Here is a 115,343-nt window from a genome sequence, read left to right on the forward strand (position 1 = left end):
TTATCCTTTCTGCCAACGAGCGGGATGCCACGCCTGAAAAACCTCATCTTAACATTGGCCTCAGCAGCGAGTACAAAAAGACGCGCTACAGCGAGGCGCAGATGATTGAAATCTGGGACCGGCTGGTGAGTTCATTACGCTATAAATAATCGATTATAGTACTTAGGTAGCCAGTATTTCCTGAAAATCTCGATAGCAACAGACCTGAAATAAATCTATCCTTTCTTGGTAAATATGTGGGCTTAATTTTCACTATTAATATTGCTGGGTATTTATCTTCTCTGTTATAAAAATTGTAAGGCAGGTAGTGGTAAAGTTTTATTTTGGGTGAGTATTTTTTAATGTTTACACTTGTTAAAGTAAGGAGGCGCAATGAGCGTAGGGTTTTTTTTAAGAATTGGTGATAGCAGCACCTGTGGCGGGGAAATTTTAACGGGTGATTCAAGTTTTTTATGGGATGGTGTTGCTGCTGCAAGAGCAGGGGATATGGTTTCATGCGGTAAGCACGTCGGTACATTTAGAATATTAGCAGGTGTGGAGGACACATTTGATGAGGGAGTGACGTTGGCTGGCTCACTGGAAAGCTTTAGTTCCTGTCCATGCTGTGCACGATTTATCCCTTCTGTTCAGGACTTTTATTCTAAATAAATAGCGCGTTTGCTTTAGTGCTGATTTTCAGTTTGTACTCTGAATAGAGTTATTAGCGCGATGAAGATAAAAGAGTAAGTCATATTATCTTTGTGCTTCATCTCGATGTGAATTAAGTATAAAACGGAACGGTTATTAATATGGCATGGCCTATACCTGATATTCCAGAAAAACAATCATTACCCAGGCTAAAACTTTGGTTATGGATGGTTGTATTGCTATTTATGCTGTCAGCAGGCGTCCTCTCCAGCTTATGGATGTTGAAAGTAACGGATTATATCAACGTGTTGTTATATGGTGTTCTTCCTGCTTTTTTAATTTGGCTATGCGTGTTTGGCACGGTGTTTAATCGCTATGAGCAGTCAACTGCTGCCAAACTGAGTTGGGATGCTGAGAAAGAACAGACCAAAACTGAATGGCAGCATTGGAGCCGACGACAGCTTGCAGTGGTCGGAAATGTTCTTTTTTCCCCTGAAGAGAAAGGGATGGAGGCGCTATTAGGAGACTTCAAAGATGTCCCGGCGTATCCTAAAAAAGCCCGTTCGCTATTCGACTCCTTGCATAATTATTCCTCATTGATGAGTAAGATAGATCTACAGCTTGAACAGCAATATCCTCACTATCGTTATTTATTGAATTCTATTTATGTTTTACAGGCTTCCGGACGATTTGATAAAAAGAGCAATGAAGCTATTTTTCAGCAATGGGATTTGGTTCCTGAAACCTTTAACTCCATCGAACCGCTCCAGTCTCTCTATGATTCAAATGATAAATATGGATTAATTCTGATTATTTGTCTGCAAGACTGGTCGTTATTTTCTCCCAAACAAGCTAGTGAAATTATTTCAGCGCAGCTTATCGTCTCACCTGATTATGCTCATCAACAAGCTATGCCAGTTATTGCTGGGTTGAATCGCATAATGCCACTGGAGCCAGGAGGGTTCACCAGCGATCTAAATATGTTTTTTGAATATAGCGGTGCTGATAAAGACAGTCTTGAATATATCTGGATCTCTGGTAATACAGAAAAAACGACTACAGATATTATGCAATATGCGAACGGTAACCAGTGGTCATTACCGGAAAACAGGTTTTTACATTCTATTGACTTTTCATTTGGTCCACCAGGAGAGATGGCCTTACCGCTTTCCTTAGCAATGATGGTTGAAGCCGCGAATAAAACAGACAGAGACCAGCTGCTTATATATCAAACACCGCAACAAACAGGAGCACTTTGTCTCATTACCTGGGAGCTTTATATATGATGGAACAAAAAAAGCAGCCTGTAGCGCGTTATGGTTCGTGGGGATATTTTCTCCTGATTATGGGGCTGGCGGGAATAAGTGCATTACTGCTGTATATCAATCAGGATAGGCTGAAGAGCGCAGGGATGGCACCTCATACGGTTTGGGCAATATGGGGGGCGATATTTGCCATCTTGCTCTTTGGTCTGATTGGCTCACCGCTGTGGTGGCATTGGAAACAAAGAAAAAACCAGGAAATTTACAAGCCACAAACTGTTAATAAAGGGCTCAAATCAACATCTGCTAATACCTTTGATACAGGACGAAATCTGGCCAGCATTAAGAAATATCTCCGCGCCCGCTACGGCCTGTTCTGGCGCTTCAAAGTGCGTCTGCTGCTGGTGGTGGGCGACGACGCGGCCCGCGAAACCCTGCTTCCCGGCCTGAAAGAGCAGCAGTGGCTGGAAGGTAACCGTACCGTGCTGATTGACGGCGGCAGCCTGGGGGGCGAAGTGGACGCCGAAAAATATCACGCGCTGCGCAAACTTCGCTGCGGCCGTCCGCTGGACGGCATTATCCGCGTGCTGGATAAAGAGCAAAACCTGACGCCGCAGCAGAGCGATAGTGATTTACGTGCGCTGGAGAGCATCGGCAGCCTCCTGCGCTATCTGCCGCCGGTATGGCTGTGGCAGCTATGCAGCAGCGACTGGTCGCAGGAGGGAAGGCCCGAACAGCCGGTCGGTGCGACGTTTCCGCTGCGCACGCTGCCGGAGGATATCGCCTCACAGCTTAACCACCTGCTGCCGATGCTGCGCAGGCAGGGGATGGCGCAGATTGCGCAGCACCGACAGCACGACTTTCTGCTGCGCCTGGGCCAGCAGCTGGCGCGCGGCGGTATTGCGCGCTGGCAAACGCAACTGTCGCCGTGGCTACAGGGGGCGCAGCAGCGCATCATCCTGCGCGGCCTGATGTTCAGCCTGGCGGAAAGCCGTGGGACGGCGGAGAGTGCGCAGGTAATGCCGCGCCATGCCCTGACCTTATCCGCCGCCTGGCAGGGCGTGGTGAATGACTGTACCCGGCTGCGCGGCCGTCGCGTCGGGATGCCCTGGCAGCAGACGCTGGCCTGGGCGCTGATGACGATGGCTGGCGTGTGGGGCGCGGGCCTGCTGGTTTCCTTCGCGCTTAATCGCCACCAGATAATCAGCGTGGCGGAGAAGGCCCGCGCCGTGGTGCAAACTCAGGCGGTATCCGACCAGCAGCTGACCAGTCTGTACGCGCTGCGCAACGAGGCCGGGCTGCTGAAACACTGGCATCAGGAAGGCGCACCCTGGTATCGGCGTTTTGGCCTCGATCATCACGCATCGCTGCTGGCGGCGATGATGCCGTGGTATGGCATAGCGAATAACCGACTGATCCGCGATCCGGCGGACGTCGCGCTCCGGCAGCAGCTGAACGCGCTGGCGGACCTGCCGCCGGAGAGCCCGCTGCGCGCTACCCGGGCAAAACCCGGCTACGACCAGCTGAAGGCCTGGCTGATGATGGCGCATCCCGAGAAGGTGGACAGCACGTTTTACGCCACGGTGATGAAAACGGTACAGCCAGCCCGCAGCGGGATCTCACCCGGCTCATGGCAGAGCCTGGCGCCGGATCTGTGGGCATTTTATATTGCCGAACTGCCGTACCAGCCACGCTGGGCCATCACCCCGGATGGCCCGATGGTCGCTCAGGTCCGTCAGGTGCTGCTCCAGCAGATTGGCCGCCGCAACGCCGAAAGCACCCTGTATGAAAACATGCTCAAATCGGTACGCCGCAACTTTGCGGACGTTACGCTGGAGGATATGACCAACGGCACGGATGCCCGACGCCTGTTCACCACCGACAGGATGGTGCCGGGCATGTTTACCCGGCAGGCCTGGGAAGGCGGCGTGCAGCAGGCTATCGACAAAGCGGCAACATCGCGGCGTGATGAGATTGACTGGGTGCTCAGCGACAGCCGCCAGGGGCTCGCCGCCGATCTGTCTCCGGAAGCGCTGAAAGCGCGCCTGACGCAGCGCTATTTCACCGATTTTGCCGGTAGCTGGCTCAACTTCCTTAACAGCCTGCGCCTTAATCCGGCCAGCAATATTGCCGACGTGACCGACCAGCTGACGCTGATGAGCGACGTCCGCCAGTCGCCGCTGATTGCGTTGATGAACACGCTGGCATGGCAGGGGCAGACCGGCGAGCAGCGCGAGGCGCTGTCGGACTCCCTTATCAAATCGGCGAAGGAGCTGGTGGGCAGCAGCAAAAAGCCGGTAATCGACCAGAGCGCCGCCGGTCCGCAGGGCCCGCTTGACGACACCTTCGGCCCGCTGCTGACGCTGATGGGCAGAAATAAAGCCGCCAACGCCCTGTCGGGCGATGACAGCCTGAGCCTGCAAACTTATCTGACGCGCATTACCCGCGTGCGCCTGCGTCTGCAACAGGTGGCGGGCAGCTCCGATCCGCAGGAGATGATGCAAACGCTGGCACAGACGGTGTTTCAGGGCAAAAGCATCGACCTGACGGATACCCGCCAGTACGGCAGCTTGATTGCCGCCAGCCTGGGCGAAGAGTGGAGCGGCTTTGGCCAAACGATGTTCGTGCAGCCGTTGACGCAGGCCTGGGAGACGGTGCTGCAACCGTCGGCGGCCAGCCTCAACGACAGGTGGAGCCGCTCGGTGGTGGCCCTGTGGCGCAGCGCGTTTGACGGGCGCTATCCGTTTGCCGCCAGCAGCAACGATGCTTCACTGCCGATGCTGGCCGAATTCCTGCGCAGGGATAGCGGCCGTATCGAGCGTTTTCTTAACGCCGAGCTGAGCGGCGTGCTGCATAAAGAGGGCAGCCAGTGGGTACCGGATCGGACCAACAGCCAGGGGCTGACCTTTAATCCGGCACTTCTCAAAGCCCTTAACCAGCTTAGTCAGCTCTCTGACGTGCTGTTCACCGACGGCAGCCAGGGCATCAGCTTTGAACTGCAGGCGCGTCCGACGCCGGGTGTGGTGCAGACGCTGCTGACCATCGACGGTCAGCAGCAGAAATACTTTAATCAGATGGCCGAATGGCAAACCTTCCGCTGGCCGGGCGACACCTTCAAACCCGGTACCCTGCTGACCTGGAGCACCGCCAGTGCCGGGGCAAGGCTGTTTGGCGATTACAGCGGCACCTGGGGACTGATCCGCTGGCTGGAGCAGGGCAAGCGCCGCCAGCTGGACAGCAGCCAGTGGATGATGACGTTTACCGCTCCTGACGGCAGCAACCTGCAATGGGCGCTGCGCTCGCAGCTGGGCAGCGGCCCGTTACAGCTGCTGGCGCTGCGCAACTTCAGGCTACCGGCAGAAATTTTCAGCGTTGATGCTGTTCTGGCCGCCAGAGCGCTGGCGGCTGATAGCGAGATGCCCGCCATGGAAGGAGAAGATGAATGACCACGCTACAGCATATCGTGACCGCCTGCCACGCAGATCAAGCCGCGCTGATGCGGCTGGCGCAGGCGCGGGCGGAAGACTGGCGCGCCTGGCTGCTGCCGATCCGTGACGTACAGCCAGCGGGCGATGAACCCGGCTATGACGATGATTTTCAGCTTATCCGGGAAGAGGTGAACAAGCTTTCGGGCATTGATACCACGCTAATCTGCTCGCTCACGGAAAAGCTGTTGACCACGGTAAGCAAGGATCTGCGCGTGGCGACCTTTTACATCTGGGCACGGCTGCATCAGGATGGCGAAGCCGGTCTGGCGGAAGGGCTGGAGCTGCTGGCCGCCATGCTGCAACGCTTTGGCACGCAGCTGCACCCGCAGCGCGAGCGCAGCCGCAAATCCGCGCTGGAGTGGCTTGGTAGCGGACGCGTACTCGACAGCCTTTCGCTCTACCCGGAAGTAGATATGGCCACCATGCAGCGTATTACCGGCGCGCTGCTGCTGGTGGAACAGGCCATGCAGTTGCTGGCTGAGGAGCATCGTCCGCAGCTCGCCGGGCTTTATCTGGCGCTGGAAAACCGGCTGGCGCAAAGCGGCGGCGCGGATAGTCTGGTTCCGCAGACCAGCCGGGAAGATCGCGCATCCTCCTCCGCTGCGTCGTCAGCGGCCGCACCGGTAATGACAACCGTCACTTCCGGTCGTGACCTGCTCGATCAGGCGAAAATGCTGGCGAAATATCTTCGCGATCGGCCGGGCGGCTGGCTGGGAGGACACCATCTGATGAAAAGTATCCGCTGGGATACGCTGACCGAACTGCCGCCGCTTGACGCCAGCGGGCGCACCCGCCTTCTGCCGCCAAAGCCGGATCATCGCGCCCATCTCAAGCGTCTTTATCTCCAGCAGAGCTGGATGGAGCTGCTGGAGCAGACCGATGACCTTTTTGCCCAGGGCGTTAACCATTTGTGGCTCGATTTACAGTGGTACACCTGGCAGGCGCTGACGAAAGCGGATCCGGATGCGGTGCGCGCCGATATCCTCTGTCGGGACCTAAAAGGACTGCTGTCACGGCTGCCGGGGCTGGAGGCGCTGGCGTTTAACGACGGCACGCCGTTTGCCGATGAGGTCACGTTGAACTGGATCAATCAGCAGGTGATGGATGACCCTGAGAGTTGGAGCACCGACGTGGTAACGGCAGTCGCGCAGGATCATGAAGCCGTGCTGACGCTGGAACCGGAGCTGCTGGCGCTGGCGGACAGCGAGGGGGTTGAGGCCGCGTTCGTCTGGTTACAATCCCGCCCAGGTATGGCTTCCGCCCGCGATCGCTGGCTGATGCGTCTGCTGATGGCGCGCGTGGCGGAGCAATATGCCCGTAACGATCTGGCGCTGCACCTGCTGGGCGAACTGGACAGCGGCGCGCAGACGCTGACGCTGCCGCAGTGGTGCCCTGAACTTTTATTTGAAGTTCGCGCGCGACGACTGAAGCTGCTGCGCAACAAAGCTGCACGCAGCGAAACGGAAAAAGATCGCCTTCAGCCAGAGATGGACACGCTGCTGAGCGGCCTGATCGTACTCGATCCGGCCCGTGCGGCGGTGCTGTGCTGTTAGGCTTCCTTCGATATGTCACTCATTCAGGTTTATTATGGACGACTTAACCCTACGTTATTACGACGCGGAAATGCGTTACCTGCTTGAAGCGGGTGAAGAGTTCGCTCGCGCTCACCCGGATCGCGCGGCGCTGCTGAATCTGGATAAAGCGGACGCTCGCGATCCTTATGTGGAGCGCCTGTTCGAGGGCTTCGCCTTTATGATGGGCCGCCTGCGCGAAAAGCTTGATGACGATCTGCCCGAGCTGACGGAAGGGCTGGTCACGCTGCTGTGGCCGCACTACTTACGGACTATTCCGTCAATGTCGATAGTAGAGTTCAGCCCCGACTGGCGCGAAATGAAAGAAAAAATAGCCATCGCGAAGGGGTTTGAAATCCTCTCGCGGCCTATTGGCGAGAAAGCGACCCGCTGTCGCTACACCACGACTCAGCAGATCGGCCTGCAACCGCTGGCACTGGAGGAGGCCGCGCTTTCAACCGATGCGGAAGGGCGATCGGTAGTGCGCCTGCGTTTTGCCTGTAGCAGCCTGGCCGACTGGAGTCGGGTCGATCTCAGCCTGATCCCGTTCTATTTTAACGCCGACGCGCCGCTGGCCTGCGCGATGCATGAAGCCTTTACCTTAAACACCGCCACTATTTGGCTGCGCCTGCCGGGAGAGCCGGAGCGTCGCCCGCTGGACGCGCGCTTTACCGCGCTGGGGTTTGGCGAGCAAGACGGGCTGTGGCCGAAAGGCGAAAGCAGCTTCAGCGGCTACCAGCTGCTGCTGGAATACTTTACCTTCCGGGAAAAATTTATGTTCACCGGCCTGCGCGGTCTGGAGAGCGTGACGCTGCCTGCCGCACTGGCATGGTTTGAAATTGAGGTGGTGCTGGCGCGGCGCTGGGAGCACGATTTCACCTTCAGCGAGAAGCACCTGCGGCTGCATTGCGTGCCGGTCATCAATCTTTTTCCGCTGGAGTCCGACCCGCTGACGCTGAACTCGCTTCAGACCGAGTACCTGCTGCGCCCTATGCGCGTGCAGGATGGCCATACCGAAATTTATTCCGTCGATTCGGTGATCTCCTCCGGGCGGCATACCTACGTGCCGTTCTCCAGCTTCCGCCACAAGGGCGGCATGATGCGTCACGAAGCGCCGGAATATTACTACCATACCCGCGTGCGGCGCGGCGCGTCCGGGCTGCATAACACCTGGCTTATCCTCGGCGGGGAAGCTTTTGATAATCATACCGTGCCGGATGATGAAAGCCTGTCGCTGACGCTTACCGGCACCAACGGCCAGCTGCCGCGCCGCGCGTTGCAGAGCACGGTGCTGGATACCGCGATGAAGACCAGTTCGGCAAAGGTGGACGTGCGCAACCTCTGTGCGCCCACGCTGCCCTGTTATCCGCCGGATCGCGACCGTTTTCACTGGCGCGTGCTGAGCCATCTCGGCAGCAATTTTCTGTCAATGATGGACAATGCCGACGTGCTGCGCGGTACGCTGGCGCTGTACGAGTGGACCGGCAGCGAGATGAATCGCCGCCGTCTGGAAGCGATTGTCGATGTCAGCCACAGCGAAATCGAGCGCTTTGAACAAGGCCATTTGCTGCGGGGCGTGCAGATTGACGTCACGCTCGACAGCCACGGCTTTGCCGGTCACGGGGATATCTGTTTGTTTGGCGAAATGCTCAGCCACTTCTTCGCGCTGTATACCGATATCTATCTGTTTAATCGCCTGGTTATCATTCTGAACCCCACTGGAGAACGCCTGCAATGGGAAGAGAAACACAACCGCCGCATTCCCGGTTAAGCCCGCGTCTGGAAGCGGAGCTGACGCGGATTAACTTCTATCGCTTCTGCCAGCTGCTGGAAAAACAGCATCCGGAACGACCACCGCTCGGCAGTTCCAGCCATCCGCAGGATGATGCGGTGCGCTTCACCCCGTGGCCGGGGATGGGGTTTCCCGCCAGCGAGCTGAAAAGCGTTGAATACAGTGAAGACGATGCCACGGCAGCACCCAAAATCCGAACCACTTTTATGGGCATGTACGGCGTGGATTCACCGCTGCCCACCAGCTATCTGGACGATATTACCCAGCGCAGGGAAGGGCATGAGGCGCTCCAGGGATTTCTCGACATTTTCAGCCACCGCATCCTGACGCAGTTCTATCGCATCTGGCGTAAATACTCCTATCCGGCCACCTTTGAGCCAGGCGGCACGGACGCTATTTCCCAGTCGCTGCTGGGGTTAGTCGGGCTGGGCATTCCCGGCACCGCCAGCCATATCGCTACGCCGGTTTCTCGCTTCCTGGCGCTGCTGGGCGTACTGCGGCAGCCTGCAAAAACCCAGGAAGGGATCCAGGCGCTGGTTCGCCTGCTGGCCCCGGAAACCCGCGCCAGCGTCAGCCCCTACAGCCTGCGGCCGGTGGAAATCAGCCAGCCGCTTGGCTTTTACGGCGAAGACGATTTCCTGCTGGACGGTAATGCGCCGCTGGGTGACGAAGTCATGGATACCAGCAGCCAGCTGCTGATTGAGCTGATGACCGAAAGCAAAAGCGAAACCCAGGGCTGGATGCCGGACGGTCAGCTGTATCAGGACTTTCTGGTGATGCTGCGCGTTTACCTGGGCTGGCGCTTTAAGGCAAAAATTCGTCTGACCGTCAGCACGGCGCTGCTGCGCGTAGCCCCTCTTGGCGAAGCGCCGTTCCGGCTGGGCATGAGCGGCGTACTGGGCGTGGAAGGGGATGAGATCCCCAGCGACGTGCCGCAAACTTTTACCATTGAATCCGGCCGCTATCAGGGGCTGTCGTCTGCCGTCTCCGTACAAGGAAATCAGCGTGTTACCTACCAATTCAATTAAATCCGCCCGCTGGCTACTGCCGTTACTGGCCGTCAGCCTGACCGGCTGCGGACTGACGCAAAGCGTCACCGACGGCACCCGCTCGGCGGTGTCCGCCATTTTTTATAAACAAATAAAGGTGCTGCATCTCGATTTTACCAGTCGGGAAGCGCTGAATACTGATACGCGCGAAAGCCACAGCGCGCCTCAGTCCGTGGTGATACGCGTCTATCAGCTTCGCGACCGTAAAGTCTTCGATAAGCTGGTTTATCAGCAGCTGGTCACTGAAGGCGATACCTTGCTGAGTAGCGACCTGCTCGCCAGCCGGGATGTGATCCTGACTCCCGGCGGCGCGGTCAACCTGGATATGCCGATGGAACCGGAGGCGAAGTTCGTCGCGGTGGTGGGGTTATTCCGCCAGCCGGATCTGACTAAAAATAACTGGAGGCAGGTGCTGGCGCGTGAAGCGCTGGATGCGGATAACGCTCGCGTGCTGGAAGCGGGCGATAACAGCCTTTCCCTCAAGGAGGAATAATGCCGCATTCACATAACGCTCCCTCGCTGTATGAAATGCTTTACGGCAACTTCAGCGGCGGGCTGGATCTGCACGACATCAGCGAAGAGAACCAGGTCATTCTTTCCGTGCTCGATAATATGCAGCGTATTCTCAACTGCCGCGCCGGAACGCTGGCGCATCTGCCCGGTTACGGCCTGCCGGATATGAGCAAAATCCTTCAGGGAATGCCCGGCACGGCGCACCAGCTGATGACCACGCTGTCCGAGGTATTGCTCCGCTACGAGCCACGCCTGAACAGCATTCAGGTAACGCTGCTGCCGCAGGCCATGCCCGGCGAGCTGCACTATGGCATTGATGCCGAGCTGAAAGGGATTGGCCTGGTGCGCTACGGCACCGAATTTCTGCCGGAAGGCAAGGTGCTGATCCGCCATATGAAACAGCAGCAGTATCTCGATCGGCAATCCATCCTCTGAACCAGAGAACGGAGGCGTATACAGACCTTCCGGCTCTGCATTCGACAGGGAGCACGAATGAAACTTCACGCTGGCACAGCGCTGTTAATCTGCATGATGTTAAGCCCCTCTGTTTTAGCCCATTCGGGCCGAACAAATTCTGAAGGCTGCCATACCAATCGTAAAACAGGCGAGTATCACTGCCACAGAAGCCCGCACCGGCGGGTAGAGTATCCCGGGCAAGATCCACAAACGGCACAGGCCAAAAAAAAGAAAGCTACGCCGCAAAAACGCGCCGCCCAGCCTGCTGACGGTGCGGCCACGCAGTGCATAAACAGCAGAAACCTTAATGCCTACTGGGAACCTGTCACCCGGCGCTGCCTGGACAGGACGACAGGAAGAGAAGCCGCGGGCTGACTATCACGCCGCCCGCCTGGATCAAAATCTGTTAACCAATCACGAGCCTGTTGCTTTGTCTCAGACGCCTTCATTTTTCGAAGTTGAAACCTCTTATGACTACTTTATCCCAACGCTACCTGAAAACCGGCGGTGACCCGCGCACGCTGCCGGATTACGCCGCCCTGCGCGACGAGCTGGGCAAGCTGTCCCATCCGGCGCGCCCGGACGTTAACTGGCACCACGTGGAAAAACTCAGCCTTGCGCTGTTTGAGCACAACGGCGTAGAGCTGCAAACGGCGGCCTGGTACACGCTGGCGCGCGCGCAGCTGGCCGGACTGGCCGGGCTGAACGAAGGGCTGGCTATTCTGGAGGCGCTAATCCGTCACCTGTGGGGAAATCTTTGGCCGCCACGGGTGCATGCACGGGTGGAGATCCTCAGCGCGCTTAGCCGTCGCGTGCAGCAACTGATGCGCACGCTGCCCGTCAGTTACAGCGACCTCAGCCAGCTTTACCATGCCGAACAGCAGCTCAGACGGCTTAACGAGGTGTTACAACGCCTTGAGCTGCGGAATCTGAGCCAGTTCGATGCGCTGGCAGCGCTGATGCACACCAGCGCGGTGCGGCTGGAAAACAGCGATACCGCCACGGGAGAGGAACCTGTATCCGCATCGTCCATCGTATTACCTGCCGCCGCGCAGTCTGTTGCTGAGATGGTGCCCGGTGCGGCGCGGTGGATCTATGTGGCGCAGCCCACGTCCAACGTTGAGGTGGCGACGGCACCGCCGAAGAGCCACCGCTGGAAACCTTTTGTTGCGGGAATGCTTACCATGCTGGTGGCGGGATGTATAGGGCAATGGGCATGGCATAGCCTGCATCGTACAGACCCGCTGGTGGCACAGCTAAAGGCATCGCTGACGCCATTACCGCTGCCGCTTTCCACAGCGCAGATAAACAACCTGAAGCAGGATGGTGCGCTGCCGCAAAACGTCCTGCGGGATACGCAGCAGCAGTTGGCACATATTAGCGGCCTTGCACCGGACTGGTCGCTGAATTACGGGCAGCAGCTGATAGACCTGGCGCTGGCAGCCAGCCCGGAGGAGGCGCGCGGTATAGCAACGGAATGGCAGCAGCAAGTAAAAGCGGCGGCGCTGCCTGAAGAGGCGATGGGCGGCTGGCAGCAGGGAATGGAGCAGCTACAGCAGCTAACTTTAAAGCTGAATGCGCTCGACGGGCAGCGCGGTAAATATATGACGGTCAGCGAGCTGAAGTCGGTGGTGTATAACGCCACCCAGGCGTTTAACCGCTCGGTGCCGGCCGAAGAACAGCTGCGTCTTTACTCGCTCAGCCAGTCAGATATCCAGCGGCGGCAGGCGGAAAGGGCGCTGGCGCAGTTACAGGCACGCTATTTTTTGTTGAAGCAGGAGGCGGAAAAGGCCAGGGGGGATAAATAAGTGGCGTTCAGCCTGTCATGATTTTTTGTCAGATTTTGACGTCAGGACGGTACGCGCGCAGGGCGCCGATCGAAAAGGGAATAAAAACTTAGCGGAATACAGAAACGAAAAACGGACCTCCAGGGAGGTCCGTTCTTACAAATATGGTGCCCGGACTCGGAATCGAACCAAGGACACGGGGATTTTCAATCCCCTGCTCTACCGACTGAGCTATCCGGGCAACGAGGCGCATTAAACAGGAGTCGCGGAAAACCGTCAACGGCTTTATGCACAAAAGCGAACTGTTTGCACTCTTTTCCATCAATCCGGCTGGATTTGCGCCGCTTTGGCACTATTGCCCGCATTTGTCTGCTGCAAACCGTCGCGCTCGCGGGCTACCTTTTCTGGTTAGTTACATCATACTAAAGACTGATTTGCTCGCCGTTCTGCACAGCTTTGCAAGCCAGGCATTCCTGATGAGGCTTTGTCGCTAAGGAAGATGGCTAATAAACGGGGCAGGGCAGCGAAAGCACACGTCGGGCAAATGCCGTCAGTTCGTAAAACCAAAACCACCGAAAACTGCTGAATATGTTTGCATTTTCAGTGCATAACCACCAAAAAAATCAGCGTAAAAGAGGTGTGGTAAAAAATAACTATATGAAATATATATATTTATTTCAAAAGGGCTATATAGGGGTAATGCTTTTTGCGTCTTGAACATCAAAATAAAAGATGCGATTATTGCCCCGTTTTTCATCCTGCGAGGCCGTCATCATGCAAGCTCTGCTGCACTGTCGCTATCATCCGATGTCGCGCCGCCGATCCCATTTTCTTCTGTTATCCACGCCGCTCGCCATGCGGTGAGGCTCTGCCTGCTTCACGGTTAGCCATGAGTAAAACCCGCCGCGCGCGGAGTTTACTGATGTCTGTCGGTCGAAGCTGACCCTACTGACGCTTTCGTGGGGTAAAGGCCGCGCCTTTCCCCGTTGCTGTGCCTCCGGCACCCTTATCCTTGCCCAGGGATTTGCGTAATGACACCACTTAAAATTGCAGCCAGCACCACCGTGGCGATCCACCTTCAGACCGGTCGCGAAGTCGTGACGCTGGAAAAAACCGACTTCACGGACGTGGCGGCAATCGTGCTCTCCGTGGCCGACTCGCGCAGCGGGATGCTGGCGCTGCTGCGCCATACCGGTTTTAACCTGCCCGTATTTATCTCGCTTGACGATCTGGCCCAGGCGGAAGATCTGCCGGAAGTGACGGGCGTGCTGACGGGCGAAGAGGACGATGCCGCCAGGCTGGAGGCCGCCGCCGCCGACTATCAGGCAAAGCTGCTGCCGCCGTTTTTCAACACGCTGACCAAATACGTGGCAATGGATAACAGCACCTTTGCCTGTCCGGGCCATCAGGGCGGCGCGTTTTTTAAAAAGCATCCGGCCGGACGTCAGTTTTATGATTTCTTTGGCGAGAACATTTTTCGCGCCGATATGTGCAATGCCGATGTGAAACTGGGCGATCTGCTTATTCACGAAGGGTCGGCCAAGCACGCGCAAAAATTTGCGGCCAGGGTTTTTAACGCGGATAAGACCTACTTTGTGCTGAACGGCACTTCCAGCGCTAATAAGGTCGTAACCAACGCGTTACTGACCAGAGGCGATCTGGTGCTGTTCGATCGCAACAACCACAAATCCAACCATCATGGCGCGCTGATCCAGGCGGGCGCGACGCCGGTTTATCTGGAAACGGCGCGTAACCCGTTTGGTTTTATCGGCGGTATCGATGCGCACTGTTTTGAAGAGAAGTGGCTGCGGGAGCAAATTGCCGCCGTCGCGCCGGATTGCGCCAACCAGCCGCGTCCTTTCCGGCTGGCGATTATCCAGCTTGGCACCTATGACGGCACGGTTTATAACGCGCGTAAGGTTATCGACAGCATCGGCCACCTTTGCGACTACATCCTGTTTGATTCCGCCTGGGTAGGCTACGAGCAGTTTATTCCGGTGATGGAAGCCTGCTCGCCGCTGCTGCTGGAACTTAATGAGCGTGATCCGGGTATTTTCGTCACCCAGTCGGTACACAAACAGCAGGCTGGCTTTTCGCAAACCTCCCAGATCCATAAAAAGGATAACCACCTTCGCGGCCAGCGGCGTTTTTGCAGCCACAAGCGGCTTAATAATGCTTTTATGCTGCACGCCTCAACCAGTCCTTTTTATCCGCTGTTCGCCGCGCTCGACGTTAATGCCAAAATGCACCAGGGCGAAGCCGGACGACGTTTGTGGCACGAGTGCGTCATGCTGGGGATTGAAGCGCGCAAGGCTATCCTCGCGAAGTGCGAGATGATCCGGCCTTTTATCCCTGACGAAGTGGACGGCAAGCGCTGGCAGGATGCGTCGACGGCCGCTATTGCCGCCGACAGCTGCTACTTCAGCTTTGCGCCACGTGCCGCCTGGCATGGCTTTGCCGGCTACGCAAAAGATCAGTATCTGATCGATCCCTGCAAGCTGCTGCTGACCACGCCGGGCATTGATGCCGCCAGCGGTGAATATGCTGATTTCGGCATTCCGGCGACGATCCTGGCCAACTATTTGCGTGAAAACGGCGTGGTGCCGGAAAAATGCGATCTGAACTCCATTCTTTTCCTGCTGACGCCCGCCGAAAGCATGGAGAAAATGGTGCATCTGGTGGCGAAGCTGGCGCAGTTTGAGCAGCATATCCGCGAGGACGCGCTGCTGCGCGACGTGCTGCCGACTATTTACCGCAAAAACGCCGCGCGCTACGAAGGCTATACGCTGCGCCGCCTCTGTCTGGAGATGCACCAGCTGTATGTCGGTAACAAGGTAAAAGATCTTCAGAAGGCGATGTTCCGCCAGCAGAGCCTGCCGAAGGTGGCGATGAACCCTCAGGACGCTAACATTGAATTTATACGCGGCAACGTCGAGCTGGTGCCCATTGCAGAGGCGGAAGGGCGTATCGCTGCGGAAGGCGCGCTGCCTTATCCGCCGGGCGTGCTCTGCGTGGTGCCGGGCGAGGTTTGGGGCGGGGCGGCGCAGCGTTATTTCCTTGCGCTGGAGAAAGGGCTAAACGGCTTGCCGGGTTTTTCACCGGAGCTACAGGGCGTGTATGTGGAAACGGACGAAAACGGCGTGAAGCGCCTGATGGGCTATATGCTTAGCCGCTAAGCCAGCGATCCCGCGCCGCTAAGGTCGCGGGATAAGCCCCTTTTGTCGCACGGTAGCGCCGCTCAGTTAGCCTGTAGCGCGGCGTCTTCCCGCGCCTGACGCATAATAGCCCTGGCGATCCACTTGCCGATATCCTGAAGCTGGTCGTTATCGCAGCCCCAGATATCCTTCATCACCAGAAAAATCTCCGAGCCGTAGACCAGCGAGAGGGACTTAATCACCCGATCGACAATCTCCGGCGGCAGCTCGTCGTTCAGCGGCTCCAGCACGTGCTGCAACAGCGCCTTGCGGTTTCCCCTTACCAGCTTTTCTCTGTCCGGCTTGTCGCTGGACTGCGACTGTGCCCACTGGGTCAGAGAAAGGTGCAGCGCCGCGCGCAGCGTGCCTTCATGCTCCAACATGCGCGGAAAAGCGAACGTCAGCAGCTCGTCAATACGGTCGCTGGCTTCTTCACGAGTCGGGCGCCAGCTTTTAATCGGGCTGAGCGTCTCCGTAACGATGGCGGAAACCAGCGCGCTCTGCGTTGGAAAATAGCGATAGGCCGTTGCGCGAGAAAGCTGAGCTTCCTGCGCGACTTCGGTAATGGACGGGAACGCGCCGCTGTCAAAAAGCCGCATAGCGGTCTCGATCAGTAAACGACGTGTTCTTGCGCGTGTGGCGGTCAGCTTTACAACCCCAGCGGAATCCCTTTGCTCCACATTAACCTCATTTTGTTAAATCTGCCTGATATTCAAGCGATTGAAGACGGCAGCGCGTAAAGGGCGTTCCCATTCGCTGGCGTCTGCAGGACAGGTTTTGTTATTAAGCATAGCCAACATCCTTGTGAGACACTTATTCCATTCAATTGATTTATCATTGACGATAGTGATACTGTTATCTCAACAAATTGAAAGTAAAAAACTCTCAATCTCTATTTACTGTTTTATTGCTTCTTTATCAAGTCTTTATTCTGTCTGATAACAGGGTGTTGTTACGACTATGACTATTAATCGTGGTTTTGTTTACGCCGTCGCAACGGCTGATACTAAAGGAAGGGAACTGTTTTATGTCAGCGACTGCCTGCGCAAGGCGGGCGTTGACGTCGTCACAGTTGACCTGTCAACTCAACCAGTTAGTACGCCTTCCACCGCTGATTTTCCGCCGGAGCTGGTCGCCGATTTTCATCCGGACGGGCGTGAAGCCGTGTTCTGCGGCGACCGCGGCAGGGCCATTAACGCGATGGCGCAGGCGTTTAAAATTTTCCTTAGCCAACGTCAGGATCTGCTTGGGGTTATCGGCCTCGGCGGCTCGGGCGGTACGGCGTTGATTACGCCAGCGATGCAGGCCTTACCGATCGGCGTGCCGAAGGTAATGGTTTCGACGATGGCTTCCGGCGACGTTTCCGGCTACGTTGGCGCCAGCGATATCAGCATGGTCTATTCGGTCACCGATGTCTCCGGCCTTAACCGTATCTCGCGTCGCGTGCTGGGCAATGCGGCCCATCAAATCGCCGGTGCGGTGCTTTTTCCCATAGAGAAAGACAGTAACGACAAGCCCGCGCTGGGCCTGACCATGTTCGGCGTCACCACGCCCTGTATTCAGACGGTCAGCGCCATGCTGGAAGAGCATTACGACTGCCTGGTGTTTCATGCCACCGGCAGCGGCGGCAAGGCGATGGAAAAGCTGACCGACAGCGGGATGCTGAGCGGCCTGCTGGATTTAACCACCACCGAAGTCTGCGACTACCTGTTTGGCGGCGTGCTGGCCTGCGATGAAACGCGTTTTGACGCCGTAGCCAACAGCCGCGTTCCCTGCGTAATTTCCTGCGGCGCGCTGGATATGGTCAACTTTGGTCATCCTTCCGGCGTGCCGGAGAAATATGCCGACCGGCTTTTCTATCACCATAACGCGCAGGTTACGCTGATGCGCACCACGCCGGAAGAGAACGCGACGATGGCGAAATGGATAGCGGATAAGCTTAATCGTTGCGAAGGCGACATCGTGTTTTTGATCCCGGAAGGCGGGTTCTCCGCGCTGGACGCGCCGGGCCAGGCTTTCTGGTCGCCGGAAGCGCGCGCCGCCTTTATCAGCACGCTGGAGGCGAACGTCAAACAGACCAGCCGCCGCGTTATTCGTCGCCTGCCGTTTAATATCAACGATCCGCAATTTGCGCTGGCGGCGGTCAGAGAGTTTCGCCAGCTGATCGAAAAGGAGTGCTGAACATGGCTTTTACCCGTCAGGAGATACTGACAAAATTTAACGCGATGATTGCGCGCGGCGAACCGATTATCGGCGGCGGAGCCGGTACCGGGCTTTCCGCGAAATGCGAAGAGGCGGGCGGCATAGACCTGATCGTTATCTATAATTCAGGGCGCTACCGTATGGCCGGGCGTGGTTCGCTGGCCGGCCTGCTGGCCTACGGCAACGCCAACGAAATCGTAGTGGATATGGCAAAAGAAGTGCTGCCGGTGGTGAAGAACACGCCGGTGCTGGCGGGCGTCAACGGCACCGATCCCTTCTGCCATTTTGATAAGTTTCTGGACGATCTCAAGGCGATGGGATTCGCCGGCGTGCAAAATTTTCCCACGGTAGGGCTGATTGATGGCAACTTCCGCGCCAACCTGGAAGAAACCGGCATGGGCTACGGGCTGGAAGTTGATATGATCCGGCTGGCGGCACAAAAAGAGATGCTGACCACGCCTTATGTTTTCAGCACGGAAAATGCTGTAGCGATGACGGAAGCGGGCGCGGATATTATCGTGGCGCATATGGGACTGACCACCGGCGGCAACATCGGCGCGGAAACCGCACTGAAGCTGGCCGACTGCGTGCCGTTAATCAACGAATGGGCGGCAGCCGCGAAGAAAGTGCGTAAAGAGGTCATTGTACTTTGTCACGGCGGGCCGATTTCCACGCCGGAAGACGCGAAGTATATCCTCAGCCAGTGCCCACAGTGCGACGGTTTTTACGGCGCCAGTTCCATGGAGCGGTTGCCGACCGAAGTTGCGCTGACGGAAACCACCAAGCAGTTTAAAAACATCAGCCGCTAAGGCTGGAAGCGGGCGGATCCTCGGATCCGTCCGCTTTGCTCTTTTGCAGAAGTCAGCCTGCGCGCTATTCGCTTTACCCCACCCGGAACGTCCGCGCTACCCGCAGCAATACTAATAGCGATGGTAGCTCTTCTGCGCGTTGTTCACTTTATAAAGATAGCGACGCGACTCGGCAGAAGGGTGGTTGGTGGTCAGCGTTTGATACACCTCCGCAGGCGACAGATCGTTAATCGCGCTGAAGGCCCGATTCTTATCGCTGGAGAAGACTCTCAGTACGCTGCCCGCGCCGCCGTTATAGGCTGTGATCACCGCATAGCGCCGTGACAGCGGATTCGCGATGCCGGAAAGGTAGCTGTCCTGCAGCAGCGAAAGATAGGCCGTCCCCGCATCGATATTGTTTTCCGGATCGAGCAGGTAGCTGCGGCTCGGCTTGCCCCATTTCCCTTTCATGCGGAACACGTCCGCGCCGGCGGTATGCTGCACCACCTGCATCAGGCCCAGCGCGTCAGAATGGCTGACCGCATAGGGGTTGAAGCTCGATTCAATCTGCATGATCGCCAGGATCAGCGCCTGATCCACGCCGTATTTCTCCGCCGCCTTGCGCACCATCGGCAGATATTTATGCGCACGCTTGTCCAGATGGTTGGGCACCATCGGGATAGTAACCGACCAGATGATATGCAGACCGGCGTTGCGGCGCTGCAATTTATTCTGGATCAGGTAGTCGGCGAAGCTGGCCGCGCGACCCTGCCAGCGGATCGCCTGGCCGGTATTATCCAGCACCTGACCATAGAGCAGCGGCTCCTGACCCAGCTGAATATCGTTGGCGTCGGAGTAGAGATCGACATTGCCCGGATCTTCGCCAATCAGCAGCGTGGTAATGATCGCCTGACGCAGGCTTGCCATCGGATCCGTACCGGCGATGGTCTCGATAGTGATCTTACCGGCGTCAAAGTTAATATGGCTGCGCGTATAATACTGATCGCTATATTTAACGTAGTCTTTTGGACCGGCGATCAGGACTTCATTAATACCCCAAATATTTTCGATGTTATGGGCAAACTGCCCCATCAGAATGTCGAATCCGTTGGTGTCCTTGACCCACTCTTCGTGGAAAACCGGCTTTTTATTGCTGGAGCAGGAAATCAGCAGCGGCGCGATAACCAGCAAGCCTATCAGTTTCTTCATTATGTCGTGCTACGCCCAAATTGAGGGGGCCTCTATGGCGAGGCCCAACGTTTATTCTGCTGGCGGGGTATAACCTTCGATATGGACATCGTGTCCTTCGAACAGAAATTTCACCATTTCCTGCTCAAGCTGTTTGCGATCTTCCGGGTTCATCATGCTCAGCTTTTTCTCGTTGATCAGCATGGTCTGCTTGCTCATCCACTGCGACCAGGCTTCTTTGGAAATTTCGTTATAGATACGCTTGCCCAGTTCACCCGGATAGAGCTGAAAATCCTGTCCTTCAGCATCGCGCTGCAGGAACGTACAAAAAATGGTTCTGCTCATCACTCTTCCTCTTCTGTTGGAATGCCCATCGGTTGCGGCTGACGCAGCTGCGCCAGCAAGCGCTCCACCGGGGCAGCCAGTCCCACGGACGGCGGCTGCGCTAAGTTATACCAGAGACCCGCGGCTTCATCCATGACCGCGCCTGCGGCAGGCAGTTTCAGCCACATTGGCACAATATCCAGGTGGAAATGGCTGAATGTGTGGCGAAAAGCGATAGTCTGGGTCAGCGCCGCATGATCGATACAACGGCTGTGCAGCCACTGCCGCAGCTCGTCTTCGCTGGCGAACTGCGGAAAGCAGAACAGCCCGCCCCACAGGCCAACCGGCGGCCGCTGTTCCAGCCACACTTTGTCGTCCCGCTGCATCATCAGCAGATAGCCGGTGCGCTCCGGCAAAATCTGTTTTGGCTTCTTGCCGGGATAAGCGGTCTGGTTGCCCTGCGCACAGGCGATACAGCCCAGCTTCAGCGGACAAATTTCACATTTGGGTTTTGAGCGGGTGCAGACCATCGCGCCCAAATCCATCATCGCCTGGTTAAACTGGCTGACGCCTTCGGCAGGCGTGACCTCTTCGCTAATCTGCCAAAGACGCTTTTCCACCTCTTTTCTGCCCGGCCAGCCCTGAACGGCATAGCAGCGTGCCAGCACTCGCTTGACGTTGCCGTCCAGGATCGGGAAATGCTGACCCAGCGATAAAGAAAGGATCGCACCCGCTGTCGAGCGGCCGACGCCGGGCAGATCGGCAACCTCTGCGAAGGTCTCCGGGAATTTCCCGCCGTGTTTTTCCACTACCTGTACCGCCGCCTTATGCAGATTGCGCGCGCGGGCATAGTAGCCAAGTCCGGTCCATAAATGCAGCACCTCATCCAGCTTTGCGGCAGCCAGATCGGTCACGGTGGGAAAGCGTGCCATAAAGCGTTCAAAGTAAGGGATAACGGTCGCGACCTGCGTTTGTTGCAGCATCACTTCGGAGAGCCAAACTTTATAAGGGGTTTTTGCCAGCTGCCAGGGCAGGGTTTTGCGGCCAAAGCGCTGATACCAGTCCAGTACCTGCTGTGAGAACTGCGGCGCTTGCATCATCTTTGCGAGGTTTCCCCAGTAAATTAAAAATCAGGCTGGGATTCCAGCACAGACCCGTTATGCTGTAAACCGGAAGTTTCCAGGGCTTGCTTAACCGCTGTAACTTTGCATAATGCCCGTTTTTCAGATATTGCAGACCAGCAGGCAGAAACATGAAGAATGATGTGATTACACCGGAGTTTGACGAAAACGGCCGCCCGATGCGCCGTATTCGCAGCTTCGTTCGCCGTCAGGGCCGCCTGACCAAAGGCCAGCAGCACGCGCTGGACCATTTCTGGCCTGTTAAAGGTGTGGAGTATCAGCCGGAACCCGTTGATCTGGAATCCCTTTTTGGCCGCGAGGCGCCGGTGGTGCTGGAGATTGGCTTTGGCATGGGCGCATCGCTGGTGGCGATGGCCGCCGCGAACCCGCAGCAAAACTTTCTGGGTATTGAAGTCCATTCGCCGGGCGTCGGCGCCTGCCTGAGCGCAGCCGACGAGGCGGGCGTGGAGAATCTGCGCGTGATGTGTCACGATGCAGTCGACGTGCTGGAGAAAATGATCCCGGATAATTCGCTGCGTATGGTGCAGCTCTTTTTCCCGGATCCCTGGCATAAAGCGCGCCATAACAAGCGCCGCATCGTTCAGGTGCCTTTTGCCGAGCTGGTGATGCGCAAGCTGAAGCTGGGCGGCGTGTTTCATATGGCGACCGACTGGGAAGCCTATGCGGAACATATGCTGGAAGTAATGAGCAGCATTGCTGGCTACAAAAACCAGTCGGCAACCAACGATTATGTGCCGCGTCCCGATTCGCGGCCGTTAACAAAATTCGAACAGCGCGGCCAGCGTCTTGGCCACGGTGTATGGGATTTGATGTTTGAGAGGATTAAATAATGGCAGCTCAACGCAGTCGTCGCTTGCGTAAAAAAATGCATATCGATGAGTTTCAGGAATTAGGCTTTTCCGTCGCTTTCACCTTCCCGGAAGATACCAGCGGCGACACCATAGACACCACCCTGGACGCCTTCATTAATGAAGTTATCGATCCCAACGGCCTGGCGTTTGACGGCAGCGGCTTCCTGCAGTGGGAAGGGCTGGTCTGCCTGCAGCAAACCGGCAAGTGCACCGATGAGCACCGCGAGCTGGTGCGTAAATGGCTGGAAGATCGCCAGCTGAATAATATCCAGGTAACCGAACTTTTCGACGTCTGGTGGGACTAATTATCTGCCTGCCGTAGCATAAGCAGGCAAACCGTCCGTTGAGGCCACGCATGCGTGGCCTTTTGTTTCTCAGGAGAAGAGTCAATGCGTAAAGCGATCGTAGCGGCCGCGCTGTTGCTGGCGGCAGGCCAGGCACAGGCCGACTATCAATGTAGCGTCAATCCTCAGGACGATATCGTTATCTCTCCGCAGAACGTCAAGGTAGTGGGCGCCAGCGGCAATCTGATCATCACGCCGACCGGCGAGGTACAGCGCAACGGGCAGTCCGCTTCGGTCGATAACGCCACGCGCCAGACCGCCATCGACTATCAGGCCGCGCTGCGCCGCGATTTGCCCTGGATCGATCAGGGAGCGCGTCAGCGTCTGGAAAAAAGCCGCGTGGCGCTGGATAACGTGATCGTCAACAAACTGGGCACGGACAGCAGAGTCCGTAGCCGCCTGACAAAGTTGGACGAGCAGCTGAAGCAGCAGATGAACCGCATTATTGAGCATCGCAACGACGGGCTGACGTTCCATCATCAGGCTATCGAGCAGGTGCGGCAGGACGGCGAAAAGCTGGTGCAGAGCGCGATGGGCGGCGTGATCCAGGACAGCCTTAACGAAATGGGCAGCAAGGTAAACGGCGATAATCCGCTTCAGGCAGTGATGGGTAACCTGGGCGGATTGCAGCAGGCCGTGCAGGCGGAATGGAGCAATCAGGAGGCGGACTTCCAGAACTTCGGACACGAAGTCTGCAACCGCGTGACCGCGCTGGAAGCGCAGCGTAAGACGCTGATTGGCGGATTGAAATAATCCGGCCAGAGCTGCTCTTCTGGTGTCTGTACGGGCTGGCTGTAAGCGGCAAAGACTACCGGCACCAGGACGTTATCGCCTTTCTCTTTGTCTAAAGACGTCCATGGGATTTATAGCTGGCAGCGTTGCCATAACGGCAGACTGTGTTAACGGCTTGCGATTAGGCTGGTATTCCGCGCGCCGCGCGTAAAGAGGGGATAGCCGTTTGAAAACACGCCCCGCTTTTTCCGGCGGGGAGTGGGTAAAGCGGGGCGGCTATTCAGCCAGGAACAGCTCCAGCAGCGAGTTCAGGAACAGCTTGCCTTTCTCCGTCACCTGCCAGCTTTGCGCCGTTTCCGTCAGGTAACCTTTCGCCAGCGCCTCATCAAGCTGAGGACGGATAGCTTCCTCACTAAGGCCGGTAAAGCGCGCAAACTCTTCGCGCGGCGCCGCTTCCAGCAGCCGGAAACGGTTCATAAAGAACTCAAACGGCTTTTCTGTTTCCGCGACCTCGTGCTGACGGTCCAGATAATTGCCGTTCATAAAGCCGCGTGGGTGGCGGGTTTTGGCGGTGCGGATAATTCGCCCGTCTGCCTGCGTCAGCTTGCCGTGCGCGCCGCAGCCGATCCCCAGATAGTCGCCGAAGCGCCAGTAGTTGAGGTTATGCTCGCAGCGGTAGCCCGGTTTGGCATAGGCGGAAGTCTCGTACTGCTCGTAACCCGCCGCCGTTAACAGCTGGTGGCCCTGCTCAAAGATATCCCATAACGCGTCATCGTCCGGCAGCACGGGCGGCCTGGAGGCAAACAGCGTGTTGGGTTCGATGGTCAGCTGATACCAGGAAAGATGCGGCGGATCCAGCTCGATAGCCTGGCGCAGGTCGTCCAGCGCCTCCGCCAGCGACTGATCGGGCAGGCCATGCATCAAATCCAGATTAAAGCTGCGCAGGCCCAGCCCCTGAGCCAGCTTCGCCGCGCGCTTCGCTTCTTCCGGGCCGTGAATGCGGCCAAGACGCGTCAGCTTCTGCTGGCTGAAGCTTTGCACGCCAATCGAGATGCGGTTGATACCGGCGCGCTGATAGCCGCTGAAGCGATCGGCCTCGACGGTGCCCGGGTTCGCCTCCATGGTGATTTCCGCCGTTGGCGAGAGCGGCAGCCTTGCCCGCACGCCGTCCATCAGCATCTGCATCGCCTCGCTGCTCAACAGGCTGGGCGTGCCGCCGCCGATAAAGATTGTGCCAACCTCGCGGCCAGCCGCCAGCGGCAGATCGGCATCCAGGTCGGCCAGTAAATGCCGCACATATTCCTCGTGCGGCACCTCTCCCTTCAGCGCATGCGAGTTGAAATCGCAGTAGGGACATTTCTGTACGCACCACGGAATATGAATATAGAGGCTGAGCGGCGGCAGATTATGCATTGCGCATCGCTTCCAGCAGCAGGGCCAGCGCTTTGCCACGATGGGAAACCGCGCGTTTCTCTTCTTTGCTCAGCTCTGCGGCGGTTTTGCCCAGCGCCGGTACAAAGAACACGGGATCGTAGCCGAAGCCGCCTTCGCCGCTGACGGCACGGGCGATTTCTCCCTGCCAGCAGCCGTGAAACACCAGCGGCGTGGGGTCTTCAGCATGGCGCAGATAAACCAGCACGCAGTGGAACTGCGCCTGGCGCTGGCCGTCCGCCACGTTTTCCATCGCTTCCAGCAGCTTGTCGATATTCTGCCGATCGCTGGCCTCCGCGCCGGCGTAGCGCGCGGAATAGATGCCAGGCGCGCCGCCCAGCGCGTCCACCGCCAGCCCGGAGTCGTCGGCAATCGCCGGCAAACCGGTGATAGCCGCAGCGTGACGCGCTTTCAGCAGGGCATTCTCGATAAAGGTCAGGCCGGTCTCTTCGGCCGACTCCACGCCACACTCGGTCTGCGCCACGATATCCAGGCCAAAGGCGGCCAGCTTATCGGCCAGTTCACGAACTTTTCCGGCATTGCCGGTGGCGAGCACTACTTTTTGCATATCAGGTCCAGAAGTTAACTACCGTACAAATTAAAGCTGCGCCCAGCCGGGAACAAAGTCCATTCCCAGATAGTTCAGCATATAGAGGATCAGGATCACCGCCATCGCCGAGAAGTCGATGCCGCCCATCGCCGGAATAAGGCGACGCACGGGTGCCATCAGCGGCTCAGTCAGCTGGATCAGCACGTAATCCACCGGGTTGCGGCCCTGGCTTATCCAGCTCATCAGCGAGCGAATGATAATCACCCAGAATACCAGCACGCCGGCGGCTTTCACCAGCGACACCAGGCCGAAATAGAGGAAGACCGGATCGAAAATAAATACGCTGCTCTGAAGCGTGAACATCACGGTAAACAGCAGCACGCTCAGCACATAGGCCAGCAGTAAAGACGCGGTATCCAGCGGCCCGATAGAGGGAATGACCCGGCGCATCGGGCGGATCACCGGCTGGGTGATCTTAACGATAAACTGCGAGAACGGATTATAAAAATCGCATCTTGCCCACTGCATCCAGATACGCAGCAGCAGCACTTTCACGTAAAGATTAATTATCGTTGAGACCAGAAAAGTCAACGTCAGCATGGAGTCCCTCAAAAGTTAGTTAGTGGCGCCGTAATCGCGCGCGCCAAATATGGCGGTGCCAATGCGCACCATGGTCGTACCTGCCTCAATAGCCGCATCCATATCGTCGCTCATCCCCAGAGAGAGCGTGTCGACGGAGGCATAACTCTTTTTCAGTTCGCTAAAGGCTGCCGCCATCCGGCGACAAACGGCCAGCTGGTGCTGATAATCCGCCTCCGGCGCGGGGATCGCCATCAGGCCGCGCAGCGTTAAACGCGGCAGCTGAGCAATCTCCCGAGCCAGATCCGGCAGCGCAGCCAGCATGATGCCAGATTTACTCTGCTCGTCGCTGATATTTATCTGGATCAGCACATTCAACGGCGGTAAATCGGCCGGACGCTGTTCGTTCAGCCTGGCGGCGATCTTCAGCCGATCCACCGTATGGCACCAGGCAAAGTTTTCCGCTACCAGCCGACTTTTGTTGGATTGCAGCGGCCCGATAAAGTGCCACGCCAGCGCGGAATTGTTAAGCGCCTGGATTTTATCGACGCCTTCCTGCACGTAGTTTTCGCCAAAGGCAAGCTGGCCCGCCGCCGCCGCTTCTTCGACCGCGCTCGCAGGTTTTGTTTTGCTCACTGCAAGCAGCGTAATTTCTGCTGGATCGCGGCCGCATCGTGCGGCTGCCGCTGAGATCCGCTCGCGTATCTGCTGTAAGTTGTGCTGAATCGGGGTCATAGTCAGGGAGTTAATATGGATATTGAGGAATTAGTGGCGCTTAGTGTAAAGCATAATGCCGGGGATCTGCACCTCTGTAGTGGTCATTATCCGTTCTGGCGGCTGGCCGGCAGGCTGGAGGCGATACCGGGCGGTCTTCCTGCCAGCGACGAGCTGCTGCTAAAAATTAGACAGGCGTGGCTGGATGCCGATCAGCAACGCGAATTCGCTCGCGCAGGCCAGCTGGATTTCGCGCTGACGCTGGCCGACGGCACGCGGCTGCGGGCGAATCTGTTCCGACAGCGGCGGGGTATTTCGCTGGCGCTGCGCTTTATCACCAGCCGCTGTCCCGAGCTGGCGGAGCTGGATCTACCGCCGATAGTAAAGGAGCTGCTCCGGCTGCAGGACGGGCTGGTATTGGTGACGGGCGCGACGGGCAGCGGCAAATCAACCACGCTGGCTGCGCTTATCGGCGCGATTAACCAGCAGCAGCACCGCCATATCCTGACGCTGGAAGATCCGGTGGAGTTTATTCACCGCAGCGAGCGATCGCTTATCCAGCAGCGGGAGATAGGCCGGCACTGCGTCTCTTTCAGCACCGGGCTGCGGGCGGCGCTGCGTCAGGATCCGGACGTCATCCTGCTGGGCGAGCTGCGCGATAGCGACACCATCCAGCTGGCTTTGACGGCGGCAGAAACCGGGCATCTGGTGCTGGCGACGCTGCACACGCGCGGCGCGGCGCAGGCGGTGGACAGGCTGGTGGACGTTTTTCCCGGCGCGGAGAAAAACCTGATCCGCAGCCAGCTGGCCGGCAGCCTGAAAGCGGTGATTGCGCAAAAGCTGGTGCCGGGCGTGACCAGGGGTCGGGTAGCGCTGTTTGAGGTGCTGATTAATACCCCTGCCACGAGCAGCTTGATTCGCGAGGGCAAAACGCATCAGCTGCCGGGCGTACTGCAAACCGGCGCGCAGCTGGGTATGCAGACGTTTGAGCAAAGTTTGCAGGCGCGGCGGCAGGCCGGGCTGGTGGCGTGATTTCAGGTGAAGACGGAGGTGTAACGGAAAGCGGGGCTGATAGCGTAATGGCAGGCGTTACTGGCAAGTGGAGCTGGAGAAGTAATGGCAATCGAGACTGGCAGCCGCTGGTGCTGGGGCGTGGCGGCAATCGAAACGGGCGGGTGGCGGTGCTGGTGGCGTAACGTTAAGCGGTGCTGCTGGCGTAACGTTAAGCGGGGCTGGTGCACGAGCCGGGCGACGTTACGCGGCCCGGCGGTAAAAGTGAAGCGATAAACGAGCCGACTAGCTCCACGCGTTCTCAAACCAGCTTTCGAGGATGATCACGGCCGAAAGGGAATCGACGCTGCCCTTGTTCAGCGCCCGAAAGCCGCCGCGTGAAAAGAGGTCAGCCCTGGCTTCCACGGTGCTGAGGCGCTCATCGTGCAGCTCTACCTTGACGCCAAAGCGGCCGTGCAGCCGGTTGGCAAATTTGCGCGCTCTGGCGGTTAGCGGCTGTTCGGTGCCGTCCATATTTAACGGCAGACCGACCACAACATGATCCGGCTGCCACTCTTTCAGCAACGCCTCGATTTTGCTCCAGTCGGGCGTGCCATCCTGCGCTTTTAACGCGGGAAGCGGGCGGGCGGTGCCGGTAAGCTGTTGGCCTATCGCCACGCCGATGCTTTTGGTGCCGAAATCGAAGGCCAGCAGAGTAAGGTGGCTCATCAGGCGTGTCCAACATCGCTGGTGATATTGTGAATATCCACGCCGATGCTTTTCGCCGCTTCGCGCCAGCGTTCGGCCACGGGCGTTTTAAACAGAATATTGCTGTTGGCCGGAATGGTCAGCCAGGCGTTTTCCAGCAGCTCGTTTTCCAGCTGGTCTTTCTCCCAGGCGCAGTAGCCCAGCGCGACCAGCACGCTTTCCGGCTGCTCCGGCGTGCCCAGCGTTTCCAGCACGTCGCGGGAGGTGGTGATCACCGTATTATCGGAAACGCGAATGCTGGACGCGTAGGTATGCTGAGCCGAGTGCAAAATAAAACCGCGATCTTCTGCCAGCGGGCCGCCGGCAAAAACCGGCTTGTCGAGTTTGACTTCGGGTTCGCGCGGGGTTGGCATAATTTTTAACTTCTTAAGAATGCCGTCGACGGTAAGATTTTCCATCGGTTTATTAACGATAATACCCATGGCGCCTTCGTCATTGTGTTCGCAGATATAAACAACCGAACGTTTGAACAAAGGATCCAGCAGCGTGGGCATGGCAATCAAAAAATGATGCTGTAAATTCATATCAGGATTCTGTAGTCGGGTTGCCCGCCTGTGGTAAAGGCCGCAGGCGAACAACAGGGTTAGCACGAAGGCCCGTCAATCCTTTTCTTATCAGGCCAGTCGTTTTTCAATCGCATCCATAAGCATACCAGTAATTGAAATCGGGAATGCGGCCTCGATCTCACGTATGCAGGTCGGGCTGGTCACGTTAATTTCCGTCAGCTTGTCGCCGATGATATCCAGGCCGACAAAAATCAGGCCCTTTTGCTTCAGCATTGGGCCGACGCGGCGGGCAATTTCCCAGTCGCTTTCGGACAGCGGACGCGCTTCGCCACGGCCGCCGGCCGCCAGGTTGCCACGCGTTTCGCCCGATTTGGGAATGCGAGCCAGGCAGTAAGGCACGGGTTCACCATCCACCACCAGCACGCGCTTGTCGCCTTCTTTAATCGCTGGCAGATAGTTCTGCGCCATGCAGTAGAAGCTGCCGTGCTCGGTCAGCGTTTCAATAATCACCGACAGGTTTGGATCTTCCTGCTTCACGCGGAAAATAGAGGCGCCGCCCATGCCGTCCAGCGGTTTCAGGATAATGTCGCCGTGCTCCTGCCAGAAATCGCGGATCTGCTGCGCGCTGCGGGTCACCAGCGTGTCCGGCGTCAGCTCAGCAAACCAGGCGGTATAGAGCTTCTCGTTGCAGTCGCGCAGGCTCTGCGGCTTATTCACGATCAGCGTGCCTTTTTCTTCCGCGCGCTCAAGGATGTAGGTCGCATAGATAAATTCGGTGTCGAAAGGCGGATCTTTACGCATCAGCACTACGTTCAGGTCGGCCAGCGCAATATCCTGCTCGCTGCCGAACTCGTACCATTTGTCGTAGTTTTGCTCAACGCTCAACAGACGCGTTGCGGCGCGCGCTTCACCGCCGCGCAGATAGAGATCTTTCATCTCCATATAGTGAATTTCATAACCGCGGCGCTGTGCTTCCAGCAGCATCGCGAAGCTGCTGTCTTTTTTAATATTGATGGCGCTAATCGGGTCCATCACAATGCCAAGCTTAATCATTAGTCTCTCCAGTTGAGCTTTCTTGCCTGCCGTTTTTCTCGTCAGTGCCTGTTATCAGCCTAAATCGCCAAACCGCACCTGAAGGGCGGTAATGGCGGTTAGCGCGGTGGTCTCCGTGCGCAGCACGCGAGGCCCTAAAAGGATATCGGTGAAGCCGTAGCGCGCCGTCATCGCAATCTCATCCGCCGTCAGGCCGCCTTCCGGGCCAATCAGCAAACGGACGCGTTCCACGGGCTGCGGCAGGGTATTGATGCTTTGGCTCGCTCTCGGGTGCAGATTGAGCTTCAGGCTGCTGTCCTCTTCGGCGCTCCAGGCCTCCAGCGTCATTGCTTCACGCACCTCCGGCACGCGATTTCTGCCGCACTGCTCGCAGGCGGCAATCACAATTTTTTGCCACTGCTGGATTTTTTTCGCCAGCCTTTGGGCATCAAGCTTTACGCCACAGCGCTCAGAAAACAAGGGGGTGATGCTGTTTACGCCCAGTTCTACCGCTTTTTGAATGGTGAACTCCATCTTCTCGCCGCGCGACATCACCTGGCCTAAATGCAGGTGAAGCGGGGATTCACGGCACTCTTCGCGACTTTCCTGCACGGCGACGCGCACATTTTTCTTATCCGCCTGCACGATTTCGGCGCTAAATGTCAGATTAGTACCATCGAACAATTCCAGGCGCTGACCGGCGTTCATCCGCAGTACGCGTCCTACGTGATTTGCCGCTTCTTCGTTGAGGAAAACTTCACTGCCGACGACCAGCGGTTCGGCATGATAAATGCGGGGTATACGCATGGGGATCCTGATAAAAGTAACTGGCCGCGGCGGGCGCGGCCAAGACATGCTGTCCAGTTTAGGCCACAGATTTTACCGCTGGCAAGCACGCTGTACATAGGGGTTGTGGTTGCCCTGGACTTTTGCGATGCGGTTATCGCGCTCGCATTCCCAGGCGGTAACCGGATACTGCTTGTCCCAGACCGTCATCAGCTGAGTCTGCTGTTTCGACATCGCAATCTGGTACTGGTCGCGCATATAGAACCAGGTGCGGGCGATGGCGCCGCGCGCGCGCGCTGGCGGTTCAGCCTGCTTGTTCTTGAAGTCGATCTTCATTTCGCACTGGCCGTACTGATGCTCGCTGCCGTTCCACTGACTGTACATAAAGTTGCCGCGATCGCCGTTAACCTCGCCGATGGCGGGCTGCAGGTTATGCAGATCGGACTCTATACGGCGATAGCCCGCGTCTTTGGCGCACTGTTTTCTGCCGCCATCCTGCCAGCACTGGCGCTGGTGGCCGAAAGTCCAGGCGGGCACCACGTGCTCCCACTCAATGCGGTTAGCGCGGTTGGCGTTTTTGCGCACCTGATAGCCGCAGGAGGCGAGGTCCGGCACGCCTTTTTTCCCCTGCCAGTTAATTTTACAGCCGCAGTAAAAAGAGCCTGGCGCATCGGCATTGATTTGCGCGGCATAGGCTTTTGCCTGGCTGAAATTATTCTGATGGTAGTTGTTGGGGCTTAACCCGTGGGCAAAGAAGGCGGTCAGCAGCGAAAAGCAGCCAATAATTTTGCGTAACATAGTCCGGTTTTCTGTCAGTCAATAAAGCGGCGAGAGTAGCAGAAGCGCCGGATAACAGGAAATCGTCGCGTGCTTTATCAGCGCTTTTTTTGACGCCAGGCCGATTTTTATACGGGCGTAAACGTGCCGGGCAGCAATTTTTCGCCACAGTGAACGCAGCGGTATTCGCTTTCGCCACGCGTGACCCGGTTATGACGGCGTACGGTCAGCTGATGCTGCTGACAGCGGCAGCGATAGGGGAAAGCGCGGCTGCGCACCGATTCGATAGCAAACTGGTGAGTGCGTCTTGCAGGCACGCCCAACACGCTTTCCATCATCCACTTCCACTCTTTGCCATGCGGCGCCACGCGGCCAAACTGCTTCCATACCAGCAGATGCGCCAGCTCGTGCGGCACCACTTCATTGATAAAAGCTTCCTGATTTTCCAGCAGCAGCACCGGATTCAGGCGGATCTCCCAGGCTTCCAGCCAGGCGGTGCCCGCAGCCGTACCGCGCTGCTGATAAACCAGCTTCGGTTCCGGATAGTGACGTTCAAGGCGCTGATTAGCCTGCTGCAGCTTGTCGCGCAGCGAACGCATCACGGCCTGTTGTAGGGCTATTGGAAGTCGAGGGGATTTCATGGTGCAGAGGATACGACGTGAGGCAGGGGAATTCAATGAAGCTGGCCGGGTTGCCCCGGCCAGTGAAGCTTAGTCGCGCTGACCGATGTCGCGCAGCTTTTTGCCGCTTAACAGGTTGCGTTCGATATGCTCAAGAGAAACGTTTTTGGTTTCCGGGATCAGCATAATAGTCAGAATGATAAAGAGGATATTCAGACCTGCGTAGACCCAGAAGGTATTGGCGTTGCCCAGCGTGTTCAGCATGGTCAGGAAGGTCGCCCCGACGATCATGTTGGCAATCCAGTTGGTCGCCGTAGAAACGGTGATACCAAAATCGCGGCCTTTCAGCGGCTGAATTTCAGAACACAGTACCCAGATCAGCGGGCCGGCGCTCATGGCGAAGCCGATGATAAACATCAGCAGCATAGCGATAGCAAAGTACTGTGCACCGGCAGAGTGAATGCCGATATGCAGCATGGTACCCAGCACGCCCATACCGATCGCCATGACCAGGAAGCCCAGCTTCAGGGTCGGCTTACGGCCCCAGCGATCCACCAGACCGATAGCGATAAAGGTCGCCAGCACGTTGATCAGACCAACGATAACGGTGCCCCACATCTGCTCGGTGGTATTGGTAAAGCCGGCAATTTCAAAAATTTTCGGCGCGTAGTACATGATGACGTTCATACCGGTGAACTGCTGCATAACCTGTAGCAGAATACCCAGCCAGACCGCACGGCGGAAATTACCGTTGTTTTTGAACAGATTCCAGCCGGACTGTTTGATCTTCAGGCTTTCACGGATTTCATCCAGCTCGCGTTTTGCCTGCTCGCTGGTGTCGCGCAGGCGATCCAGCACGCGCTGCGCATCGCGGAAGTTGCCTTTCGCCGCCAGCCAGCGCGGGCTGTTAGGCAGGAAGCAGACGCCGACCAGCAGCAGGGCCGCCGGGATAGTGATGATGCCCAGCATCCAGCGCCATTCGCCGGTGTAGCTGAACGCGGTATCGGAGAGATAGGCACCCAGAATACCGATGGTGATCATCAGCTGGTACAGCGAGATCATGCTGCCGCGAATTTTTTCCGGTGCGATTTCAGAAAGGTAAAGCGGAGCGGTAAAGGAAGCCACGCCGACGGCCAGGCCCAGCAGCACGCGCGCCACAATCAGCATATCCGCGTTTCCCGCCATGGCTGACCACAGCGAGCCGATAACGAACAGCACGGCGCCAATCATCAGGCTCTTTTTACGACCGAGGTAAGAGGACATCCAGCCGCTGCCGACGGCGCCGACGGCGGCACCGAACATCATCGAGCTGACAATCCATTCCTGCTGGTGGGCAGTGACGTTGAAATCTTTCGCAATGAAAGGTAAAGCGCCGGCAATCACGCCGATATCCAGCCCGAAAAGCAGGCCGGCGAGTGCGGCGAGTAAACATACGAACAAGGTCATCGCCTTGTTGGATGTTCTGCTCTGTTTCTTATTATCAGGCATGAAGCCTCCATATTAGTGGTACTGTATATTGTTTTTATAAATGTTAAAAAAACCCGGCGCGAAAGACTGTGCGGGCGATCACACGGTGTAATCGGTTACACACCAGCTCTTTCTGAAAACAGTGGTTTTCATACGCGCTTACGCTTTATAACCGTTCAGGCATAGCACTAAATAGCTTCTCCTGGTTCCCTGCTGGCCCTCTATCGGACAGCGCTGAAAATAGCGCATTCCCGCTACTCTTGTTAAGGCTGGAAATTCTTAATTATCAGATGCTGCCTGATGTTTCTGGATGTAACCGTTAACATGCGGGGCGACGAAGGCCTGCAAAAGTGTATACGGAGTTTACCAATCTGCCAGCCAGCGGGCAGCAAAAAGGGCACCCTTTAGGTGCCCTTGATGCGATAGGTAAAACCTTACTTCAGGCCAGCCGCTTCGCGCAGCTGTGCGGCCTTGTCGGTTTTTTCCCATGGGAAGTGCTCGCGGCCAAAGTGACCGTAAGCCGCAGTTTCGCGGTAGATTGGGTGCAGCAGATCCAGCATCTGGATCAGGCCGTAAGGACGCAGGTCGAAGAACTCGCGTACCAGCAGCGTCAGCTGTTCGGTAGAGATTTTTTCTGTACCAAAGGTTTCTACCATGATGGAAGTCGGTTCCGCAACGCCGATGGCGTAAGAAACCTGGATTTCACAGCGATCGGCCAGGCCGGCAGCCACGATGTTCTTGGCCACGTAGCGTGCCGCGTAGGCTGCGGAACGGTCAACTTTTGACGGATCCTTACCGGAGAACGCGCCGCCGCCGTGACGAGCCATGCCGCCGTAGGTGTCCACGATGATTTTACGACCGGTCAGGCCGCAATCGCCCATCGGGCCGCCGATAACGAAACGGCCGGTTGGGTTGATATGGTATTTGGTACCGGCGTTGATCCATTCAGCTGGCAGAACCGGCTTGATGATCTCTTCCATCACCGCTTCCTGCAGCGCTTTCTGATCGATATCTTCTGAATGCTGCGTAGAAAGCACTACCGCGTCGATACCAACGATTTTGCCCGCATCGTACTGGAAAGTGATCTGGCTTTTCGCATCCGGACGCAGCCACGGCAGGGTGCCGTTTTTACGCACTTCGGACTGACGCTGCACCAGACGGTGCGCGTAGGTCACCGGCGCAGGCATCAGCACGTCGGTTTCGTTGGTGGCATAGCCGAACATCAGGCCCTGATCGCCCGCGCCCTGTTCCAGCGGATCGGCGCGATCCACGCCCTGGTTGATATCCGGTGACTGTTTGCCGATAGCATTCAGCACCGCGCAGGAGTTGGCATCAAAGCCCATGTCGGAATGAACATAGCCGATTTCACGCACGGTATTACGGGTGATCTCTTCGATATCTACCCATGCGCTGGTGGTGATTTCGCCACCGACCAGCACCATGCCGGTTTTTACGTAGGTTTCACAGGCGACGCGGGCTTTCGGATCCTGCTCAAGGATGGCATCCAGCACGGCATCAGAGATCTGGTCGGCGATTTTATCGGGATGGCCTTCTGAGACGGACTCGGAAGTAAAAAGGTGTTTAGCCATTTATTCTTTACCTTACTGAAACGGGTTGGGATCGACTGCATAGCGCTAAAAAGAAACGGTTTTCTCTCTCTGCGCCCCCTCAGGCAAAGCCATGAGCAGTACAATAATTTAATTTAAGACGCTTAGAAGTTAACCAGTATAGATGGATTCACATCTGGACGGCTATTTTAGGTTACTCGTTAAACAGATTGCCAGCATTTTTTATCGGAAACAACCGGGGAATTTTGTAAAAATTACCGTGTCCCTTGTTGTTCCTTACATTTAAATTTTGCATTCCTGTCGTGCTGATTGTATAAAACGCCGCTGCTGTAAGCCGGGTTTGCCGGTATCAGCGGCAGGCGCGTCAGCGAGAGGACTTTTCGCTGACCTTTTCCTCCCGGTTTCCCCAAGCGGAGCTGAATACGGTCATGATCGCAACCGGTTCATTGCGCCATTCCGGCGCACGCAGACTCTTCCTGTCCTGTTTTCCTGCCTCGGCGCCGTGCCGATGTAGCGCCGGTCGTGATGCCGGCATTTAATGTCGATAATCTCCTCCTTCTCGTTTCTCAGCGCAGCTGGGTGCCGGAGTCCGCGACGTGTTTAATGTTATACTTCTGATATCGCCTGGTGCGGTTCCTCAGCGTTTTATGCTGGGATGCCCGGTAGTCGATGGGTTGTTGTCGTGGGTTTTCCCTGCGATAGTAGTTAACTGTTCCGCATCATTGAAATTCGAGGCTCGCGATGTCTGACGACAGCAAGATGATTAAGGGTTCGTCAGCAGGCGAACAGGGTGTACTCCGCTCAATGCAGGAGGTGGCCATGAGCGATCAAGATGCCAGCAAAATGCTGCGCACCTACAATATTGCCTGGTGGGGCAATAATTATTACGACGTCAATGAGCTGGGGCATATCAGCGTCTGTCCCGATCCCGACGTGCCGGAAGCGCGCGTCGATCTGGCCCGGCTGGTTAAAGAGCGCGAGGCCGAAGGGCAACGCCTGCCCGCGCTGTTCTGTTTCCCTCAAATTTTACAGCATCGCCTGCGCTCCATTAACGCAGCGTTTAAGCGCGCGCGGGAATCCTATGGCTATCGCGGCGACTATTTCCTGGTCTATCCGATTAAGGTTAACCAGCATAAGCGCGTGATCGAATCGCTGATCAACTCCGGTGAGCCGCTGGGGCTGGAAGCGGGCTCCAAAGCGGAGCTGATGGCGGTGCTGGCGCATGCGGGCATGACCCGTTCAGTGATCGTCTGTAACGGCTACAAAGACCGTGAATATATTCGTCTGGCGCTGATCGGCGAAAAGATGGGCCACAAAGTCTATCTGGTGCTGGAAAAGATGACCGAAGTGAAGCTGGTGCTGGAAGAAGCGGAACGCCTGAACGTGGTGCCGCGTCTTGGCATCCGCGCGCGCCTGGCCTCGCAGGGCTCCGGCAAATGGCAGTCCAGCGGTGGCGAAAAGTCCAAGTTTGGCCTGTCCGCTACGCAGGTGCTGAAGCTGGTTGAGATCATGCGCGAAGCCGGCAGAATGGAAAGCCTGCAGCTGCTGCACTTCCACCTCGGCTCGCAGATGGCGAATATCCGCGATATCGCCACCGGCGTACGCGAATCGGCACGTTTCTATGTCGAACTGGCGAAGCTGGGCGTCAACATCCAGTGCTTCGACGTGGGCGGCGGCCTGGGCGTGGACTATGAGGGAACGCGTTCCCAGTCCGACTGTTCGGTCAACTACGGCCTGAACGAATACGCCAACAACGTGATCTGGGCTATCGGCGATGCGTGTGAGGAGCACAATCTGCCGCATCCGACGGTCATCACCGAATCAGGTCGTGCGGTTACCGCGCACCATACCGTGCTGGTTTCCAACATCATCGGCGTGGAACGCAACGAGTTTATTACGCCGGAGTCGCCGCCAGCGGATGCGCCTCGCCCGATTATCAGCCTGTGGGATACGTGGCAGGAGATGCACGAGCTGAACAATCGTCGCTCGCTGCGTGAATGGCTGCACGACAGCCAGATGGATCTGTTTGATATCCATACGGGCTACTCTCAGGGCATTTACAATCTGGAGCAGCGCGCCTGGGCCGAGCAGCTTTACCTGAGCGTTTGTAACTACATTCAGCAGCATCTGGATCCGGGTAACCGCGCGCACCGTCCGATTATCGACGAGCTGCAGGAGCGTATGGCGGATAAGATTTACGTCAACTTCTCGCTGTTCCAGTCCATGCCGGACGCGTGGGGCATCGATCAGCTGTTCCCGGTGCTGCCGCTGGAAGGGCTGGATAAAAAGCCGGAGCGCCGCGCCGTGCTGCTGGATATTACCTGTGATTCAGACGGCACCATCGACCACTATGTGGACGGCGACGGTATCGCTACCACCATGCCGATGCCGCAGTACGACGTGGATAATCCGCCGATGCTGGGCTTCTTTATGGTCGGCGCGTATCAGGAAATCCTGGGCAATATGCACAACCTGTTCGGCGATACCGAAGCGGTTGACGTTTATGCTTACGCGGATGGCCGTGTTGATGTGCAGCTGTCGGACGAAGGCGATACCGTAGCGGACATGCTGGAATACGTGCAGCTGGATCCGAACGAGCTGCTGACGCATTTCCGCAAGCAGATTGCCGAATCCGATCTGGACGACGAGCTGCGCGCGCAGTTTATCGAAGAGTTTGAAGCGGGCCTCTACGGCTACACTTATCTGGAAGATGAGTAAGCCTTAGCCGCGCGGTCGGGCGGCGCTTTTCCGCCTGACAACTGAACCCAATCCCTTTCTCGTCGGGCCTAACGACGCGACGGGGATTTTTTTTAGCTATAACAGCAAGGCCAGCCTGGCCGACAGCAAGAGAGGGGCTTATGTATAATACTCTGGGCAACCAGTACGATAACTCTTTGGTTTCCAATGCTTTTGGTTTTATGCGTTTTCCGGTTAACTTCCAGCCGTACGACAGCGACGCCGAATGGGTGATCACCGGCGTACCGTTTGACGCGGCCACGTCCGGCCGTCCCGGCAGCCGCTTAGGGCCGGGCGCCATCCGTCAGATTTCCACTAACCTGGCCTGGGAAGGCTGCCGCTGGCCGTGGAATTTCGATCTGCGTCAGCGTCTGAACGTCGTTGACTGCGGCGACCTGGTTTACGCTTTTGGCGATTCGCAGGATATGAGCGACAAATTGCAGGCCCATGCGGAGAAGCTGCTGGCTAACGGCAAACGCATGATGACCTTTGGCGGCGACCACTACGTCACGCTGCCGCTGCTGCGCGCGCACGCGAAACACTTCGGCAAAATGGCGCTGGTGCATTTTGATGCGCATACCGATACCTATTCCAACGGCCCGAAGTTCGACCACGGCACCATGTTCTACACCGCGCCGCAGGAAGGGCTGATCGATCCGACGCGCTCCGTGCAGATTGGTATTCGCACCGAGTTCGATGCATCGCTGGGCTTCAACGTGCTGGATGCGGCGCAGATTAACGATCGCAGCGTCGACGATATCATCGCGCAGGTGAAAGAGATCGTGGGCGATATGCCTGTTTATCTGACTTTTGATATCGACTGTCTGGATCCGGCTCACGCGCCGGGCACGGGCACGCCTGTTGTCGGCGGTCTGACCTCGGACAAAGCAACTAAGCTGGTGCGCGGTCTGCAAGGGCTGAACATTGTGGGCATGGATCTGGTGGAAGTCGCGCCGGGCTATGACCAGTCCGATATCACTGCGCTGGCCGCCGCCACGCTGGCGCTGGATATGCTGCACGTTCAGGCTGTGAATAAAGGCGAGTAATCGTCGAAAGGGGCCAGCCGCAGGGCTGGCCTTGTTCAGGCTTATTTTCCGGCTTCGATGCGCGCTTTAATATGCGCCGCGCGGGACTCGGAAGAAGGGTGAGAATCGAACATGGTGCTCGCGCTGCCGCCTTCCAGCTTCGCCAGTTTCTCAAAGCTGGTTTCCAGACCCAGCGGGCTGATACCGCGTTTTTTCAGCAGATCGAACGAGTAGTCGTCCGCCTGTGACTCCTGTTTTTGCGAGAACTGCGCGTTAACCAGCTTTTCGCCCAGATCGCCCAGCTGCGACTGCGACAGCGTAGCGGCAATACCGCCAACGGATGCGGCCGCAGTACGCGCTGCGGTGGTGCCGTAAGCGACCTGCATCGCGCGGCGGGTATGGCCCAGCGCCACGTGACCCATTTCATGGCCCAGCACGCCTTCCACTTCGTTGTCCGTCATCATATCCATCAGGCCGCTGTAAACGCGGATACAGCCGTTGGCCATCGCCCAGGCGTTGACGTCTTTGGTCAGGTAAACCTTATAGTTAGCAGGCGTGCCGTTGATGTTATCGCCAAGCGCGGCGGCGATTTTATTCAGGCGCTGGGTGTAAACGCTGTCGGCGGGTGCAATCTGCGCTTCGCTGTCCATTTGCTCGCACGATTTTACGCTCAGCTCTTTTACCTGCGCGTCGCTAAGCGAAGCGGCCTGATAAGCCTGCGCGCCAGACTGCAACAGCGCGTTGCTGTCAAAATTCTGACAGCCGGTCAGTGCAGTAGCGACGGCCAGCGCCATCAGAGAAGCGGGTATTTTCATATTTCCATCCATTAGATAACAAGGTAATAAAAACAAACACCTGCCGTTAAAGGCAGGGAATAAGATTGGCACTATGTTAACTTCCTGCGCGCTAATGCATAGTTCCAACGTCTGAAAAACGCAAGTATGGCCCTGTTTTTTTGCACTTTTCGCCATGTACATTCGGCTGCTCTTTCATGTACATTGAGGGTCGTCTTTTGCAGCTTTGCCTGATAACTCATTGATTAAAATAGGTTAAGGACGGCGAAGCCTTTAATCCGACCTGGAGTAGAACATGTCTTCTCGTAAAGAGCTTGCGAACGCCATTCGCGCATTAAGTATGGATGCTGTACAGAAAGCGAAATCCGGCCACCCTGGCGCGCCCATGGGCATGGCGGATATTGCCGAAGTGTTATGGCGTGATTTCCTGAACCATAACCCAACCAACCCGCTGTGGGCCGACCGTGACCGCTTCGTGCTGTCCAACGGCCACGGCTCAATGCTGATTTACAGCTTGCTGCACCTCTCTGGCTACGATCTGCCGATTGCCGAGCTGGCGAACTTCCGTCAGCTGCATTCCAAAACTCCAGGTCACCCGGAATACGGCTACACCGCCGGCGTTGAAACCACCACCGGCCCGCTGGGGCAGGGCATCGCCAACGCCGTGGGTATGGCTATCGCCGAGCGCACGCTGGCCGCGCAGTTCAACCGTCCAGGCCATAACGTTGTCGATCATAACACCTACGTGTTTATGGGCGACGGCTGCATGATGGAAGGGATCTCGCACGAAGTTTGCTCGCTGGCCGGTACGCTGAAGCTGGGCAAGCTGGTGGCTTTCTATGATGATAACGGCATCTCGATTGATGGTCACATCGACGGCTGGTTCACGGACGATACCGCACAGCGTTTTGAAGCCTACGGCTGGCACGTGGTGCGCGGCGTGGACGGGCACGACGCGGAAGCGATCCGCAAAGCGGTTGAAGAAGCAAAAGCGGTCAGCGACAAGCCTTCACTGCTGATGTGCAAAACCGTAATTGGTTTCGGTTCGCCGAACAAAGCCGGCACGCACGATTCCCACGGTGCGCCGCTGGGCGACGAAGAAATCGCGCTGACCCGTAAACAGCTGGGCTGGCACCACGCGCCGTTTGAAATCCCTCAGGATATCTACACGCAGTGGGATGCCAAAGAAGCGGGCAAGGCGAAAGAAGCGGCCTGGAACGAGAAGTTCGCGGCCTATGCCAAAGCTTATCCCGAGCTGGCTCTGGAGTTCCAGCGCCGCACCAAAAACGAGCTGCCGGAAAACTGGCAGGCCGAGTCGCAGAAATTCATTGAGCAGCTGCAGGCCAATCCGGCCAAAATCGCCAGCCGTAAAGCCTCACAAAACGCGCTGGAAGCTTTCGGCAAGCTGCTGCCGGAATATCTGGGCGGCTCCGCCGACCTGGCGCCAAGCAACCTGACCATGTGGTCTGGTTCTAAGCCGATCAACGAAGACGCGGCGGGCAACTATATTCACTACGGCGTGCGTGAGTTCGGCATGACCGCTATCGCCAACGGCATTACGCTGCACGGCGGTTTCCTGCCGTATACCGCCACCTTCCTGATGTTTGTGGAATATGCGCGTAACGCTGCCCGTATGGCCGCGCTGATGAAAATCCGTCAGGTGATGGTCTATACCCACGACTCTATCGGTCTGGGCGAAGATGGCCCGACGCACCAGCCGGTTGAGCAGCTGGCCAGCCTGCGCGTCACGCCGAACATGAGCGTATGGCGTCCGTGTGACCAGGTTGAGTCTGCGGTAGCCTGGAAATATGCGATTGAGCGTCACGACGGCCCAACCGCGCTGATCTTCTCCCGCCAGAACCTGGCGCAGCAGGATCGCAGCGCCGAGCAGCTGGCTAACGTGGCTCGCGGCGCCTATATCCTGAAAGATTGCGACGGCACGCCGGAAGTGATCCTGATTGCGACCGGTTCTGAAGTGGAGCTGGCGGTTGGTGCTTACGAGAAGCTGAGCGCGGAAGGGCGTAAGGCGCGCGTGGTGTCCATGCCGTCTACCGATGCTTTCGACAGGCAGGATGCGGCCTACCGTGAAGCCGTACTGCCGAAAGCGGTTGGCGCGCGCGTGGCGATTGAAGCCGGTATCGCCGATTACTGGTTCAAATACACCGGCCTGCATGGCGCGGTGGTTGGCATGACCACCTTTGGCGAGTCGGCACCGGCCGAGAAGCTGTTTGAAATCTTCGGCTTCACCGTAGACAACGTGGTCGCTAAAGCGAAAGAGCTGCTGTAATAAACCGGGTTCGCCTGTGCAAGCAGGTGAACCTTCCTGGCAATCGCTAAAGCCGTAATAAATCCGGTTCGCCTGTGCAAACAGGCGAACCTTTTTACCTACTGCGCGGTGTCCCGCAAATGGAAATCCTGGCTGGGCGGTATCACCGGCTCCGCAAAGCTTTTCACCACGTTGCTTTCCGGCTCTCTTTCCGTCTTATAAGGCTTGGACTGGCCATAAAATTTACCCTGCTGGTTGATCGAAAGCGATTCGCACTCGATGGTGCCATCCATAAATCCGTTGGCGTTAATGGCCACCTCCCGACTACAGCATAATCCTTTCAGCTCGCCGCTGATTTCGGTGCGCTGCGCCCAGATTTCCCCTTCGACCCGCCCATCTTTCTGCACAAAAACGGTTTTTTCTGAATTCACCTTACCGTTAACGCTGCCGGTGATATGAATATCGCCTGCGGCGCTGATTTCACCTACGATGGTGCAGGTATCCGGGATGGTGGTGGTGCCTGTGGCAGGCGCGCTGGCGACGCTGACGACGGTTGCGGCAGAGACGCTTTCTTCAAATTCGCTGTCCATTAGCGAAGCGGAAGAGGGCGGCACGGGCGAAGTGTAATTCAGCGGAGCGCTGGGTTGACGGGGATTCTCTTTACGTTTGAACATCGCTATTTCCTTATTTAACGTGAATTTCCTGAAGGCAAACCAGGTAAAAATGGCGGAGGCTGCGGCCATTAACAGTCCCCGATGCTGGCGGATCAGCAACAGCGTTGTCGCCCAGCTAAGGGAATAGACGAGCAGCGCTGAAGCCCAGATAATCCAGAGATACCAAAGCAAGTTGTAATTCATATTCCGGCACGGTTAGTGACCAGAGAGTGGACGCCAGATCTTTCCCGATCTCGCTACAGCCAGCCGCGCTTTTACCGGCGCTCTGCTGTGGGCGTCTCCTTCCTGGAAACGGTTGTCAGAGAGAAAATTCTGATATTTACCTGCAAAAGTAAGAAAATTCCGTTGATCGTGTCGCTAACTGGTTACTTGAAAGTAAATATCAGTAAAAGTTACTTTACTACTTTGTTGAGCGTTGTTGGCCTGTTTTTTATACAGAACCTTATCTAAATGTGATGCAGGTCAGATTTTTAAACTGTGGATTGATCTGGCGCATTCCAATTATTCCGCATTGTCTTTATTGTAGCTGAACCGTTTCAACAAGCATTGGCACTGACCTCTTTCCGTTGGAAAAACGGCCCGGTAACGCAAAAATTCCCTGTACAAACGGGAACGCCTGGCTCAGGCTAACGCTCCGGTTTTGCACAGAATTTGGATGCAGGAGTGATATGACGGTTCGTATTGCCATCAACGGTTTTGGACGCATTGGACGCAACGTGCTGCGCGCGCTTTATGAAACCGGACGCCGCGCGGAGATTACCGTCGTGGCGGTTAATGAGCTGGCGGAAGCCGCCGGCATGGCGCATCTGCTGAAATATGACACCAGTCATGGCCGTTTTGCATGGGACGTTCGTCAGGAGCGGGATCTGCTGTGGATAGGCGAAGATCCTGTGCGCATTCTGCATCGGGCCGCTATCGCCGATCTCCCCTGGAAGGAGCTGAACGTGGATGTGGTGCTGGACTGCACCGGCGTCTGGGGCAGCCGCGAAGACGGCGAAGCGCACCTTGCCGCCGGGGCGAAAAAAGTCCTGTTTTCCCATCCGGGCGGCAACGATCTTGACGCTACCGTGGTTTACGGCGTCAATGAAAAAGCGCTAAAGGCCAGCGACCTGATCGTCTCTAACGCCTCCTGCACCACTAACTGTATTATTCCTGTGATTAAGTTACTGGATGATGCTTTCGGCATTGAGTCGGGAACGGTCACCACCATCCATTCCGCCATGCACGATCAGCAGGTTATTGACGCTTACCATACTGATTTGCGCCGTACTCGCGCAGCCAGCCAGTCGATAATTCCGGTCGATACTCGCCTTGCTGCGGGTATCGCGCGTATTTTTCCGAAATTCAATGACCGTTTCGAAGCGATCGCCGTGCGTGTACCGACAATCAACGTGACCGCCATTGATTTAAGCGTCAGCGTCCGCACGCCGGTAAAGGCCTGCGAGGTGAACGCGCTGCTGCGAAACGCATCAGAAAAAGCATTTAGTGGTATAGTTGACTATACGGAACTACCGTTAGTCTCCATTGATTTTAACCACGATCCGCACAGTGCCATTGTGGACGGCACGCAAACGCGGGTCAGCGGACAGCACCTGATCAAAACGCTGGTCTGGTGCGACAACGAATGGGGCTTTGCTAACCGAATGCTCGACACGACGTTAGCCATGGCCGCCAGCGGTTTCAGCCAGGGCGCGGACTGCGCCTTTAAAATTTAGAGAATCAACGAGAGGACTCACCATGTCAGTAATTAAAATGACCGATTTGGATCTTGCCGGGAAACGCGTACTGATTCGTTCTGATTTAAACGTGCCGGTTAAAGAGGGCAAAGTCACCTCTGACGCACGTATCCGTGCTTCACTGCCAACCATTGAAGCCGCGCTGAAACAGGGTGCGAAAGTGATGGTCACTTCTCACCTGGGCCGCCCGACCGAAGGCGAGTACAACGAAGAGTTCTCCCTGCTGCCAGTGGTTAACTACCTGAAAGAAAAACTTTCTTCTCCGGTTCGTCTGGAAAAAGACTACCTGGAAGGCGTTGATATCGCCGAGGGCGAGCTGGTAGTGCTGGAAAACGTTCGTTTTAACAAAGGCGAAAAGAAAGATGACGAGGCGCTGGCGAAAAAATATGCCGCGCTGTGCGACGTTTACGTGATGGACGCCTTCGGCACCGCGCACCGCGCCCAGGCTTCCACGCATGGCGTGGGGAAATTTGCGCCGGTAGCCTGCGCTGGCCCGCTGCTGGCCGATGAGCTGGAAGCGCTGGGCAAAGCGCTGAAAGAGCCTGCTCGTCCAATGGTGGCGGTGGTTGGCGGTTCTAAAGTTTCCACCAAATTCGACGTGCTGAACTCGCTGGTGAAAATCGCCGATACGGTGATCGTAGGCGGCGGCATCGCCAACACCTTCGTGGCTATCGACAACAAGGTGGGTAAATCCCTGTACGAGCCGGATTTCGTGGAAGCCGCGAAAAAACTGCGCGACGAATATAAAATTCCTGTGCCAACCGACTCCCGCGTCGGCACGGAATTCTCTGAAACTGCGCCTTCAACCGTGAAGAAAGTCTCCGAAGTTAAAGATGATGAAGAGATCATGGACTTTGGCGACGAAACCGCAGAAGCCATGGCTAAGTTGTTGAAAGAAGCCAAAACTATTCTGTGGAATGGCCCGGTGGGCGTGTTTGAATTCCCGAACTTCCGCAAAGGCACCGAAATCGTGGCGAAAGCCATTGCCGACAGCGACGCATTCTCTATCGCAGGCGGCGGTGATACGCTGGCTGCCATCGACCTCTTCGGCATTGAAGATAAGATTTCTTATATCTCTACCGGCGGCGGCGCTTTCCTTGAGTTCGTGGAAGGTAAAAAACTGCCTGCGGTAGCTATGCTGGAAGAACGCGCGAAACAGTAACCTCTGGGGCGGAGGGCTGCCTCCGCCAGAATGATTTGCCCCTTAAGGCGCAACATCTTTTCCTACTGCCGACGAAACAGGACAAAAGAAATGTCTAAAATTTTTGATTTCGTAAAACCAGGCGTTGTCACCGGTGACGACGTACAGAAAATCTTCAAAGTCGCAAAAGAGAACAAATTCGCACTGCCAGCGGTTAACTGTGTCGGCACCGATTCCATCAATGCCGTGCTGGAAACCGCCGCGAAAGTTAAAGCGCCGGTTATCATCCAGTTCTCCAACGGTGGCGCGGCGTTCATCGCCGGTAAAGGCCTGAAGTCCGATAAGCCGCAGGCTGCAGCCATCCTGGGCGCAATCTCCGGTGCGCATCACGTGCATCAGATGGCGGAACACTACGGCGTGCCGGTTATCCTGCATACCGACCACTGCGCGAAAAAACTGCTGCCGTGGATCGACGGTCTGCTGGACGCGGGCGAAGCTCACTTTGAAAAAACCGGTAAACCGCTGTTCTCTTCTCACATGATCGACCTGTCTGAAGAGTCGCTGGAAGAAAACATCGAAATCTGCAGCAAGTATCTGGCGCGTATGTCAAAAATCAACATGACGCTGGAAATCGAACTGGGCTGCACCGGCGGTGAAGAAGACGGCGTTGATAACAGCCATATGGATGCTTCCGCACTGTACACCCAGCCGGAAGACGTGAACTACGCTTACGAAAAACTGAACGCAATCAGCCCGCGTTTCACTATCGCGGCCTCTTTCGGTAACGTTCACGGCGTGTATAAGCCAGGCAACGTTAAGCTGACGCCAACCATCCTGCGTGATTCTCAGGAATATGTGACCAAAAAACATAACCTGGCGCACAACGCGCTGGACTTCGTTTTCCACGGCGGTTCCGGTTCTTCCGCTGCTGAAATCGAAGAGTCTATCAGCTACGGCGTGATCAAGATGAACATCGATACCGATACCCAATGGGCGACCTGGGACGGCATCCTGCAGTACTACAAAAAGAACGAAGGTTATCTGCAGGCGCAGCTGGGCAACCCGGAAGGCGCTGATAAACCAAACAAGAAATACTACGATCCGCGCGTATGGCTGCGCTCTGCTCAGACTTCCATGATTACTCGTCTGGAGCAGGCGTTTAAAGAACTGAACGCGGTAGACGTACTGTAATTTTCTCGTTCTGAACAGAAGGCTCCCTCGCGGAGCCTTTTTTTATGGGCAAATTTTAGAACGTCAGCGAAGTTTGCCTTCTGCATTTCTGTAAATATTGGCGCGGCTATCGGCTTTTCCCTTATTAAAAACCCTGCAAAAAAAGCGCCTTTGCGGTAACAAATTATTAATTTGCCTCGTTATTTGGCACCAGACAGCATTTTTAGTTACGCTTGAGGTTTGGGATGCCAGCCTGGACTGGCAGTCTGCTTACTTCCCGGCGGGGAACAACAACAGGATAAGCAAATGGAAGATTTGAACGTAGTCGACGGCGTTAACCGCGCTGGCAGCTGGCTGGTACACAATCAGGCGCTGCTGCTGAGCTATGCGGTAAATATTGTAGCGGCCATTATCATCCTGATTATCGGGACAATCGTAGCGCGTATCATTTCAAAAACGCTGAACAAGGTGCTGCGCGCTCGTCATATCGACGCCACCGTAGCCGATTTCCTTTCGGCGCTGGTGCGCTATGCCGTGATTGCGTTTACGCTGATTGCGGCGCTTGGGCGCGTAGGCGTACAGACGGCGTCGGTTATCGCCGTGCTGGGTGCCGCAGGTCTGGCCGTCGGTCTGGCTTTGCAGGGCTCGCTCTCCAACCTGGCAGCTGGCGTGCTGCTGGTGACTTTTCGTCCGTTCCGCACCGGTGACTTTATCGATATCGGCATTATGGGCACCGTACAACAGGTACAGATTTTCTCTACCACGCTGAAAACCGCGGACGGCAAAACTGTTGTGGTGCCAAACGGTAAAATTATCGCCGGCAACATCGTAAACTTCTCTCGCGAGCCGGTTCGCCGTAATGAATTTATCATTGGCGTCTCCTACGATGCCGACGCGGACCAGGTTCTCAAACTGCTGCGCGAAGTGGTGGATGCCGATCCTCGCGTGCTGCAGGATATGGGCGTACAGATTGGCCTGAACGAGCTGGCGGCTTCGTCGGTTAATTACGTGGTGCGCTGCTGGAGCAACGCGGGCGATCTGCAAAACGTATACTGGGATCTGATGAAGAACTTCAAGCGCACGCTGGATGCCAACAATATCGGTATCCCTTATCCGCAGATGGATGTGCACCTGCATCAGACGGCCGAAGCGAAAAGCGACGCTGCTCAGACTGCTGCGCCAGTACAGGCAAAGCCAGAGTAATGTTAGCCGGTTGAGCCTGACGGCTTGCTCATCATGCAAAAGAAAAGGCGGACTGCGGTTCGCCTTTTTACCGATCGTTATCATTAGCTAAGTTTATGGAGTATTAGAATCTTCAATTTCCTCTAATGATGCTGTCGCTATACACTCGCCGCCAGCTGAAACCGTTTGAGGAAGACTCTATGTTTGCCGTTTTTCTGCAGGGCATGGCGCTGGGCGCCGCGCTGATCCTGCCGCTGGGGCCGCAGAATGCTTTTGTGATGAACCAGGGCGTGCGCCGCCACTACCATTTAATGACCGCCGCGCTTTGTACGCTGAGCGATATCCTGCTGATTTGCGGTGGCGTGTTCGGTGGCAGCGCGCTGCTGACCCATTCCACCCTGCTGCTGAACCTGGTAACCTGGGGCGGCGTACTGTTTCTTTTGTGGTACGGCTGGGGGGCGCTGCGTACCGCCTTCAGCGGCGATGTGGCGCTGGCGTCATCGGAAGCGATGAAGCAGAGCCGTTGGCGCATTATCGCCACCATGCTGGCCGTAACCTGGCTGAATCCGCACGTCTATCTCGATACCTTTGTGGTGCTGGGTAGCCTGGGCGGCCAGCTTCCGGCAGAAGCGCGCAAATGGTTTGCACTGGGATCGGCCTGCGCCTCGCTAATCTGGTTTTTCGGCCTGGCTATCCTTGCCGCCTGGCTGGCACCGCGTCTCAATACCACCAAGGCGCAGCGTATTATTAATCTGCTGGTGGGACTGGTGATGTGGCTGATCGCCCTGAAGCTGGCGCTGCAGGCGCTGAATATCTGGTAAACACGGCCGAACTCATTCCAGGAATTAAGGTCATAGTCTGGCAGGTACAATCGCACTAAGATGCGAACTGATGGATAAATTGTGGAAGCCGGTACGCTGTAGTCAGGCCGGCTTCTTCTGCTATGACTGAAGTCCCATGGAGGATCTCCTTTGAAGCTGACCAAACTGGCGCTGGCCGCCCTTATTTTTACCTCGCCTTTTGCCGCCGTGGCGGATGAACTGCCTAACGGCCCGCATGTTGTCACGTCCGGGCAGGCAAGCGTCGACGCAACGCCTGATATTGCCACGCTGGCGATAGAGGTTGGCGTCTCGTCGAAAGATGCCTCTGAAGCGAAAAAACAGGCCGACAGCCGTGTCGCCCAGTATTTTGATTTTCTCCAGAAAAACGGCATTGATAAAAAAGATATCAACGCGGCCAACCTGCGTACGCAGCCGGAATACGATTATCTGAAAGACGGCAAATCGGAGCTGAAAGGCTATCGCGCGGTGCGTCAGGTGCAGGTTACGCTGCGCCAGCTTGATAAGCTGAACGAGCTGCTGGACGGCGCGCTGAAATCGGGCCTGAACGAAATCCGCTCCGTTGAGCTGGGCGTGGCTAATCCCGATAGCTATCGCGATAAAGCCCGCCAGGCCGCTATCGAAAACGCGACGCATCAGGCTAGCGAGCTGGCGAAAGGCTTTAACGCTCAGCTGGGGCCGGTTTACAGCATTCGCTATCACGTAGCCAACTATCAGCCGATGCCAATGGCGAGAATGTTTAAAACCGCCGACGCCGCGCCGATGAGCTCGGCCGCGCAAACCTACGAGCAGCAGAGCATTCACTTTGACGATCAGGTGGATGTGGTGTTTGAGCTACAGCGCAAGCAGTAATCTCAGCTTGCTGAAAGCCGCGTCCGGTAAGCATTCCGGACGCTTTTCTTTGCCAGGGATGCCAGGCAAAAATCCGCTCCAACCTGAGCGCTATTCCCCCTGGCGCAGCACGCGATGGCCGTGGGCAATCAGCGCGTCGGTCACTTTGCGCATCAGGCGGCTTTCCGGCGCAAAACGATGCCAGTACAGCATCCGGCGCTGAAACAGCCCCGGCGTCAGATCGATCAGTTCGCCTTCCGCCAGCTCGCGCTCAATCTGTAAGTGCGGGATCATACAGCAGGTCGTGCCCTGACGCGCCAGCTGCACAAAAGCCTCCGACGAGTTAACGATATGGCACGGCACGCTGCCGGGCGACAGATCGAAATTCTGCTGTAAAAACGCCTGATGCATATCGTCAAGATGATCGAAAGCCACCGCCGGCGCCTTCAGCAGTGCTGAGCGGGTCACGCCGTTCGGAAAGTAGCGCGCGGCAAACTCTTTCGAGCCGACAAACAGATAATCCAGCGCGCCGAGCTGATCCACCAGGCAGCTTGGCAGCGGCTGCGGCTGGATACTTACCGCGCCGACTACTTCGCCGCGCCGCAGGCGCTCCTGGGTACGGGTTTCGTCTTCCACCTGAAGATTCAGGCGCACCGGCGAATCGCTCAGCACCGTTTTCAGCGCGGGCAGCAGCCAGGTCGCCAGACTGTCGGCGTTCACTGCCAGCGACAGCAGCAGCGGCGTGGTGCCGCTGTTTTCATCGCCCAGCCACTCTTCTTCCAGCAGCTCTACCTGATGCAGCAACGCCAGCAGCTTTTGCCCCTGTTCGGTAGGGCGAGGCGGCACGGTGCGCACCAGCAGCGGCTGACCAAACATATTTTCCAGCTGCTTGATGCGCTGGGAAACGGCTGACTGGGTAATACAAAGTTTTTGCGCCGCGCGTTCAAAGCCGCGCTCGCGAATGACTGCATCCAGCGCCTGAAGCGTTCGATAGTCCGGGCGTTTCATTGTTGTTTTAGCTCTCTTTCAGGTGTGGAATCTGCACTATGCCATATTTTTGCCATTTTGCCCTGCGCTTAAAGCTGGCGTCCCGGTTTTGCGGCCTCTCTTCCAGAGTGACAACAAATGGCGCCGCAGAGCGGTTTTTTCAACGAGGGTTGCTTTATACTATCGCCACACAGTAGCAGCACGGATTCTAAACTTACCATGACGCAGGATGAACTGAAAAAAGCCGTTGGCTGGGCCGCGTTAAACTATGTTGAACGCGGCACTATCGTTGGCGTGGGCACCGGATCGACCGCCGCCCACTTTATTGATGCGCTGGGCTCGATTAAAAATGAGATTGAAGGCGCGGTCTCCAGCTCGGAGGCTTCCACGCTCCGGCTGAAAAGCTTAGGTATTCCGGTTTTCGATTTGAACGAGGTGGATTCCCTGTCGGTTTATGTTGACGGCGCCGACGAGATCAACAGCGCGATGCAGATGATTAAAGGCGGGGGCGCGGCGCTGACCCGTGAAAAAATCATTGCCGCCGTGGCGAAGAAGTTCGTCTGCATCGCCGACGAATCCAAGCAGGTCGACGTGCTGGGCAAATTTCCGCTGCCGGTCGAGGTCATTCCTATGGCTCGCAGCTTTGTGGCGCGCGAGCTGGTGAAGCTGGGCGGCCTGCCGGAATATCGTCAGCAGGTGGTCACCGATAACGGTAACGTCATCCTGGACGTGCATAATCTGAAAATCCTGGATGCCGTCGCGCTGGAAAAAGCCATCAACGCGCTGCCGGGCGTAGTCACGGTGGGGCTTTTCGCCACGCGTGGCGCGGACGTGGCGCTGATCGGCACGGCAAACGGTGTAAAAACGCTGGGCGATTAGCTGATTAGCGTGGCCGTTTTACCAGCCGGGAATGGCCGGTAGTGCATCAAGGTCGTGGCCGTCAGCCGCGACCTTAAGCGCCAGGCTCTAAGTCATAGCTGTAGCCATAGCTATAAGCGCCAGGTCATAGCCGTAGCCGTAAGCTCTGAATGCTAAGTGCTAAGAGCTAAGTGCTAAGTGCTAAGTGCCAGGTGCTAAATGCCAGGTACTAAATGCCAGGCCACAATCGATAAGCTCTAAGCTCTAAGCTCTAAGCTCTAAGCTCTAAGCTCTAAGCTCTAAGCTCTAAGCTCTAAGCTCTAAGCTCTAAGCTCTAAGCTCTAAGCTCTAAGCCATAAAAAAACGATCTTACCGGCGCGGCTATCGCCTCGGTTAATTTTTATAAAAAAACATCTTTTCTTTTGCCCCACAAATTTGGTGACTTATGTCACGGAATTTACCCCCGCCTCGCGATCCTGCTGACGATGCTTCACGTGTCATGATTATCTGCCGATTTATGCTGATGCTTTCGGCTGCCGTGCTGGCCGCAAGGCAATCGTTTGTATTGCCGCGCGCGTAAATTTTGATATTTTGACAGAAGGCTGACTTATTCCTCACGGAGTCAGTCACTTCTGAAGTCTGCTGAATAGGGTCGGGAAATGGCAAAAGTATCACTGGAGAAAGACAAGATTAAGTTCCTGCTGGTCGAAGGCGTGCACCAGAGCGCGATTGAGAATCTTCGGGCGTCAGGCTACACCAACATCGAATTTCACAAGGGCGCGCTGGACAGCGAAACGCTGAAAGAAGCGATCCGCGACGCGCACTTTATTGGTATCCGCTCGCGTACCAACCTGACCGAAGAGATTTTCGCTGCGGCAGAAAAACTCGTCGCGGTAGGCTGCTTCTGCATCGGCACTAACCAGGTCGATTTGCAGGCCGCAGAAAAACGCGGTATTCCGGTGTTCAATGCGCCTTTCTCCAATACCCGATCCGTAGCAGAACTGGTCATCGGCGAGCTGCTGCTGATGCTGCGCGGCGTACCGGCCGCCAATGCTAAAGCGCACCGCGGCATCTGGAACAAGCTGGCGGTCGGCTCTTATGAGGCGCGCGGCAAAAAGCTGGGCATTATCGGCTATGGCCATATCGGTATGCAGCTGGGCGTGCTGGCCGAAAGCTTAGGGATGCACGTCTACTTTTACGATATCGAAAGCAAGCTGCCGCTCGGCAACGCCACGCAGGTTCGCTACCTCTCCGAACTGCTGAATATGAGCGATGTGGTCAGCCTGCACGTGCCGGAAACGGCCTCCACCCAGAATATGATGGGTGCGGAAGAGCTGGCGATGATGAAACCCGGCTCGCTGCTGATCAACGCTTCACGCGGCACGGTAGTGGATATTCCGGCGCTGTGCAAAGTGCTGGCGGACAAACATCTGGCCGGCGCGGCCATCGACGTCTTCCCGGAAGAGCCGGCAACTAACGCCGATCCGTTTAATTCGCCGCTGTGCGAGTTCGACAACGTGATCCTGACGCCGCATATCGGCGGTTCAACGCAGGAAGCGCAGGAAAATATCGGGATTGAAGTAGCGGGTAAACTGGCGAAATACTCAGATAACGGCTCGACGCTGTCAGCGGTTAACTTCCCGGAAGTGTCGCTGCCGATGCATGGCCAGCAGAGCCGCCTGCTGCATATTCACGAGAACCGTCCCGGCGTGCTGACCGCCATCAACAATATCTTTGCCGGTCAGGGCATCAACATTGCCGCGCAGTATCTGCAAACCACGCCGCAGATGGGCTATGTGGTGATCGATATCGATGCGACGAAGGAAGTGGCCGACAACGCGCTTCAGCAGATGAAAGCGATTCCGGGCACCATTCGCGCTCGTCTGCTTTACTGATGACGCAAAGCGTCCCCGCTCGTGGGACGCTTTTCCTGCCATTGCCAGAGCCGCGAAGGCGTAATTATCGCCGGCAAAGGCACATCCCATTCCGCCACGGGCAATGTTTCTACCTGCTGACAGTCATGCGCCAGGCCGATCGGCAACAGGCCGTGCTGCGGCCAATTTTGCAGAGTGCGGTCATAAAAGCCGCCGCCCATACCCAGACGCTGTCCGGCCCGATCGAACGCCACCAGCGGCACCATTATCACATCCAGCTCGTCCAGCGTGGCCAGGTTGCGGATATCCAGCGGCGGTTCCGGGATACGCAGACGGTTAGGCTGCAACAGCGTTTCCGTGTCATAGCGCAGAAAAAGCAGCTGACCGCGTGAAAAAGGGTGCAGTACGGGCAGATAAACTTCCTGATGACGCTGCCAAAGTTTGGCAATCAGCGGACGGGTATCCAGTTCGCCGTCGAAGGACAGGAACAGCGCGATTTTGCGGGCCTGCTGAACGGGTTTGAAGCTTAGCGCATGTTCGGCGACCGTTACGGCGGCCAGGCGCTGCTGTTCTGGTGTCAGGTCACGACGCAAATGGCGAATGTGAGTACGAATATCCTGACGATCGAGAAGGCTGAGGTTCATCAGTTTCACCGTGTCGGAAGCGGGATAAAGCAGGGAACCCGAAAGCGCCGGGAAAAACATGGCTTTGCAGGTGGTAAAGAAGGGAATCTCCGAGATGCCGCCGCAGGCTGTAACCCTTGAACCCTTGGTTCAAGGTGAGTGTACCGTCATAACCATCAGGCTTCTCGGACGGACCGAGCATGCACACAGGTTACAGAGCGCCACACTCTGTTTGGTATGAAATATCGGCTCAGGGGACTGGCCCGCTTGCAAACACCTCAGAGAATTTTTTACATCACCGTTACTGTAACACAGATAACGTTAACGTGTTATTCGAATTGCGTTCCAGTTCTTTCCGTAATGCGACCTTGTTCAAGCAATGCCTGCTCGATAGTCTGCTGTAACATTCGGATACGCTGTTCCATATTACTGGCATAATCGCGGGTTTTCATCTTTTCCTGCGCTAACTCATGGCAGATGTTCAACGCGGCGATAAAAACCAATTGTTCAGTATTGGTGACTCTAGTGCGAACTTTAAGATCTTGCAACCGTTGATTAAGGTCTTCGGCGGCCAGATTCAGCGCATCTTGCTGTTCAGGCGGACAATTCACTCTTAAGGAACGGCCAAAAATTTGAATATCTACGGGCTGTGCAGACATAAAACCATCCTGACTGATTACTTCGCCGGTAATCTCCCTTGCCGCTCAATGGCTTGGGAGGGGCGCAACTATATCTACCCCTGGCAGAAGAAACAACCCCTTTCTGGAATCAAAGAGGCACCTGGTGGTAGCATAACACGAACTTATCCAGCCAACGATGACCAAAACCTATGTCACTAACAAACACAATGCCGGGCTACGACGCGCTGGCTTCAGCACTGACGCAGCAGGGCGTGGGAATGACCCCGGCTGAAATGCACGGCCTGATCAGCGGAATTCTCTGCGGCGGTAACAAGGACAGCAGCTGGCAGACGCTGGTACACGACTTAACGAACGAAGGCATGGCCTTCTCGCAGACGCTGGCTCAGCCTTTACAGCAGCTGCACCAGGGCATCGGCGATACGCTGGAAGACGAAGGTTTCCTGTTTCAACTCTATTTGCCGGAAGATGACGATATCACCGTCTTCGATCGGGCGGATGCGCTGGCGGGCTGGGTTAACCACTTTCTGCTGGGCCTGGGCGTGTCGCAGCCGAAGCTCGATAAGGTCAAGGGCGAAACGGGCGAGGCGATTGACGATCTGCGTACTATCGCCCAGCTCGGCTATGATGAAGATGAAGACCAGGAAGAGCTGGAACAGTCGTTGGAAGAGGTGATTGAGTATGTGCGCGTAGCGGCGCTGCTTTGCCACGACACCTTTACCCATATCGCGCCAACGGCGGTGGAAGTGAAAAAACCAACGCTGCACTAATTTCTGCCACGCCAGGGGCGGCGACAGAAAAAAAGCGCGCTGTATGCGGGCGCTAAGATGGATTGCATTCAGGAGAAGCGGATGACACAGCAAGAGTTCGTGCGCCGTCGCCAGGCGCTGCTGGCAAAAATGGCACCGGCCAGCGCGGCGGTGATCTTTGCCGCGCCGGAGGCGACGCGCAGCAATGACAGCGAGTACCCTTATCGGCAGAACAGCGATTTCTGGTATTTTACCGGCTTTAACGAGCCTGAAGCGGCGCTGGTGCTGATCAAAAGCGCGGAAAACCATAACCACAGCGTGCTGTTTAATCGCGTTCGCGATCTGACCGCTGAAATCTGGTTTGGCCGTCGTCTGGGTCAGGATGCCGCGCCGGAAAAACTCGCTGTCGATCGCGCGCTGCCCTGGGATGCCATCAGCGACCAGCTGCCGCAGCTGCTGAACGGCCTGGACGTGGTTTATCACGCGCAGGGACTTTACGAACAGGCCGACATGCTGCTGTTTGGCGCGTTGGAGAAGCTGCGGCGCGGCGCTCGTCAGAACCTGACCGCGCCGTCGACGCTGACCGACTGGCGGCCCTGGGTGCACGAGATGCGCCTGTTTAAATCGCCGGAAGAGCTGGCCGTGCTGCGTGAAGCCGGTCGTATCAGCGCGCTGGCGCATACGCGGGCGATGCGGCAGTGTCGGCCCGGAATGTTTGAGTATCAGCTCGAAGGCGAAATCCAGCACGAATTCAACCGTCACGGCGCGCGCTTTCCCTCTTACAACACCATAGTTGGCGCCGGTGAAAACGGCTGCATCCTGCACTATACCGAAAACGAGTCCAGGATGCGCGACGGCGATCTGGTGCTGATTGATGCGGGCTGCGAGCTGAAAGGCTACGCGGGCGACATTACGCGCACTTTCCCGGTTAACGGCAAATTCAGCAAGCCTCAGCGCGCCGTCTACGATATCGTGCTGGCATCGCTTAATCGGGCGCTGGAACTGTTTCGTCCCGGCACCAGCATCCGCGAAGTTAATGCGGAAGTCGTGCGCATTATGGTGACGGGGCTGGTCGGGCTGGGCGTAATGCAGGGTGATGTTGAGACGCTGATTGCGGAACAGGCGCATCGCCGGTTCTTTATGCACGGCCTGAGCCACTGGCTGGGGCTGGACGTGCACGATGTCGGCGGCTACGGTCACGAGCGCGATCGCGTGCTGGAGCCGGGCATGGTGTTGACGGTCGAGCCCGGTCTGTATATCGCGCCGGATGCGGATGTGCCTGTGGAATATCGCGGCATCGGTATCCGGGTGGAAGATGACATTCTGATCACCGAGGATGGCAACGAAAACCTGACCGACAGCGTGGTGAAAGATCCGGATGAGATTGAAGCATTAATGGCGGCGGCTAAAACATTATGAGCATGATCATCGCAGGCGGCGGGATGACGGGCGCGACGCTGGCGCTGGCTGTTTCCTGGCTGACCCAGGGCAGGCTGCCGGTGACGCTGGTCGAAGCGCAGGATCCGGCTTCAAGAGCGCATCCCGGCTATGACGGACGGGCGATAGCGCTGGCGGAAGGCACCTGCCAGCAGCTGGCGGCGATCAACCTCTGGCCCGCGCTGAAAGCGTGCGCCACGCCGATCACTCACGTTCACGTCAGCGATCGCGGGCACGCCAGCTTTGTGTCGCTGGCTGCGGAAGATTATGATATTCCCGCGCTGGGGCAGGTGGTTGAGCTGCACGATATCGGCCAGCGGCTGTTTAAGCTGCTGCAAAAAGCGCCGGGCGTACGCGTGGTCTGTCCGGCGAAGGTGGCGAAGGTCGAGCGGACGCAGCAGCAGGTCAGCGTGCTGCTGGATAATGACGAAACGCTGACGGGGCAGCTGCTGGTGGCCGCAGACGGTTCCCGCTCCGCCGTGGCCGCCTCCTGCGGCGTGCAGGTGGCTTCTGAGGATTATCAGCAGGTTGCTGTTATTGCCAACGTTTCCACCGCACAGCCGCATCAGGGAAGGGCATTTGAACGCTTTACCGAAAATGGCCCGCTGGCGCTGCTGCCGATGTCCTCTGGTCGCAGTTCGCTGGTGTGGTGCCACCCGCTGGCGCAAAAAGCGCAGATTGATAGCTGGGACGATCGGCAATTTTTAGACGAGCTGCAAAAAGCCTTTGGCTGGCGGCTGGGACGCTTTACCCAGGTTGGGCAGCGCTACAGCTATCCGTTGGCGCTGCTGTCCGCTTCGCAGCACGTCTCCCATCGGCTGGCGCTGGTTGGCAACGCGGCGCAAACGCTGCATCCGATTGCGGGCCAGGGATTTAATTTAGGTATCCGGGACGTAATGTCGCTGGCGGAATCCGTGGCCGCCGCCTGGCGGGCGCAGCAGGATATCGGCAGCTACGGCGTGCTACAACAGTTTCAGCAGCGTCGCCAGCCGGATGCCGTTGCTACTATCGGGATAACCGACAGTCTGGTCAGGCTGTTTGCTAACCGCTACACGCCGCTGGTGCTGGGGCGAAATCTGGGCCTGATGGTGATGGATTCGCTGCCGCTGGCGCGTAATTTGCTGGCCGAGCGCACGTTAGGCTGGGTCGAGCGTTAAGGAGAAAGCAGTGATGCAAACTTATGATGTTATTGTCGCCGGTGGCGGAATGGTCGGCCTGGCCGTCGCCTGTGGCTTACAGGGCAGCGGCATGAAAATCGCCGTGCTGGAACGCGAAGCGCCGCAGGCGACGAACGACAGCGCGCCGGCGCTGCGCGTCTCCGCCATTAATGCCGCCAGCGAGCGCCTGCTGCAGCACCTTGATGTCTGGAGCGCCATTCAGGCCAACCGCGCCAGCGCCTATCACGGGATGGAAGTCTGGGATCGCGACAGCTTCGGCCGGATTGAATTCGATGACGCTCAGCAGGGCCTGGCGCATCTGGGCCATATTATTGAAAATCCGGTTATTCACCGGGCGCTGTGGCAAAAAGCCAGCGAATCACGGGATATTACGCTGATTACGCCAGCGGAGCTGCAGCAGGTGGCGTTTGGCGATAACGAAGCTTTCGTCACGCTGGGCGATGGCACCATGATGACGGCGCGGCTGCTGGTGGCCGCCGACGGCGCCAACTCCTGGCTGCGTAACAAGGCGGATATTCCGCTGACGTTCTGGGATTACGATCACCATGCGCTGGTCGCTAATATTCGTACCGAACAGCCGCACGACGCCGTAGCGCGCCAGGTGTTTCACGGCGAAGGTATTCTGGCGTTTCTGCCGCTCAGCGATCCGCACCTCAGCTCAATCGTCTGGTCGCTGCCGCCGCAGGAAGCCACGCGTTTACAGTCAATGCCGGAAGAGGTCTTTAACCAGCAGCTGTCGGTCGCCTTCGATATGCGTCTGGGGCTGTGCAAACTGGAAAGCGAGCGTAAGGCTTTCCCGCTGATGGGCCGCTATGCGCGTAATTTCGCGGCGCATCGTCTGGCACTGGTTGGCGACGCGGCGCATACCATTCATCCCCTGGCGGGGCAGGGCGTTAACCTGGGCTTTATGGATGCCGCCGAGCTGATCGGCGAGATCAAACGTCTGCATCAGCAGGGCAAAGATATTGGCCAGCACCTTTACCTGCGACGCTACGAGCGCAGCCGCAAGCACAGCGCGGCCGTGATGCTGGCAAGTATGCAGGGCTTTCGCGAGCTGTTTAAAGGCAATAATCCCGCGAAGAAGCTGCTGCGTGATATCGGCCTGAGCCTGGCGGATAATTTGCCTGGCGTGAAGCCGCGTCTGTTAAAGCAGGCGATGGGCCTGCACGATCTGCCGGAGTGGCTGCGGTAATAAATTGCAGCGTTCAGGCCCGACCTGAACGCTGGTTATTTTATCCCACATCTGTCATTGTTTACCTCATATTTCCTTATCATCCTTGCTTCAGTCTGAGAAATAATGCGGCAGGCACTTACCCGTCTGCAACCTGGTGCTTCTGCCACAATACGAAAAGAAAACACATCGGGGAGCGGTGCATGACCCGTAAGTGTCATACGCAGAGAATTCCTGGTTTGCGCAGATAATACGACCGGCCCGGACAAAATCAATCCCTTTTTTGATGATGGTCATAAGACTGCCTGATTTTGCTTTGCCGCTCTGGAAGTGTTTAAAGGAATTGTGTTAAGTCACTACGCAACAGGAGTAAAACGATAGTCGATGTAAACAAGGAGAGTAACTCATGGCATGGAATTACAATGTAATGCTCAGGACCTTCAAACATAACGGTATATATAAGTTCAGTGCGCGTTACGCTGGCGCGCCGGGCTATAAGGATAATCCTGAGTATGAATGTCTGCGTGATAAAGGTCCATTACCGAGAGGGAAGTACAGGATTGTGGGCATACCGTTCACGCATAAAAAAGCAGGTGTGTTTACGCTAAGGCTGGAACCAGACAGGGGCAACAGCATGTGCAATCGCGAGGGTTTTTTAATTCATGGTGACAGCAAAAAGGCGCCCGGTACGGCATCAAATGGCTGCATTATACTGGCTCCCTGGTATCGTCAACAAATATGGGACAGCATGGACAAGGAGCTGATTGTTGAATGAAGTATCTACTGTTATTTCTGTGCCTGACCGCATTCAGCTCTGTAGCTGTTATTGATAATAATTGCAAAGACCTGCACTCCGGAACTGCAATAGCCATGACGGATACAATGTCTGCTACTTTGAATATAGATAAAAATACGATAGCAAAGGAGGAAACTAAAACAGAGCTTATTTTTAACGAGCCTGTAAGTGACATTCTTTCAGAACAATATGCTCTTGAAGTTTTAAAGAACGCCCAGAGTGAAAAAATACCCAAAGTAAAGGAGATCTTTTCCCAATACAATGCCAGGAACCTGATAATTAAGTTCACATTCAAAGATATCAACAATAAAGAAGATATCTTTCTGGTTTCGGCTATTGCTAATGATTACGAATGCGACGTGAAGTTTAATGGTTTTATTACTGTTAAGCGTGAATTTTGATTTTTGCTCCTTTGCTCCTTTGCCCCTTTGCCCCTTTGCCCCGGTGTAGGGGCTTCTTAATTTCCGCGCGTTACTTTCCGGACTGCGCACCAGCATGATTTTTTTCGACCCTCGCATTCGTCACCAGTATCAAAAAAGGCACGGTAAGCCTGGCGGGCATAGGTTTAAATCCGAGGCCAGCGCAGCGCGTCTCCGCCATTAACGCTTCCCTGTCTAACGTAGAGTTGGAAGCAAAAAGGCCAGAGCGACATTCATTCTTTGTAGATAGCACATGCAAAAAACGCCAGGTTGTAAGTAATACAGTAACTTTATGCACTAGCACACCTTTCATGCCTAATACTGAGTCTTTATGTTTTTAAATCACAGGTGAAGTACATCCTGAGCGCGCCATTCTTAAGATGTAAACAAGGAAATTTCATCCGGTGCATCTTGATTGTGCAGCCTGCCCCAAACGGGCGCGTCGTTTGAGAAATTCTAATTTAGCGTGCTTCTTCGCATTACTTTTACTAATCATCAGGTTTGAGCCATAAAGCAGGTTTTTATCTTCAACGGGCTGATACCTTACTTTTATCCTGAGATTTTGGCTGCTTAATAACATATTTGCGTATTAACTGCGCAAAAAGTGGTGATTTTATCTGTCTGATTTTGCTGCCTGAGAACACCGTCAAAAAAATCATACCCGTTTTAACTTATGGTTAACGCTGGATTTCGGTGGTAAGTTCGGAGCAAGGATATCGTTTGCGCCGGGCTGCCTGCCGACGCCGAACACTTTGCCTGAGGAAGAAGATGAAACAGACCCCTTTGTTCGAACAGCATCAGGCCTGCGGCGCGCGCATGGTGGATTTTCATGGCTGGATGATGCCGCTGCACTACGGTTCGCAGCTGGATGAGCATCATACGGTTCGTAGCGATGCCGGCATGTTCGACGTGTCGCATATGACTATTGTCGATCTGCACGGCGTCCGCACCCGGGAATTTTTACGCTACCTGCTGGCCAACGACGTCGCCAAACTGACCCAGCCCGGCAAAGCGCTTTATACCGCTATGCTCAACGCCTCCGCTGGCGTAATCGACGATCTGATTGTTTACTTTATGACCGAAGAGTTTTTCCGGCTGGTGGTGAACTCCGCCACGCGGGAAAAAGATCTCGCCTGGATTACCCAACATGCGGAAGGCTATGGCGTGACGCTGACCGAGCGCGACGACCTGGCGCTGATCGCGGTGCAGGGGCCGCAGGCGCAGGCAAAAGCCCGTTCGCTGTTCGATGAGGCGCAGCGAGAGGCCGTAGCGGACATGAAGCCCTTCTTTGGCGTGCAGGCTGGCGAGTTGTTTATTGCTACCACAGGCTACACCGGCGAAGCCGGGTATGAAATCGCCCTGCCCAACGAGCAGGCGGCGGATTTCTGGCAAAAGCTGCTGGCGGCGGGCGTGAAGCCTGCCGGTCTGGGCGCGCGCGATACCCTGCGCCTGGAAGCCGGCATGAATTTATACGGGCAGGAAATGGACGAGGGCGTTTCGCCGCTGGCGGCCAATATGGGCTGGACAATCGGCTGGCAGCCTCAAGAGCGCGATTTTATCGGCCGCGAGGCGCTGGCGTCGCAGCGTGAAAAAGGCACCGAGCAGCTGGTCGGTCTGGTGATGACCGAGAAAGGCGTACTGCGCAACGGCTTACCGGTGCGCTTTACCGACGCGACCGGCAACCTGCAGGAAGGCATTATCACCAGCGGCTCTTTCTCGCCAACTTTAGGCTACAGCATTGCGCTGGCTCGCGTTCCCGCAGGCATTGGCGAGCAGGCGATTGTGCAAATCCGCAACCGTGAAATGCCGGTTCGCGTGACCAAACCCGTTTTTGTACGCGCCGGTAAAGCGGTGGCGTAAAAGGCGCTTTCCGCGCTTCAGCTGCGGAAAACGACCCGGAATTATTTTAAGGAGATCAGGCGATGAGCAATGTTCCAAACGAACTAAAATACCGTGAAAGCCATGAGTGGGTGCGTAAAGAAGAAGATGGTACCTATACCGTAGGCATCACCGCCCACGCGCAGGAGCTGCTGGGCGATATGGTGTTTGTCGATCTGCCCGAAGTGGGCAACACCTACAGCCAGGGCGAAGACTGCGCCGTAGCCGAGTCGGTAAAGGCCGCATCCGATATTTATGCGCCGGTCAGCGGCGAAATTGTCGAAGTCAACGGCGCGCTGGAAAGCGAACCGGAGCTGGTCAACAGCGATCCCTACAGCGATGGCTGGCTGTTCCGCATTAAGGCCAGCGACGAGTCCGAACTGGAATCGCTGATGGACGCGGACGCCTACAAAACCAGCATTGACGAATAGACGGCGGCAGCGCGGGCCGTATTTTACGGCCCGGCTTCGTTTCGTCAGCGATTTATTAGCCCTCTCCGGAGAGATCTCTCCTTAATGCCTTTGCCCGATGCAGGATTTACCGCTAATGACTACTCTCAGCCAGCTTGAACATACCGGCGCTTTTATCGAACGCCATATCGGCCCTTCGCCAGCCCAGCAGGAAGCGATGCTGAACGCGGTAGGCGCCGCCTCTCTCAGCGAGTTGATTACCGCTATCGTCCCGGCTGATATTCAGCTGCCCGGCGCGCCTGCCGTCGGCGATCCCCTGACCGAACATCAGGCGCTGGCCGAGCTAAAAGCGATCGCCAGCCGCAACCTGCGTTATAAATCCTGTATCGGGATGGGCTACACGCCGGTGCTGACGCCGCCGGTTATTCTGCGCAACATGCTGGAAAATCCCGGCTGGTACACTGCCTATACGCCTTATCAGCCCGAGGTTTCTCAGGGCCGACTGGAAGCGCTGTTGAACTTCCAGCAGGTCACGCTGGATTTGACCGGCCTGGATATCGCCTCTGCTTCGCTGTTGGATGAAGCAACCGCCGCCGCCGAGGCGATGGCGATGGCGAAGCGCGTCAGCAAGCTAAAAAACGCCAACCGCTTCTTTGTGGCCGAGGATATTCATCCGCAGACGCTGGACGTGGTGCGGACGCGGGCGGAAACCTTTGGCTTTGAGGTGGTGGTCGATAAGGCGGCGCGCGTGCTGGATCATCAGGACGTGTTCGGCGTGCTGCTACAGCAGGTCGGCACCACTGGCGAGGTACATGACTACACCTCGCTGATCCATGAGCTGAAGGCGCGGAAAGTGATAGTCAGCGTCGCTGCGGATTTTATGTCGCTGGTGCTGCTGACCGCACCGGGAAAACAGGGCGCGGATATCGTGTTTGGCTCTGCGCAGCGTTTTGGCGTTCCGATGGGCTACGGCGGCCCTCACGCAGCCTTCTTTGCCGCCCGCGACGAATACAAACGCTCAATGCCAGGGCGCATTATCGGCGTCTCGCGCGATGCGGCGGGCAACACGGCGCTGCGGATGGCAATGCAGACTCGCGAGCAGCATATCCGTCGTGAAAAGGCCAACTCCAATATTTGTACGTCACAGGTGCTGTTGGCCAATATCGCCAGCCTGTACGCGGTCTTCCACGGCCCGCACGGCCTGAAACGCATCGCCTCGCGCATTCATCGCCTGACGGATATCCTGGCGGCCGGGCTGCAAAAGGGCGGCATGACGCTGCGCCATCAGAGCTGGTTCGATACGCTGACCGTTGAAGTCACGGATAAAGCCGCGGTGCTGGATCGCGCGCTGAGTTTCGGCATCAATCTGCGCACCGATATCCACAACGCGGTGGGCATCACCCTGGATGAAACCACGCTGCGGGAAGATGTGGCGGCGCTGTTCTCCGTGCTGCTGGGCGAAAATCACGGTCTGGATATCGACGAGCTGGACAGCGCCGTGGCCGACAGCGCGTCCGTTCCGCCAGCGATGCTGCGCAAAGAGCCCATCCTGACGCATCCGGTCTTTAACCGTTACCACAGCGAAACCGAGATGATGCGCTATATGCACAGCCTGGAGCGCAAGGATCTGGCGCTGAATCAGGCGATGATCCCGCTCGGCTCCTGCACCATGAAGCTGAACGCCGCCGCTGAGATGATCCCGATTACCTGGCCGGAATTCGCGGAGCTGCACCCGTTCTGTCCTGCCGATCAGGCCGCCGGCTATCTGCAAATGATCGGCCAGCTGTCGCAGTGGCTGGTGCAGCTGACCGGCTATGACGCGCTCTGTATGCAGCCTAACTCCGGCGCGCAGGGCGAGTATGCGGGCCTGCTGGCGATCCGCCGCTATCACGAAAGCCGTGGTGAAGCCGGACGTAATATCTGTCTGATCCCCAGCTCGGCGCACGGCACCAATCCGGCCTCGGCACAGATGGCGGGCATGGCGGTAGTCGTGGTGGCCTGTGACAAACAGGGTAATATCGATCTGCACGATCTGCGGCAGAAAGCGGAACAGGCGGGCGAAGCGCTCTCCTGCATTATGGTGACCTATCCTTCCACGCACGGCGTCTATGAAGAAACCATCCGCGAGGTTTGCCAGATCGTTCATCAGTATGGCGGCCAGGTTTATCTGGACGGTGCCAACATGAACGCCCAGGTCGGCATCACCACGCCTGGCTATATCGGCGCGGACGTCTCGCACCTTAACCTGCATAAAACCTTCTGTATTCCGCACGGCGGCGGCGGGCCAGGCATGGGGCCGATTGGCGTAAAAGCCCATCTGGCGCCATTTGTGCCGGGCCACAGCGTGGTGCAGATTGACGACATGCTGACGCAGCAGGGCGCGGTGTCCGCCGCGCCGTTCGGCAGCGCTTCTATTCTGCCTATCAGCTGGATGTATATCCGCATGATGGGCGCGGAAGGGCTGAAGCAGGCCAGTTCGGTAGCGATCCTGAACGCCAACTATATTGCTGCGCGCCTGAAATCGGCCTATCCGATCCTGTATGCCGGACGGGATGGGCGGGTAGCGCATGAATGCATCCTGGATATTCGTCCGCTGAAAGAGCAAACCGGCATCAGCGAACTGGATATTGCCAAACGCCTGATCGACTATGGCTTCCACGCGCCGACCATGTCCTTCCCGGTGGCGGGCACGCTGATGGTGGAGCCGACGGAATCGGAAAGCAAAGTGGAGTTGGATCGCTTTATCGACGCCATGCTGGCTATCCGCATGGAGATCGACCGCGTGGCGGAAGGTGAGTGGCCAGCGGAAGATAACCCGTTAGTTAATGCGCCCCATACGCAAATGGAGCTGGTCGGCGAGTGGTCGCATCCCTACACGCGCGAGCTGGCGGTCTTCCCGGCGGGCAGCGCGAATAAATACTGGCCGACCGTCAAGCGTCTTGACGATGTTTATGGCGATCGAAATCTGTTCTGCTCCTGTTTGCCGATGAGCGAATATGAATAAAGCAGCATAGCGATACAGACTGAAGGGCACCCTGGTGCCCTTTATTTTTATCGGGAGGCAAAAATGAAAACGGCTTTGGTAACCGGCGGCAGCCGGGGAATTGGGCGAGCCACCGCGCTGCTGCTGGCGCAGCACGGCTATCAGGTTGCGGTTAACTATCGTCAGCGTGAGGAAGCGGCGGCGGAAGTAGTGTCGCTTATTCAGCAACAAGGCGGAAAAGCGTTCAGCGTGCAGGCCGATATTTCTGATGAACAACAGGTAGTAGCGATGTTTCGCAGCCTTGATCAACAGGGCGCCGTGCTAAGCGCGTTGGTCAATAATGCCGGGATCCTGTTTCAGCAGACCAGCGTGGCGCAGCTAAACGCCGAACGCATCAATCGCGTTTTCGCTACCAATGTCACCGGAACCTTTCTCTGCTGTCGCGAAGCGATAAAGCGCATGAGTTTTCAGTACGGTGGGCAGGGCGGTGCAATCGTAAACGTCTCTTCCGCCGCAGCCCGTAGCGGTGCGCCACACGAATATGTCGATTATGCCGCCTCGAAAGGGGCTGTAGATACGCTAACCAGAGGGCTGGCGCTGGAAGTGGCGGCGCAGGGCATCCGGGTTAACGCGGTACGGCCGGGATTAATCTATACCGATATGCACGCCGACGGCGGCGAGGCGGATCGCGTCAACCGTATTGCGCCGACTCTTCCCATGCAGCGCGGCGGCGAGCCGGATGAAATTGCCAACGCCATTCTCTGGCTGCTTAGCGAAGCGGCTTCTTATGTTACCGGCACTTTTATCGATGCCGCTGGCGGACGATAACGGGATAAAGGCTGCCGAATAACGGCACCCGCGCCATTTTGTGGCTGCTTAGCGAAGCGGCTTCTTATGTCACCAGCACTTTTATTGCTGCCGCAGCCGGGCGTTACAGGGTGAAGGTCGCCGAATAACGGCCTGTTTTTCCTGGTTAAACAGCTGTTACAGCCGTTCACAGTTTATTTAAGCTTACAGTTGTACTCTGAAATCACTCTCGTCTAAGCTGAACGTGCGCAACTTTCGGACGGGCGGCTGAAAACGAGCCTGGATGCGATCCCCTTTGGCCGCCCCTCCGCTTCAGATTGGAAGAGGACAATGCATGACCAATAAAAAAGTGTTAACGGAGGGCTACTCCGTTGCAGAGGAGATAGCTAATAGCATCAGCCACGGCATCGGCTTTATCTTTGGTATTGTAGGGCTGGTGCTGCTGCTGTCGCAGGCGCTCGACAGCCAGGCCAACGCCGTCGCCATCACCAGTTACAGCCTCTATGGCGGCAGCATGATCCTGCTGTTTCTGGCCTCGACGCTTTATCACGCCATCCCTCATCCGCGCGCCAAAAGCTGGCTGAAAAAGCTGGACCATTGCGCTATTTACCTGCTGATTGCCGGCACCTATACGCCTTTTCTGCTGGTGGGACTTAAGTCGCCGCTGGCGCATGGCCTGATGGTGGTGATCTGGAGCCTGGCGCTGGTGGGCGTGCTGTTTAAACTGTTTTTTGTGCACCGCTTCGAGGCCTTATCGGTCATAACCTATCTGCTGATGGGCTGGCTGTCGCTGGTTGTGATTTATCAGCTGGCGATGAAACTGTCGGCGGGCGGCGTCTGGCTGCTGGCGGCGGGCGGCATTATCTATTCGCTGGGGGTGATTTTTTACGTCTCAAAGCGCATTCCCTATAACCACGCCATCTGGCACGGCTTTGTGCTTGGCGGCAGCATCTGCCATTTTCTGGCGATTTACTTTTATATTTCATAAAAAAAGGGGCCGTCCGGCCCCTTATTATTACGAAATCTCGTAGGGCAGCGGCTGGATAGCCAGACTGCCGCCTTCGTCGCCCTGTACCCGCAGCGCCGTTTCCGGCTCCAGATCGTTATTCAGCACCGCCTGCACCCAGACATCGCCATTATCCAGCTGACAGGCGGCCAGAATGGTGCCGGTGCGGCGCCAGTTGTCGCCCAGCTTCATTTCCAGCGCATCCGCAGCGGCCGGAACGCGGGCGGCCTTGCCGGCCAGCCAGTAAAGCGCACGCTTGTTGGCGCCGCGGAATTTAGCGCGCGCCACCATCTCCTGGCCCGTATAGCAGCCTTTTTTAAAGCTGATAGCGTCCAGCGCCTGCAGGTTTGTCGCCTGAGGAATAAACTGCGCGCTGTTCGCCGCGTCGATAACGGGCAGGCCAGCTTCGATATTCAGCGCCAGCCACTGCGAGCTGTCGGTTAGCTGTGCCTGACCGTCCAGAGCCGCGCGCAGCGCTAGTGCACTGTCGCGATTCAGGATTAGCAGAAAGCGTTCCGCCGGTGCGGAAAACCACAGCAGCGTCGCATCATCCTGCTGCACGACTGGGTTTTCAGCGTCCGGCAGCGTGTCAAACAGCCCGGCCAGCGCGGTGCGCGCCTGAAAACCGGCTACACCCAGCAGCACCGCTTCGTCATCCGCTTCGATAGCGACTTTGGCGAAAACGGCATACTTTTTCAGCTCGCTGATTTGCGTATCGCGCAGGCTGCGGCGTTCCAGATAGGCAAAGCCTTCGTCACGGTGAAACAGACGCAGATTGCTCCACATTTTCCCTTTTGCATCACAGTGGGCGGCGGGAAGATGCGCATTGGCATCCAGCGCAGCGACGTCCAGCGTCAGCTGACCCTGCAAATAGCTGACGCGGTCCGCGCCGGTCACGTTGACCAGCGCCCACTCTTCCAGCGAGATCAGCGTAAGCGGCAGACGGGCAGAGGCCGCAGGTTGACGAGGCGGGAAAGATAAAGTCGGCATAGCGGATTCCTGAAGTCAAATAAGCCTGCATTCATGTTAAAAGAGCCGCCCGGCTTTGCAACCAGTTTTCTGAAGGCGACGCACAAAAGGCGCGCTTGCGCGGCAACAAATGCTTTTATCGTGCGGCGCATTACGCAAAGCCAAATTGCGCCATCAACATCGGCTTAAAAAAGCGCTACACTAGCGGCCATCTTTCACCGACTGACGATGGAAAGCATGGATATTGAAAATAGAGCGCGCGTGCAGTGGGCCTGCCGGCGCGGTATGCGGGAACTGGATATCTCCATCATGCCGTTCTTTGAATATGAATATGACACGCTGAGCGATAGCGATAAAAAGATCTTTATTCGCCTGCTGGAAAGCGACGATCCCGATCTGTTCAACTGGATGATGAATCATGGCGAACCTGCCGATCCGGAACTGAAACGCATGGTTCACCTGATCCAGCAGCGAAACCAGCAGCGTGGCCCTGTGGCGTTCTGATCTGCGGGTCTCCTGGCAGGCGCAGTGGATGTCGCTCTCGCTGCACGGCGTGGTAGTGATAGCGCTGCTGCTGGCGCCGTGGCCGGCCAGCTTAACGGTAGTGTGGATGCTGCTGCTGACGCTGGTGGTGCTGGAGTGTGTGCGTAGCCAGCGACGCATTCGCAGCCGGGAAGGCGATATCGCGCTGCTGGCGGACCATCAGCTGCAATGGCGGCAGAAGCACTGGCGCATCTGCGGTCGGCCGTGGATGACGCGGCGGGCGATCCTGCTGGCGCTGCGCTCCGCTAAAGGCGAGCGCGAGAAGCTCTGGCTGCTGCGCGACAGCATGAACGAAAGCGAGTGGCGGCAGCTCCGTCAGCAGCTGCTCGCTATTCACTAAACGGCAGGCTTACAGCGTGGCGGCCATTTCCGTCAGGATTTGTTCGCACCACTGCGCGATACGCTCGTCCGTCAGCTCAAACTGGTTAACGTCGTCCAGCGCCAGGCCGACAAACTGCTGGCCGTCGGCGGTTAGCGGTTTGCGGCTGATAAACTCGTAGCCTTCGGTAGGCCAGTAGCCGACAAAAACGACGCCCAGCGGCTGCAGCACCTCATGCAGCATGCCAAGCGCGTCCAGAAACCACTCGCTGTACTCGGCCTGATCGCCCATGCCGTACAGCGCCACGGTTTTGCCGCGCAGGTTTAGCGTAGCGAGGTCGGTCCAAACCGCCTCCCAGTCCTCCTGGATTTCGCCGAAATCCCAGGTGGGAATGCCCAGGATCAGCATGTCGTACTGCTCCATCAGCTGCGGCGAGTCCTCTTTCAGATTGTGCAGCGTAACAAGATCCTCGCCGATAAAATCGCGGATTTTCTCCGCCGCCATCTCGGTGTAGCAGGTGCTGGAACCGTAAAAAAGCCCGATATTCATACGCGGTTTACTCAATTCTCCTGGTTCAATGGCGCGAATTATATCAGAATTGAGCTTTGACGGCGTGCCGTCGGGTAAGTGGAAAAGGAGTCAACGTGCAGGACAGCGATCTGACAGAGCAGTTTCTTGATGCCTTATGGATTGAGCGAAATCTTGCGCAAAATACGGTGGCTTCCTATCGGCTTGATCTGATGTCGCTGGTGAACTGGCTGGCGCATCACCAGCTGGATCTGCTGCATGTAGACAGCGCCGGGCTACAGAACTTTCTGGCCGAGCGCGTGGAAGGTGGCTATAAGGCCAGCAGTTCCGCTCGCCTGCTCAGCGCCATGCGGCGCCTGTTCCAGTATCTTTACCGGGAAAAGCTGCGTGAAGACGATCCCAGCGCGCTGCTGGCCTCGCCTAAACTGCCGCAGCGGCTGCCGAAAGATCTCAGCGAAGCGCAGATAGAGCGGCTGCTGCAGGCGCCCTCTACGGATATCCCGATAGAGCTGCGCGACAAAGCCATGCTGGAGCTGCTTTATGCCACCGGACTGCGCGTCACGGAGCTGGTCAGCCTGACGCTCAACAACGTCAGCCTGCGCCAGGGCGTGGTGCGCGTGGTGGGAAAAGGCGATAAAGAACGGCTGGTACCGCTGGGTGAAGAGGCGCTGCACTGGCTGGAGCATTACATTGAATATGGTCGTCCGTGGCTGCTGAACGGACAGACGCTGGACGTGCTTTTCCCCAGCAACCGCGCGCAGCAAATGACCCGACAAACGTTCTGGCACCGCATCAAGCATTATGCGACGCTGGCGGGCATCGACAGTGAAAAGCTCTCCCCCCACGTGCTGCGACACGCTTTCGCCACGCATCTGTTGAACCACGGCGCCGATCTGCGGGTCGTACAGATGCTGTTAGGGCATAGCGACCTGTCCACCACGCAAATTTATACCCATGTCGCCACCGAGCGGCTACGGCAGTTACATCAACAGCATCATCCCCGCGCCTGACGCGGTGATCAAACGGCCAAACTATAAGGCCATGAGGATAATCAATGAAAAAGCGTTACTTTCTCCTTTCTCTGCTGGTAGCAGCTGGCCTGGCGCATGCCGACGATGCGGCCATCAAGCAATCCCTGGCGAAGCTGGGACTGCAGCAGATGGAGATCCAGCCGTCGCCTTTGCCAGGGATGAAAACCGTGCTGACCGAAAGCGGCGTGCTTTACGTCAGTGAAGACGGCAAGCAGTTTATTCAGGGGCCGCTGTACGACATCAGCGGCGCGCAGCCGATCAACGTCACCAACAAACTGTTGGAGAAAAAAGTCGACGCGCTGAGCAGCGAAATGATCGTGTATAAAGCGCCGAAAGAGCAGCATGTCATCACCGTCTTTACCGACATCACCTGCGGCTACTGCCATAAGCTGCATTCGCAGATGGCGGACTACAACGCGCTGGGGATCACCGTGCGCTATCTGGCCTTCCCACGCGAAGGCATGAACGGACAGGTCGCCAAAGAGATGAAATCAATCTGGTGCGTGGCCGATCGCAAAAAAGCGTTCGACGCGGCGATGAAAGGCGAAACCCCTGCGGCGGCCGACTGCAAAATCGACCTGGCTAAGCATTACCAGCTGGGCATTCTCTACGGTATTCAGGGCACGCCAGCCATCCTGCTGCAAAACGGTATGATGATCCCTGGCTATCAGGGGCCGCAGGAGATGAAAAAGCTGCTGGATAGCCAGAAGACAGGCGGCTAAGCCCAGTGAGAGGAAAAACCGAATTACGCCGCCGCGTGGCGGCGCAGGCGTGCGAGCTGCCGGAGGATCTCCATCCTCTGCTGCGTCGCCTCTATGCGCATCGTGGCGTTAAGCAGGCCGTGGAGCTGGAGCGCGGTGCCAAAAATCTTCACGCGTTTCACTCGCTCAGCGGCATTGAGCGGGCGGCAGAGATCCTGCAAAAGGCCATTGCCGATAACCTGTGCATTATGATCGTTGGCGATTTCGACGCCGACGGCGCCACCAGCACCGCGCTGACCGTGCTGGCTTTACGCAGCATGGGCGGCCGCAATATCAAATATCTGGTGCCAAACCGGTTTGACGATGGCTACGGCCTGAGTCCGGAAGTGGTGGAGCAGGCGGCGGCGCGCGGTGCGCAGCTGATTATGACCGTGGATAACGGCATCTCTTCCCATGCTGGCGTCGCGCTGGCGCACGAAAAAGGCATCGCCGTAGTGATCACCGATCACCACCTCCCCGGCGATACGCTGCCGGATGCGGAAGCGATTGTTAATCCTAACCTGGCGGACAGCGAGTTTCCTTCACGCACGCTGGCGGGCGTGGGCGTCGCGTTTTATCTGATGCTGGCGCTGCGCGCGCGGCTGCGCGACAGCGGCGTCGCCACGCTGCCAAACCTGGCCGAGCTGCTGGATCTGGTGGCGCTGGGCACGGTGGCGGACGTGGTGCCGCTGGACGCCAACAACCGCATCCTGGTCTGGCAAGGGCTGAGCCGTATTCGCGCCGGCAAATGCCGCGTCGGCATCCGGGCGCTGCTGGAAATCGCCAATCGCGACGCGCGCCAGCTTGCCGCCAGCGACCTGGGTTTTGCGCTGGGGCCGCGTCTCAACGCTGCCGGACGGCTGGACGATATGTCGGTCGGCGTCGCGCTGTTGCTTAGCGAAGACATCGCCCAGGCGCGCATGCTGGCCAGCGAGCTGGATGCGCTGAACCAGACGCGCAAAGAGATAGAGCAGGGGATGCAGACGGAAGCGCTGGCGTTGTGCGATGCGCTGGAGCGCAGCAGCGAAGCGCTGCCGCTTGGTATCGCCATGTACCATCCGGAATGGCACCAGGGCGTGGTCGGCATCCTGGCTTCGCGGCTGAAAGAGCGCTTTCACCGTCCGGTTATCGCCTTTGCGCCCGCCGGTGACGGCACGCTGAAAGGGTCGGGACGCTCCATCAGCGGGCTGCATATGCGTGACGCGCTTGAGCGGCTGGATACGCTCTATCCCGGCCTGATTATCAAGTTTGGCGGCCACGCGATGGCGGCGGGCCTGTCGCTGGAGGCGGAAAAGTTCGATGAATTCCGCCAGCGCTTTGGCGAGCTAATCGGCGAATGGCTCAGCGAAGAGTCTTTGCAGGGCGTGGTCTGGTCAGACGGCCAGCTGATGGCGCAGGAGCTGACGTTGCCCACCGCAGAGCTGCTGCGTGAAGCCGGGCCATGGGGGCAGGCGTTTCCCGAACCGCAGTTTGACGGCAAATTTAAGCTGATCCAGCAGCGGCTGGTGGGCGAGCGTCATCTGAAGGTCATGCTGGAGCCGCTGGGCGGCGGGCCGCTGCTGGACGGTATCGCTTTCAATATTGATACCGCGCTCTGGCCCGATCCCAGCGTGAAGCAGGTAGAGCTGGCCTACAAGCTGGATATCAACGAGTTTCGCGGCAACCGCAGCGTGCAGCTGATTATCGAGCATCTCTGGCCGCTGTAGCCTGAACAGGCAAGTCTTACTCAGTCAGGAAGAGGTTGTGATTTGTCATGGCAGAGGGATAGCGTAATAAGTAAGCGCTTTTCATTATCTTGCAGTCCCAAAATGGGACTGGTATAGTCAAGGCGAATGTTTACCCAGGGAGGGGACATGAAGATTATCGCGGTAGCGCCATTACGGGAATTCTGGACCCTCCACAATCAGGCTGAGCAACCGCTTAAGGCCTGGGTTGATGAAGTCAGAAAAGCGACCTGGCGGACGCCACAGGATATAAAGAGGCGCTATCCGTCAGCCGATTTTGTGGCGAAAAACCGGGTGATATTCGAGATAAAGGGTAACGACTATCGGTTAATAGCCGCTGTGGCTTACCGCTTTCAGGCGGTATACGTGAAGTTTGTTGGAACCCACGCCCAATATTACGACATTGACGCTAAGACGGTGGAGCTATGACAAAGTATCAAATCAAACCTATTCGCACTGAAGAAGATTATCACTATGCGCTGGCTGCGGTTTCGCCGCTTTTTGATAATGAACCTGAACCCGGCTCAGAGGCGGCAGATTTTCTGGAAGTGACTATTTTGCTTATAGAAAAATATGAGCAGGAGCATTATCCCATTGAAGCGCCGGATCCGGTCGCGGCCATTAAATTTCGCATGGAGCAAATGGGAATGACCGCCAACGATCTGGTGCCGGCAATCGGTCTCAAAAATCGCGTTTATGAGGTGCTGAATTATAAACGAACGCTGACGCTGCCGATGATCCGCAGGCTGCATAAGATGTTTAACATTCCTCTGGCTTCGTTAGTGGCAGAATATCCGCCCGAGCCCCCAGCTTCTGCCGGTTAAGCGTCAACAAGCGTAACCAGCGCCGGTGCGCCTTCCGACTAAGGGATTGGCTGCGGTAAACTGCTGCCGCGCTAACGCTACAAACTCCCCGCAAATTCGTTTAAACTGCGTAGTTACATTGCAGACTTTTGAAGATCTAAATCATGTTTGAAATTAATCCGGTAAAGAACCGAATTCAGGATCTCACTGAGCGCAGCAGCGTTCTCAGGGGGTATCTTTGACTACGATGCCAAGAAAGAGCGCTTAGAAGAAGTTAACGCCGAGCTGGAACAGCCGGACGTCTGGAACGAGCCTGAACGCGCGCAGGCGCTGGGCAAAGAGCGTTCCGCGCTGGAAGCGGTAGTAGAAACGCTGGATCAGCTGAGCCAGGGGCTGGAAGATGTTGCCGGCCTGCTGGAGCTGGCGGTAGAAGCGGACGACGAAGAAACCTTCAACGAAGCGGTTGCCGAGCTGGACGTGCTGGATAAAAAGCTCGCCGATCTGGAGTTCCGCCGCATGTTCTCCGGCGAATACGACGGCGCGGACTGCTATATCGATATTCAGGCCGGCTCCGGCGGTACGGAAGCGCAGGACTGGGCCAGTATGCTGGTGCGTATGTACCTGCGCTGGGCCGAAGCGAAAGGCTTTAAAACGGAAGTGATCGAAGAGTCCGAAGGCGAAGTAGCCGGTACTAAATCCGCCACGCTGCGCATCAGCGGCGATTACGCTTTCGGCTGGCTGCGTACCGAAACCGGCGTGCATCGTCTGGTGCGTAAAAGCCCGTTCGACTCCGGCGGTCGTCGTCATACCTCTTTCAGCTCCGCGTTTGTCTACCCGGAAGTGGATGACGATATCGATATCGAGATCAACCCGGCCGACCTGCGTATTGACGTTTACCGCGCTTCCGGCGCCGGTGGTCAGCACGTTAACCGTACGGAATCGGCGGTGCGTATCACCCATATTCCAACCGGTACGGTGACCCAGTGCCAGAACGACCGTTCTCAGCATAAGAACAAAGACCAGGCGATGAAGCAGATGAAGGCGAAGCTGTACGAGCTGGAAATGCAGAAGAAAAACGCTGAGAAACAGTCGCTGGAAGATAACAAATCCGATATCGGCTGGGGCAGCCAGATCCGCTCCTACGTGCTGGACGATTCACGCATCAAGGATCTGCGCACCGGCGTGGAAACCCGTAATACTCAGGCGGTGCTGGACGGCGATCTGGACCGATTTATTGAAGCAAGTTTGAAAGCAGGGCTATAAGGAACTGACATGTCAGAACAACAACCGCAGGGCGCCGACGCCGCACTTGAGCTGAATAATGAACTGAAAGCGCGTCGCGAAAAGCTGAGCGCGCTGCGTGAGAACGGCGTGGCATTTCCCAACGATTTCCGTCGCGACAGCCTTTCCGACAAGCTGCACGCAGAATATGACGCGAAAGAGAATGAAGAGCTGGAAGCGCTGGGCGTAGAAGTCAGCGTGGCGGGACGTATGATGACGCGCCGTATTATGGGCAAGGCATCCTTTGTTACGCTGCAGGACGTAGGTGGCCGCATCCAGCTGTATGTTTCTCGCGACGATCTGGCGGAAGGCATTTACAACGAACAGTTTAAAAAGTGGGATCTCGGCGATATCGTCGGCGCTCGCGGCAAGCTGTTTAAAACCAAAACCGGCGAGCTCTCTATCCACTGTAGTGAACTGCGTCTGCTGACCAAAGCGCTGCGTCCGCTGCCGGATAAGTTCCACGGCCTGGCCGATCAGGAAACCCGCTATCGCCAGCGCTATCTGGATCTGATCTCCAACGACGACTCGCGCAAAACCTTTAAAATTCGTTCGCAGATCATGGCGGGCATCCGCAGCTTTATGGTCGGCCGCGACTTTATGGAAGTGGAAACGCCAATGATGCAGGTGATCCCCGGCGGCGCGTCTGCCCGTCCGTTTATCACCCATCATAACGCGCTGGATATTGACATGTATCTGCGCATCGCGCCCGAGCTTTACCTGAAGCGCCTGGTGGTCGGCGGCTTCGATCGCGTCTTCGAGATCAACCGTAACTTCCGTAACGAAGGGATCTCGCCGCGCCATAACCCAGAGTTCACCATGATGGAACTCTATATGGCCTATGCGGATTACAAGGATCTGATCGAACTGACCGAAAGCCTGTTCCGTACGCTGGCGCAGGACGTGCTGGGCACCACGGTAGTGCCTTACGGCGATCAGGAGTTCGACTTCGGCAAGCCGTTCGACAAACTGACGATGAAAGAAGCCATTCAGAAATACCGTCCGGAAACCGATCTGGCCGACCTGGATGATTTTGACAAAGCCTGCGCTATCGCGCAGTCGCTGGGCATCAAGGTTGAGAAGAGCTGGGGTCTGGGCCGCGTGGTAACGGAAATCTTCGAAGAGACGGCGGAAAGCCATCTGATCCAGCCGACCTTTATTACCGAATATCCGGCCGAAGTGTCGCCGCTGGCTCGCCGCAACGACGTTAACCCGGAAATCACCGACCGCTTCGAGTTCTTTATCGGCGGCCGTGAAATCGGTAACGGCTTCTCCGAGCTGAACGACGCGCAGGATCAGGCTGAACGCTTCCTGCAGCAGGTTAACGCCAAGGATGCGGGCGACGACGAAGCGATGTTCTACGACGAAGACTACGTAACGGCGCTGGAGCACGGCCTGCCGCCAACCGCAGGCCTGGGCATTGGTATCGACCGTATGGTGATGCTGTTTACCAACAGCCACACCATTCGCGACGTGATCCTGTTCCCGGCGCTGCGTCCGTCAGGAAAATAAGCAACGGCTGTGAGATTAAGGGGCGACTTGTCGCCCCTTTTTTACGGCTGATTTCAGGCGGGAGCTGGCGATGGCCTGAACGGTTCCGGGAAGTCCCCATCAAAATGACGGGTTTTGCTCTTCGCTGGGCTAAAGCCTGCGCTGGAATAAAGTACGTAATGTTTGCCTGCGCAAAACCGGTTTGTTACTGGAACCGCCAGCGCGTCCGGTGCCGCTCTTTGACCACCATCGCCCTTCATGTCGAAATAGCGATAAGCTCCTGCGGCCAGCGGAGTAAGCCGCCATGCCGTTACGATTTTATCGCCTCGTCGAGCCAATCCTTAAAGCGCGCGTAGGGCACGTACAGCGAGACGTTTTTATACAGCGTTTTACCGGTTTTAATATCGTTAATGCGGTTGGAATAGCCGACGATAACGCCTGCCACAGAGTCATCGGACGCGTTATAGACTGCGCCGCCGGACATGCCCTGCACCACGCCCGCGTCGGAAGCCACCACAACGCAGCTCAGCTTGTTCCAGTCGTTCTTCAGGCCGGTATTCACCAGATTGGTGCCGGTTGAGGCCACCGGCATGGCAGAGATAAAGCTGTAGCCATACAGATTGATTTTGTCGCCCATAAAGCCGTTACGGAAGCGCGGCGCGGGAACGTTGCCGTTTTTATGGTAAACCACCGCCAGGTCGCATTCAGGATGGCGCGACTTAACGCGATAAAGCGAATATTTCGCCACGTGCGCCGCCGTCAGGCTGTAATCGGCGGTCAGCGGAATAGTGGTGCCCAGCGTGCCCACGCCCAGAATGGTCGGAATGCCGGTAACGGTCATATCCACACGCTTCTCTGCTTCGCTGCTGTACTCATATTTTCCTACTGAGCACCCGGTGATACTCAGCGTCAGCAGGCAAATAGCCAGTCGCATCTTTGCTCCTCGGTAATGAATCGATCAAGCACAGCTCAATAAACGCCCGTTGCATCCATCATCGAGGTATCGGCCAACACTCGGAAAACTTTACCTATTTAACCTCACTCCGCGTCAAATGATTATCAGATAATTGATAATTTTCCGTAATGATTACCGTCTCAATGCGCGCAAAACACGACCATTATTTACTAAAGTAGCGGCGTATTTTCCTCAAGTATAGACAAACCGCGAGGCCCAAAAACGCGCCGGAAAGGCTAAAATCGGTGGATCTGACGGTCAGTCGGCGGCGATTATTGCCTTTCAGGCAAGAGATTGTTGCCTGAGAAGGGGTATAAGTCCCTGATGAGCTGTGCTTTAATCTCTGATGTGATGTAGATCAAAATTCACATTCTGTAATACTTTCCCCGCCCTTTTTTTGCCTGTCGACCGCTGTCGGCGGAAAGATAATTTTTTCTGGAGAAGATGAGATGCCCGTTTCTTTACTGGCGCTGGCGCTGAGCGCCTTTGCTATAGGCACCACGGAATTCGTTATTATGGGCCTGCTGCCGGAAGTGGCAGGCGATCTCGGCGTAACGATCCCTTCGGCGGGCTGGTTAATCAGCGGCTATGCGCTGGGCGTGGCGATCGGCGCACCGATTATGGCGCTGCTCACGGCTAAGCTGCCGCGTAAAAAAACGCTGATTTTACTGATGTCGATCTTTATTGTCGGCAACGTGCTTTGCGCGCTGGCTTACAGCTACAACCTGTTGATGATGGCACGGGTGATCACCGCGCTTTGCCACGGCGCATTTTTCGGCATTGGCGCCGTGGTAGCCGCCAGCCTGGTCGCGCCCGACAAGCAGGCTTCCGCCGTGGCGCTGATGTTTACCGGCTTAACGCTGGCTAACGTGCTGGGCGTGCCGTTGGGTACCTGGTTTGGCCAGCTGTTTGGCTGGCGCGCCACCTTCTGGGGCGTGGCGGTGATTGGCGTGCTGGCCTTTATTGCGCTGATTGTCAGCCTGCCCACCAACCGCAACGAAAAGCCGGTACATCTGGCCAGCGAGGTCAGCGCGCTGGCTAACGGCAAGCTGTGGCTGTCGCTGCTGATGACGGTGTTTTTCGCCGCCGCCATGTTTGCGCTGTTCAGCTATATTGCGCCGCTGCTGCTCCAGGTTACCGGCATCAGCAACAAAGGCGTCAGCTGGACGCTGTTTTTAATCGGCGGCGGCCTGACCGTCGGCAATATCCTGGGCGGCAGGCTGGCCGACTGGAAAGTCTCTTTTAGCCTGATCCTCAGCTTCTCGCTGATCGCGCTGTTTTCGCTCGCCTTTAGCTGGACCAGCCATGCGCTGTGGCTGGCGGAAATCACCCTGTTTTTATGGGCGATGGCAACGTTCTCTACCGTGCCGGGACTGCAAATCAACGTGGTTCGCCACGGCAAAGAGGCGCCGAACCTTGTGTCTACGCTGAATATCTCTGCGTTTAACGTCGGCAACGCGTTTGGCGCATGGGCGGGCGGTGCAGTGATTGACGGCGGTTACGGGCTGACTTCCGTGCCGGTTGCGGCGGCCGTACTGGCCGTTATGGGCCTGCTGATTTGCCTGCTGACCTTCCGCCGCCCGCGCGGCCAGCAGCAGGCGGCGCGCGCTTAAGCCAGTAATGCCGCGAGGCGCTGGTTGAACAGGCTGCTATGCTCGCGCAGATGCAGACTGAACGCGTCAACCAGCGCCGAGCCGGGGCGGTGCTGCGGCCGGATCAGGCTGACGGTAAAAGGCACCGCAATGCTGAAGCGGCGGATTGCCACGCCGTTGCCCGCATAGTCCAGCGCCGTGAGCGGATTGACTATCGAAACGCCCACGCCCGCTCTTACCATCGCACAAACCGAGGCCGCGCTGTGCGTCTCCATCACCATTCTGCGCTGAACGCCCTGCTCGCTGAATAGCTGATCCAGTAACTGACGATAGCTGTCCGTTTGCGACAGGCTGATAAAGTTTCTCCCGGCGAAATCCTGCGGCGTCAGGCAGCTTTTTTCCGCCAGCGCGTCGTCCTGCGGCAGCACGCAAACCTCATTACCGGTAAAGATTACGCTGCGTTCCGTGCCGGCCGGCGTCTGGCCGGTTTCCGTTAAGCCTAAATCGTAACGTTGCGCCGACAGCCACTCTTCCAGCAGCGGCGACTCCTGCGGAATGATATTCAAACTGACGTCGGGATAACGCTGCAAAAAGGGCTGGCAGAGCAGGGGAAGCAGCGACTGGGAAAACACGGGCAGACAGGCCACAGACAGCTCGCCCTGGCGAAACTGGCGCAGGCTTTCGGCCGCGTTGATAATCCTGTCCAGACCGTACCAGGACCGCTGCACTTCCTCAAACAGCTTCAGTCCCTGAACGGTAGGGTGCAGACGGCCCCGGATGCGATCGAACAGCTTCAGGCCGGTCAGCTTTTCCAGCCTGGCCAGTTCGCGGCTGACCGTGGGCTGCGAGGTATGCAGCATGACCGCCGCTTCGGTCAGATTGCCGGTGGTAACAACCGCATGAAAAATTTCGATATGCCGCAGCGTGATGCCAGCCATAAATACCCTCGCAAAAAGACTAATTCATATCATGAATGAATAGACTTCGCTAAAACAGATATTTTTCATCCCGCTGTCGCTATGGCGTAATAACGCTATTACTGACAGGAGAAAGCCCGATGCCACGCCCGCTGAACACCACTGAAACCGCTCTGAACCGTGACAATTTGCTCCAGCTGGCGCGCCAGTATGGCGGCCCCGTCTGGGCTTATGATGCCGATGTCATTGCCGACCGTATCGCGCAGCTGCAACAGTTTGACGTAGTGCGTTTTGCGCAAAAAGCCTGCTCTAACGTTCATATCCTTAAGCTGATGCGCGCAGCGGGCGTTCGCGTTGATTCGGTTTCGCTGGGAGAAGTGGAGCGTGCGCTGGCGGCAGGCTTTCAGCCCGGCGGGGAAGAGATCGTCTTTACGGCCGATCTGCTGGATGCGCCTACGCTTGCCCGCCTGGCAGAGCTTGCGATCCCGGTGAATGCCGGTTCGGTTGATATGCTGCATCAGCTGGGCGAAGTGTCGCCGGGCCATAAGGTTTGGCTGCGCGTTAATCCGGGGTTTGGTCACGGCCACAGCCAGAAAACCAATACCGGCGGTGAAAACAGCAAGCACGGGATCTGGCACGGCGATCTTCAGCTGGCGCTGGCCGCTATCCGGCAGCATCGTCTGCAGCTGGTCGGCATCCATATGCATATTGGGTCGGGCGTGGATTATGGTCATCTGGAGCAGGTTTGCGACGCAATGGTCAGGCTGGTTATCGACTTCGGACAGGATGTGGAGGCGATCTCAGCCGGCGGCGGGCTTTCCATTCCCTACCGTTTTGGCGAAGAAGCGATCGATACCGCTCACTACTTTGGGCTGTGGGATGCGGCGCGCCAGCGAGTGGCGCAGCATTTAGGCCATGCGGTGAAGCTGGAAATTGAACCGGGACGCTTTCTGGTGGCGGAATCTGGCGTGCTGGTGTCTGAAGTGCGCGCCGTTAAACAGATGGGCAGCCGCCACTTCGTGCTGGTGGACGCCGGTTTTAACGATCTGATGCGTCCGGCGATGTATGGCAGCTATCATCATATCTCCGCCATTGCGGGTGATGGACGCGATCTGCAAGAGAGCCGGACGATTGACACCGTGGTGGCGGGGCCGCTGTGCGAATCCGGCGACGTTTTCACCCAGCAGGAAGGCGGCAAAGTCGAAACCCGCGCGCTGCCGCACGTCAGGCCGGGCGACTATCTGATATTTCATGATACCGGCGCTTACGGCGCGTCGATGTCCTCTAACTACAACAGCCGCCCGCTGCTGCCGGAAGTGCTGTTTGAAAACGGCCAGCCGCGCCAGATCCGCCGCGCGCAGACCGTTCAGGAGCTGCTGGCGCTGGAGACGTAAGCATCAGTCCGGCGAGCCGACCGAATGGCGGCGCACCAGCGTCGGACTGAACAGATTGGTCACCTCCGGCAGCGGCTGGTTATTAGCCAGCGCTAACGCCAGCTCCGCTGCCTGCTGCGCCATGGTGACGATAGGGTAGCGCACCGTGGTCAGCCTCGGGCGGACATAGCGCGATACCAGCACATCATCAAAACCAATCAGCGACATCTCTTCCGGCACCCGCACGCCGTTATCGCTGAGTACCGCCAGCGCGCCCGCCGCCATTGAATCGTTATAGCAGGCTACGGCGCTAAAGGCCTTGCCGCGCCCCAGCAGCTCCGTCATCGCCTGTTCGCCGCCGATCTCATCCGGTTCGCCAAACGCGACCAGGCGATCGCTGCCCGGCAGATTGTGCTCCTTCAGCGCGTCGTAATAGCCCTGCAGCCGCTCGTCCGCATCGGAAATAGGGTGGTTTGAGCAGATAAAAGCGATGTTCTGATGGCCCTGTTGGATTAGATGGCGCGTTGCCAGCCACGAGCCGTAGCGATCGTCCAGCGCAATGCAGCGCTTTTCAAAACCCGGCAGCGCACGGTTAATCAATACCATGCCGGGGATCTGCTTCATCAGAGGGATCAGGTCGGCGTCCGGGATTTTTTTTGTATGCACCACCAGCGCGCCGCAGCGGTGCCGGATCAGCTGTTCAATCGCCTGGCGCTCTTTTTGCTCATTGTGATAACCGTTGCCAATCAGCAAAAAGTTGCCGGTACCGTAGGCGACCTGCTCGACCGCCTTGACCAGCGCGCCGAAAAAGGGATCGGAAACGTCGCCGACGACCAGCCCCATGGTTTCCGTTGACTGCTGCGCCAGCGCGCGCGCGTTAGCGTTGGGATGATACTGCAACTCTTCCATTGCGCTGTTAACGGCCTGGCGAGAAGCGTCGCTGGCTTTAGGCGAATTATTAATTACGCGAGAGACCGTAGCAACGGACACACCCGCCAGCCTGGCGACATCCTTAATGGTAGCCATAGTGACAAAGCCTTCCAGGGTAAACGTTTACATGGCTCCAGTGTTGCGGAAATTGCCAGCTACTTCAAGCAGGCAGAATGCTGCGAATGTCGCAAAGCCGATGAAAAAGGCGAGGTATTATCGGCGGATCCTTTTACCGGGCCGTCTTTCCCTTAACGCTTTGCCGCTTCCCGCGCACAAGTACGCCAGCCCAGGCATTTGGAAAGAGCAGCTTCAGTAATGTGCTTTTAGCGCATCAGGCACCGGGTCAGCGGGCTTTTACCACCGCATATCGGCCGCACAGAAGTTTGCTGAAACGCACCGGAAAAATGGTAGCCTGTAGGCTGACACGAACACCAGCCGGACTGCCTGCCATGACTCTAAAAAAAGTGCCGCATCTTGCCCACTGGGGCGCCTTTACCGCCGTTGTCGAAAACGGCAAACTGCAGCGCTGCGAACCCTTTTTCGCCGATCGCGATCCGTCGCCAATGCTTAACACTATTCCCGAGCTGGTCTATTCCGACCGGCGCATTCGTCAGCCGATGGTGCGCCGCTCCTGGCTTAAATCGCGCGAGAAAAGCGACCGTACGCTGCGGGGACGGGAAGATTTTGTGGCGGTGGACTGGGAAACAGCGCTGGATTTAGTGGCGGAAGAAAACCGTCGGGTGCGCGATCGCTACGGCGCCGCCGGTATTTTTAACGGTTCTTACGGCTGGTCTTCGGCGGGGCGCGTTAACCATGCCCGCACGCTGATCCGCCGCTTCTACTTTACCGGCGGCGGCGGCGTCGATCAGCTGGGCAACTACAGCTGGGGTGCCGCGCAGTTTTTCCTGCCCTATATCATCGGCACCTATATGCCGTTGACCGGTCGCGTTACCGACTGGCCGAGCGTGGTGGAACATTGCGAAATTTTTGTTGCCTTTGGCGGGCTGGCGCTGAAAAACGGCCAGGTTGCCTCCGGCGGCGCAGGGCAGCACAGCCTGAAACCGGCGCTGCTTGAACTGGCGGCCAAAGGCACACCGGTGATCAACATCAGCCCGATGCGGGATGACTGCCCGGAATTTGTTAACGCCGAATGGATCCCGATCCGACCTAATACCGACGTGGCGCTGATGCTGGCGCTGGGGTACGAAGTGGAGCGGCTGGGCGCGGCGGATGGCGATTTTCTGGCTTCGCACTGCGTAGGCTATCCGCAGCTGCGTGGCTATCTGCTGGGCGACAGCGACGGGGTGGCAAAAACCCCGCGCTGGGCCAGCGAGATCACCGGTATTCCGGCCGCGCGCATTGAACTGTTGGCCAGACAGCTGATCGGCAAACGCAGTTTTATGACCAGTTCTTATTCCGTGCAGCGTGCCCATCGCGGCGAACAGCCTTACTGGATGATGATCGCGCTCTCGTCGATGCTGGGCCAGCCGGGCCTGCCGGGCGCCGGGTTCTCTTTTGGACATGGTTCCATGAACAGCGTGGGCAACCCGCGCATTGACGGGCCGGCACCGATGATGTCAACCGGCGTCAATCCCATTGCCGACCAGGCGATCCCGGTAGCGCGCATCAGCGATATGCTGCTGCATCCGGGCGAGCCATACGCTTTCCAGGGCCAAACCCATACTTATCCCGATATTCAGCTGATCCACTGGGCGGGCGGCAATCCGTTTCATCATCATCAGCAGCTTAACCGGCTGGTCGAGGGCTGGCAGAAGCCGGAAACGGTTATCGTGCAGGATATCGTCTGGACGCCTGCGGCGCAGATGGCGGATATCGTGCTGCCGGTGACCACCTCGCTGGAGCGCAACGATATCGGCGGCTCGTCCCGCGACCGCTTTGTGCTGGCTATGCATCAGGCGATCGAACCGCAGCATCAGGCGCGTAACGACTTTGATATTTTTGCCGATCTGGCGGAGCGCCTGGGCTATCGCGACGCTTTTACCGAAAACCGGAACGAAGCGCAGTGGATTGAGCACCTTTACCAGCAGTGTGCGGTGGCGCACCAGCGCCGGGGCGTCGACTGGCCGGATTTCCAGACTTTCTGGGAACGGGGCTACGTGGAGGTGCCAGAAGGCGACAAGCCGTTTATTTTTATGGAGGATTTTCGCCGGGATCCGCAGCAAAACCCGATCCAGACCGCCAGCGGCAAAATTGAGCTGTTCAGCGAAACCATTGCGGGCTTTGGCCTGGTGGATTTTGCGCCGCATCCGGAATGGCAGCCGCCGCAGGAGTGGCTGGGAGCGGAAATCCGCCAGCGCTTCCCGCTGCATATGATCTCCATGCAGCCTGGCGATCGACTGCACAGCCAGATGGATGCGACGCCGACGGTGCAGGCTAACAAAACGGCCGGAAGGGAAACGCTGTGGATGCATCCGGAAGATGCCGAAACGCGCGGGATTGCCGATGGCGACACCATTGAGGTCAGCAACGATCGCGGGCGGATGCTGGCTGGCGTCAGGCTTACGGACGGCGTCAGCCGCAGCGTGGTGCTGATCGCCACCGGCGCCTGGTTCGACCCGGGTTTTGGCAAAGCCTGGCTGCCGTATGACCAGGCGGGCAATCCCAACGTGCTGACGCTGGATATCGGCACCTCTTCGCTGACGCAGGGGCCAAACGCCATGAGCTGCCTGGTAGAGATCCGCAAGGCGACGGAAGTCTGATGCCAGCAACAAAACGGGCACCACTCTGATAGTGCCAATAATTGTTGATAATGGAGTGAAAAAGATTAAAAATTAGCCTGCTGACAGACCGGGCAATACAGATAAAAACCGTAAAGATCGTTTCTGCTGTCCTGGAGTGGATGGCAGTTTTGAAAGCTTTCAAGGGATTATCATCCGGTTGCCCGCCGTCTGGCTAAAAAATAGCCATGATATAGCTATCAGGGAGGGATAAATTATGTATGGAACTGAAAGGGATGCGGTGCCGTTTCCCGGCTATTGGGAAAAAAGCGGCGGCAGAGGGGGAAATATGCGAAATCTTGTAAGGAAGCTGGAAGAAGACGTAGCGGGCATTCGGATTGATATTGCCGTCATCAAGTCGAACTATATGACAAAGCAGGATCCCGGCGTTTTCAGAGACGAACTGAAAGGGGATAACAGCACCCCTTTAGAAGAGGTTCGCAAGTTGAACGTGGCAATTAGCGATGCAAAAAACGCAATTATTTTTTGGTGCGTCAGCGCCGTGATTTTTGCCCAGATCATACCCACTCTGCCAGCTATCCTGAAAATTCTCTTTCCTTCCTGAGTCCGGCAGTCATCCCGCTAAGGCGGGATGTAGCTTTCAGCAACCCACTAACGTTGCAAAAACACATAGAAATCACATGGCTGGTTACATTTTGCGGGTAACTGTTGCGAATGTGGGCTGGCGAGCAGGCTGGCCCGGTTGCTACAGTTTATGTCCCAGAGGTATTGATGGGTGAACATCAAAATAACTTTGTTTCACCGACCTGCGCAGATGCGCAGGTTTTTTTTACCTGACGCTTTTGCTAAACCGCACGGCAATAATCACGATCTGAAACACAGTTTTCCTGTTATCACCCCTGCATTTTTTGTATAACTCCCGGTCAGTTATCCGCTATTCGCCGACAGAAGAGCCATGCCCCGCTTAAAGAAATCACTGGCTAAAGACCAGGAGCCGTTTCATCCCGTTCGCTTTCGCCTGATTTGTCTTGGCGTGTTCGTTTCCATGCTGCTGCTGTTGCTCTGGGTAGGGGATTTGCAGCTGATTAATCATCCTATGCTGGAAAAACAGGCGGATGAGCGCTCGCTGCGCACGGTCACTATTCCGACTAATCGCGGCACGCTGTTGGATCGTAACGGCGAAGCGCTGGCGCTGAGCGTGCCCTCGCGCGATATCATTGCCGATCCGCAGCGCGTGCTGGAAGCCAATCCCGATTTTACCAGCGCGAAATGGGAATATCTGGCTAACGCTTTGGATCAGCGACCTGAAGAGATCGCCCGGCAGATCAAAGCCAATCCCAACCGTCGCTTTCTTTACCTGGGCCATAAAATCGAGCTGGGTATCGCTAAAGATATCGCCAAACTGCATCTGTCCGGCATTTCCACCGTCTATGACGACAGCCGCTTCTATCCGATGAGCGAGGCGACTGCGCCGCTGCTCGGCATTGTCGGCGCGGACAATAGCGGCCTGAACGGGCTGGAAAAAGGTTTTGATAAGGTGTTGCAGGGCACGGCAGGCGTAGAGAAATATCGTCAGGATGCCCACGGCAATATTATCGCCATGATTAACTATGAGCCGCCTCGCCAGCCGCCGACGGTGCAGCTCAGCATCGATAAATTCGATCAGTACACCCTGTACACTAAGCTGCGCGATGGCGTACTTCTGAATAAAGCCGATTCCGGCGCGGCGGTGCTGGTTAAAGTCGATACCGGCGAAATTCTGGGGATGGCGTCTTATCCTTCCTATAATCCCAATAATTTCAGCAACGTTTCGCCTGACCAGATGCGTAATGCGGCCATTAACGACAGCTATGAACCCGGCTCAACGGTAAAACCGCTGGTGGTGATGGAAGGGCTGGCGCGCAAGCTGGTGCGCCCGGATTCCGTGCTGGATACCACGCCTTATCGCGTTAACGGCCACCTGATCCGCGACGTGGGCCACTGGCCGCGACTGACCATGACCGGCATCCTGCAAAAATCGAGCGATATCGGCGTATCGCATATCGCGCTGGCGATGCCCGCTGAAGTGCTGGTCAACACCTTCCACTCTTTTGGCCTGGGGAAACCCACCGGCCTGGGGCTGACCGGCGAAAGCGTAGGCTACTTCCCGCTGCACCGTGAACGCTGGGCCGATATCGAACGGGCCACTTTCTCCTTTGGCTATGGTCTGCGCGTCACGCCGCTGCAAATAGCGCGTGAATACGCCACGCTGGGATCTTTCGGCGTTTATCGTCCGCTTTCGATTACCAAAGTGACGCCGCCCGTGATCGGCACGCGGGTAGCAGACGAAGATATCGTGCGCTCGGTGGTCCATATGATGGAAAGCGACGCGCTGCCCGGCGGCAGCGGCGTGCGCGCGGCGGTGCCGGGCTATCGACTGGCAATTAAAACGGGAACGGCCGAAAAAATGGGCTCGAGCGGTAAATATGACGGCGGCTATATCAACTATACCGCGGGCGTAGCGCCAGCCAGTAATCCTCAGGTCGCGCTGGTGATTATGATCAACCACCCGACGGCAGGGGATCACTTTGGCGGCTCGGTCGCCGCGCCGGTCTTCGGCAATATTATCGGCCCCGTGCTCAAGCATATGAACGTGGCACCGGACGCGCTCTACTCCACGCACAGCGGCACCTGATACTGTCCAATACCTGAGGCCGCCGTCAACAAGAAGCCCACGCCAGCGCGTGGGCTTTTTTTATCTTAGCCTCCCGTCATCCGCTCCGGCTTTAACGCACAAATACCTCTGTTAAACATCAGCTATTCTGACAATTGTAAATTGTGTGATCTATTAAAATATCAATATCTGTTATATCTCCAGATAAGATCTAAACTGTTTATATCAAAGCATGGATGGCTCTACTTTCATACGATCCAAGAGGACATTCGTGCACATTATCAGATCGACTCCTGACTTTCCGGCACCTTCTCAGCTATCGGTGCTGGCCGTTTTAATCAGTACGTTATTACTTGTCGGATGTGGTGGTGGTGGCGGCGGCGGCGGTGGTGGTGGCGAAACGCTGAACATGGCGCCGGCGCCTGTAAACAATCCCGCGCCAACGCCGACGCCGACGCCGACGCCGACAACCGAACCCGTAGCCGAGACGACGCCGACTACCGATTCGGCGCCAACCCCAGAGCCGATGCCGGTTTCGCCAGTCGTTACCTACGGCAAGGTTAAAGTCGGTATTGTCGATTCGGGCCTGGCGGCCGGTCGTTCTGACATCAACTACGACAATGTCCATTTCGCCTCTTATCTTTCCGGCGGCAGCCAGACCCTGAACGATAATAACGGTCAGGCAGGGCACGGCACGTTGGTGGCGCTGACGGCGGCCGGCCTGGCCAGCGGGGCGTTTGCCGGCGGCGTGGCGCCGGACAGCGATTTATGGATAGCGCAGGCTTCCAGTAATAACCTTTTTTATTACCAGGATACGCAAAAGGCTATCAGCGGGCTGCTCAATAACGGCGTAAAAATAATTAACATGTCTTATGCTTCCAGCGAGCGGCTGGCTACTACGGCACAGCAGCAAAGCGCCAGAACCAGCGGGCGTTACGATCTGCTGCGTGACAGCCTGAGCAGCATCGTCAGCGCTAACGCGTTGGGCGTAGTGGTGACCGGCAACAACGGGACGTCCACGCCTTCGCCGAACGCGCAGATCCCTTTAATCTACAATGACCCCAGCCTGCAAAAAGGGCTGATCGCCGTGACCGGCTATGTGCCTGGCTATACCGTGGCGCAGGGCAGCCGTCCGCCGGAGCTGTTTGTGTTTGACGCCTGTGGCGATGTCGCCGCCTGGTGTCTGGCCGCGCCCGGCTATGCGGATTACCTGCAGGACAACGGCACGCTGGGTCGCAAATACGGCACTTCTTTCGCCGCACCTCGCGTGACCGGCGCGGCATCCCGTGTGTCGGCGCAGTTTCCGTGGATGACCGGCTACAACCTTCAGCAAACTTTGCTGACGACGGCGGATTACCACAGCGATGCCGTGGCGGGCGTCAGCCAGGACACCGCCAACGGGCGGCCCTATAACAACACCTTCGGCTGGGGAAATGTGAATGTCGATAAGGCGTTACGAGGCCCGGGCATGTTTTATGGCGATGACTTTACCGCCGCGCTGACCTACGGCAGCTACGTGTTTGCCAACGATATCAGCGGCAGCGGCGGCCTGATTGTCAGCGGCGCCAGCAACGCGGGCGGCAGCCTGACGCTGAGCGGCAATAACACCTACACCGGCGCAACACGGGTGGAAAGCAACAGTCTGTTTATCGACGGCAGCGTCGCCAGCGACGTGCGCGTAACGGGCAGCGGGCTGCTGGCAGGCTCGGGCCGGATCAACGGTAATCTGAGCAACCAGGGCACGGTGGTAACCACCGCCGCTGGCGGGCTGCGCGTGGTCGGCAGCTATCAGCAAAGCGCCGACGGCACGCTGCGGATAACGCTCTCTCAGCCGCTGACGGTTGCAGGCCCGGCGACGCTCAACGGCGCGCTTCAGGTTACCTTGCCTTCCGATACCTATATTGTGCAGACCAACGAATCGCTGCTGGAAAGCGGACAGGGCATCAGCGGGCAGTTCGCCAGCGTGGATACCGGCGTCTTCCTGAAAGGCACGGCGGCCTACAGCGCCAACAGCGTTACCGGACATTTTCAGCGAGTGAATACCGTTCAGGCGGCCCAGGCGGCGGGACTGACCGGCAAAGCAACGCTGCAAAGCGCCGCCAACGTCGAGCGGGCGTTGCAGGCGGCCGACAGGCTGTCGACGCAGTCGGGCCTTTCCGCGCAGCAAACCGAACTGTTGCAGGATGCGGCGGCTTTCCAGCGTATCGGCAGCGGCGCGGCGGCTGAAGCGGTGCTGGATTCGCTTTCCGGCCAGGCACACGCCAGCGGCAATGCTATTCTCTTCAACAGCCTGGATTACCAGAACCAGCTGCTGAATAACCGCCTCGATCCGGCGCGGCAAAAGCCTTACGGCATGTGGGCGGAAACGGGCACGCTGCACGGCGATTTGCAGCAGGATGGTTATCAGGGCAGCCACTACCGCACCAACACTACGGCGATTGGCGTGGACAGCAGTTTCGACGTGCCGGGACTGCGGGTAGGCGCGGCCGTCACCGATAGCGAAATCCGGGCCAGCTACGAAGGCAGCGGCGGCAACAGCACCAACAGTTTGCAGGGCGTTATGCTTTATGGACAGTATGCCGTAACGCCGGAATGGTTCTGGCAGGGCAACCTGAGCTATCAGCATGGCGAGACCGATCTCGATCGCGTGCTGCTGCTGAACGGCGTGCGTTCATCTTCATCAGAAACGCGCAACGACAGCTGGCAGGCGCTGGTCAAAACCGGCTACCGCTGGTCGCTGGACGACAGGCTGATGCTGCAACCTTATGTCGGCATGAAGCTGAGCCAGCTCTATACCGGCGGCTTTAACGATGAGGCCGGCGCGCTGGGACTGCAAGGCGACAGCGCCCGTTACAGCCGCACCGTTGGCCTCACCGGCCTTAACCTGAGCGCGCCTCTGCTTGAGGTCGATCAATGGTGGTCGCTGCTTTCCGTCTACGGCGAGCACCAGCACGCCTTTACCAATCCGTCGCTGGATGTGAATGCCCGCTGGACAGGCACCGGTTCTGAAGGCGACAGCTTCGCCATTCCGGGCATGACGCTGGACAGGGATTCTCAGTGGTACGGGATGCGGCTGGACGTAGGCAAAGCGAAAGATGCGCGCCTGTTCCTGCGAGTGGACAAGCACGTGGCGGAGAAAGGCGACGAGTCGGTCTTCCGTGGTGGCGTGGATATCGCCTTTTAATCGCGGCGCGACACTGATAAAAGCTGGCCTTGCTGCCAGCTTTTTTTTCGCCCGTGCTTAAAATGCCCACACCCTGACGGCAGATGGCAATAACGCGGCGGTCTGAATTCGACGGCTGGGACTTGTAAACCACCCTTAACGGAAACCTTACGTTCTGAGCATGGAATTTAATCAGCCTGCTCAATCATAATACCGCCGGGTCAGATGACCTGCTTTTTTCTGGCGGTGACGAGATGCTGCCGCTTCTTTGTTTTATTTGATCCGACTGAGCCTCATGACCTCTACAACAGCAAAACCCTTCCGTCGCAAACTTATCCTTGCCGCTCTTATTATTCTGGCCATTTTGCTGGTCTGGCGTTTCTGGCCGCACGGCAGCGGCGCGGGCAGGCCAGGCGGCCCCGGCATGATGATGGCCGGCCCGGTAGCGGTTCACGCCGGGCTGGTTACGACCGCCGACGTGCCGGTTTACCTGACCGCACTCGGCACGGTGATCCCTAATGCTACCGTTACCGTTACCAGCCGCGTGGACGGGCAGCTGATGAAAGTTTACTTTACGGAAGGGCAGCAGGTCGAAGCCGGCCAGCTGCTGGCGCAGATCGATCCACGCAGCTATGAGGCCACGCTGGCGCAGTACCAGGGCGATCTCAGCCAGAACCAGGCGCTGCTGCAAAGCGCGGAGCTGACGCTGGCGCGCTACCGCAAGCTCTATGCGCAGGACTCTTTAGCCCGCCAGGATTTGGATACGCAGGCCGCCACGGTGGGGCAGTATCGCGGGGCGGTAAAAGCCGACCAGGCGCAAATCGCCTCGGCAAAGCTGAATATTGAATTTGCACGCATCACTGCGCCGGTTTCCGGGCGCGTTGGCCTGCGCCTGGTTGACGAAGGCAATATGGTGCAGAGCAGCGACACCACCGGCCTGGTGACCATTACCCAGATGCAGCCCGCCGCCGTAACTTTCAGCGTTCCGCAAAGCAACATTCCCACGCTGATTAAGGCGCTGCACAACGGGCAGACGCTGCCGGCAACCGCGTTCGATCAGGATGGCGATAAGGCGCTGGCTTCCGGCAGCGTGCGGTTTATCAGCAACCAGATCGACACCGCTACCGGCACGGTCGAGCTGAAAGCGCTGTTCGACAATCAGGACGAGGCGCTCTATCCCAACCAGTTTGTGGATCTACGGCTGCAAACCGGCACCCTGAAGCAGGCGACCGTGATCCCGGCGCAGGCGTTGCAGCTCAGCAGCGACGGCAGCTTCGTCTACGTGATCGGCAGCGATAAAACGGTTACGCGCCGCGCGGTGAAAACCGGGCCGACGCTGGGCGACACGCAGCAGGCGATTACTGAAGGCGTGAAGGCGGGCGAGCAGGTCGTTACCGTAGGCATCGATCGGCTAAGCAACGGCAGTAAAGTCTCTGTGGTTACGGCTGATGAAACCCCGGCCGCCAGCGACAAAGCGAAAGCGCAATGAATCCGTCCCGCATTTTTATCGCGCGTCCGGTCGCCACTATCCTGCTGATGATCGGCGTGCTGATCTCCGGCGTTTTCGCCTATAAGTTTCTTTCGACCTCCGCGCTGCCGCAGGTGGATTATCCGACCATTCAGGTCACCACGCTCTATCCGGGCGCGAGTCCGGATGTTATGGCATCGGGCGTTACCGCGCCGCTGGAAAGGCAGCTGGGGCAGATGGCGGGCCTGAGCCAGATGGCCTCCAGCAGCTCGGGCGGCTCGTCGGTGATCACGCTGAAGTTCTCGCTGGATCTGTCGCTGGACGTGGCGGAGCAGGAAGTGCAGGCGGCGATCAACGCCGCCAACAGCCTGCTGCCCTCCGACTTGCCTAATCCGCCAACCTATAAAAAGGTGAACCCGGCGGATACGGCGGTGATCACGCTGGCGGCCAGCTCGGATACGCTGCCGCTGATTAAAGTCCAGGACCTGGTCAACACCCGCGTCGCGCTGAAGCTGTCGCAAATCTCCGGCGTCGGCATGGTGACGCTGGCAGGCGGCCATCAGCCCGCTATCCGCGTGCAGATGGATCCCAAAGCGCTGGCGGCGCACGGGCTGACGCTGGAAGACGTCAATACGCTGATTAGCAACAGCAACGTCAACGGCTCGAAAGGCGGTTTCGACGGCAAATACCATTCGATAACCATCGACGCCAACGACCAGCTGCGCACCGCAGAGGAATACGGCAACCTGATCCTTACATATCAGAACGGCGCGGCGCTGCGGCTGAAGGATATCGCCCATATCGAAGAGGCGGCGGAAAACAGCTATCAGTCGGCCTGGGCCAATAACAGCCCGGCGATTGTGATTAGCGTCCAGCGCCAGCCCGGCGCCAACGTGATTGCGGTGGTGGACAACATTAAAAAGCAGCTGCCGACGCTTCAGGCCGCGCTGCCGGACGGGGTAAAAGTGCAGATCCTCTCCGACCGTACCCAGACCATTCGCGCCTCCATCAGCGACGTGCAGTTTGAGCTGATGCTGTCGATTGCGCTGGTGGTGATGGTGACCTTTCTGTTTCTGCGCAACGTGGCGGCGACGCTGATCCCGAGCGTGGCGGTGCCGCTGTCGCTGGTCGGTACCTTTGGCGTGATGTATCTGGCGGGCTTCAGCCTGAATAACCTGTCGCTGATGGCGCTGACCATCGCCACCGGTTTCGTTATTGACGACGCTATCGTGGTGGTGGAAAACATCTCAAGACGGCTGGAGCAGGGCGAAACGCCGATGGAAGCGGCGCTGAAAGGCTCGGCGCAGATTGGCTTCACCATTATCTCGCTGACCTTTTCGCTGATTGCGGTGCTGATCCCGCTGCTGTTTATGGGCGACGTGGTCGGACGGCTGTTTCGCGAGTTCGCCATTACGCTGGCGGTGTCGATTCTGGTTTCGATGCTGGTTTCGCTGACGCTTACGCCGATGCTTTGCGCCTGTCTGCTGCGCCATATCCCGGAAGAGAAGCAGAGCCGCTTTTACCGCAAGGGCGGTCAGTTCTTCGATAAGCTGGTGGCCGGTTACGATCGCCTGCTGACGATAGTGCTTAACCATCAGCGCCTGACGTTGCTGGTAGCGCTGGCGACGCTGGCGCTGACCGCGCTGCTCTATCTGGTTATTCCCAAAGGCTTTTTCCCGGCGCAGGATACCGGGTTAATCCAGGGCGTGACCGTGGCTTCTCAGGACGTTTCTTTTGGTGAAATGGCGAAGCGGCAGCAGCAGCTGGCGGCTATCGTGCTGAAGAACCCGGCGGTGGCGAGTCTTTCTTCCACTATCGGCATCGACGGCAACAATACCAGCCTGAACAGCGGGCGGCTGCAAATCAACCTGAAGTCGTTTGACCAGCGCGACGAGCGGGCCGACCAGGTGATTGCCGAACTGCAACAGGCGACCCGCAGCGTGCCGGGCATTCAGCTTTATATGCAGGCCGCGCAGGATCTGACGGTCAACGATCGGGTCACGCCGGATCGCTATCAGTTCTCGCTGGACGACGCCGACAGCGAGAACCTGGTCGCCTGGACGCCGAAGCTGGTGGCCGCGCTGGAAAAACGGCCGGAGTTCAGCTCGGTGGTCAGCGATTTGCAGGATCAGGGGCAGGTCGCCTGGGTCGAACTGAACCGCGATGCGGCGGCGCGTTACGGCATTACCGCCGCCGACGTGGATACCGCGCTGTATAACGCTTTCGGCCAGCGGCTGGTCTCCACCATTTTTACCCAGTCGAATCAGTACCGGGCGGTGCTGGAGGTTGCGCCGCAGTATCAGCAGTCTCCGGCCTCGTTTAACGACATCTGGCTGGCGGCTGCCGCTTCGTCCTCGACCACCTCCACGAGCAGCGGCGCCGCTGCCTCAACCAATTCCAACAGCAGTTCGTCCTCGGACAGCAGTTCCTCGACCAGCGGCGGCATGGTGCGGCTGACCTCCATCGCCACCATTCATCAGCGCATCGGCTCGCTGGTGCATATGCGGCTGAACCAGTTTCCGGCGGTGACCGTGTCGTTCAATCTTAACGACGGCTATTCGCTGGAAGAGGCGCAAAAGGCGATAGCAGAGACGCAGCAAAGCCTGAAGCTGCCGTCCAGCATGACGCTGCGCTATCAGGGCGAAACCGAAGCCTTCCAGAACGCTACCGGCAACACGCTGTGGCTGATCCTGGCCGCGCTGCTGACCATGTACGTGGTGCTGGGCATCCTTTATGAAAGCTTTATTCATCCGGTGACCATTCTCTCCACGCTGCCGTCGGCGGCGGTCGGCGCGCTGCTGACGCTGCTGCTGGCGGGTACGGAATTCAGCCTGATAGCGCTGATTGGCGTGATATTGCTGATCGGCATTGTGAAAAAGAACGCGATTATGATGATCGACTTTGCGCTGGATGCGGAGAAAAAGCAGCACCTCAGCCCGCGGGAAGCGATCCACCAGGCCTGTCTGCTGCGCTTCCGACCGATCCTGATGACCACCATGGCGGCGCTGCTTGGCGCGCTGCCGCTGATGCTGGCTTCCGGCTCGGGCGCGGAACTGCGTCAGCCGCTGGGGCTGGTGATTGTCGGCGGTCTGATCTTCAGCCAGCTGCTGACGCTGTTCTCCACGCCGGTGATCTATTTGTGGTTCGATCGCCTGGCCGGGCGGGTACGCCGCAGAATGCGGGCGGCTAAATGATTACGCGCTTTTTTATCTTCCGGCCCGTCACCACGCTGCTGTTAACGCTGGCGCTGCTGCTGCTGGGCGCGCTGGGCTACCGTTTGCTGCCCGTCGCGCCGCTGCCGCAGGTCGATTTCCCGACCATTATGGTTTCCGCCAGCCTGCCGGGCGCCAGCCCGGAGACGATGGCGGCCACGGTCGCTACGCCGCTGGAGCGCGCGCTGGGGCAAATCGCAGGCATTACCGAGATGACCTCCAGCAGCTCGCAGGGCTCCAGCAATATCATTTTGCAGTTTGAGCTGACCCGCGACATCAACGGCGCGGCGCGGGATGTGCAGGCGGCGATCAACGCCTCGCGCAGCCTGCTGCCGAGCAGCATGCCGTCGCTGCCGACCTATCGTAAAGCCAACCCGTCCGACGCGCCGATTGTGATGCTGGCGCTGACGTCCACCACTCGCTCCAAGGGCGAGCTGTACGATATCGCCGAGAGCAAAATCGACCAGAAAATCGCGCAGGTGCAGGGCGTCGGCGACGTCTCGCTGATGGGCAGCGCGCTGCCGGCGGTCAGAATAGATCTACAGCCGCAAATGCTGGCCCATGCCGGGATCTCGCTGGATACGGTGCGCGCCGCCATCGCCAACAGCACCAGCAATCTGCCGAAAGGGATGTTGCAGGGCGCTAACCAGAGCTGGGTGATTGACGGCAACAGCCAGCTGGACGGCGCAAAGCAGTACCGCGATTTGGTGGTCAGCTATCAGCACGGCCGCGCTATCCGCCTCAGCGACGTCGCCACCGTTTACGATTCGGTAGAGGACCAGTACAACGTCGGCTACTTCAACGGTTCGCCGTCGGTGATGATCGGCGTCACGCGCCAGGCGGGCGCCAATATGCTGCAAACCATTGATGCCATCAAAGCGCAGCTGCCGGCGCTGGAGGAAAACCTGCCGGCCGACGTCTCGCTGAAAATCGTGGTTGACCGCTCTCCCAACGTGCGCGCGTCCCTTTATGACACCGAAGAAACGTTGCTGATCGCCATCGCGCTGGTGATTGGCGTGGTCTTTATTTTCTTACGCAATTTGCAGGCGGTGGCCATTCCCGCGCTGGCGCTGCCCGTTTCGCTGGTGGGCACCTGTGCGGTGATGTATTTGCTCGGCTACAGCCTGGATAACCTGTCGCTGATGGCGCTGATCATCGCCACCGGCTTTGTGGTGGACGACGCCATCGTGGTGCTGGAAAACATCACGCGCTATATAGAAGAGGGGCTAAGCCCGGTGCGCGCCGCGCTGAAAGGCGCGAACGAGGTGAGCTTTACCGTGCTGTCGATGACGCTGTCGCTGGTGGCGGTGTTTATCCCGATCCTGCTGATGGGCAGCATCGTTGGCCGCCTGTTTCGCGAGTTTGCGGTGACGCTGACCGTTTCGCTGATTATCTCTATGCTGGTGTCGCTCAGCCTCACGCCGATGCTCTGTTCGCGGCTGCTGAAGCGTAAACCCGGCGTCACCGCGCGGCCGCATCCGCTTTATCAGTGGATCGAAAACGGCCTTAATCGTCTGCTGGCCGCCTACGCCCGCGGGCTGAACTGGGTGATGCGCCATCAGCGGCTGACGCTGTTTAGCTTGATGCTGACGGTGATCCTCAATCTGTTTCTCTATTCGGTGGTGCAGAAAGGCTTTTTCCCCAATCAGGATACCGGTCTGCTGATGGGGATGCTGCGCGCCGATCAAAACGTCTCTTTCCAGGCGATGAAGCCGAAAATGGAGGCGTTCGCCAGACTGATCCAGCAGGATCCGGCGGTGGACGGCGTGATGTCGTCAATGGGCAGCGGCGCGTTCGGTTCGCGCAACACCGCCAACTTTTTCGTGCATCTGAAAGACTTCGACCAACGTGACGCGACGGCGACGGAAGTCGCCAACCGGCTGAGCGGCAAAACGCGCAACGTGCCGGGCGTGGAGCTGTTTCTGATGGCGGCGCAGGATATTCATATCGGCGGCCGCAGCGCCAACGCCAGCTATCAGTACAGCCTTCAGGCTGACAATCTGGAGACGCTGCGTGTCTGGACGCCGAAGGTCAAGGCCGCGCTGGAGGCGATCCCACAGCTGACCAGCGTCGATTCCGACTCACAAACCGGCGGCCAGGAGGTAATGGTCACGATCGATCGCGATCGCGCCAAACGGCTGGGGGTCAACGTGGAGATGGTCGATACGCTGCTGAATAATTCGTTTGCGCAGCGCCAGGTCGCCACGCTGTACAAGACGCTGAATCAGTATCATGTGGTGATGTCGTTGCAGAATGCGTGGACGCGCGATCCGGAAACGCTTAACAAGCTGTATGTGATTAACGATGCCGGCGACCAGGTGCCGCTTTCGGCTTTCGCCCGCTTCAGCGGCGCCAACGCGCCGCTGTCGGTGGCGCACCAGGGCCAGTCGGCCACCAGCACGATTGCCTTTAACCTGGCGGACGGCGTTTCGCTGGAGCAGGCTTCGGCACTGATTAAAGCCGCGATGGCGAAGATTGCGCTGCCGGGCGATATTCAGGCCGGTTTCCAGGGCACGGCGAAAGCCTTTGGCGATCTCACCGCGTCCATGCCGTGGCTGATCCTTGCCGCGCTGGCGGCCGTCTATATCGTGCTGGGGATGCTCTATGAAAGCTATATTCATCCGCTGACCATCCTTTCCACGCTGCCGTCCGCAGGCGTTGGCGCGCTGTTGCTGCTGCTGCTGACCGGCACGCAGCTGACGGTGATCGCCTTGATAGGCATTCTGCTGCTGATCGGCATCGTAAAAAAGAACGCCATTATGATGATCGACTTCGCGCTGGCGGCGGAACGCAAGCAGGGCATGACGCCGCAGCAGGCGATTGTGCAGGCCTGCCTGATGCGCTTCCGCCCCATTATGATGACCACGCTGGCCGCCTTTTTCGGCGCGCTGCCGCTGGCGCTGGGCAGCGGCGGCGACGCCGATCTGCGCAGTCCGTTGGGCCTGGCCATCGCTGGCGGCCTGGCGCTGAGCCAGCTGTTAACACTGTTTACCACGCCGGTGGTTTACCTCTATCTCGATCGTGCCAGCCGCGCCGCTAAACGTCAGTGGGCGCGCCTCAGAGCTTAAATAATGACAATGAAAAAATTACCGTTTCTGTCCGGGCAAAGGACAAGTTCCAGGCTCGCGCCTGTTTTCCTGGCGCTGCTGCTGAGCGGCTGCGCCGTCGGCCCCGATTACCATCGTCCGGCGGTGAGCGTGCCCGCGCACTATAAAGAAGCGCAGGGCTGGCGCGAGGCCGCACCGCAGGATGCACAAAACAAAGGCGACTGGTGGTCGGTCTATCATGACAATACGCTGAGCGGTCTGCTGCGGCAGGTTGCCGTTTCAAACCAGAACGTGGCGCAGTATGAAGCGCAGTATCGCCAGGCCAGGGCGCTGGTAGGTGAAGCACGCTCTGACCTTCTGCCCGGTGCGACCTACAGCGGTTCCTCAACGCGCAGCGGCAGCGCTTCCACGGGCACGGGCCAGCGCACCGCCAGCGACAGCCATTCGCTACAGGCCAGCGCCAGCTGGGAAGTGGATATCTGGGGCAAGCTGCGGCGCACGCTGGAAGAGAACAAAGCCAGCGCGCAGGCCAGCGAGGCGGAGCTGGCGAATATCACCCTCAGCGCCCAGTCCGAGCTGGCGCAGGATTATTTTCAGCTGCGCATTATGGACCAGCAGATCGCGCTGTATCAGCAAAGCGTTGAGGCTTACCAGCGCTACCTGACTATTATTGAGAATAAATATCAGGCTGGCAGCGAGTCTCGCGCCACGCTCGCGCAGGCGCAAATGCAGCTGGAAACCTCGCGGGCTTCGGCGCTCGACCTCAGCTGGCAGCGGGCACAAACCGAACACGCTATCGCTATCCTGCTCGGTAAAACGCCGGCGGAATTCAGCCTGCCGGTAACGAAAGCGATGACCGCCACGCTGCCCGCCATCCCGCAGGCCGTGCCCTCGACGCTGCTTGAGCGCCGCCCGGATATCGCTTACGCAGAACGCACTGTGGCAGCGGCCAATGCCGCCGTTGGCGTGGCGATCGCAGGCTACTATCCCGACCTTACGCTGAGCGCCACCGGCGGCTTTACCAGCTCGGCGCTGCATAATTTGCTGTCGCTGCCGAATCGCGTCTGGTCGCTCGGGCCGTCGCTCAGCGGCACGCTGCTGGACTTTGGCGCCACCTCGGCGAAAGTGGAGCAGGCGAGAGCGGCCTATAACGCCGATGTGGCCAGCTATCGCCAGGCGGTGCTGACCGGCTTTGAGGAGGTGGAAAACTACCTGGTGGAGCTGCACACGCTGCAAAACGAAATCGTGGCGCAGCAAAACGCCACCTCGGCGGCGCAGGAGTCGGCCCGCGTCACGCGTAACCAGTATGAAGCGGGGATGATTGACTATCTGGATGTCGCCACCACTGAAAACAGCAGCCTGAGCCAGCAGCAGAGCCTGCTGTCGTTGCAAAGCACGCAGTGGGTCGCCAGCGTGCAGCTGATCGCCGCGCTGGGCGGCGGCTGGCGGGAGGCATCGCGCTAACATATGGGCGTTATCGCCCCGGCGGAAACCGGTCTGAAAAGCAATTGGAATATCAGCATGGCGGGCAGTATCATCGTTAAGACTGCCCGCATTACGAATACAAATTCCAGCGCCCACAAATATCGCCACTTTGGCCGTAAAATATCTCTGGCAGCCTTAACTACATTATTTCCCGGCCGGTTGGGCCGCCAACGCCGGGTCGTAACCTATATTATTTTCCCGCCAGTTGTGCCGCCAGAGCCGGGTCGTAACGACCATCAAGCTGAACGAACAGGATACGGCAGGACTCCTGCGATCGGTTGGACCACGCATGATTAGTGCCCCGCTGTACAACTACGCTGCCGGGCCTGAGCAGCACCTCTGAGTCATCAAGCACGAGATAAACTTCGCCGTGTACGATCACGCAATAATCGACCGCCTCGCTGCGGTGCATCATGGGGCGAATCGGCTTTTACCGTCAGCCCGTCGGTATAGTTAACCTGTTCAAAAAGATCTTTAATGCGGTTATCTTCCTGATCCAGATAAGAGGCATCGGGCGGCAGATCGACGAAGCGAATACGCGTGCCGTTGGTTGGCGCGTTGTGCATTACCGGTCCGCTAGTGGGATCCGGATCGTTATTAACCGGCGCGGGCGATGCCGACGTTTCCCAGACCTCGTGAAAAATCAGCCCCGGGATCGCTTCCGTCTCAATGACCGAAGGCAGCGAACCCTCGCTATAAATCGTTGATTTTCCTTTGGCGTCGTGTCCGGTAACAATGCGGTGGATGGCGGGTAACGGCATAGCGTACTTCTCCTCTGCGGCGAAAAATATAAATGCTCAGGCAATCCGAACATCCCTTTATTTCAGCCAGTATGTTTAAACATCTGTGTGACAGCGTTATGGCTGATGCAGCATAAATTGGGACGCGCCCATATAGCACGTCCGAAAAGTTTTAATCGCGCGTTATTAATGCTGCCCGGATGGCTCGGTGAAGTAGCGCAGCGTCCTGCTGTCATTCAGCATATGATCGCGCATGTAGTCCATATCAGCGGTGCTGAAATCCTTTTTTGTCTCCTGGCTGGTTTTTATTTCATTGGCTGCCAGATCGACGGAAAGCGCAGAGTGCGCGGTAGAAACATGGACGTTATCGTCGTCCAGATCCAGATAATCATATTGCGACCTGAGATTTTGCTGAAGCGCTGCTAAACGGGTTTGCTGCTGGTCGGCAACGGCCGGATCTTTGTCGAGAACGGTAGCCAGCGTGAGATTAATTTCAGATTCAAAATGATCGTCGAACGCCTGGCGGACGTTGGCAGCAAAATCTTTGATATCCGCTTCCGGTTGCAGATGAGCAAGCAACCCGCTTGTTTCCCCGTCACGAGAACGATAAGTGATGCCTACGCCAATACAGGGGCCGCATCCGCCTGTCTCCATCTGCTGATTATCTCCTTTAAGCAAGGCGACCTGTCCCATCCCCAACAATCCTTGCCGAAGGTTGTCAGGGGCAACGCTTCCTTTAATGCCAGCCGCGCCATGATGCAAGCCGTTTAGCGGCCCTTGTAAATGGCGGGTTGCAGAGGCTGCCTGTTTATTCTGCTCTGTAGCCAGAGCGGGCGCCGATATGCCTGAACGATTAACCTGCACGCGTCTTCCTCAATAAAAGTGATGTGATATGAGGGGGCTTTAGTGTCCTTAACGCGTCAACGGTTCCCGTAAAATAATGGAATGGCCAGCAACCCGGGCGGAGCAATCGTTGTAAGGAACCATAAGTTTCACGTCGCCACTAAAGCGCTTTAGAAAATAAGGTGAACTTATGAAATTCGTTTCCGGCCAGCTAAGGCCATACCAAAACCCGAGCCAGGGAAACAGGTTACGTGAGGAAAGCACTACGCCGTTGCGCAGCGGAGAGGCTCACCAGGCCGGGCGGCCTGGCGGGCGTCGTCACAGTATGGATAGCGGGTCGGCGAATTTACATCTGCAACAACAGGTTACTGAGCTTGAAGAGCAGGTTAATAAGATCCGGGCAAAGGACGATCTCGAAGCCGCGCCCGGCACGTTCAGCGCTGATTTGCATCAGCATATGCTGGGCCAGCGTCGCTATGAAAAAGCGGCCACGGCTGATTTTTTGGGAACGCAAACCTGGAAGCGTATGCGGTGCGCGCAATTGAACGCTACTCCGGGCGGGCAGGTGGCCGCCGCGCAGTATGGGCTGGGATTTGCGCATGATGAAACAAGCGGTAAAGTCCCGTTCGGCAAGCTGGAGATCGGGCATGAAATGAATGGCTACTATCAGCGTATGGCGCCTTCGGGAAAAACCCTCAATCTGTGCCACCAGCTCTACCAGCTGCGTTATCCGCAGGCGAAGCAGCAGCAGCGTCTGTTTATCAACAGCGAATTTATGACGGATAAAATTGTTAAACGTTTCCAGGCCCAGCATCCCGGGCACGGGCCGTTAAAACAGGAAGCCGTCGCGCCGGGTATTATTGCCATCAGCTGCGACAGTGTGGATGACTGGCAAGCGCTGGATTTACTCGCTGATAAATTCGGCGCCCGTCCTTCGGCTTATCAGGTGGCCCGGAACGCCGTCGGCGCACAGCAGCAGCCTTTCATCAACGACCCGCGAGTACAGAATCACCTGACTGTTGCGGCGCTTCGCTCTCCTCATGCCCAAGGGCCGGTTACGCAGCTGAGAAAGATACCTGACTCGCTCAGCACCAGCGTGCTGGCCCGGGCGGATGCGGATATGATCGACGAACTTACCCGCATACTCAGCTACCCGCAGCTGGCCCAGCGTCATCAGCAAAATCCTTTGGTTGCGCAGGGATTGCAGGGCATCCGCTTTATTGCCGAAGCCATGCCCGCGCTGGCTACGGACAGCACCCGATTCGGCAACGCTCACCGGGCGCTGATGGAGGAAATGCAGGTGTTGCTGGGCGCCATAAGCCCGTACAAGGCCAACGCCTTTAAGGCGTACGCTTCGCAGCGCATCCGCGAAGCGCTGCCGCCGCAGCAGGCGATGCAGCTCAATCCGATCGAACCTTTCTTGTTATCCTCAGGAATGCAGGCGCTTACGGAAGCCCTTGAGGCCGCCCTGATCGCCAGCCGCAGCGGATTAGCGCCCCTGAAGAACGGGGAAAAGTGCACGCAATTCTATTACGAGGCCGAGGAGTATGCGGACAGCTTCGGCAAGCTGGCCGATCCGCAAAAGCAGTCGCCTGCGTTTTACACCTCTTTCTGCGACAGCTTTGTCGCCCACAACAGTCAACCCGAACACAGTTGGTCTTTGCAGGATATGATTGAGGGCATCGGGCAGGAGATGAAAAACCGCAAAAATAAAGCGGAGCCGCTTAACGTGGTTATCGACACCACCATTGAAAAAGAAGGAGAAATGAAGGCGCTAATGGGGACCTTTAGCGAAGCGTTAGCCAATAATGAACTCCGCTTATTCCTGTGCAAAAGCCATCAAAAGTTCGGCAATCTGGGCGCAACCAAAGTGCTGGGAGGGAGCCTGACGCTGGTGGGCGCGAAAACAGAGGGAAACGAAGCCCTACAAAAGCGGTTTCGCCATTACGAGGCCAGCCAGAACTGGTTTCATCATGGTGAAGGCCAGCTCCTTACGCACATTACTCATGCAGCCATCAGGCATGAGCCAAAAATGCTACAGCAGGCCATTGATAACGGTAACTTTATTGCTCAACACTGTTTTAACGGCGAAAACGGGCACGGCCGTTTTGCTGGTCACGATACCGATAAGCCTTTTTCCATGCTGAACACCTATAGCCTCGAACCGGAAGCGCGCTATCCCAGCTTTAAATTGAACGCAAATTCAGGGAAGGCGCAGAGCTGGTCGTACAGTCCTGCTGAGGTTGTAGAGAGTGATTTGATTCGCGCCCGAGGCTCCTTTGGCTTTACCGAAAGTACGATTAGCTCGATAGGTAATCTGCCGGGTTATGACGACAGAATGCTGCGTCTCAGTCACGGCAGCGAAACGAAACCTGAAAGCATTGAAAGAAACTGGATGCTGAGCAGGGAAATGCAGCTGGATCGTCCTTCTCTCACTATTGGATCAGCTCTGCATCTGGCAAAACAGCTGGTTAATGATTCCCTGACGCCGGAGCAGCGCCGTTCGCTGCACGACAGGCCCTTCAGCGAAAAGCTGCGCCAGGCGGGGAAAAATGCCGCTCCGGTAATCAGTAATCAACAAAGAAATGAAGCCAGCATCGCGGAGCTGCGCGCTACGGCGGCCCTTCCTGAAAACTTCACGCTGAATAAAGTGGCTTCGATTGTGGGGTATCTTAACCACCTGATAAGCAGTGAGGATCTGACGGAGGAAGTGGCCTACTCGGACGATCGTCAGGCGCTGGATGAACTGCTGGGGGGATTTATCGATTCCGGCATGCCCGGCGTTTCCCGTACGGGTCGTGAACAGGCGGTCAGATTACGCTGTGAGCTGAGCCTTGAAGATATGTGGAGCGACGATCCCGAAACGCGGCGGCGCGGCACCGATCATCTGCTGGCGGCTTCCGACAGCCATATCAGCCGCGGCATGGGCGTGCTTAAAGAGGCGGTGCCGGATAAAGCCTGGCAGGAAATGCCGCAAAAAGTGCGGGACCGGTTGGTCAGCGTTATTTTCGACAGGCTGGATGTTAACAGTCAGCTCGAATTTCTGCACCATAACAGCCAGTTAACCGGGCGCGGGCAGTTTACCCAGGCGTGTGCCATGCGGCTGGCCGGCAGTCTGAACGCCAGTTCGCCGGAAGCAACAAGCCAGCACTGGCAGGCCACAATAATGCAGGCCATGCTGCGTCGGGGCATTATTACGCCGGGCAATAGCTGAGAAAGGCATGGGCCGCAGGAAAATCAGCTTGCTGAGCCGGGCTGCCATCGCCTGATTTTTTATGCTGCCGTGTAGCGCAGGTGCTAAAAAAGCGTGAGCGCTACTGGTTTTGGTTGTTCGCCAGCAGGAGCCTGTTTCTTCGGCCAGCGCCGCAAATCTTTTTGCAACGCTGCGGTATCCACACATAAATTGATTCAGCACGTCCTGATTTTTATGTTCCGCCATTGTCATGCGCAGCCATATCCTGCATCGTTACAGGCAAATTTATCTGCTAAGGAGATGGCATGCTGCTTTCATTTTTCCGTCTGCTGGTTGGGGTGCTCTACCGTACCCGGCTGGCTGGCGATCTTTCCCCGCTGCACCAGCCAAAGGTGCTGATTGTGCCCAACCATATGTCGTTTCTGGACGGCATGCTGCTGGCGCTGTTTTTGCCGGTTAAGCCGGTATTTGCCGTCTACTCTTCCATCAGCGAAAAATGGTATATGCGCTGGGTGCGCCCGCTGGTGGATTTTGTGCCGCTGGATCCGGCAAAGCCGCTGTCGGTCAAGCGTCTGGTAAAAACAATCGCGCAGGGCCGTCCGGTGGTGATTTTTCCCGAGGGGCGAATTACCGTCACCGGATCGCTGATGAAAATTTACGACGGTGCCGGTTTTGTCGCGGCAAAGTCGCAGGCTACCGTTGTGCCGCTGCGGATAGAGGGCGCGGAGTTTTCGCCGTTTGGTCGCCTGGCCGGCGTGTTTAAGCGCCGCCTTTTCCCGCGTATCAGCATGACCGTGCTTCCTGCCACCACCATCCCGATGCCGGAGGCCAAAACCGCGCGGGAGCGCCGCAGGCTGGCGGGAGAGCATCTGCACCATATTATGATGGAAGCGCGGATGGCGGTGCGCCCGCGCGAGACGCTTTATCAGGCGTTTCTGGCTGCCCGCACGCGCTATGGCTATTTCAAATCCTGTATTGAAGACGTCAATTTGCAGCCTGACAGCTACACGGGGCTGCTGAAGAAATCGCTGGGCGTCGGCCGGATCCTGGAGCGTTATACGTCGCCAGGCGAATACATTGGCCTGTTGCTGCCGAATACCACGGTGACCGCCGCCGCGATCCTGGGCGCGTCGATGCGTGGCCGCGTTCCGGCGATGCTTAACTACACCGCTGGCGTTAAAGGCGTGGGCAGCGCGCTGAAAGCGGCAGAGGTAAAAACGGTTTTCACCTCCCGTCAGTTTCTGGACAAGGGCAAGCTCTGGCATCTGCCCGAGCAGCTTACCGGGGTAAAATGGATCTTTCTGGAAGATCTGAAAGGAACGATTACCACGCAGGATAAACTCTGGATCCTCGGCCATCTTCTTCTGCCACGCCATGCTGAAGTGCAGCAGCAGCCGGAAGACGCGGCGATGGTGCTGTTTACCTCCGGCTCGGAAGGTCATCCTAAAGGCGTGGTGCATTCGCATAAAAGCCTGCTGGCGAATGTGGAACAAATCCGCACGGTGGCCGACTTTACGCCGCGCGACCGCTTTATGTCCGCGCTGCCGCTGTTTCACGCTTTCGGCCTGACCGTTGGGCTGTTTACGCCGCTAATGACCGGGGCAGAAGTGTTCCTTTATCCCAGCCCGCTGCACTATCGTATTATTCCGGAGCTGGTGTATGACCGGAACTGCACCGTACTGTTCGGCACCTCCACCTTTTTGGGCAACTACGCGCGCTTTGCTAATCCGTATGATTTCGCGCGCCTGCGCTACGTGGTGGCCGGCGCAGAAAAATTGCAGGAGGGCACGCGTCAGGTCTGGATGGAGAAATTCGGCATCCGCATTCTGGAAGGCTACGGCGTGACGGAGTGCGCGCCGGTGGTGGCCATCAACGTGCCGATGGCGGCGAAAAACCATACCGTCGGGCGTATCCTGCCGGGCATGGATTCTCGTCTGATTTCCGTGCCGGGGATTGAGCAGGGCGGGCTTCTGCAGCTGCGCGGGCCGAATATTATGAAAGGCTACCTCCGGGTAGAAAAACCAGGCGTGCTGGAAGCACCGCAGGCGGATAACGGCGAAGGACAGATGGAAGCAGGCTGGTACGATACCGGTGATATCGTCAGCTTTGACGAGCATGGTTTTTGTCAGATCCAGGGGCGCGCAAAGCGGTTTGCTAAGCTGGCGGGCGAAATGGTGTCGCTGGAAATTGTCGAGCAGATTGCGCTGAAGGCATCGGCAGAAAAACAGCACGCCGCGTCGATAAAGCCCGACGGCAACCGTGGCGAAGCGCTGGTGCTGTTTACCACCGACGGCGAATTAACCCGCGACAGACTGCAGAAGGCGGCTCGCGAGCTGGGCGCGCCGGAGCTGGCGGTGCCGCGCGATATTCGCGTGTTGCCGCAGCTGCCGCTGTTGGGCAGCGGGAAACCCGACTTCGTTACGCTGAAAAGCATGGCGGAACAGCCGGAAAAAGAGGCGGAAAATGCATAACTCATCCGGCAGCGAAAAGCTGCTTTCGCGCGGCATGATGGCGGTTATCGCCGCGCAGTTTTTGTCGGCTTTTGGCGATAATGCGCTGCTCTTCGCCACGCTGGCGGTGCTTAAAAACCAGGTCTATCCGGACTGGAGCCAGCCGGTGCTGCAAATGGTTTTTGTCGCCACCTATATCATCCTGGCGCCTTTCGTCGGCCAGATTGCGGACAGCTTCGCCAAAGGTCGGGTGATGATGGTCTCCAACGGCCTCAAGCTGCTGGGCGCGCTGACTATCTATTTCGGCTTTAATCCTTTTATCGGCTATGCACTGGTTGGCGTTGGCGCGGCGGCCTATTCACCAGCCAAGTACGGCATTTTGGGCGAAATCACCGGCGGCGAAACGCTGGTCAAGGCAAACGGCCTGATGGAATCCTCAACCATTGCGGCTATTTTGCTGGGATCGATCGCGGGCGGCGTGCTGGCGGACTGGAACCTGACCGGCGCGCTTATCGCCTGCGTGCTGGCCTACGGGCTTGCCGTAGCGGCGAACGTGCTGATCCCAAAACTGGCGGCGGCGAGGGCGGGGCAAAGCTGGCATCCACTGCGCATGTCGCTCAGCTTTTTCCACGCCTGTCGCGAGCTGTGGCGCAATGGCGAAACGCGTTTTTCGCTGGTGGGCACCAGCCTCTTCTGGGGCGCGGGCGTCACCCTGCGTTTTCTGCTGGTGCTGTGGGTGCCGGTCGCGTTGGGTATTACCGATAACAAAACGCCCACGCTGCTGAATGCCATGGTCGCCATCGGCATTGTGTTCGGCGCAGGCGCGGCCGCGAAGCTGGTGACGCTGAAAACGGTCGGCAGATGCATGCCGGCAGGCGTGCTGATTGGCGTGGCGGTGGTCTTTTTCGCCTTGCAGCACACGGCGGCAGGGGCTTACGGATTACTGATAGTTATCGGCATGCTTGGCGGCTTCTTTGTGGTGCCGCTGAACGCGCTGTTGCAGATGCGCGGCAAGGAGAGCGTCGGCGCAGGCAACGCTATTGCGGTACAAAACCTGGGCGAAAACGGCGCGATGCTGATCATGCTGGGGCTTTACTCGCTGGCCGTGAAGCTGGGTGCGCCGCCGGTAGCCACCGGCGTGGGCTTCGGTGCGCTGTTTGCGCTGGCGATTGCCGTGCTGTGGGGCTGGCAGCTGGCGCAGCATCGCCACACCAGAGTGGGGAAATAAACGGATTTTCAGAGCAAAAAAGGGGCGGAATTATTCCGCCCCTTTTTACTGGCTACCGTTAACCGTTTTCGTCAAAAAACGAGTTAAGGCGACGGGAAGGTGTAGCGGCGATGGATAGCTTCCAGCCCCTGCATCACTTCCTCATCCAGCGTCAGATTATAGCTGTCGATATTCAGCTGCAGCTGTTCCAGGGTAGTCGCGCCCAGCAGCGTACTGGCGACGAAAGGCTGCTGACGGACAAAAGCCAGCGCCATCTGGGACGGGTCAAGATTATGCTTTTTCGCCAGCGCCACATACCCGGCAATAGCCAGCTCGGCCTGTTCGCCGCTGTAGCGGGTAAAGCGGCTGAACAGCGTGTTGCGCGCGCCGGCAGGCTTAGCGCCGTTCAGGTATTTGCCGCTCAGCGTGCCAAAGGCCAGGCAGGAATAGGCCAGCAGCTCGACGCCTTCGTGCTGGCTGATTTCCGCCAGACCCACTTCAAAGCTGCGGTTCAGCAGGCTGTAGGGGTTCTGAATAGAGACAATGCGCGGCAGCTCGTGCTTTTCCGCCAGCTGTAAATAGCGCATCACGCCCCACGGCGTTTCGTTCGAGACGCCGATATAGCGTATTTTACCGGCGCGAACCTGCTCGTTCAGCGCTTCCAGCGTCTCCAGCAGCGTGACCGTGGCGGTATCTTCCGCATATTCGTAGTTCAGCCGTCCGAAGTAGTTGGTCTGTCGCTGCGGCCAGTGCAGCTGGTAAAGATCCAGATAGTCGGTGTTCAGCCGCTTCAGGCTGGCGTCCAGCGCCTGACGGATGTTCTTGCGATCCAGCGCCTGGCCCGGTCGGATTGAAGCATCCGCACCGCGTACCGGCCCGGCGACTTTAGAGGCCAGCACCACTTTTTCGCGATTGCCGCGCGCCTTCAGCCAGCTGCCGATATAAGTTTCGGTTAACCCCTGCGTTTCCGGGCGCGGCGGCACCGGATACATCTCAGCGGTATCGATCAGGTTAATGCCGGAACGGAGCGCCAGATCAAGCTGCGCATGGGCATCGGCTTCACTGTTTTGCTCGCCAAACGTCATGGTGCCTAATCCCAGGCTGCTGATTTCCAGCGTACTGTGGGGGATGCGATGATAATGCATGTGCCGGCTTCCTTTTTTCATTATTAAAAGACCAGCCTGGCGTGCGGGGTAAAACTGTTGAAGCAAACGCCAGATCCGGCTTTTGACTATAACCGTCGGGCGCTACAGGGGGAAGAGCGGATTTATCGGGAAGTGCGGTGGGGGCCACCTGTCGGAAAGCGTCAGGTGGCGGGATTGGGCTTAGCGTTCAACAATCGATGAAACCTCATCGCCGTTGATTTGCAGCTCATGGCCGGAGCGATCGGTGTACTTCACCAGACCGGTATCCTGATCGATCTCCGGTTTACCCTGGGTCATAATCATCTTGCCTTCTTTTGTCGCCATCACGTAATCACTGCTGCAACCGCCGAGCAGCGTGGCCAGCATCAGAACGGCCGCGCCAGACATCAACTTCATACTTCGCTCCCTTAGCCTTCAATTTGCCTGCATCAGTAATAGCGCATTTTACAGAAAGCGTTAACCGCAGAACTCCTAAAAAGGCGTCACAGCACGACGAACTATTGACTTTGATCGTAAAAACAACGGGAAGAAGCCGACCGGCAGCGCCGGTCGGCCTGGTATCAGGCGTGGTTTTTTTTGCCGCGTAGCAGGTTAAGACACTCTACCGACATGGAGAAGAACATCGCGAAATAGATATAGCCTTTTGGCACGTGAATATTGAAGCTTTCCAGGATCAGGGTGAAACCTACCAGGATCAGGAAAGTCAGCGCCAGCATTTTTACTGAAGGATGGCGGTCAACAAATTCACCGATAGCGCGGGCGGCAAACATCATCACGCCCACTGCAATTACCACGGCCGCCATCATAATAATCAGATGATCGGACAGGCCAACGGCAGTAATTACCGAATCAAGACTGAAGATAATATCCAGCAGCATAATCTGCACAATCGCGCCGGCGAAGGAATGAACATTGCTTTTATGTTCTTCTTCACCGCCTTCTATTGTTTCGTGGATCTCCATACTGGACTTCCACAGCAGAAAAAGCCCCCCGAACAGCAGGATTAAATCGCGCGCGGAAAAAGAGTGGTCCATCAACGTAAACAGCGGCGTGGTCAGGCGAATGACCCAGGCAATCGAGGCCAACAGACCCAGACGCATCAGCATGGCGCCCGCCAGGCCGATACGGCGCGCGGCGTTCTGCTGCTGTTTGGGAAGTTTAGCCACCACCAGAGAAAGAAAAATAATATTATCAATACCCAGAACGATTTCCAGAATCGTCAGTGTACCCAGCGCCAGCCAGGCGTTGGGATCGGCAATCCAGTCAAACATACAACGTTGCATCCTAAACGAAAGTTAAACGAAGAGTATACTCATCCGGATGCCGCTCAGCTAAAGCTTTACAGTAAAAAATGACGTGCCAGTAAGGGCGCGGTGAAAGCCTTTTTCAGGTAGAAGCCCCTGGGCAGCGTCATCACCGGCTGGCCGTTTTCGCCAATGCCTTCCGTCAGGGCTTTGCTGTTGGCGGCTTTGGGCCGGATTTGCAGCACTTCGCCGTGGCGGGCGGTAATACGCTCTACCTGTCCCAGCACGATCATATCCATCAGCTCTTCCCAGTCGCGCCGCAGCAGCAGCTCTTCTTCTTCACTGGGACTCCACAGCAGCGGGGCGCCGACGCGACGTTCGGCCAGCGGAATTGCCCGATCGCCTTCTACCGGGATCCATAATACTCTCGCCAGCTTATGTCGCACATGGCTGGTTTCCCAGACCAGACCGCTGTTGCCGGTCAACGGCGCCACGCAAACAAAGGTGGTTTCCAACGGGCGGCCCTGCGCGTCGACAGGAATAGTTTTCAGCTCCACGCCGATGTCGGCAAAATCCTGTTCTGGTTTGCTGCCTGCGCTGGCGCCCAGATAGCGTTCCAGTAGCATACCCACCCAGCCCTTATCGCGACGCAGGTCGCGCGGTATCGTAAGGCCCGCTCTCAACGCCAGTTCGCCCAGCGTAAAGCCAGCCAGCTGGCGCGCGCGTTCCAGTAACGCGGCTTCGTTTTCCGGCGGTAAAACCGGAGAAAAATAGTCTGGCATCGCCTGCTCTTGGTTGTTGGTTAAAAAATGAACAGTAGTTTTCCATATTAAAAGGGATGCGTTCATCCCTGAGGAAAAGCGCAATAATAGCATGATTAATCGCGGCTTTTTTTTGTCACTTTGCGGCCGCGATCGGGAAGTTGAAAAGGTTATGCCTGCCTGCGCACCGACAATGAACAGGATCTTACACGTAGTTATCCACAGAAAAATGGGATAAGTCGATTTTTAAAATAATACTGTTTCGATTTACAGGCTTGACGCGGCGGTTTTACCCGGGTTACCGCATTTTTTGCTTAGGATAGCAACATATCCTGTGGATAAAAAAGTCGGTGTTCGATCTTTCGCCACCTGCCTGGTGTCGTTATTGATCGGGGGCCCTGAAACAGCAGAAGGACGCGGTAGAATTGGATAAATCCCAATATTTATAATGCGTTAACCAAAGTATTAACCTTAGGCTAAAAGGCGCCACTCTGAGTTTTCCCCAGCGGCCAGGAGAGTTCTGCACAAAGATATCCACAGAAAAGGTGAATAAGATCGCGCAAAAGTGGCGATTTCTGTTTATAACTCTACGAATGTTCGCAAGTTATCCCGCGAATGCCGTCAGTAACGGCCCAAAAGCAGTGGTTTACCGTCTGTAAGGAGTATGAAACAATCAGGCTATCCGAGTATTAGTTTTGAGGTAGTCCAGTGATCGATGATGATGGCTACCGCCCGAATGTTGGTATCGTAATTTGTAACAGGCAGGGACAAGTGTTGTGGGCCAGAAGGTATGGCCAGCACTCCTGGCAGTTTCCTCAGGGAGGCATCAACCCTGGCGAAACGGCAGAACAGGCGATGTATCGAGAACTCTTTGAGGAAGTCGGTTTGCACCGCAAAGATGTGCGCATCCTTGCCTCTACCCGGAACTGGTTACGCTATAAGTTGCCGAAACGTTTGGTGCGTTGGGACACAAAGCCGGTTTGTATCGGCCAGAAACAGAAGTGGTTTCTTCTGCAACTCTTGTGCAATGACGCGGATATCAACATGCAAACCAGCAGCACGCCGGAGTTCGACGGCTGGCGCTGGGTGAGCTTCTGGTATCCTGTACGTCAGGTTGTCTCTTTTAAACGCGACGTTTATCGCCGGGTGATGAAGGAGTTCGCCAGCGTGGTGATGCCCCTGCAGGAGAATGCCGTACCGCGAAATACGCCTTATCGACGGAAGAGAGGGTAAGCCGCTCAGATATGCTTATACAGCTGCGCGAGATAGTGGAGAAAGTGGCAGGAGCGCCCCGGCTGACCGAGGCGCTCGACATTCTGGTCAGCGAAATCTGCCTGGCAATGGATACCGAAGTCTGTTCGGTCTACCTGGCCGATCACGACCGTCGCTGCTATTACCTGATGGCGACGCGCGGCCTGAAAAAGCCGCGCGGCCGCACCGTCGCGCTGGCTTTCGACGAAGGGATCGTCGGGCTGGTAGGGCGTCTGGCTGAACCTATCAACCTTGCCGATGCGCAAAGTCATCCCAGCTTCAAATATATTCCTTCCGTAAAAGAAGAGCGCTTCCGTTCTTTTCTCGGCGTGCCGGTTATCAGCCGCCGCCAGCTGCTGGGCGTACTGGTCGTTCAGCAGCGCGAGCACCGCCAGTTTGACGAGAGCGAAGAATCGTTTCTGGTGACGCTGGCTACGCAAATGGCCACTATTCTCTCTCAATCGCAGCTTAATACGCTGTTCGGACAGTACCGGCAAACCCGCGTGCGTGCCCTGGCCGCCGCGCCGGGCGTGGCGGTGGCCGCAGGCTGGGTAGAAAGCAACCAGCCGTCGCTGGATACCGTTTCGGCGGCCTCCACGCTGGATGCGGTGCGCGAGCGCGAAAGGCTGTCGCTGGCGATGGACGAGGCTTCCGGCGAGTTTCGCCGCTACAGCAAACGTTTCACCTCCAGCGTGCATAAAGAAAGCGCCGCCATTTTCGATCTCTATTCGCACCTGCTCAGCGACAACAGGCTGAAAAAAGATCTCTTTGCGGAGATCGACAACGGCTTCGTGGCGGAATGGGCGGTAAAGAAGGTCATTGAGAAGTTTGCCGCCCAGTTTGCCAGCCTGCAGGACAGCTATCTGCGTGAAAGGGCGGGCGATCTGCGCGCGCTGGGGCAGCGTTTGCTGTTTCACCTCGACGACACCATGCAGGGCACCAATACCTGGCCCGAACGCTTCGTGCTGGTGGCCGACGAGCTGACCGCCACGACGCTGGCCGAGCTGCCGCACGATCGCCTGGCAGGCGTGGTGGTCAGGGATGGCGCGGCCAACTCGCACGCGGCGATTATGGTGCGCGCGATGGGCATTCCGACCGTGATGGGCGCGGATATTCAGCCCGAGGCGCTCAACGGCAGGCTGCTGATCGTGGACGGCTATCGCGGCGAGCTGCTGGTGGATCCGGAACCGGTGCTGGTGCAGGAATATCAGCGGCTGATCAGCGAAGAAAACGAGCTGAGCAAGCTGGCGGAAGACGTGGTGGAGCGGCCTGCGACGCTGAAGTCGGGCGAGCCGGTAAAAGTGATGCTCAACGCGGGCCTGAGCGCGGAGCATGAGCAGGCGCAGGGCGGTCGCGTGGATGGCGTCGGGCTTTACCGTACGGAAATCCCCTTTATGCTGCAAAACGGTTTCCCTTCCGAAGAGGAGCAGGTCGCGCAGTATCAGGGGATGCTGCAACTCTTCCTGGAAAAGCCGGTTACGCTGCGCACGCTGGATATCGGCGCTGACAAACAGCTGCCCTACATGCCGATAAGCGAGGAGAACCCTTGCCTGGGCTGGCGCGGTATCCGACTAACGCTGGATCAGCCGGAGATTTTTCTGGTCCAGGTACGCGCCATGCTGCGCGCTAATGTCGCCAGCGACAACCTCAGCATTCTGCTGCCGATGATCACCAGCATTGATGAAATCGACGAGGCGCTCAGGCTAATCGAACGAGCCGGAAAGGAAGTGGAAGAGATGCTGGGCTACCCGATTCCCAGGCCGCGCGTCGGCGTGATGATTGAGGTACCCTCGATGATCTTTATGATCGGCCACCTGGCAAAGCGGGTCGATTTTATCTCCGTCGGCACTAACGATCTGACGCAGTACCTGCTGGCCGTCGATCGCAACAATACGCGCGTCGCCAGCCTTTACGACAGCCTGCATCCGGCGATGCTGCGCGCGCTGAAAACCATTGCGGAAGAGGCGAAGCGGGCCAATATCGAACTCTGTCTGTGCGGCGAAATGGCGGGCGATTCCAGCTGCGTCGCCCTGCTGGTGGGGCTGGGCTATCACCATCTGAGCATGAACGGACGCAACGTCGCCAGGGTGAAATATCTTCTGCATCATATTGATTACGAAGAGGCGCAGAAGCTGGCGGAAGCGGGCCTGCAGGCGGAACAGGCAAATGAGGTGCGCCACCTGGTCGCCGCCTTTATGGAACGGCGCGGGCTGGGCGGTCTGATCCGCGGTGGTCGATAGTTCTCTTATTAAAGTTTACAAAGTTCCATCGGGCCGCCTT

General features: G+C 57.2%; 98 protein-coding genes, 1 tRNA gene and 1 other RNA gene. 65 read left to right on the top strand and 35 right to left on the bottom strand.

What is annotated here, in order from left to right; all coding sequences use genetic code 11:
* The 11 genes from QZH36_RS09370 to QZH36_RS09420 all read left to right on the top strand — a co-directional run.
* Positions 1-149: T6SS immunity protein Tli4 family protein (locus tag QZH36_RS09370; protein WP_301730160.1), on the top strand; the 149-nt coding region annotated here is incomplete at its 5' end.
* Positions 150-372: 223 nt separating this feature from the next.
* Positions 373-648 (top strand): PAAR domain-containing protein, encoded by a 276-nt coding sequence (locus QZH36_RS09375; RefSeq protein ID WP_301730052.1) that lies wholly within the window; start codon positions 373-375, stop codon positions 646-648.
* Positions 649-788: 140 nt separating this feature from the next.
* Positions 789-1,913 carry a KPHS_23130 family T6SS system protein gene (locus QZH36_RS09380; protein WP_301730053.1) on the top strand — a complete coding sequence of 375 codons (1,125 nt, stop codon included), beginning with the start codon at positions 789-791 and terminating at the stop codon, positions 1,911-1,913.
* Positions 1,910-5,335 (top strand): ImcF-related family protein, encoded by a 3,426-nt coding sequence (locus QZH36_RS09385; RefSeq protein ID WP_301730054.1) that lies wholly within the window; start codon positions 1,910-1,912, stop codon positions 5,333-5,335. Before QZH36_RS09380 ends, QZH36_RS09385 begins: the two co-directional genes overlap by 4 nt.
* Positions 5,332-6,930, top strand: a complete 1,599-nt coding sequence (gene tssA, locus QZH36_RS09390) for a type VI secretion system protein TssA (RefSeq protein ID WP_301730055.1) — start codon at positions 5,332-5,334, stop codon at positions 6,928-6,930. The genes QZH36_RS09385 and tssA overlap by 4 nt, the downstream gene beginning before the upstream one ends.
* Positions 6,931-6,964: 34 nt before the next feature.
* The gene (tssF, locus tag QZH36_RS09395) at positions 6,965-8,719 is read left to right on the top strand and encodes a type VI secretion system baseplate subunit TssF (protein WP_301730056.1); all 1,755 of its coding nucleotides are present in this window, start codon (positions 6,965-6,967) and stop codon (positions 8,717-8,719) included.
* Positions 8,683-9,768 (top strand): type VI secretion system baseplate subunit TssG, encoded by a 1,086-nt coding sequence (tssG, locus tag QZH36_RS09400; protein ID WP_301730057.1) that lies wholly within the window; start codon positions 8,683-8,685, stop codon positions 9,766-9,768. The genes tssF and tssG overlap by 37 nt, the downstream gene beginning before the upstream one ends.
* Complete coding sequence (tssJ, locus tag QZH36_RS09405; protein WP_301730058.1) at positions 9,746-10,282, top strand: type VI secretion system lipoprotein TssJ; 537 nt, start codon at positions 9,746-9,748, stop codon at positions 10,280-10,282. The genes tssG and tssJ overlap by 23 nt, the downstream gene beginning before the upstream one ends.
* Complete coding sequence (gene tssE / locus QZH36_RS09410) at positions 10,282-10,737, top strand: type VI secretion system baseplate subunit TssE (RefSeq protein WP_301730059.1); 456 nt, start codon at positions 10,282-10,284, stop codon at positions 10,735-10,737. Before tssJ ends, tssE begins: the two co-directional genes overlap by 1 nt.
* A gap of 96 nt (positions 10,738-10,833) precedes the next feature.
* Positions 10,834-11,133, top strand: coding sequence for a DUF1283 domain-containing protein (locus QZH36_RS09415; protein WP_301289819.1), 300 nt, complete (start codon positions 10,834-10,836; stop codon positions 11,131-11,133).
* A gap of 95 nt (positions 11,134-11,228) precedes the next feature.
* Complete coding sequence (locus tag QZH36_RS09420; RefSeq protein ID WP_301730060.1) at positions 11,229-12,566, top strand: VasL domain-containing protein; 1,338 nt, start codon at positions 11,229-11,231, stop codon at positions 12,564-12,566.
* 144 nt (positions 12,567-12,710) lie between these two features.
* On the opposite strand, the gene QZH36_RS09425 is transcribed toward QZH36_RS09420, so the two are convergent.
* A tRNA-Phe gene (locus tag QZH36_RS09425) sits at positions 12,711-12,786 on the bottom strand.
* 790 nt (positions 12,787-13,576) lie between these two features.
* Here QZH36_RS09425 and QZH36_RS09430 point away from each other — a divergent pair.
* Positions 13,577-15,721 (top strand): ornithine decarboxylase, encoded by a 2,145-nt coding sequence (locus tag QZH36_RS09430; RefSeq protein WP_301730061.1) that lies wholly within the window; start codon positions 13,577-13,579, stop codon positions 15,719-15,721.
* Between the two features lie 62 nt (positions 15,722-15,783).
* Here the strand turns inward: QZH36_RS09430 and QZH36_RS09435 are convergent, their stop codons facing one another.
* On the bottom strand, positions 15,784-16,419 hold the full coding sequence (locus QZH36_RS09435) for a TetR/AcrR family transcriptional regulator (protein WP_253458572.1): 636 nt from the start codon (positions 16,417-16,419) through the stop codon (positions 15,784-15,786).
* Positions 16,420-16,699: 280 nt separating this feature from the next.
* Here QZH36_RS09435 and QZH36_RS09440 point away from each other — a divergent pair, with 280 nt between their 5' ends.
* Entirely contained in the window at positions 16,700-17,920 is a 1,221-nt protein-coding gene (locus QZH36_RS09440) for a Tm-1-like ATP-binding domain-containing protein (RefSeq protein ID WP_253458575.1), read from the top strand.
* 2 nt (positions 17,921-17,922) lie between these two features.
* Positions 17,923-18,750: a phosphoenolpyruvate hydrolase family protein gene (locus tag QZH36_RS09445; protein ID WP_253458578.1), complete on the top strand. Its 828-nt coding sequence runs from the start codon at positions 17,923-17,925 to the stop codon at positions 18,748-18,750.
* Between the two features lie 111 nt (positions 18,751-18,861).
* Here the strand turns inward: QZH36_RS09445 and mltC are convergent, their stop codons facing one another.
* The 3 genes from mltC to mutY are packed head-to-tail and all read right to left on the bottom strand — an operon-like array spanning position 18,862 to position 21,341.
* Positions 18,862-19,938, bottom strand: coding sequence for a membrane-bound lytic murein transglycosylase MltC (mltC, locus tag QZH36_RS09450; protein ID WP_199746323.1), 1,077 nt, complete (start codon positions 19,936-19,938; stop codon positions 18,862-18,864).
* A gap of 51 nt (positions 19,939-19,989) precedes the next feature.
* Positions 19,990-20,262, bottom strand: coding sequence for an oxidative damage protection protein (locus QZH36_RS09455; protein ID WP_125287307.1), 273 nt, complete (start codon positions 20,260-20,262; stop codon positions 19,990-19,992).
* Positions 20,262-21,341, bottom strand: coding sequence for an A/G-specific adenine glycosylase (gene mutY, locus QZH36_RS09460; RefSeq protein WP_508824364.1), 1,080 nt, complete (start codon positions 21,339-21,341; stop codon positions 20,262-20,264). Before mutY ends, QZH36_RS09455 begins: the two co-directional genes overlap by 1 nt.
* A gap of 152 nt (positions 21,342-21,493) precedes the next feature.
* Here mutY and trmB point away from each other — a divergent pair, with 152 nt between their 5' ends.
* The 3 genes from trmB (at position 21,494) to QZH36_RS09475 (ending at position 23,331) form a co-directional block, all read left to right on the top strand.
* Entirely contained in the window at positions 21,494-22,213 is a 720-nt protein-coding gene (gene trmB / locus QZH36_RS09465) for a tRNA (guanosine(46)-N7)-methyltransferase TrmB (RefSeq protein WP_301730062.1), read from the top strand.
* Positions 22,213-22,539: a YggL family protein gene (locus QZH36_RS09470; RefSeq protein WP_125287310.1), complete on the top strand. Its 327-nt coding sequence runs from the start codon at positions 22,213-22,215 to the stop codon at positions 22,537-22,539. Before trmB ends, QZH36_RS09470 begins: the two co-directional genes overlap by 1 nt.
* An 84-nt stretch (positions 22,540-22,623) precedes the next feature.
* Positions 22,624-23,331, top strand: coding sequence for a YggN family protein (locus QZH36_RS09475; protein WP_253458585.1), 708 nt, complete (start codon positions 22,624-22,626; stop codon positions 23,329-23,331).
* A 255-nt stretch (positions 23,332-23,586) separates the two neighbouring features.
* On the opposite strand, the gene hemW is transcribed toward QZH36_RS09475, so the two are convergent.
* From hemW to QZH36_RS09495, 4 genes are read right to left on the bottom strand one after another with little or no spacing between them, the layout of a single operon-like run.
* Positions 23,587-24,723 (bottom strand): radical SAM family heme chaperone HemW, encoded by a 1,137-nt coding sequence (hemW, locus tag QZH36_RS09480; protein ID WP_253458587.1) that lies wholly within the window; start codon positions 24,721-24,723, stop codon positions 23,587-23,589.
* Positions 24,716-25,309, bottom strand: a complete 594-nt coding sequence (gene rdgB / locus QZH36_RS09485) for an RdgB/HAM1 family non-canonical purine NTP pyrophosphatase (protein ID WP_253458589.1) — start codon at positions 25,307-25,309, stop codon at positions 24,716-24,718. Before rdgB ends, hemW begins: the two co-directional genes overlap by 8 nt.
* A 30-nt stretch (positions 25,310-25,339) precedes the next feature.
* The gene (locus QZH36_RS09490) at positions 25,340-25,891 is read right to left on the bottom strand and encodes a YggT family protein (RefSeq protein ID WP_253458591.1); all 552 of its coding nucleotides are present in this window, start codon (positions 25,889-25,891) and stop codon (positions 25,340-25,342) included.
* 15 nt (positions 25,892-25,906) lie between these two features.
* Complete coding sequence (locus QZH36_RS09495) at positions 25,907-26,605, bottom strand: YggS family pyridoxal phosphate-dependent enzyme (RefSeq protein ID WP_253458593.1); 699 nt, start codon at positions 26,603-26,605, stop codon at positions 25,907-25,909.
* A 15-nt stretch (positions 26,606-26,620) separates the two neighbouring features.
* Here QZH36_RS09495 and QZH36_RS09500 point away from each other — a divergent pair, with 15 nt between their 5' ends.
* Positions 26,621-27,616, top strand: a complete 996-nt coding sequence (locus tag QZH36_RS09500; RefSeq protein ID WP_301730063.1) for a type IV pilus twitching motility protein PilT — start codon at positions 26,621-26,623, stop codon at positions 27,614-27,616.
* Positions 27,617-27,880: 264 nt separating this feature from the next.
* Here the strand turns inward: QZH36_RS09500 and ruvX are convergent, their stop codons facing one another.
* From ruvX to metK, 8 genes are all read right to left on the bottom strand, one after another.
* Positions 27,881-28,303: a Holliday junction resolvase RuvX gene (gene ruvX, locus QZH36_RS09505; RefSeq protein ID WP_125287317.1), complete on the bottom strand. Its 423-nt coding sequence runs from the start codon at positions 28,301-28,303 to the stop codon at positions 27,881-27,883.
* Positions 28,303-28,866 carry a YqgE/AlgH family protein gene (locus tag QZH36_RS09510; RefSeq protein ID WP_125287318.1) on the bottom strand — a complete coding sequence of 188 codons (564 nt, stop codon included), beginning with the start codon at positions 28,864-28,866 and terminating at the stop codon, positions 28,303-28,305. Before QZH36_RS09510 ends, ruvX begins: the two co-directional genes overlap by 1 nt.
* Before the next feature lie 90 nt (positions 28,867-28,956).
* Positions 28,957-29,901, bottom strand: coding sequence for a glutathione synthase (gene gshB, locus QZH36_RS09515; protein ID WP_125287319.1), 945 nt, complete (start codon positions 29,899-29,901; stop codon positions 28,957-28,959).
* A gap of 54 nt (positions 29,902-29,955) precedes the next feature.
* Positions 29,956-30,687: a 16S rRNA (uracil(1498)-N(3))-methyltransferase gene (rsmE, locus tag QZH36_RS09520; protein ID WP_253458602.1), complete on the bottom strand. Its 732-nt coding sequence runs from the start codon at positions 30,685-30,687 to the stop codon at positions 29,956-29,958.
* Positions 30,688-30,759: 72 nt separating this feature from the next.
* On the bottom strand, positions 30,760-31,464 hold the full coding sequence (gene endA, locus QZH36_RS09525) for a deoxyribonuclease I (RefSeq protein WP_253458605.1): 705 nt from the start codon (positions 31,462-31,464) through the stop codon (positions 30,760-30,762).
* A 107-nt stretch (positions 31,465-31,571) separates the two neighbouring features.
* A complete protein-coding gene (locus QZH36_RS09530) occupies positions 31,572-32,084 on the bottom strand; it encodes a SprT family zinc-dependent metalloprotease (RefSeq protein WP_301730064.1) in 513 nt (170 codons plus the stop codon).
* A gap of 69 nt (positions 32,085-32,153) precedes the next feature.
* Positions 32,154-33,551 (bottom strand): sugar porter family MFS transporter, encoded by a 1,398-nt coding sequence (locus QZH36_RS09535; RefSeq protein ID WP_253458610.1) that lies wholly within the window; start codon positions 33,549-33,551, stop codon positions 32,154-32,156.
* Positions 33,552-33,964: 413 nt separating this feature from the next.
* Complete coding sequence (gene metK, locus QZH36_RS09540; RefSeq protein WP_253458613.1) at positions 33,965-35,119, bottom strand: methionine adenosyltransferase; 1,155 nt, start codon at positions 35,117-35,119, stop codon at positions 33,965-33,967.
* Positions 35,120-35,745: 626 nt separating this feature from the next.
* Here metK and QZH36_RS21390 point away from each other — a divergent pair.
* The 3 genes from QZH36_RS21390 (at position 35,746) to speB (ending at position 38,880) form a co-directional block, all read left to right on the top strand.
* Positions 35,746-35,847, top strand: coding sequence for a hypothetical protein (locus tag QZH36_RS21390; RefSeq protein ID WP_367317868.1), 102 nt, complete (start codon positions 35,746-35,748; stop codon positions 35,845-35,847).
* Positions 35,840-37,816, top strand: a complete 1,977-nt coding sequence (gene speA / locus QZH36_RS09545; protein ID WP_125287325.1) for a biosynthetic arginine decarboxylase — start codon at positions 35,840-35,842, stop codon at positions 37,814-37,816. The genes QZH36_RS21390 and speA overlap by 8 nt, the downstream gene beginning before the upstream one ends.
* Before the next feature lie 140 nt (positions 37,817-37,956).
* Complete coding sequence (gene speB, locus QZH36_RS09550) at positions 37,957-38,880, top strand: agmatinase (protein ID WP_125287326.1); 924 nt, start codon at positions 37,957-37,959, stop codon at positions 38,878-38,880.
* Between the two features lie 41 nt (positions 38,881-38,921).
* Here speB and loiP read toward each other — a convergent pair whose 3' ends face one another.
* A complete protein-coding gene (loiP, locus tag QZH36_RS09555; RefSeq protein ID WP_125287327.1) occupies positions 38,922-39,674 on the bottom strand; it encodes a metalloprotease LoiP in 753 nt (250 codons plus the stop codon).
* A gap of 274 nt (positions 39,675-39,948) precedes the next feature.
* Between loiP and tkt the strand changes: the two genes are divergently transcribed.
* A complete protein-coding gene (gene tkt, locus QZH36_RS09560) occupies positions 39,949-41,940 on the top strand; it encodes a transketolase (RefSeq protein ID WP_301730065.1) in 1,992 nt (663 codons plus the stop codon).
* A 98-nt stretch (positions 41,941-42,038) separates the two neighbouring features.
* Here the strand turns inward: tkt and QZH36_RS09565 are convergent, their stop codons facing one another.
* Complete coding sequence (locus QZH36_RS09565; protein WP_301730066.1) at positions 42,039-42,776, bottom strand: bactofilin family protein; 738 nt, start codon at positions 42,774-42,776, stop codon at positions 42,039-42,041.
* Positions 42,777-43,261: 485 nt separating this feature from the next.
* Between QZH36_RS09565 and epd the strand changes: the two genes are divergently transcribed.
* From epd to QZH36_RS09595, 6 genes are all read left to right on the top strand, one after another.
* Entirely contained in the window at positions 43,262-44,308 is a 1,047-nt protein-coding gene (gene epd, locus QZH36_RS09570) for an erythrose-4-phosphate dehydrogenase (protein ID WP_253458624.1), read from the top strand.
* A gap of 22 nt (positions 44,309-44,330) precedes the next feature.
* Entirely contained in the window at positions 44,331-45,491 is a 1,161-nt protein-coding gene (gene pgk / locus QZH36_RS09575) for a phosphoglycerate kinase (RefSeq protein WP_253458627.1), read from the top strand.
* A 90-nt stretch (positions 45,492-45,581) separates the two neighbouring features.
* On the top strand, positions 45,582-46,661 hold the full coding sequence (gene fbaA / locus QZH36_RS09580; RefSeq protein WP_125287332.1) for a class II fructose-bisphosphate aldolase: 1,080 nt from the start codon (positions 45,582-45,584) through the stop codon (positions 46,659-46,661).
* Positions 46,662-46,946: 285 nt separating this feature from the next.
* Positions 46,947-47,843, top strand: a complete 897-nt coding sequence (gene mscS / locus QZH36_RS09585; RefSeq protein ID WP_301730067.1) for a small-conductance mechanosensitive channel MscS — start codon at positions 46,947-46,949, stop codon at positions 47,841-47,843.
* A 179-nt stretch (positions 47,844-48,022) separates the two neighbouring features.
* Positions 48,023-48,643 (top strand): arginine exporter ArgO, encoded by a 621-nt coding sequence (argO, locus tag QZH36_RS09590; protein ID WP_301730068.1) that lies wholly within the window; start codon positions 48,023-48,025, stop codon positions 48,641-48,643.
* Between the two features lie 150 nt (positions 48,644-48,793).
* Positions 48,794-49,513 (top strand): oxidative stress defense protein, encoded by a 720-nt coding sequence (locus QZH36_RS09595; RefSeq protein WP_301730069.1) that lies wholly within the window; start codon positions 48,794-48,796, stop codon positions 49,511-49,513.
* Positions 49,514-49,603: 90 nt separating this feature from the next.
* On the opposite strand, the gene QZH36_RS09600 is transcribed toward QZH36_RS09595, so the two are convergent.
* Complete coding sequence (locus QZH36_RS09600) at positions 49,604-50,500, bottom strand: LysR family transcriptional regulator ArgP (protein ID WP_125287336.1); 897 nt, start codon at positions 50,498-50,500, stop codon at positions 49,604-49,606.
* Between the two features lie 198 nt (positions 50,501-50,698).
* Here QZH36_RS09600 and rpiA point away from each other — a divergent pair, with 198 nt between their 5' ends.
* On the top strand, positions 50,699-51,358 hold the full coding sequence (gene rpiA / locus QZH36_RS09605) for a ribose-5-phosphate isomerase RpiA (RefSeq protein ID WP_253458641.1): 660 nt from the start codon (positions 50,699-50,701) through the stop codon (positions 51,356-51,358).
* Positions 51,359-51,996: 638 nt separating this feature from the next.
* Positions 51,997-53,232: a phosphoglycerate dehydrogenase gene (gene serA / locus QZH36_RS09610; protein ID WP_253458643.1), complete on the top strand. Its 1,236-nt coding sequence runs from the start codon at positions 51,997-51,999 to the stop codon at positions 53,230-53,232.
* On the opposite strand, the gene QZH36_RS09615 is transcribed toward serA, so the two are convergent.
* The 3 genes from QZH36_RS09615 to zapA all read right to left on the bottom strand — a co-directional run bounded on the left by QZH36_RS09615 (position 53,226) and on the right by zapA (position 54,493).
* On the bottom strand, positions 53,226-53,855 hold the full coding sequence (locus QZH36_RS09615; RefSeq protein WP_253458645.1) for a 5-formyltetrahydrofolate cyclo-ligase: 630 nt from the start codon (positions 53,853-53,855) through the stop codon (positions 53,226-53,228). The two genes, serA and QZH36_RS09615, sit on opposite strands and share 7 nt — an antisense overlap.
* An 82-nt stretch (positions 53,856-53,937) precedes the next feature.
* Positions 53,938-54,122: non-coding RNA, 6S RNA (gene ssrS / locus QZH36_RS09620), on the bottom strand.
* Between the two features lie 41 nt (positions 54,123-54,163).
* Positions 54,164-54,493, bottom strand: coding sequence for a cell division protein ZapA (gene zapA / locus QZH36_RS09625; protein WP_125287340.1), 330 nt, complete (start codon positions 54,491-54,493; stop codon positions 54,164-54,166).
* Positions 54,494-54,663: 170 nt separating this feature from the next.
* Between zapA and QZH36_RS09630 the strand changes: the two genes are divergently transcribed.
* The 11 genes from QZH36_RS09630 (at position 54,664) to trhA (ending at position 67,288) form a co-directional block, all read left to right on the top strand.
* Positions 54,664-55,242 carry a YecA/YgfB family protein gene (locus QZH36_RS09630; protein WP_125287341.1) on the top strand — a complete coding sequence of 193 codons (579 nt, stop codon included), beginning with the start codon at positions 54,664-54,666 and terminating at the stop codon, positions 55,240-55,242.
* An 81-nt stretch (positions 55,243-55,323) separates the two neighbouring features.
* Positions 55,324-56,640, top strand: a complete 1,317-nt coding sequence (gene pepP, locus QZH36_RS09635; RefSeq protein WP_301730070.1) for a Xaa-Pro aminopeptidase — start codon at positions 55,324-55,326, stop codon at positions 56,638-56,640.
* A complete protein-coding gene (gene ubiH / locus QZH36_RS09640; RefSeq protein ID WP_301730071.1) occupies positions 56,637-57,815 on the top strand; it encodes a 2-octaprenyl-6-methoxyphenyl hydroxylase in 1,179 nt (392 codons plus the stop codon). The genes pepP and ubiH overlap by 4 nt, the downstream gene beginning before the upstream one ends.
* Positions 57,816-57,828: 13 nt before the next feature.
* Positions 57,829-59,028, top strand: a complete 1,200-nt coding sequence (gene ubiI / locus QZH36_RS09645; RefSeq protein WP_253461226.1) for an FAD-dependent 2-octaprenylphenol hydroxylase — start codon at positions 57,829-57,831, stop codon at positions 59,026-59,028.
* 385 nt (positions 59,029-59,413) lie between these two features.
* A complete protein-coding gene (locus QZH36_RS09650) occupies positions 59,414-59,782 on the top strand; it encodes a tlde1 domain-containing protein (protein WP_253458651.1) in 369 nt (122 codons plus the stop codon).
* Positions 59,779-60,204 carry a hypothetical protein gene (locus QZH36_RS09655; RefSeq protein ID WP_301730072.1) on the top strand — a complete coding sequence of 142 codons (426 nt, stop codon included), beginning with the start codon at positions 59,779-59,781 and terminating at the stop codon, positions 60,202-60,204. The genes QZH36_RS09650 and QZH36_RS09655 overlap by 4 nt, the downstream gene beginning before the upstream one ends.
* Positions 60,205-60,990: 786 nt before the next feature.
* Positions 60,991-62,082, top strand: a complete 1,092-nt coding sequence (gcvT, locus tag QZH36_RS09660; RefSeq protein ID WP_253458653.1) for a glycine cleavage system aminomethyltransferase GcvT — start codon at positions 60,991-60,993, stop codon at positions 62,080-62,082.
* A gap of 62 nt (positions 62,083-62,144) precedes the next feature.
* Positions 62,145-62,531, top strand: coding sequence for a glycine cleavage system protein GcvH (gene gcvH, locus QZH36_RS09665; RefSeq protein WP_125287347.1), 387 nt, complete (start codon positions 62,145-62,147; stop codon positions 62,529-62,531).
* A gap of 115 nt (positions 62,532-62,646) precedes the next feature.
* Complete coding sequence (gene gcvP, locus QZH36_RS09670) at positions 62,647-65,514, top strand: aminomethyl-transferring glycine dehydrogenase (protein WP_370734681.1); 2,868 nt, start codon at positions 62,647-62,649, stop codon at positions 65,512-65,514.
* 63 nt (positions 65,515-65,577) lie between these two features.
* On the top strand, positions 65,578-66,321 hold the full coding sequence (locus tag QZH36_RS09675; RefSeq protein WP_301730074.1) for an SDR family oxidoreductase: 744 nt from the start codon (positions 65,578-65,580) through the stop codon (positions 66,319-66,321).
* A 313-nt stretch (positions 66,322-66,634) separates the two neighbouring features.
* On the top strand, positions 66,635-67,288 hold the full coding sequence (gene trhA, locus QZH36_RS09680; RefSeq protein WP_253458664.1) for a PAQR family membrane homeostasis protein TrhA: 654 nt from the start codon (positions 66,635-66,637) through the stop codon (positions 67,286-67,288).
* Between the two features lie 27 nt (positions 67,289-67,315).
* Here trhA and ygfZ read toward each other — a convergent pair whose 3' ends face one another.
* The gene (gene ygfZ / locus QZH36_RS09685) at positions 67,316-68,296 is read right to left on the bottom strand and encodes a tRNA-modifying protein YgfZ (RefSeq protein WP_301730075.1); all 981 of its coding nucleotides are present in this window, start codon (positions 68,294-68,296) and stop codon (positions 67,316-67,318) included.
* A gap of 216 nt (positions 68,297-68,512) precedes the next feature.
* On the opposite strand from ygfZ, the gene sdhE reads away from it, so the two are divergent.
* A complete protein-coding gene (gene sdhE, locus QZH36_RS09690) occupies positions 68,513-68,779 on the top strand; it encodes an FAD assembly factor SdhE (RefSeq protein ID WP_301252518.1) in 267 nt (88 codons plus the stop codon).
* Positions 68,760-69,158: a protein YgfX gene (locus QZH36_RS09695; protein WP_253458670.1), complete on the top strand. Its 399-nt coding sequence runs from the start codon at positions 68,760-68,762 to the stop codon at positions 69,156-69,158. The genes sdhE and QZH36_RS09695 overlap by 20 nt, the downstream gene beginning before the upstream one ends.
* Positions 69,159-69,167: 9 nt before the next feature.
* On the opposite strand, the gene fldB is transcribed toward QZH36_RS09695, so the two are convergent.
* Positions 69,168-69,686, bottom strand: coding sequence for a flavodoxin FldB (gene fldB / locus QZH36_RS09700; protein WP_253461228.1), 519 nt, complete (start codon positions 69,684-69,686; stop codon positions 69,168-69,170).
* Positions 69,687-69,781: 95 nt separating this feature from the next.
* On the opposite strand from fldB, the gene xerD reads away from it, so the two are divergent.
* From xerD to lysS, 7 genes are all read left to right on the top strand, one after another.
* Entirely contained in the window at positions 69,782-70,675 is an 894-nt protein-coding gene (xerD, locus tag QZH36_RS09705; protein WP_253458672.1) for a site-specific tyrosine recombinase XerD, read from the top strand.
* A gap of 44 nt (positions 70,676-70,719) precedes the next feature.
* Positions 70,720-71,418, top strand: coding sequence for a bifunctional protein-disulfide isomerase/oxidoreductase DsbC (gene dsbC, locus QZH36_RS09710; protein ID WP_253458674.1), 699 nt, complete (start codon positions 70,720-70,722; stop codon positions 71,416-71,418).
* Between the two features lie 5 nt (positions 71,419-71,423).
* Entirely contained in the window at positions 71,424-73,142 is a 1,719-nt protein-coding gene (recJ, locus tag QZH36_RS09715; RefSeq protein WP_301730076.1) for a single-stranded-DNA-specific exonuclease RecJ, read from the top strand.
* A 147-nt stretch (positions 73,143-73,289) separates the two neighbouring features.
* A complete protein-coding gene (locus QZH36_RS09720; RefSeq protein ID WP_301730077.1) occupies positions 73,290-73,589 on the top strand; it encodes a type II toxin-antitoxin system HigB family toxin in 300 nt (99 codons plus the stop codon).
* Positions 73,586-73,984, top strand: coding sequence for a helix-turn-helix domain-containing protein (locus QZH36_RS09725; protein WP_253458680.1), 399 nt, complete (start codon positions 73,586-73,588; stop codon positions 73,982-73,984). Before QZH36_RS09720 ends, QZH36_RS09725 begins: the two co-directional genes overlap by 4 nt.
* A gap of 143 nt (positions 73,985-74,127) precedes the next feature.
* Positions 74,128-75,226 (top strand): peptide chain release factor 2 gene (gene prfB, locus QZH36_RS09730; protein WP_301730078.1). Its coding sequence is split into 2 segments (ribosomal slippage): positions 74,128-74,202 and positions 74,204-75,226, totalling 1,098 coding nucleotides; the frame shifts between segments, so codons are not numbered across the junction.
* A 9-nt stretch (positions 75,227-75,235) separates the two neighbouring features.
* Complete coding sequence (gene lysS / locus QZH36_RS09735) at positions 75,236-76,756, top strand: lysine--tRNA ligase (protein ID WP_253458682.1); 1,521 nt, start codon at positions 75,236-75,238, stop codon at positions 76,754-76,756.
* A gap of 289 nt (positions 76,757-77,045) precedes the next feature.
* Here the strand turns inward: lysS and QZH36_RS09740 are convergent, their stop codons facing one another.
* The gene (locus tag QZH36_RS09740) at positions 77,046-77,669 is read right to left on the bottom strand and encodes a serine protease (RefSeq protein WP_253458685.1); all 624 of its coding nucleotides are present in this window, start codon (positions 77,667-77,669) and stop codon (positions 77,046-77,048) included.
* Between the two features lie 470 nt (positions 77,670-78,139).
* Between QZH36_RS09740 and QZH36_RS09745 the strand changes: the two genes are divergently transcribed.
* Entirely contained in the window at positions 78,140-79,303 is a 1,164-nt protein-coding gene (locus QZH36_RS09745) for an MFS transporter (RefSeq protein WP_253458688.1), read from the top strand.
* Here QZH36_RS09745 and QZH36_RS09750 read toward each other — a convergent pair.
* Positions 79,300-80,220, bottom strand: coding sequence for a LysR family transcriptional regulator (locus QZH36_RS09750; protein WP_253458691.1), 921 nt, complete (start codon positions 80,218-80,220; stop codon positions 79,300-79,302). The genes QZH36_RS09745 and QZH36_RS09750 overlap by 4 nt on opposite strands.
* A 119-nt stretch (positions 80,221-80,339) precedes the next feature.
* Here QZH36_RS09750 and lysA point away from each other — a divergent pair, with 119 nt between their 5' ends.
* A complete protein-coding gene (gene lysA, locus QZH36_RS09755) occupies positions 80,340-81,593 on the top strand; it encodes a diaminopimelate decarboxylase (protein WP_301252523.1) in 1,254 nt (417 codons plus the stop codon).
* A gap of 3 nt (positions 81,594-81,596) precedes the next feature.
* On the opposite strand, the gene galR is transcribed toward lysA, so the two are convergent.
* Positions 81,597-82,598, bottom strand: coding sequence for an HTH-type transcriptional regulator GalR (gene galR / locus QZH36_RS09760; protein WP_125287364.1), 1,002 nt, complete (start codon positions 82,596-82,598; stop codon positions 81,597-81,599).
* A gap of 353 nt (positions 82,599-82,951) precedes the next feature.
* On the opposite strand from galR, the gene QZH36_RS09765 reads away from it, so the two are divergent.
* From QZH36_RS09765 to QZH36_RS09800, 8 genes are all read left to right on the top strand, one after another.
* Positions 82,952-85,222, top strand: a complete 2,271-nt coding sequence (locus tag QZH36_RS09765; protein WP_301730079.1) for a molybdopterin guanine dinucleotide-containing S/N-oxide reductase — start codon at positions 82,952-82,954, stop codon at positions 85,220-85,222.
* A 235-nt stretch (positions 85,223-85,457) separates the two neighbouring features.
* A complete protein-coding gene (locus QZH36_RS09770; protein ID WP_301252526.1) occupies positions 85,458-85,805 on the top strand; it encodes a hypothetical protein in 348 nt (115 codons plus the stop codon).
* A 351-nt stretch (positions 85,806-86,156) separates the two neighbouring features.
* Positions 86,157-87,875: a penicillin-binding transpeptidase domain-containing protein gene (locus QZH36_RS09775; protein ID WP_301730080.1), complete on the top strand. Its 1,719-nt coding sequence runs from the start codon at positions 86,157-86,159 to the stop codon at positions 87,873-87,875.
* Positions 87,876-88,125: 250 nt separating this feature from the next.
* Positions 88,126-91,038: a S8 family serine peptidase gene (locus QZH36_RS09780; RefSeq protein ID WP_301730081.1), complete on the top strand. Its 2,913-nt coding sequence runs from the start codon at positions 88,126-88,128 to the stop codon at positions 91,036-91,038.
* Positions 91,039-91,312: 274 nt separating this feature from the next.
* Positions 91,313-92,506 (top strand): MdtA/MuxA family multidrug efflux RND transporter periplasmic adaptor subunit, encoded by a 1,194-nt coding sequence (locus QZH36_RS09785; RefSeq protein WP_301730082.1) that lies wholly within the window; start codon positions 91,313-91,315, stop codon positions 92,504-92,506.
* The gene (locus QZH36_RS09790; RefSeq protein ID WP_301730083.1) at positions 92,503-95,679 is read left to right on the top strand and encodes an efflux RND transporter permease subunit; all 3,177 of its coding nucleotides are present in this window, start codon (positions 92,503-92,505) and stop codon (positions 95,677-95,679) included. The genes QZH36_RS09785 and QZH36_RS09790 overlap by 4 nt, the downstream gene beginning before the upstream one ends.
* On the top strand, positions 95,676-98,765 hold the full coding sequence (locus QZH36_RS09795) for a multidrug efflux RND transporter permease subunit (RefSeq protein WP_301730085.1): 3,090 nt from the start codon (positions 95,676-95,678) through the stop codon (positions 98,763-98,765). The genes QZH36_RS09790 and QZH36_RS09795 overlap by 4 nt, the downstream gene beginning before the upstream one ends.
* A 9-nt stretch (positions 98,766-98,774) precedes the next feature.
* Complete coding sequence (locus QZH36_RS09800; RefSeq protein ID WP_301730086.1) at positions 98,775-100,208, top strand: efflux transporter outer membrane subunit; 1,434 nt, start codon at positions 98,775-98,777, stop codon at positions 100,206-100,208.
* A 211-nt stretch (positions 100,209-100,419) separates the two neighbouring features.
* Here the strand turns inward: QZH36_RS09800 and QZH36_RS21395 are convergent, their stop codons facing one another.
* From QZH36_RS21395 to QZH36_RS09810, 3 genes are all read right to left on the bottom strand, one after another.
* Positions 100,420-100,644, bottom strand: coding sequence for a cupin domain-containing protein (locus QZH36_RS21395; RefSeq protein ID WP_367652768.1), 225 nt, complete (start codon positions 100,642-100,644; stop codon positions 100,420-100,422).
* Positions 100,577-100,990, bottom strand: coding sequence for a cupin domain-containing protein (locus QZH36_RS09805; protein WP_301730087.1), 414 nt, complete (start codon positions 100,988-100,990; stop codon positions 100,577-100,579). The genes QZH36_RS21395 and QZH36_RS09805 overlap by 68 nt, the downstream gene beginning before the upstream one ends.
* 165 nt (positions 100,991-101,155) lie before the next feature.
* Positions 101,156-101,623, bottom strand: a complete 468-nt coding sequence (locus QZH36_RS09810) for a hypothetical protein (RefSeq protein ID WP_253458725.1) — start codon at positions 101,621-101,623, stop codon at positions 101,156-101,158.
* Between the two features lie 379 nt (positions 101,624-102,002).
* On the opposite strand from QZH36_RS09810, the gene QZH36_RS09815 reads away from it, so the two are divergent.
* From QZH36_RS09815 to lplT, 3 genes are all read left to right on the top strand, one after another.
* Positions 102,003-105,026 (top strand): hypothetical protein, encoded by a 3,024-nt coding sequence (locus tag QZH36_RS09815; RefSeq protein WP_301730088.1) that lies wholly within the window; start codon positions 102,003-102,005, stop codon positions 105,024-105,026.
* Positions 105,027-105,310: 284 nt separating this feature from the next.
* On the top strand, positions 105,311-107,476 hold the full coding sequence (aas, locus tag QZH36_RS09820) for a bifunctional acyl-ACP--phospholipid O-acyltransferase/long-chain-fatty-acid--ACP ligase (protein WP_301252539.1): 2,166 nt from the start codon (positions 105,311-105,313) through the stop codon (positions 107,474-107,476).
* Positions 107,469-108,683: a lysophospholipid transporter LplT gene (lplT, locus tag QZH36_RS09825; protein ID WP_301730089.1), complete on the top strand. Its 1,215-nt coding sequence runs from the start codon at positions 107,469-107,471 to the stop codon at positions 108,681-108,683. Before aas ends, lplT begins: the two co-directional genes overlap by 8 nt.
* 83 nt (positions 108,684-108,766) lie before the next feature.
* Here the strand turns inward: lplT and QZH36_RS09830 are convergent, their stop codons facing one another.
* The 4 genes from QZH36_RS09830 to mutH form a co-directional block, all read right to left on the bottom strand.
* Positions 108,767-109,807: an NADP(H)-dependent aldo-keto reductase gene (locus QZH36_RS09830; protein WP_125287383.1), complete on the bottom strand. Its 1,041-nt coding sequence runs from the start codon at positions 109,805-109,807 to the stop codon at positions 108,767-108,769.
* 180 nt (positions 109,808-109,987) lie between these two features.
* Positions 109,988-110,203 carry a YgdI/YgdR family lipoprotein gene (locus QZH36_RS09835; RefSeq protein ID WP_125287384.1) on the bottom strand — a complete coding sequence of 72 codons (216 nt, stop codon included), beginning with the start codon at positions 110,201-110,203 and terminating at the stop codon, positions 109,988-109,990.
* Positions 110,204-110,367: 164 nt separating this feature from the next.
* Complete coding sequence (locus QZH36_RS09840) at positions 110,368-111,078, bottom strand: TerC family protein (protein WP_253458743.1); 711 nt, start codon at positions 111,076-111,078, stop codon at positions 110,368-110,370.
* A gap of 68 nt (positions 111,079-111,146) precedes the next feature.
* Complete coding sequence (gene mutH / locus QZH36_RS09845) at positions 111,147-111,833, bottom strand: DNA mismatch repair endonuclease MutH (protein ID WP_253458745.1); 687 nt, start codon at positions 111,831-111,833, stop codon at positions 111,147-111,149.
* Positions 111,834-112,520: 687 nt separating this feature from the next.
* Between mutH and rppH the strand changes: the two genes are divergently transcribed.
* Entirely contained in the window at positions 112,521-113,045 is a 525-nt protein-coding gene (gene rppH / locus QZH36_RS09850; RefSeq protein ID WP_125287387.1) for an RNA pyrophosphohydrolase, read from the top strand.
* 11 nt (positions 113,046-113,056) lie between these two features.
* On the top strand, positions 113,057-115,303 hold the full coding sequence (gene ptsP / locus QZH36_RS09855) for a phosphoenolpyruvate--protein phosphotransferase (protein WP_253458747.1): 2,247 nt from the start codon (positions 113,057-113,059) through the stop codon (positions 115,301-115,303).
* Positions 115,304-115,343 lie beyond the last annotated feature (40 nt).

The sequence above is a fragment of the Erwinia wuhanensis genome, assembly GCF_030484085.1.
Taxonomy (GTDB): Bacteria; Pseudomonadota; Gammaproteobacteria; order Enterobacterales; family Enterobacteriaceae; genus Erwinia; species Erwinia aeris.

Coding starts and splice junctions, on each gene's coding strand:
- metK (WP_253458613.1), bottom strand. CDS start 35,119: ATGGCTAAACACCTTTTTACTTCCGAGTCCGTCTCAGAAGGCCATCCC.
- QZH36_RS09785 (WP_301730082.1), top strand. CDS start 91,313: ATGACCTCTACAACAGCAAAACCCTTCCGTCGCAAACTTATCCTTGCC.
- QZH36_RS09840 (WP_253458743.1), bottom strand. CDS start 111,078: ATGTTTGACTGGATTGCCGATCCCAACGCCTGGCTGGCGCTGGGTACA.
- pgk (WP_253458627.1), top strand. CDS start 44,331: ATGTCAGTAATTAAAATGACCGATTTGGATCTTGCCGGGAAACGCGTA.
- QZH36_RS09740 (WP_253458685.1), bottom strand. CDS start 77,669: ATGCGACTGGCTATTTGCCTGCTGACGCTGAGTATCACCGGGTGCTCA.
- QZH36_RS09650 (WP_253458651.1), top strand. CDS start 59,414: ATGGCATGGAATTACAATGTAATGCTCAGGACCTTCAAACATAACGGT.
- QZH36_RS09565 (WP_301730066.1), bottom strand. CDS start 42,776: ATGAATTACAACTTGCTTTGGTATCTCTGGATTATCTGGGCTTCAGCG.
- galR (WP_125287364.1), bottom strand. CDS start 82,598: ATGGCTACCATTAAGGATGTCGCCAGGCTGGCGGGTGTGTCCGTTGCT.
- gcvT (WP_253458653.1), top strand. CDS start 60,991: ATGAAACAGACCCCTTTGTTCGAACAGCATCAGGCCTGCGGCGCGCGC.
- QZH36_RS09655 (WP_301730072.1), top strand. CDS start 59,779: ATGAAGTATCTACTGTTATTTCTGTGCCTGACCGCATTCAGCTCTGTA.
- QZH36_RS09535 (WP_253458610.1), bottom strand. CDS start 33,551: ATGCCTGATAATAAGAAACAGAGCAGAACATCCAACAAGGCGATGACC.
- QZH36_RS21390 (WP_367317868.1), top strand. CDS start 35,746: ATGCTGGGATGCCCGGTAGTCGATGGGTTGTTGTCGTGGGTTTTCCCT.
- QZH36_RS09830 (WP_125287383.1), bottom strand. CDS start 109,807: ATGCATTATCATCGCATCCCCCACAGTACGCTGGAAATCAGCAGCCTG.
- QZH36_RS09815 (WP_301730088.1), top strand. CDS start 102,003: ATGAAATTCGTTTCCGGCCAGCTAAGGCCATACCAAAACCCGAGCCAG.
- rdgB (WP_253458589.1), bottom strand. CDS start 25,309: ATGCAAAAAGTAGTGCTCGCCACCGGCAATGCCGGAAAAGTTCGTGAA.
- QZH36_RS09380 (WP_301730053.1), top strand. CDS start 789: ATGGCATGGCCTATACCTGATATTCCAGAAAAACAATCATTACCCAGG.
- dsbC (WP_253458674.1), top strand. CDS start 70,720: ATGAAAAAGCGTTACTTTCTCCTTTCTCTGCTGGTAGCAGCTGGCCTG.
- aas (WP_301252539.1), top strand. CDS start 105,311: ATGCTGCTTTCATTTTTCCGTCTGCTGGTTGGGGTGCTCTACCGTACC.
- ubiH (WP_301730071.1), top strand. CDS start 56,637: ATGAGCATGATCATCGCAGGCGGCGGGATGACGGGCGCGACGCTGGCG.
- QZH36_RS09805 (WP_301730087.1), bottom strand. CDS start 100,990: ATGCCGTTACCCGCCATCCACCGCATTGTTACCGGACACGACGCCAAA.
- loiP (WP_125287327.1), bottom strand. CDS start 39,674: ATGAAAATACCCGCTTCTCTGATGGCGCTGGCCGTCGCTACTGCACTG.
- QZH36_RS09765 (WP_301730079.1), top strand. CDS start 82,952: ATGACTCTAAAAAAAGTGCCGCATCTTGCCCACTGGGGCGCCTTTACC.
- ptsP (WP_253458747.1), top strand. CDS start 113,057: ATGCTTATACAGCTGCGCGAGATAGTGGAGAAAGTGGCAGGAGCGCCC.
- ygfZ (WP_301730075.1), bottom strand. CDS start 68,296: ATGCCGACTTTATCTTTCCCGCCTCGTCAACCTGCGGCCTCTGCCCGT.
- pepP (WP_301730070.1), top strand. CDS start 55,324: ATGACACAGCAAGAGTTCGTGCGCCGTCGCCAGGCGCTGCTGGCAAAA.
- QZH36_RS09745 (WP_253458688.1), top strand. CDS start 78,140: ATGCCCGTTTCTTTACTGGCGCTGGCGCTGAGCGCCTTTGCTATAGGC.
- speB (WP_125287326.1), top strand. CDS start 37,957: ATGTATAATACTCTGGGCAACCAGTACGATAACTCTTTGGTTTCCAAT.
- QZH36_RS09630 (WP_125287341.1), top strand. CDS start 54,664: ATGTCACTAACAAACACAATGCCGGGCTACGACGCGCTGGCTTCAGCA.
- QZH36_RS09800 (WP_301730086.1), top strand. CDS start 98,775: ATGAAAAAATTACCGTTTCTGTCCGGGCAAAGGACAAGTTCCAGGCTC.
- QZH36_RS09445 (WP_253458578.1), top strand. CDS start 17,923: ATGGCTTTTACCCGTCAGGAGATACTGACAAAATTTAACGCGATGATT.
- QZH36_RS09600 (WP_125287336.1), bottom strand. CDS start 50,500: ATGAAACGCCCGGACTATCGAACGCTTCAGGCGCTGGATGCAGTCATT.
- QZH36_RS09455 (WP_125287307.1), bottom strand. CDS start 20,262: ATGAGCAGAACCATTTTTTGTACGTTCCTGCAGCGCGATGCTGAAGGA.
- rpiA (WP_253458641.1), top strand. CDS start 50,699: ATGACGCAGGATGAACTGAAAAAAGCCGTTGGCTGGGCCGCGTTAAAC.
- trhA (WP_253458664.1), top strand. CDS start 66,635: ATGACCAATAAAAAAGTGTTAACGGAGGGCTACTCCGTTGCAGAGGAG.
- QZH36_RS09530 (WP_301730064.1), bottom strand. CDS start 32,084: ATGAAATCCCCTCGACTTCCAATAGCCCTACAACAGGCCGTGATGCGT.
- QZH36_RS09420 (WP_301730060.1), top strand. CDS start 11,229: ATGACTACTTTATCCCAACGCTACCTGAAAACCGGCGGTGACCCGCGC.
- epd (WP_253458624.1), top strand. CDS start 43,262: ATGACGGTTCGTATTGCCATCAACGGTTTTGGACGCATTGGACGCAAC.
- QZH36_RS09795 (WP_301730085.1), top strand. CDS start 95,676: ATGATTACGCGCTTTTTTATCTTCCGGCCCGTCACCACGCTGCTGTTA.
- lysA (WP_301252523.1), top strand. CDS start 80,340: ATGCCACGCCCGCTGAACACCACTGAAACCGCTCTGAACCGTGACAAT.
- QZH36_RS09810 (WP_253458725.1), bottom strand. CDS start 101,623: ATGGAGACAGGCGGATGCGGCCCCTGTATTGGCGTAGGCATCACTTAT.
- endA (WP_253458605.1), bottom strand. CDS start 31,464: ATGTTACGCAAAATTATTGGCTGCTTTTCGCTGCTGACCGCCTTCTTT.
- QZH36_RS09720 (WP_301730077.1), top strand. CDS start 73,290: ATGAAGATTATCGCGGTAGCGCCATTACGGGAATTCTGGACCCTCCAC.
- gcvH (WP_125287347.1), top strand. CDS start 62,145: ATGAGCAATGTTCCAAACGAACTAAAATACCGTGAAAGCCATGAGTGG.
- QZH36_RS09725 (WP_253458680.1), top strand. CDS start 73,586: ATGACAAAGTATCAAATCAAACCTATTCGCACTGAAGAAGATTATCAC.
- QZH36_RS09385 (WP_301730054.1), top strand. CDS start 1,910: ATGATGGAACAAAAAAAGCAGCCTGTAGCGCGTTATGGTTCGTGGGGA.
- hemW (WP_253458587.1), bottom strand. CDS start 24,723: ATGCATAATCTGCCGCCGCTCAGCCTCTATATTCATATTCCGTGGTGC.
- fbaA (WP_125287332.1), top strand. CDS start 45,582: ATGTCTAAAATTTTTGATTTCGTAAAACCAGGCGTTGTCACCGGTGAC.
- tssG (WP_301730057.1), top strand. CDS start 8,683: ATGGGAAGAGAAACACAACCGCCGCATTCCCGGTTAAGCCCGCGTCTG.
- lysS (WP_253458682.1), top strand. CDS start 75,236: ATGTCAGAACAACAACCGCAGGGCGCCGACGCCGCACTTGAGCTGAAT.
- sdhE (WP_301252518.1), top strand. CDS start 68,513: ATGGATATTGAAAATAGAGCGCGCGTGCAGTGGGCCTGCCGGCGCGGT.
- tssF (WP_301730056.1), top strand. CDS start 6,965: ATGGACGACTTAACCCTACGTTATTACGACGCGGAAATGCGTTACCTG.
- mltC (WP_199746323.1), bottom strand. CDS start 19,938: ATGAAGAAACTGATAGGCTTGCTGGTTATCGCGCCGCTGCTGATTTCC.
- QZH36_RS21395 (WP_367652768.1), bottom strand. CDS start 100,644: ATGATGCACCGCAGCGAGGCGGTCGATTATTGCGTGATCGTACACGGC.
- tssE (WP_301730059.1), top strand. CDS start 10,282: ATGCCGCATTCACATAACGCTCCCTCGCTGTATGAAATGCTTTACGGC.
- speA (WP_125287325.1), top strand. CDS start 35,840: ATGTCTGACGACAGCAAGATGATTAAGGGTTCGTCAGCAGGCGAACAG.
- tssA (WP_301730055.1), top strand. CDS start 5,332: ATGACCACGCTACAGCATATCGTGACCGCCTGCCACGCAGATCAAGCC.
- QZH36_RS09500 (WP_301730063.1), top strand. CDS start 26,621: ATGGATATTGAGGAATTAGTGGCGCTTAGTGTAAAGCATAATGCCGGG.
- ruvX (WP_125287317.1), bottom strand. CDS start 28,303: ATGAGCCACCTTACTCTGCTGGCCTTCGATTTCGGCACCAAAAGCATC.
- QZH36_RS09430 (WP_301730061.1), top strand. CDS start 13,577: ATGACACCACTTAAAATTGCAGCCAGCACCACCGTGGCGATCCACCTT.
- QZH36_RS09470 (WP_125287310.1), top strand. CDS start 22,213: ATGGCAGCTCAACGCAGTCGTCGCTTGCGTAAAAAAATGCATATCGAT.
- tkt (WP_301730065.1), top strand. CDS start 39,949: ATGTCTTCTCGTAAAGAGCTTGCGAACGCCATTCGCGCATTAAGTATG.
- trmB (WP_301730062.1), top strand. CDS start 21,494: ATGAAGAATGATGTGATTACACCGGAGTTTGACGAAAACGGCCGCCCG.
- lplT (WP_301730089.1), top strand. CDS start 107,469: ATGCATAACTCATCCGGCAGCGAAAAGCTGCTTTCGCGCGGCATGATG.
- mutY (WP_508824364.1), bottom strand. CDS start 21,341: ATGATGCAAGCGCCGCAGTTCTCACAGCAGGTACTGGACTGGTATCAG.
- QZH36_RS09790 (WP_301730083.1), top strand. CDS start 92,503: ATGAATCCGTCCCGCATTTTTATCGCGCGTCCGGTCGCCACTATCCTG.
- QZH36_RS09495 (WP_253458593.1), bottom strand. CDS start 26,605: ATGACCCCGATTCAGCACAACTTACAGCAGATACGCGAGCGGATCTCA.
- fldB (WP_253461228.1), bottom strand. CDS start 69,686: ATGAATATCGGGCTTTTTTACGGTTCCAGCACCTGCTACACCGAGATG.
- gcvP (WP_370734681.1), top strand. CDS start 62,647: ATGACTACTCTCAGCCAGCTTGAACATACCGGCGCTTTTATCGAACGC.
- QZH36_RS09440 (WP_253458575.1), top strand. CDS start 16,700: ATGACTATTAATCGTGGTTTTGTTTACGCCGTCGCAACGGCTGATACT.
- QZH36_RS09475 (WP_253458585.1), top strand. CDS start 22,624: ATGCGTAAAGCGATCGTAGCGGCCGCGCTGTTGCTGGCGGCAGGCCAG.
- mscS (WP_301730067.1), top strand. CDS start 46,947: ATGGAAGATTTGAACGTAGTCGACGGCGTTAACCGCGCTGGCAGCTGG.
- serA (WP_253458643.1), top strand. CDS start 51,997: ATGGCAAAAGTATCACTGGAGAAAGACAAGATTAAGTTCCTGCTGGTC.
- QZH36_RS09415 (WP_301289819.1), top strand. CDS start 10,834: ATGTTAAGCCCCTCTGTTTTAGCCCATTCGGGCCGAACAAATTCTGAA.
- QZH36_RS09510 (WP_125287318.1), bottom strand. CDS start 28,866: ATGAATTTACAGCATCATTTTTTGATTGCCATGCCCACGCTGCTGGAT.
- QZH36_RS09750 (WP_253458691.1), bottom strand. CDS start 80,220: ATGGCTGGCATCACGCTGCGGCATATCGAAATTTTTCATGCGGTTGTT.
- mutH (WP_253458745.1), bottom strand. CDS start 111,833: ATGCCAGACTATTTTTCTCCGGTTTTACCGCCGGAAAACGAAGCCGCG.
- QZH36_RS09675 (WP_301730074.1), top strand. CDS start 65,578: ATGAAAACGGCTTTGGTAACCGGCGGCAGCCGGGGAATTGGGCGAGCC.
- QZH36_RS09490 (WP_253458591.1), bottom strand. CDS start 25,891: ATGCTGACGTTGACTTTTCTGGTCTCAACGATAATTAATCTTTACGTG.
- ubiI (WP_253461226.1), top strand. CDS start 57,829: ATGCAAACTTATGATGTTATTGTCGCCGGTGGCGGAATGGTCGGCCTG.
- gshB (WP_125287319.1), bottom strand. CDS start 29,901: ATGATTAAGCTTGGCATTGTGATGGACCCGATTAGCGCCATCAATATT.
- QZH36_RS09615 (WP_253458645.1), bottom strand. CDS start 53,855: ATGAACCTCAGCCTTCTCGATCGTCAGGATATTCGTACTCACATTCGC.
- argO (WP_301730068.1), top strand. CDS start 48,023: ATGTTTGCCGTTTTTCTGCAGGGCATGGCGCTGGGCGCCGCGCTGATC.
- QZH36_RS09375 (WP_301730052.1), top strand. CDS start 373: ATGAGCGTAGGGTTTTTTTTAAGAATTGGTGATAGCAGCACCTGTGGC.
- rsmE (WP_253458602.1), bottom strand. CDS start 30,687: ATGCGTATACCCCGCATTTATCATGCCGAACCGCTGGTCGTCGGCAGT.
- zapA (WP_125287340.1), bottom strand. CDS start 54,493: ATGTCTGCACAGCCCGTAGATATTCAAATTTTTGGCCGTTCCTTAAGA.
- QZH36_RS09775 (WP_301730080.1), top strand. CDS start 86,157: ATGCCCCGCTTAAAGAAATCACTGGCTAAAGACCAGGAGCCGTTTCAT.
- QZH36_RS09770 (WP_301252526.1), top strand. CDS start 85,458: ATGTATGGAACTGAAAGGGATGCGGTGCCGTTTCCCGGCTATTGGGAA.
- QZH36_RS09835 (WP_125287384.1), bottom strand. CDS start 110,203: ATGAAGTTGATGTCTGGCGCGGCCGTTCTGATGCTGGCCACGCTGCTC.